The following is a 113,829-nucleotide window of genomic DNA, read 5'->3' as shown; positions in this document are numbered from 1 at the left end:
ATATTTGAGCGACATGCAAATCTGAAGTATAAGTACGGTAACAGACATTTCTGGTGTACAGGATATTATGTTGATACAGTAGGAAAGAATGCTAAGAAAATTGAAGAGTATATAAAGAACCAGCTGCAAGAAGATATTATGACAGACCAGTTAAGTTTGTTTGAAACAACAGACCCGTTCACTGGAGAAAAGTATAAGAAGAAGTAAAAACCCCTTAAGGGGTAGCTGAGAATGAAATGCAGTTGGCAGACCTTTCTCAGCCCACTTAAGGGGCAGTGTCCGTATCAAGCCCTTCTAGGGCTTCCTCAAACCACCCGTTTTACGGGTGGTTTTGATTAATTCGCGCAGTACGCCCATTCTACAGATACGCCCTTACGTCAGTACAGAGCTTGTCCTCGGCACTGATTATGCGTTTTGCGATATCCTTTGAGCGCTCGTCGGCAGCCTGATACTTGTTGAGATAGCGGCTAAGGGACTTTACTCCCATATTGCAGCCGTCTGTGATAAGGTCCGCAACGGTGCTGTCGGACTCGTTCATTTTCAGCTTCACGTTGGTCTTTACCCACGACATACCCTTAGCCATAGCCGCAGGCTCCTTGCCCTCGTCGTGATACTCCCCGAGAAGCCCCTGCAAGTCCGCTTTCAAGCCGTCGTGCTCCTCAGAGCTGTCCTGCAATACTCTTTTCAGGTCGTGGCTGCTGACGTAGCCGAGGACGTCCCCGATAGAGGATATACCCATTTTTACACCTGCGTCGCACTCACGAAGCAGCTTTATAGTGTCCTGTTCTACCATAAAAACACCTCCCTTTGCGGATATTATGTCCGCTTCGGGAGGTTTTATACTTATTTGCTGACTTTTTCCTCTTCTTTTCCGAAATAAAGCTCCGTCATCTGCTCCAGACCGAATTTTTCGGCAAAGCTTTCAAAATCCTCACGCGCCTTTACGAGGCTGTATCCATTTTCGATGAAGAAGTCCTCGTCCAGTTCGCAGAGCTGGTTGTAAAACTCAAGACCTACCATAAGATTTTCCTTGGTGTTGTTGTCGGCAAGTCTGTTCAGTTCGTCGACAGCGTCCTGTATCTCGCCGTCTTTTACCTTGTCGGCAAGGTACTCGACTTTCTGTCTTTCGCGCTGATGAAGCATCAGCGTCATGGAGTCAGCCTTTTTTCCAAAAAGCACCTTTGCAATGACTGCGGTTATTTCCCTTATCTGCCGCATAATGAAATCCTCTTCATACATAAATAAGCCTCCTTTCGGTATAAAAACAGACCTGCTGCGCTGTTTGCAACAGGTCTGTATCTGTTGTCAAAAATCCAGCTTTGAGCGGAGCTTTTCAAAGAAGCTCTGGCGCTTAGCGTAGTTTTTCTCTGTAAGTGAAGCCTCGAACTCCTTCAGCAGGTCTTTCTGCTTCTTGGAAAGGTTCTTGGGGACCTCAACGTATATCTTTACGTACTGATTGCCGCGGTCTGTGCGGTGAAGTCTCTGAACGCCCTTGCCCTTTAAGCGGAAGATAGTGCCTGTCTGAGTGCCCTCGGCTATGGTGTACTTAACGTCGCCGTCGATAGTAGGTACGGTTATCTCAGCGCCGAGAACAGCTTCCATGTAAGTAACAGGGATATCGCAGTGTATGTCGAAGCCCTCGCGTCTGAAGATAGGGTGGGACTTTACGTTGATACCAACGAGGAGGTCGCCGTTAGGACCGCCGTTTACGCCGCAGTCGCCCTGACCGCCTACGCGGAGCGTCTGTCCGTCGTCGATACCTGCAGGGATATCAATGGAAACGTTCTTCTGTACTCTGATACGTCCTACTCCGCGGCACTTGCTGCATGGGCTCTTGATTATCTTGCCCTTTCCGCCGCAGTGCGGACATGGTTTTGTTGAGGATATAGCACCGAACGGAGTACGCTGAGTAGCCTTGATAGAGCCTCTGCCCTGACAGTCGGGACAGATATCGGGCTGAGTACCGGGTTCTGCGCCCGAGCCCTTACAGCTGTCGCATACACACATACGGTTTACCTTGATATCCTGCTTTTTGCCTGTGCAGGCTTCCATAAAGGTGATGGAAACAGTATCCTGTATATCCGCACCTCTTCTGGGAGCGTTTGCGTTGGAGCGCTTTGAGCCGCCGCCGAAACCAAAGCCGCCGAAAATACTGCCGAGGATATCGTCCATATCAGCAAAGCCGCCGAATCCCTCCATGCCGCCTGCGCCGCCGCCGTAGCTGGGATCAACGCCTGCATGACCGAACTGGTCGTAGCGGGCACGTTTTTCCGGATCGGAGAGGACCTCGTTAGCCTCGTTTATCTCCTGAAACTTCTCGACGTAAGACGGATCGTCGGGGTGAAGGTCGGGGTGGTTTTCTCTTGCCTTTTTACGGAAGGCTTTTTTTATCTCGTCCTCGGAAGCGCCTTTTTGCAGACCAAGGACTTCATAGTAATCTCTTTTCTCAGCCATATATTTATTCTCCTTATTAGTGAGTAGTGAGTAGAGAGTAGAGAGTAGTGTGCAGAAGTTTGAATAATTACTACTTTCTACTTACTACTTTCTACTTACTAATTTACCGCGCCTGTAAATACACCTTTAGGGCGGAATGATTTTCCGCCCTAAAAACCTTATCAACCGTTTTCTATCGAATCCTCATATTTACCCCTGCCGCCGTCGTAATCGCCAAGGTCGTCGTTGGCAAAGCCTGCGAACCACTTTAGTCCGAAATACGCCAAAGCAGCCAGAGCAGCTATGATGATTATAGTTTTTACAGTTTTATTGATCTTCATCATCAAACCTCAGTGAAGTCTGCGTCAACTACTCCGTCGTCGTTTCCGCCCTGTGAAGCGCCTGCGTCAGCAGCACCGCCCATGTTAGCGAACTGTGAAGGATCAATACCCTGTGCGCCTGCTGCACCGTTAGGAGCTGCCTGCTGGTAGATCTTTGCAGAGAGGTCGTAGAATGCCTTCTGGAGGTCTTCCTTGAGAGTCTTTATCTCGGAATCGTTGTTTGCTTCGATAGCAGACTTGAGTGCAGCGCACTTGGACTCGATATTTGACTTTTCGTCAGCAGATACCTTGTCGCCGAAGTCTGTGAGAGCCTTCTCGCACTGGAATACAAGGTTCTCAGCCTCGTTCTTGTTGTCAACAGCCTCACGGCGCTTCTTATCCTCAGCAGCGTACTGCTCAGCTTCCTTGACAGCCTTGTCGATGTCGTCCTTGGACATATTTGTGGAAGAAGTGATAGTGATGTTCTGCTCCTTGCCTGTGCCGAGATCCTTAGCGGATACGTGAACGATACCGTTCTGGTCGATATCGAATGTTACTTCGATCTGAGGGATTCCTCTTGGAGCAGGAGCGATACCGTCGAGACGGAAGGTACCCAGCTGCTTGTTGTCGCGTGCGAACTCACGCTCACCCTGAAGTACGTTGATATCAACAGCAGGCTGATTGTCTGCGTATGTTGAGAATACCTGTGACTTCTTTGTAGGGATAGTTGTATTTCTTTCGATCATTCTTGTGCAAACGCCGCCTGCTGTCTCAATACCGAGTGAAAGCGGTGTAACATCGAGGAGGAGGAGACCGTTCTTAACGTCGCCGCCGAGAACGCCGCCCTGATATGCAGCACCGAGAGCTACGCACTCGTCAGGGTTGATGCCCTTGAATGGCTCCTTGCCGATGAGCTTCTTAACAGCTTCCTGTACAGCAGGGATTCTTGAAGAACCGCCGACCATGAGCACCTTGTTGATCTCTGAGATGTTGAGACCGCTGTCGCTGAGAGCCTGTCTTACAGGTCCCATTGTAGCTTCAACGAGGTCAGCTGTGAGCTCGTTGAACTTAGCCTGTGTAAGTGTGAGGTCGAGGTGCTTAGGTGTGCCCGAAGCGTCAACAGTGATGAAAGGAATGTTGATATTTGATGTTGTTGTAGATGAAAGCTCTATCTTGGACTTTTCAGCTGCGTCCTTGAGTCTCTGGGCAGCCATCTTGTCAGCTGAAAGGTCGATGCCCTCAGTCTTCTTGAACTCCTCAACTATCCAGTTGATGATACGCTGGTCGAAGTCGTCGCCGCCGAGACGGTTGTTACCTGCTGTAGCAAGTACCTGCTGAACGTCCTCGCCCATTTCGATGATAGATACATCGAATGTACCGCCGCCGAGGTCGTAAACCATAACGGTCTGCTCCTCTTCCTTGTCGATACCGTATGAGAGAGCAGCTGCTGTAGGCTCGTTGATGATACGCTTAACGGTAAGACCAGCGATCTGACCTGCGTCCTTAGTAGCCTGTCTCTGTGAGTCTGTGAAGTAAGCAGGAACTGTGATAACAGCCTCTGTTACAGGCTCGCCGAGGTAAGCCTCTGCGTCAGCCTTGAGCTTCTGGAGGATCATTGCTGATATCTCCTGAGGAGTATAGTTCTTGCCGTCGATAGCAACTTTATAATCAGAACCCATGTGTCTCTTGATAGAAGAAACTGTTCTGTCGTGGTTTGTGATAGCCTGTCTCTTAGCCACCTGACCTACGAGACGCTCGCCGTTGTTTGTGAAAGCTACAACGGAAGGAGTTGTTCTTGCACCTTCGCTGTTGGGGATAACTACAGCGTTACCGCCCTCCATAACAGCTACGCAAGAGTTAGTTGTACCAAGATCGATACCAATGATTTTTCCCATAATAAATTCCTCCTAATTTCTAATTCATAATTCACAATGCATAATTGAATTATGAATGTAGTTTACTTGTGTTGATCGCATAATTATGAATTATGCATTATGAATTGTTTAGCGCTTTGCGCTAAACTGCCACTGCCACCATAGCAGGTCTTACAAGCTTATCCCCGAGCATATAGCCCTTCTGGAATACAGAGCAGACGTGATTGCTTGCGTAATCCGTTCCGTCAAGCTGCTGTATCGCGTTGTGTACGTTTGGATCGAATTCCGCCCCGAGAGCTTCTATCTCGGTAACGTTCATCTGTGTAAGGAAGTTCTTGAACTGATTGTATATCATCGCCATTCCGTTCTTGAAGTTCTCGTCTGCACATTCGGCTTCAAGAGACCTCTCAAAGCTGTCAAGCACGGGGAGAAGCTTCTCAACACACTGAACGGAAGCGTTCTGATATGTCTCTGTCTTTTCCTTGGCTGTTCTCTTGCGGTAGTTGTCGTACTCCGCAAATAACCTCAGGTACTTGTCGTTTGCCTCTGCGAGAGCCTCCTCCATATCCGCGAACTGTGCGGCGGAGTCGTTGTACTCGCTGGCTGCGTCAGCTTCATCGAGCTCGTCGGAGTTTTCCGCAGCTTCTTCTGCCATATCCTCTTCCAGCTCTTCAAGAAGCTCCGTTTCCTTCTCGTTCTCTTCCATCGGTCATTGCTCCTTTCTATGGCTCCTGTGTATCTGACGGAGCGCTTATAATGTCATCGTCGCCGTCCATGAGAGCAGATATCTTCTGCGTCAGGTACTCGACGTAAGGGATTATCTTTTTGTAATCGACTCTCATAGGACCTATTATTCCGAGAGAGCCTGCCTCCTTGCCGCCCTTGCGGTACTTTGAGACTATAAGGCTTGAATTGCCTATTGCGAAGCTGTCGTTTTCAGAGCTGAACTTTACCTGTATTCCGCTGAATGCGTTTTCAAGGAGCTCTGAAAGACCGTCCTTGTGTTCGATGAATCTCACGACTTCCATTTTGTCAAGCTCCTCGCAGGACAGAAGCTTTTCGCTTCCGCTGACTGTGAGCTCCTGCTGACGCAGGTCCTCAGAGAGCTCGCATATGCCCTTTACCAGCGGTGAAAGGGACACCATGTAGGCGCTTACCGCCGCTACCATTTTGTCGAACATTTCCTCAGAGAGGTCGTCAACTGAGACGCCGCTGAGGTTTTCCTCTATATAATGTGTAAAGAAATCCAGCTGTTCATGGCTGAGGTCGAATTCCAGTCTGCAAGCCTTGTTTTTAATGCTTCCGTTTGAGGTTATGAGGAGTATCACATACAGGCGCTTTCCTGTAGGTATTACCTCTACCTTTGAGATAACCGAGAATCTCGGAACAGCGTTGGTAACTACTGCGGCGCAGTGAGTTATCTCCGTGAGGGCTGTTGCGGCGTTCTGTACAAGGAGCTCCTCGGGAGTATCCTTGTCGCCCAGCATTTCGTCCAGCATTCTCTTCTCTTCTTCGGGAAGATCGTGAGGAGTCATAAGCTCGTCGATGTACAGCCTGTAGCCTTTGAATGTAGGAACTCGTCCTGCCGAGGTGTGAGGCTGTTCAAGATAGCCCATCTGTTCCAGAGCAGCCATATCATTTCTGATAGTAGCGGAGGAAACATTTATATTTTCAAGCTTCGAGATCGATTTCGAGCCGACGGGTTCGCCCGTTCTGACATATTCGTCAACCACAGCAGCAAGTATTCTGAGCTTTCTGTCGTCCACGATACTCACTCCCTTCAATCTCGTTAGCACTCTAACTCTTTGAGTGCTAACTATAATTTATCACTATTATGGTAATTTGTCAAGGGCTTTATACATTTTCGGCTTTTTGACCTATTTTTACCACCTGTGTATGTGCATTTAGAGCAAATTGACAAAGAGTATAAACGGGTGTTTTTTCGTGTGTTATTCTATTGACAAACGCTATTCTCTGCTGTATAATGATAGTGCAGTAAGGTACTGCGATATTTTGAAGAGTAAAAATGTGTTCGTTATACCATTCGGTATTCCAGTGTTGACTGAACGGGGAGTTGTCAGTCAAACGAAAAGCTAAGGCTTACGGTTCACATTTTGCATCCCGCTTCATAGGACAATATAAGAGACTATGCCTTCTTTTCTTGTCGTATGAGTGAGGAAAAGGAGGATTTTTTTATGGCTGCAAACAACAAAACAGCTGCAATGAAGTCTGGTATCAGACTTTTCGGCAGCACAAAGGTACTGGTGCTGGCTGCGCTTCTCATCGCTATCAGCATCGTGGGCAAATCACTGAGAGTAGACTTTTTCAGCGTTATCCGCATAAGCGCCGAGACTCTGCCTATCCTTATGGCAGGTATCTTCTTCGGACCGTTCATCGGTGCGGCAGTAGGTGCAGGCGCTGACCTCATCGGCTGCTTCGTAACAGGTATGACTCCGATGCCCCTTATCACAGTAGGCGCTGCTGCTACAGGCTTTTTCGCAGGACTTTCCTACAATTATATATTCAAGAGCAAGCAGCTCCCGAGAATTGCCTGCGCAGTAGGTATCGCAAGACTTATCGGCTCGCTGGCTATAAACACAACAGGTCTTTACTTCCTGTTCCCTGCAATGAGACCGCAGCTTGTCTGGAGACCTTTGACCAACCTTATCATGGGAATCATCGAGACATTCATCATCTATATGCTCATGAGCAACAAGGCTTTCACAGCGCAGCTTGAGAAGATAAAGAGAAAATGAACTTCACGGAAGCGCTGGGATACATGAAAAAGGCTGCCGAAAGAGGCAGCGTACTGGGACTTAGCCGTATAACGGAGCTTCTCCGCCTTATGGATAATCCGCAGGACAAGGTAAAGACTGTCCACATTGCAGGCACCAACGGCAAGGGCTCTTTCGGTGCCATGCTCACATCTGTGCTGAAAAGCGCAGGCTATAAAGTCGGCGGTTTCTCTTCTCCTGCCATAACCAAGGTCACGGACAGCTTCCGCATTGACGGTGAGGAGATAGGGGAGCAGGACTTTGCAGACCTTATCGGCGATATAGCTCCCATATGCGAGAGCATGACCGAAAAGCCCACGGAGTTTGAAGTCCTTACGGCGGCGGCTTTTGAGCTTTTTGTGCGGAAGGGCTGCGATATAGCCGTAGTCGAATGCGGCATGGGCGGAGATACCGACTCCACCAATGTTATCAAAGCTCCCGTATTATCGGTAATAACCAATGTCCAGAAAGACCACGGAGCTTTTCTCGGCGACACTATTGCGGAGATAGCCTCCCATAAATGCGGCATTATCAAACAGGGCAGACCTGTTTATTTTGGCGGAAACAGCGAGGAAGTCTACGAGATAGCTGCCGATACCGCAAAAAAGCTTGGCTGCGAGCTGTTTATCCCCGATTATTCGCAGTTCTCATGGTCTGAGGACAGCTGTACCATAAACGGAACGGAGCTGACCTATAAGGGCGAAAAGCTCCATATACCGCTTCTCGGCACCTATCAGCGCGAAAACGCCGTGAATGTGCTGAGCTGTATAGAGATACTCTGCAGGGAGGGCATTGATATCCCCGAAAGCGCAGTCCGTCAGGGACTTGCAGATGTGAAATGGCACGGACGCTTCGAGGTCATCAGCAGAGAGCCTCTTATTATATATGACGGTGCTCACAATCCCGACGGCATACGCTGTGCGACGGACAGTATCCGCCGATACTTCGGCGATAAAAAGGTCGTACTGCTCATCGGCGTAATGGCTGACAAGGAGTACGGTCTGTATGCGGATATGCTGGGAGAGCTTACCGATACCGCCTTTGCGGTAAAGCCCGATAATCCGAGGGCTCTTGACAGCAAAGCCCTTGCGCAGGCGCTTACGGAGCGTGGTATGCGTACACTGCCCTTTGAGGAATATGCCGAGGGTGTAAGAGCTGCCCTTGACTACGCAAAGAAGCAGGGTATGCCTCTTATCGCACTGGGTTCGCTGTATATGTATCAGCAGTTCACGGACGCATCAAAAGATATTATAATATGATACAAAGCCGCAAAGCTGAAAAGTTTTGCGGCTTTTTTTGCAGCTGTCCGCATAAAAATGGATATATGATATATAATTGTTTTACTTGTTGATATTATAAAGGTGAAATTTATACCGAGAATATTGACTTTTTGCTAATTTGTGATATAATTAAACTGATTAGTAATTCGTGTATGGGATATAGGATATAGAGATGGACAAATTAATAGATTCTATCATGGAAAAGCTTCTCAGCGGCGGTTACGTCAGGGAAGACGAGGCAGATATAGTCCGTTTCGGGCTTGAGCTGAACATCATGAAGGTGCTCATATCTGCTGCTATGCTGGTTACTGCCATTATATTCGGCAGTGCACCTTCGGCACTCGTTTTCATGGCGGTATATCCGCCTCTGCGCTCATGCTGCGGCGGTTATCATGCTAAAACGCGGACTGCCTGCTTTATATTGTCCATGGCTGTGATGAGCTCTGTCATTGCGGCTTCTCAGCTTATGCCTTCTCGGGCTTTGCTGCCTGTCGGGGCAGCTATGGGCTTAACGGGCTTACTGCTCATTATCCTGTTAGCACCTGTGGAATCCCGTAACAAGCCCTTTGATGACAAGGAGCGCAGGGTATTCCGCAGACGTTCCCTTATAGCAGCCGCAATATCTGCGGCAGTAATAGCTTTACTGGCTGTTTTACAGGCACACCGACTTATGACAGCTTCTGCAATGGCGGTATTCTTCACAGGGATAATGCTTGCGGCAGGCTTATTCTCCAACAGGAAAGGAGCATTGAAATGATATCCATTGCTATATGCGATGATGACAAGGAAGTTATCGACCAGATAAAGGAGCGTATCTCAAAATACAGCACCGCTCATTCTGTAGAGTTTGATGTCCACAGCTTCCGCTGCGGCGAAAAGCTCCTTGAAACGGATATGAACTACGACCTTATCTTTCTTGACATCGAAATGAGCGGTATCGACGGACTCAAGACCGCTCAGGCGATACGTCAGATAGACCGCCGTTCAAGGATAGTCTACGTTACAAGCCACTCCGAGTTCGCTCTGAGGAGCTATTCCGTACACCCCTTTGACTTTGTGCTGAAGCCCTTTGAGGACGAGAGGATAGACAATGTTCTTGACGAGCTGATGCGCTATCTTGCGGAAAACTCCGAAAAGGACGTAGTGATACAGCTGAAGGGCGAGGACGGACCTCTGCTGCTGACGCTGAAAAACATCTATGTCTTTGAATACACGGGAAACCGCCGTATAACGGTCTATACAAAATCGGAGACGTACCGCATAAGGGGCAGCCTTTCCGACGTTTTTGCGCTGATAAACTCAGAGAGCTTCGTTTCTCCCCATAAAAGCTTCATAATAAACATGGAACACATAGATAAACTCAATAATTTCACGCTATACACCACGAACGGTCTTGAAATACCCGTTGCTCAGAAAAAGCTGAAGGAGTTCCAGAAAGAATTCAGCCGTTTCATAAAACACTATATCAGACAGGAGTAAGCTATGTTTTTTGCAGCTAATTTTATTTCAGCGTTAGCTCTGTACATATTTGCATTCGTAACATTCGTAAAGATATATGAATCCAGAAGGAATTCAGTCGTGTTCAAGGCGGCGTTTGCAGTTGTTGCCGCACTGCTCCACGCAGCAGTCAATTCCTTTGGAATGCCTGTTTTTAATGTTACTTATTCATATGTTTCACTGCTTGTACTGACTATACTGTTCTTTAAGCCGAAATATCTCAATTTCCTGATATATAACGCCATATTCCTGGTGATAATGGCAATAATAGAGATGCTGTCGGGAATACTTCTTTCGTTCCTGATAGGCATAGAGTCGCAGGACATACAGAATACGATAGAGCTTTATATCGCAGGCAATCTGCTTAGCTGGCTGTTTATGATAGCCGCTGCCAAGTGCTTTATAATGTATATTTCCGAAAACGGCTTCAGCTCCATACGATTGCAGGAGATAATAATGTTCTTCGTGCTTATAGTCGGAGAGATAGTCATTTTCCAGTACATATACAATACCATTATGGACGGCAAGGCAGGCTACGGCATCGTTATCATCCTGCTGATATTCTTTGCTCTGGACCTTTATCTTACCTATCTTCTGCGAACTCTCTCAAAGGCGTACAAGACGGAACGAGAACTGGAGCTGGTATCTCAGCAGTCTGTTTTACAGCTTAAAGCCTATAACGAGCTCAACGAGAAGTATAATGCTTCAAGACGTGTTATCCACGATGTAAAGAAGCACATTGCCTCTCTGGAGGGACTTATAAACGCCAATAAGGCAGAGGAAGCAGGACACTACAAGGACCTGCTCAACGCCGAGCTGGACAAGCTCATGCCCCGATTTGAGTGCGACGATCCCATTCTCACGGTAGTTATCAACAATAAGCTCGATACTGCGGAGGCTATGAACGTTGATTTCCGCGTGGACGCAGAGTTCACGGATATCGGCTTTATCTCGAACCTTGACGTTACGGCGATATTCTCGAATCTGCTGGACAACGCCTTTGAGGCCTGCAGCGAGCTTCCCGAGGACAAGCGCCGCGTGTGGCTGTCCATAACACGCCGGAACTACTTTGTTTTCATCTATCTTGAAAACAGCTTCGACAAGGTCTCGACCACAGCCAAGAACGAATTCAGGAGCACGAAAAAGAATCACCACGGCATAGGTCTTTCCAATATCCGCAATGCCTGTGCCAAGTACAACGGCAGCTTCAACGCCCATGTTGAGGACAATCTCTTCATTACAGAGCTCCTTATCCCTATCCCCGATGACAAGGAAAAGCAGCAGTCTGAAAAAGTCACGGAAAAGACCGCAGTATGACCTTTTGACGGCTTAAAATATAATATAACGTTAAATCTTAACAAAAATATTATTACTGTAAGAAAATTACCGTTAAACATGAACTATGAGGATAAAAATGCAAATAAACGGCGTTTAGTGCAAAGGTATTGACTTTTTGGCGTTCAGAAATATAATAATATACATAGGCGTCGCCCCAAAGGTGCCTGCACTATCATTATTCAGGAGGGAATTCATTATGAAGAAAACTCGGAATACTGTCAGATCAATAATAATGAAGACAATCGTTTCAAAATCTGTAAAGGCAGCAGAGCAGAATGCAAATTCCGCCTGCATATGGATGTTTAATCAACCAGAGCCCCCCAAGGAACTCAAGAAACTCAGAAAATTTTAACCATCACTTTACATAAAACATCGATCCCCTTAAAAAATTTTCCATCTAATCCTAAATACTTCATTAAATTTTCCTGATAATAATAATGCATCTTTACCGTTCAGAAAACGCCATCTAATCCAATCAACTGATTTATATCCAACATTCCATCACACAAAAAACTCACACAGAAAACTACGCACTACTAATCCATAATGACAGGCAATGAGAGCGTAGTCACTTTTCGGGCGGCTAACCTTAAAACGCAGGCGAAGGTCATAATAAAAACAAAGTGACTGTTTCAAAGCTTGTCGGATCCTTTATAAGACTATACCATTCATATCCCTGAACGGAAAAATGTGAGCTGTCGCCCCCCGATAGCGGTGCATTTTTCCGTCCACCCCCCTTTTTTAACGGTGATTTATCATTGGTATGCCGTTACTTATTCGGAACAAACAATGAACACATAACGCTTTCAGATCTCTCTTAAAAAAACCATCTCTATAAAACACTTGAAAGAAAAAACAAATTTCAGAATTTCCTTTTCAATTGCTTGTTTCGCAGTAAATCATACAGTGATTTTTCATACATCGGGAGTTCCGCTTCAGCTCCCGGCAGAAAAGCTCGTTCCTATGGGACGGGCTTTTTTGTTCCCGTCGGCGATTTTACAGTTTAGTCACAGATACATCTTGACTTTTTTGAAAGTAAATGATAAAATATTATCTGTTTAGTACAGTAATAAAGTGGATTTCACCGCTTTATACTTTAGTGCTGAAGGATATTGGAGGAAAAACATGAAACATTATCTCGAAACCACAGAAAATGTCCTTAAAGAAGTCGAAAGCTCGGCTTCGGGACTTACAGCCGAAGAAGCTGCAAAGCGCCTTGAAAAGGTAGGTCAGAACAAGCTTGACGAAGCTCCCAAGCCTACGCTTCTGGCAAGGTTCATTGAACAGTTCAAGAACCCCATGATACTTGTGCTCCTTGCAGCAGCGGTCATATCCGCAGTTACGGGTATCATCTCTGAGGGAAAGCTTGACGCGGACGTATTCATTATCCTGTTCGTTGTCATCGCAAACGCAGTTCTCGGCGTATATCAGGAAAACAAGGCAGAATCCGCTATCGAAGCATTGCAGGCTATGAGTGCCGCTCAGAGCAAGGTATACCGCTCGGGAGAGCTGGTAGTCATTCCGAGCTCGGAGCTGGTGCCCGGTGATGTCATAGCTCTTGAAGCAGGCGACAATGTCCCTGCGGACTGCCGTATAATAGAAGCTGCCGCATTAAAGGCAGAGGAATCCGCCCTCACAGGCGAGAGCGTTCCCTCGGACAAGGAAAGCGGCGTACTCAGCGGCGAGGAAGTACCTCTCGGCGACAGAAAGAATATGCTCTACATGGGCAGCAGTATCGCTTACGGACGTGCAGAAGCAGTTGTAGTCGCTACAGGCATGAAGACCGAAATGGGCAAGATAGCAGGTGCTATCGCCAATGCCGACGACGATGAGACTCCTCTTCAGAAGAGCCTCGACCAGCTCAGCAAGATACTCTCTATTGCGGTTCTCGTTATCTGCGTTATCATACTCGGTCTGAACATCGTTCAGATGCTTGTAAGAAACGGCTCTGTCACTCTCCCCGGATTCCTTGATTCCTTTATGATAGCTGTCAGCCTTGCAGTTGCGGCTATCCCTGAGGGACTTGCAGCCGTTGTAACAGTCGTTCTCTCTATCGGCGTTACCAATATGTCAAAGCGCGGAGCTATTATCCGCAGACTTACCGCTGTTGAGGCTTTAGGCTGTGCCGAGGTCATCTGCTCCGATAAGACAGGTACTCTCACACAGAACAAGATGACAGTAGTCCACGAAAACACAGATGATAAGGAGCTCCTTGCAAAGGCTATGGCTCTTTGCTGCGACGCTCAGCTCAACTCCGACGATACCGTTGCAGGCGAGCCTACAGAGGCTGCTCTGGTAGCTTACGCCCACAAGTGCGGACTTAAAAAATACGAGCTGGAGGCTGCGACTCCGAGAGTTGCAGAGGCTCCATTTGATTCACTGAGAAAGATGATGTCCACAGTCCACAAGACTGAAAAGGGCTATGTACAGTACACAAAGGGCGCTCCCGACGAGGTGCTGAAAAACTGCACTCATATGTTCAAGGAGGGCGGCGTCCGCATAATGACCGAGTCCGACAGGCTTGAGATACTCCGCCGCAACAAGGAAATGGCAGACCAGGCGCTGAGAGTTCTCCTTGCGGCTTACCGCGAGTATGATGAGCTCCCAAGCGATATCTCTCCCGAGGGACTTGAACACGACCTTATCTACATCGGCATGACAGGCATGATAGATCCTGTCCGTCCCGAGGTAAAGGACGCTATCGGGCTCTGCCGCACAGCAGGCATACGTCCCGTTATGATAACAGGTGACCACAGGGATACAGCCGTTGCTATCGCCAAGGAGCTTGGTATCCTCGGCGAGGGACAGCAGGCTCTCACAGGCGCGGAGCTCTCTAAGATACCCGATGACGAGTTCAACGCACACGTTCAGGACTACAGCGTATATGCCCGTGTTCAGCCTGAGCACAAGGTACGTATAGTAAACGCATGGCGCAAGAAGGGCATGACCACAGCTATGACAGGCGACGGCGTAAATGACGCTCCGTCTATCAAGAGCGCTGATATCGGCGTCGGCATGGGTATCACAGGTACAGACGTTACAAAGAACGTCGCTGATATGGTGCTCACCGACGACAACTTCGCAACTATCGTAGGAGCTGTTGAAGAGGGCAGACGTATCTATGACAATATCCGCAAGGCTATACAGTTCCTGCTTTCCAGCAACCTCAGCGAGGTCCTCTGCATACTTGCGGCAACACTGTTCATCGGCGGCGGCAAGAGCATATTCAGCCCGGTGCACCTGCTCTGGATAAACCTTATCTCGGACTGCTTCCCTGCAATAGCTCTCGGTATGGAGCCTGCTGAGCAGGGTATCATGTCACGTAAGCCAAGAAGCAGCAATTCACACATCTTCTCCGACGGTCTCGGAATTAATCTGCTGTGGCAGGGCGCAGTTATTGCGGCACTTACCTTTGTTTCATATCTTATCGGCTCAAAGACCTCTCCCGAGGCAGGCACAACAATGGCATTCATCACACTCTGCGTATGCGAAATGCTCCACGCATGGAACATGAGAAGCCTCAAGGGCTCTATATTCACAATGAAGAAGCACAACAAGGTACTTATCGGAGCTATCCTGCTCTCAGCAATACTGACCGTACCCGTACTCTTTATCCCTGCACTGAGAAATATGTTCTCACTGGTTTCTCTTTCGGGTATGAATTATCTCTGGGCATTCATTGCAGGCGCCTGCATAGTGCCTGTCGTTGAGATAGTAAAGTGCTTCCAGAGAGCAGCTGATAAGAAGTGAGCAGAACTAAGAGCTAAGAACTAAGATTGTAGGGGCTGATGCCTACATCAGCCCACCAAATATTCAAAACCAACGGGGCGATGTGGGCATCGCCCCCTACATTTTTAATTTCGCATTACGAATATTTTTATTCGGGCGAACGTAACTCGCCCCTACAATTACGCATTGAATAAAGAGGAGTTAACATGAGACTAAGACCATACATACCGAGCCACGACTTCGACGCAATAAAAAACTGGGTGACAGACGAAAGAACAAATGCAATGTGGAGCGCAAATCATGCTCCATATCCTCTTGAAAAGACCGCTTTTGACCAATTTCTTGCGGATATGTACGAAAAACACGGGGACTGCCCTTTTGTTGCCACAACAGACGACGGGATTGTGGTCGGTTTCTTATGCTGCGGCGTATGCTCAAAGACCAATGAAGCTATGCTGGCATTCGTTATCATTGATCCTGCACAGCGCGGAATGGGCTATGGCAGGGAAATGATACAGCTTGCCTCGGAATACTGCATAGATATACTGAAAGCGGACGCGGTACAGCTCAATGTGTTCAGCGTAAACGAAAGGGCACGGAAGTGCTACGAGAGCGCAGGCTTTGCCGAGAGGATAACAACTCCCGAGGCGTTTGCCTTCAGTGGCGAAAAATGGGGCAGGACAAATATGCTTTTCAGCCGTTAGCTTTTGAGGACGTACATGGTGCGTCCTTTTTTGTTTTATAAACAGCCGACAGTCAAAGTTCAACAGTGGGATTTTTGCAGTTTTCCTAAAATTATTCCGCACATCAAGGGGATTTTCTGTATTGCATTTTTCCGTGGATTATGATATTATATAAGGTAAGAAGTTGCGCCATGACGTTTCATGGCAAATATATCAACGTACATTTTCCGTGTACGAGTCAGGAGAATAATATGCCAAAAAGACAGGATATTAACAAGATCATGATAATCGGTTCAGGTCCTATCATCATCGGACAGGCTTGCGAATTCGACTACTCAGGTACTCAGGCTTGCAAGGCTCTGCGCAAGCTGGGCTATGAGATAGTTCTCGTAAACTCAAACCCTGCTACTATCATGACAGATCCCGATGTTGCTGATATTACTTACATCGAGCCCCTCAACCTCGAAAGACTTACTCAGATAATCGAAAAGGAACGTCCTGACGCTCTCCTCCCTAACCTCGGCGGTCAGTCCGGTCTTAACCTCTGCTCAGAGCTGGATCAGGCAGGCGTGCTCAAAAAGTACGGCGTACAGGTAATCGGCGTTCAGGTAGACGCTATCGAGCGCGGTGAGGACCGTATCGAATTCAAGAACGCTATGAGCGCTCTCGGTATCGGTATGCCAAAGAGCGAGGTAGCTTACTCTGTTGACGAGGCTGTAAAGATAGCTGAAAAGCTGAAATATCCTGTAGTTCTCCGTCCTGCCTATACCATGGGCGGCGCAGGCGGCGGAATGGTTTACAATGTAGATGAATTAAAGGTAGTCTGTGAAAGAGGCTTACAGGCTTCTCTCGTTGGACAGGTACTTGTCGAGGAGTGTATCTTCGGCTGGGAAGAGCTGGAGCTCGAGGTTGTCCGCGACGCTGAGAACAACAAGATAACTGTATGCTTCATCGAGAACATTGATCCTATCGGTGTTCACACAGGCGATTCGTTCTGTTCAGCACCTATGCTCACTATCCCCGAGGACGTTCAGAAGACTCTTCAGGAGATGTCATACAAGATAATCGAGTCCATCGAGGTAATCGGCGGCTGTAACTGTCAGTTCGCACGCGATCCTGAGACAGGACGCATCGTTGTTATCGAGATAAACCCAAGAACCTCACGTTCTTCGGCTCTCGCTTCAAAGGCTACAGGCTTCCCGATAGCTCTCGTATCGGCTATGCTTGCCTGCGGTCTTACACTTAAAGACATCGAGTGCGGCAAGTACGGCACTCTTGACAAGTATGTTCCCGACGGTGACTACATCGTTATCAAGTTCGCTCGCTGGGCTTTCGAGAAGTTCAAGGGCGCTGAGGACAAGCTTGGCACTCAGATGAGAGCTGTCGGCGAGGTAATGAGCATCGGCAAGACCTACAAGGAGGCTTTCCAGAAGGCTATCCGTTCACTGGAGACAGGAAGATACGGTCTCGGCTTTGCTAAGAACTTCAACAGCATGACTAAGGAGGAGCTCCTTGCACAGCTCCGTTACCCAACAAGCGAGAGACAGTTCGTTATGTACGAGGCTCTCCGCAAGGGCGCTACAATAGATGAGCTCCACGACCTCACAAAGATAAAGAAGTACTTCATCGAGCAGATGAAGGAGCTTGTTGACGAGGAGGAGGCTCTCCTCAAGAACAAGGGCGCTGTTCCTGCAAACGACGTTCTGAAGCAGGCTAAGCTTGACGGCTTCTCAGACCGTTACCTCAGCTCTCTCCTTGAAGTTTCCGAGGAGGAGATAAGAAACGCTCGTATGGCTATCGGCGTAAAGGAAGCATGGGAGGGCATTCACGTAAGCGGTACAAAGGACGCTGCTTACTACTACTCCACATATCACCTTGACGAGGACAAGAGCCCTGTAAGCACAGAAAAGCCAAAGATAATGATCCTCGGCGGCGGTCCTAACAGAATCGGTCAGGGTATCGAGTTCGACTACTGCTGCGTTCACGCTGCACTTGCTCTTAAAAAGCTGGGATTCGAGTCGATAATCGTAAACTGCAACCCTGAGACAGTTTCAACCGACTATGATACATCTGACAAGCTCTATTTCGAGCCTCTTACACTTGAAGATGTTCTCGCTATACACGAAAAGGAGAAGCCTGTAGGCGTTATCGCTCAGTTCGGCGGACAGACTCCTCTCAACCTTGCAAACGACCTCAAAAAGTACGGCGTAAATATCCTCGGTACAACTCCCGAGACTATCGACCTTGCTGAGGACAGAGACCACTTCCGCGCTATGATGGACAAGCTGGGCATTCCTATGCCTGAGGCTGGTATGGCTGTAAACGCTGACGAGGCTATCGCTATCGCAAACAAGATAGGCTATCCTGTAATGGTTCGTCCTTCCTACGTTCTCGGCGGACGCGGAATGGAGATAGTTCACGACGACGAGATGATGAGAGTTTACATGAATGCGGCTGTAGGCGTAACTCCTGACAGACCTATCCTCATCGACCGTTTCCTCAACCACGCTACAGAGTGCGAGGCTGACGCTATTTCCGACGGCACACACTGCTTCGTTCCATGCGTTATGGAGCATATCGAGCTTGCAGGCGTTCATTCGGGCGACTCCGCTTGTATCCTGCCTTCAAAGAACCTCACAGAGAAGCAGGTAGCTACTATCAAGGAGTACACCAAGAAGATAGCTGTAGAAATGAACGTTTGCGGTCTTATGAATATGCAGTACGCTATCGAGGGCGATACAGTTTACGTTCTCGAAGCTAATCCCCGTGCTTCAAGAACAGTTCCGCTGGTATCAAAGGTTTGCGATATCAACATGGTAAAGATAGCTACAGATATCATCACATCTTCCATCACAGGCAGACCTTCTCCTGTTCCTGAGCTCAAGGACAAGCAGATAGGTCACTACGGCGTAAAGGAAGCTGTATTCCCGTTCAATATGTTCCAGGAGGTAGATCCTCTCCTCGGACCTGAGATGCGTTCAACAGGTGAAGTTCTCGGTATCTCACCTTCATTCGGCGAGGCTTACTACAAGGCTCAGGAGGCTACAAAGAACAAGCTTCCTCTCGAGGGAACAGTTCTCCTCAGCGTATGCGAGAGAGATAAGCCCGAGCTTATCGACATCGCTAAGTCATTCAACGAGCTTGGCTTCCACATCATCGCTACAGGCAGAAGCTATGAGATGATAAAGGAAGCAGGTATCCCATGCGACAAGATATTCAAGATCTACGAGGGACGTCCGAATATCGCTGACGAGATAGCAAACGGCGAGATACAGATGATAATCAATACTCCCGCAGGCAAGACCAGCGTTCACGACGACAGCTATATCCGTAAGGCTGCTATCAAGCACAGAGTTCCTTACATGACAACTATGGCTGCTGCAAAGGCAAGCGCAGAGGGTATCAAGGCTATCAAGAACAATACTCACCTCGGAGTAAAGTCGCTTCAGGCTCATCACGCTGATATCAAGTAATAATTATAAGATCCGCTTCAAACGAAGCGGATTTTTTTATGTGTATTACAAGGGCGGATATTATCCGCCCGTTTTTTGTATCCGATACTTATGCGGTCGGCGGAACTCCCAACAGGAGCCGCGCCCCTCTGTCCTTCGGACATCTCCCCACACTGTGGGGAGTCACCGCCCCTACAGCTAACGGCTCGATTGGTAGGATAACTTTAGTTTAAAGAAGTGACATATGTCATTTTTTTAGTGACAAATGTCATTCAGAAAGTGACAAATGACACCTTTTCAGGCTCCGATGAACGTGATATAATAAGACCATACCACACAGGGGGAACAAAGTTCAGGCGCCGAACTTGTTTATAAAAAAATATCAGGTTTATTTTAAAAATGGAGGTTGTCATATATGAAACAATTATCAAAAAAAGCGTTATGCTTACTTTCCACTGCCGTACTGTTCTGCGGCGCCAGTGCTATCCCTGCAAGTGCAGCAGAGACAGCTGAACCAACAACAGCAGCTTTTACTCAGATAACAAGAGAAAAAGACATTTTAAAGGAATTTGAGCTGGCGAAGGAGAATGATACCGCAAATGAGCTTGAGTTTGAAAAGGCTTTTAAAGGAAATGAGCTCAAGCCGATCGTTACTACTACCACTGCTCCCGTAAAGGAAATTGTGACTTTGCAAACTCTTCCTTCGGATGAATTCAGACCACAAAAGACTGGGCTTACAGGTTTAAGACCGCGCAGGACTACAACTACCACAACGACTACAACTACCACTACGACTACAACACAGAAGGCAACAACTACGACTGAGCCGAAGTGCAATCTCTCTTATACTCTTAATCTTAAAAGTTCTGTAATAAGCGGTTCTTCAGGCGTGTGTATGTGGGTAATGAAGAAGTCTGACTGCGTGATACCTGCAAATGCTACTGTCAAATATCAGTGGTACAACGGAAATACAGCTATCAGCGGAGCAACTTCAAGCGAATATACTACTTATGCAGCAGGAAGCTTCTGGTGCAAGATAACCGTTACATACAAAAACGGCACAAATACTATCACTAAGGTATTTAACACAGATAAATGCACAGTTACCGAAAAACTTGCCATAAAGACACAGCCAAAGGGCGGTACATTAACAAACAGCAGTCCCTCTTATACACTTTCTGTTACAGCTAAGGGCGGCACAACACCTTATAAGTATGAGTGGATAAAGAGCGGCACTGTAGTAGGCAGAAATCAGACCTATAAAGCTACATCAGGCGGCATATACAGGTGCAGGATAACAGACAGCAATGGCAATGTTGTAACCAGCATGAGTGCAACAGTTACAGATAATATCTTAAAGATATCCAAGCAGCCTCAGGACGCGCATATCTATACTAAAGGTGCAAGCTGTACTCTTTCTGTAGCAGCTACAGGCGGAAAGGCTCCTTATAAGTATAAGTGGTTACGTAATGGCGCTGATATTTCAAAGACTACATCTTCTATAACTGTTACTGATTATGGTAATTACAGATGTGAAATTACTGACGCTCTGGGCAACAAGGTCACATCAAATACAGCAACTGTATATTATGAGTATTTAAGAATAGATGGTCAGTTATTAAGAGCATGGGTATACTCATACAGCAAGCCGGCTGAGCTTTATGCTACACCAAAAGGCGGAACAGCTCCTTACAGATACCAGTGGACTCACGACGGTTATATCATGCCGAATACTACAGCTACAATAAAAGTCACAGAGCCGGGTTCATATTACCTTACAGTTTACGACGCTAAGAATGCAAAGGTCACTTCACAGGAAATTGTAGTAATTCAGAAAATACTCAGATTCACAACACAGCCTAAGTCATATAAATCAGATGAATACGGTGATTCCGCAACGCTTTCAGTAGGAGTTACAGGCGGTACAGGCACAACTTCATATGAGTGGCAGAAGTACAGCGGCGGTCAGTGGGTAACAGTTGGCTATAGACCTACACTTAAAGTCAACAGAAGCGATGCACACGAATATTACACAAGAGACAGTGACGTTTACTTACACGACGGTCACGGCTATTATAATCCGATACATTATTATACCCAGTATAGATGTGTAGTCAAGACATTATCATATTATGGCGATGTTGAAGCAGAGATAATAAGCAATACAGTAACTGTACGCGACGAGCAGAAGAGCGAGTACCTGAATTTCCAGTGGGCATTCTGGTAATACCTGAATAAACAAAAATATTTGTAATAATTCTTAATAAGGGTTCAATGAGATAAACAGAGCCTCCGCAATAGCGGAGGCTTTGTGCTGTGTTCGGACGATTCAGATGATAAATTGTAGGGGCTGGCGTCCCCGACAAAAAATTAGCATTCCGAAATGAAAAAGGGCGGATATTATCCGCCCCTTTACTGATCACTTCTTCTCGTTCTGTGCCTTGAGAAGGTCTCTTATCTCGGTGAGAAGAACCTCTTCCTTCGGAGGCTCAGCAGGCTTTTCTGCTTCCTTCTTCTTGCCGATGGACATTACCTTGTTTACTGCCTTGACCATGAGGAAAATGCAGAATGCCATGATGAGGAAGTTGATGATAGCTGTGATGAAGTGTCCCCAGTTGAGGTACTGACCTGTATCGCCAAGCTTAATTCTTCCTGCTACCTCTGCGCCGCCGATACAAGCGATGAGAGGATTGATGAAGTCCTCAGTAAGGGCTGTTACAATGTTTCCGAATGCGGCACCGATGATAACACCGACAGCCATATCCATTACGTTTCCTTTGAGTGCGAATTCCTTGAATTCCTGTAAAAACTTCTTCATTTTTTACAACATCTCCTTGATAGAATATAAAATAAAATTTATTTAATTTCCGGCAAGCCGGGAATTTCCGCTAAGTTAGTCTTTTTAGCCTTCATTTTTTCGGGAAGTTCTATAGCGTCTATTTCGTCGTTATAGGTCTTGGCTTTTTTAGGCATAGCCTCTACAGCGTGGTCAGGCTGAGCCATGAGAGACTCTTTGCGCGTTACCGTGTTCATTTCAAGGTCTGCGGCGTTAGCCTGCTTGGTTCCGCCCATGAGGTTCCATGACTTGTTGTCCTCTTTAGCGCGGAGCTGATTTGCGTCAACGTTTTTGGTCCCACCCATATAGTTAAGGTGGAGGGAATCCTGCTTTGCTTTCAGTTCGTCGGCGTTTGCAGTGCCTGCGGAGCGCATGAAATACTTGCTGTACTTGTCAGACTCGTTCTTCTTGAGGTCTCTTGCGTCAACAAGGGGAGTATCGCTCATATACGCCTGATTCTTCTTCTCGAAGCGCTTCATGCCCTCTATCTCGTCGCCGCGCTTTCCGAAGAAATCGTCCGCGGAGTCCATTTCGGCGTGTTCTGTAGCCTTGCCGCCGTCGAAAAACTCCCAGAAATCGTCGGGAACTTCGACCTTTTCCTTGTCCTCGACAGGAGGCGCAACGGGCTCGGGCTCAGGCTGTTCCATCTGAGGCTGAGCGAATACCATAGGCTGACCATAAACGGGCATACCGTTCTGGTCATAGCCGATTATCTGAGGCTGACCGTACATCATAGGCTGACCGTAAAGGGGCATACCATTCTGGTCATAGCCGATTATCTGAGGCTGAGCGTACATGACGGGCTGACCGTAAACGGGATTGCCGCTCTGGTCGTATCCGATGAGCTGAGGCTGAGCGTACATCATGGGCTGACTGAATACGGGCATACCGTTCATCTGAGCGCCGCCGTTCTGCGGTGGGATACCCTGCATAGCGCCCTGCGGAGCAGGTATTCCTGCCATAGTTCCTCCCTGTGGTGGAAGTCCCTGCATAGCGCCCTGCGGAGCAGGTATGCCAGCCATAGCTCCTCCCTGCGGAGGAAGTCCCTGCATAGCGCCTTGTGGAGCAGGTATGCCAGCCATAGCTCCTCCCTGCGGAGGAAGCCCCTGCATAGCGCCCTGAGGAGCAGGTATGCCTGCTATAGCTCCCTGTGATGGAAGCCCCTGCATCATGCCCTGAGGCGGTATGCCAGCCATTCCGCCCTGTGGACGGAAGCCTGCATTCTGCATCTGTGCCTGTCTTACTGCCTTTGTTTGTTCGGGGAGTGTGACTCTTCCTGTGTCAAGGTGTGGTATAAATGGCTCGTCAATACTGCTGAAATCAAATTCCTCGTCGGAATCGTTCAGTTCGGCTGCGGTATATAAGTCGGAGGACGAATCTCTCGAAGGTTTGTCGCTGATAGTGAAGGTCCCGCTGCCGAGGGTAAAACCGCCGTTTGCAGAATCCTCTTCAGAATGATAGCCGCCCATATCGACCTGTTCAATATTAATATCCTGCGGATTTTCAAGATTGACGCCGCATTTCACGCAGAACCTGAAACCCGCTTCGTTTGCTGTTCCGCACTGTGGACATTTCATAAACATCACTCCTTACAGCGAAAATACAGAAAAAACACAGAGCCATCATAGCTTGGAGCGGTGGTTTGTAAAGCCGCTCATATACGGCTCTGCCTATACTTTCACAAATATATTATAGCATTAATTTAATTCATTTTCAAGGGCTTTATAAAAGATTGTGCAATACGGTGATGAACGCAGGCTTTTTTTGTATACAATAACTCTATATGAGGATTTTATGAGATATTTTGACTTTTGACAGGCTTTTTGTGAGAACGCAGGTTGTTGAAAGAGTACAGTTTTTGCATTCATATATTTGGGCATATACCGCAATTTTACAAATATAACCCCGAAAGACTATATTTTTGCCGCGAAATATGATATAATACAATTAAACGTCCCGATATTCGTAAAAAGAGAGATAGAAAGAACAAAAGGCACGGCAGTATCAGGACTGCCGAAAAAGAGCTGCAAATGGCAGCGGAATGGAGAAGACGTATGTCTAAAAATAAAAAGATAAGCAAGGAAAAAAGCATAAGACGTGCAAAGACCATGACAGAAATAGTCATCAGCCTTGTTCTTGTCGGAGCAGGCGGATTTTTTGTCAGAAATGCAATGAAAGAAGCCAAGGAGGTACAGACCTCCCCTTATTTTGACGATAAGGATATAGAGGTAACGGATAGCGAGAGCACTACTGCTCCCGATCCGAACCAGATAATATTTGAATCAAAGTCAGTTGATACCAAGGACAAGTTCCGCGGAGACCTTATCCTTGTAAATGAAGACCACGAGTATTACAGCGGCGACGAGGATCTCGTCAGCATTATAGAGATGAACGAGAAAAATGAGTGCACCTGCTTCTCGGCAGTAGACTCTACCTATACCATACTCAGTCAGGTCTATGAGCCAATGGCACGTATGATACAGGATTTCTCGGACCAGTACAACAATGACAAGCTCATAATCTACGGCTCATACCGTACCAAGGAGTTCCAGCAGCAGCTCTATGACGACGATGTTGCCCAGTCCGAGGACGGAAAGTCCACAAAGGTGGCAAAGCCGGGCTTCAGCGAGCATGAATCGGGACTTGCTTTCGATTTCACAGAGGCTGACAACTACGATTACGACGGTACAGGCGATTATGCGTGGCTCAACGCAAACTGCTATAAATACGGCTTTATCGTCCGCTACAGAAAGGCTAAGGAAAAGATAACCAAGATAGAGGACGAGCCGTGGCATTTCCGCTATGTAGGCGTTCCCCATGCCTATTATATGGACTCAAACGACCTCTGCCTTGAGGAGTACATCGACCTTGTCCGCAATCACCCGTATGACGGCGAGCACCTTGAATTCAAGGACGACAAGGACGTGGAATACGAGGTATACTTCGTTAAGTCAGACGACGGCGCAGAAAAGACCACAGTTCCTGTGCCGAACGGTTTAAGATACGAGATATCGGGAAATAACGTTGACGGCTTTATCGTTACGGTGTACAAGAACAAGAAACCGCTTGTTGAGGAAGTTTCTACCAAGTCCTTTGAGGACGTATCCGTGACAAGTACCGAGAACGACACCGACAGCGAAGAGACCTCTGGTGAAACAGAAGAATAACATGACGGGCGTGACTTGTGTCACGCCCGCTTTTACGTAATAAGTACCCAACGGGACGCCGAGGGCGGCGTCCCCTACATCATAGTTCTCCTCACTACTTACTATTCACTACTCACTACTCACTAAAAACAGCCTTAGAGTTCATCTCTAAGGCTGTTTTGTCAGTTCTTCTTACTCTTTTTGTCCTTATCCTTGCTGTCCTTTTTGTCTCTGTCGTCGTTGAAGCTGTCAACAGTGTTCAGATACAGCGCAGGATCAAGGCATATACCCTCGTGGCGCACCTCAAAGTGACAGTGCGAGCCGTCGGAGTTACCTGTGTTTCCGACCTCTCCGATAAGCTGACCGCGTGCCACGAACTGTCCCTCAGTTACCAGAACAGCGCTCATATGACCGTATACCGTCTGATAGCCGTCGGTATGACCTATCTGTACGAAATAGCCGTAGCCGCCTGTATTCCAGCCTGCGGAAACTACCTCGCCGTCGGCTGCCGCATATATCTCTGTACCTGTGCTTGCGGCGATATCCATACCCTTGTGGTTTCTTGTGCCGCCGAATATATCGCTTACCCAGCCGCCGTCTACAGGCCAGCCGAATTCTCCCGAGCCCGTAAGAACAGTGCTTGAGCTGTCAGGTCTTGCGGCGTAAATGCCGATTCCTATCTTTTCTACAACAGGTTCACGGGTTATCTTTGTGCTTATGGTCTTGCGCGAGTACTCCTTGCCGTCGATGTAAGTTACCTCGATGTGGCTGGTTTTCTCGCCGCGTCTGCCCTTTACGAGGACATCTCTGATGCCTGCGTTAAGGGAGCTGGTCTCCACCTCGATAGTCTCATAATCGAGGAATGATATAGGATCAATTTCACGGACGTACTGTATAGGCAGGTAGCTCTCGGTCTCGACAACGTTTACGAAAGTGCCCTTGCGGCAGTTGTTCTTGATATCGGGATTGAGCTCTATGAGCTTGTCGTAGTCCATGTTGTATTTCTGAGCTATGGTAGCTGCTGTATCACCGCGCTTTGCGATATAAACGGCTTTTTTCTCCTTTGAGGAGGTCAGCAGGTCGATAGCCTCCTGTTTTTCCATGACGCTGTCCACAAGGTAGATACCGTGGGAGTACTCGATACTGTTCTTGTACTCGATATCCTTGACTATGCCGTCAACACGGAAGTTGAGTATCCTCTCGTTAAGGGCGTCCTGTATGGGCTCCTTGTCCTTGACAGCGCCTATGAACTTTCCGTCGATATAGATGCCGTAGGCTTCTGTAAGGGCGTGGTCTGAGGCTTCAAGCATTTCGTTGGCAAGCTGAGCCGAGGAAACTATGGTATCGTTTTCGTTTATGATCTTCAGCGAATACTTAGCCGAAAGGTCTATGGGCTCGTCGCTGTCGTGGTAGGCGATTCTCTGCTGGACTTCGCGCTCGGCTTCCTCAAAGTCAGCCTCCGCGGTTATCATGCCTATCTCTCTGCCGTTGTACTCAACGCTGAGACCGTATTCAAGTCCCGAGCCGTAGCGGATAATGCCCACAAGGAACACTATGGAAAGAGTAGGCAGGATATAGTTGAAGGCGGTGTAGAAAACTCCGTCCTCGCCGAAAAGATATGAGCACCAGAACTCAAAGAGAGCCTTTTTGTACTCCTCTTCGCCCTCTTTTTTGGCTTTGTTGACCTTTCTGGTCATATCCTTGTTTATATTGAAGCGCTCGCGGAAGGGCGCTGTAAGCTCCTTTATAACCCAAAGGAAGAATTTCAGTATAGAAACGCCAAGGCTGAGAAGCTCAGAAAGAATGAACTTAACGCTTTTCAGCAGTCCTGTGAAAACAGCTGTGATAGTTTTTGCGGCAAAGCGTCCGAATTTTTCAAAAAAGCCCGAATTACTGCGGGAATATGACTTCTGCGGATCGCCGTAGCGCCTGTAGAATTCCTCGCGGCTTTTTCTGTCCATTGCACCGTCTCCTTTCTTCCTTTTTACGTAAGCAAATTATATTATAACACATTTTATTTGAAATATCAAGAAATATGCTGAAAAATACTAATCCTACAAAACATATCGGAAAAGTTTCTGCATTTCTATTGACAGGGAAAAAGGGGTATGATATAATGTAAATGTTGAAAAAACAATGTTTTTCATTTGAAAGGAGATATAAATATGGACCTTATACCCAGCTTTTCCGTTGACCACACTAAGATAATCCCGGGTATCTATGTCAGCAGAGTGGATACTCTTGGAGATAATATGATAACTACTTATGATGTGAGAGTCACAAGACCAAATATCGAGCCTCCCGTTGATGTGGCAGCAATGCACACTCTGGAGCACCTCATCGCTACTTACCTGAGAAACGACGACGAATGGAAGGATCAGGTAATATATTGGGGACCTATGGGCTGTCTGACAGGCTTTTATCTTATTCTTAAAGGCAATCACAAGCCAAGTGAGGTATGCGGACTGCTCATCAAGGCGTTCAGATCAGTCGAGGACGCAGAGGACGTTCCGGGTTCATCAGCAGTAAACTGCGGCAATTACCTTATGCATAACCTTGTTTTTGCTAAATGGTATGCACGTAAATTCGCTGATTACCTGACCGAGAATGCAAACGATCCTAAGATATTCGAGTATCCCAAGTCCGAAAGACTTGTTACCGACGACGGCCGCAATTTCTACGATTCATGATATAAACTATCCCCGAAGCGCTAACCGTGATACCCATATAGAAGTTTATAGTTATTTATCGGGGGAAACCTTTCTGAGGAAAGGTTCTCCCCCGAACCCCTTTCCAAAGACTTTTAGCTGATTTTTTCTATAATAGAGCCCCCTATAGTAATATAGGGGGGCAAGTTTTTATATGGGCTCTATTATAGAAAAAATGAAATAACGGTCTTGAAAAGATACGAGAAAAGCCTTTTATCAAAAGAGTTCTCTCAATAATAAGCATAAAATTTCTGTGTAAGTACTATGTTTACCGCTTCGGGGATAGTTTTATGTATGGTCAAACAGTCTTTTTATATCCTCGGGCAGTTCTGAGGTAACGGTAACAGGTTCACCTGTCAGCGGCTCGCGGAAGCTTAGCTGACCGCAGTGGAGCGCCTGTCTCGGTATATCGCCGCGGAGTCCGCCGTAGAGGTCATCGCCAGCGAGGGGAGCTCCGATATGAGCGAAATGTACCCTTATCTGGTGAGTACGTCCTGTTTCGAGGTGTATCTCCGCAAGGGAGTACCTCTCGTTCATCATCAGCCTCTTGTAATGGGTAACGGCTCGCTGTCCGTCCTCGCGGACGCAGCGCAGTATTATGGACTCGCGCTCTCTGGCTATGGGAGCGTCTATAGTGCCGCTTTCGGGGATAGCTCCGTGTACGGCGGCGTAGTAGACCTTCTCGCAGCAGCCCTGCAAAAGCTTTGCTGCGTGGGCGTCTTTGGCGATAATGCAGAGTCCCGAGGTGTCGCGGTCAAGCCTGTTCACCGAGCGGAATGTGAGCTCGGGATAGAGAGAAGCGAAGTAATTCCCGAGAGTGTCGCCCTGATGACGAATGGACGGGTGAACGGGCATACCGCTGGGCTTGTTGAACACCACAAGGCTGTCGTTTTCATAGGCTATCGGCACATTAAGGCTTGGATTCGGCTCTAAGAAGCTGTCGTCCTCCAGATTCAGGACTATTACCTCGCCTTTTTGAACCATATCTATGCTGCGGACAAGCTGACCGTTTCGGGTAATGCCGCCTTCCTGCCGTTTAAGCTTCGTCAGCAGCCGCCTTGATACGCCTTTTTTTGCCAAAAGGAATTTTTCCAGAGTTATGGGACTTTCGGCGTCTACCGTAAGCTCTATCTGCTTCAAGGTATTCGTCCTCCTTGATAAAAATGTCGATACTGAGTGAAAAAGCGGTCATCAGCTTTGTAAGTGCGTAGGGAAGTCCTGCAATTGTCAGCATTTGGGGCAGATACACCGCCAGAAGCCGCAGTAATACGCTTTTTCTGCCGCGCATGAAGCCTACCGAGAATATCATAGCCCTAAAAGCTGTCATCTTCGGGAATCGCACTAAAATGTAAGGCACAGCGGCAAAGCTGAGCTTCAGCGAAAGCCATAAAATGACCGATACTCCTGTGAGAAACAGGGCGTTTGCCGCAAGAAAAGCCTCCCGAGGGCTCAGCTTTTCGCCTGTTAGTCCGTATGCGGCAGTTCCGAAGAACACCGCAGGAGCAAGTGCAAGAAGTCCCACGGCTTTTGTCCACAGCGCCGCGGAAATGCTGCGCTTGAAGGTGCATTTTCTCAGCAGTATCCGCGAAAAGGCTTCACAGCGCTTTTGCGGCAGCTCCGAGGTCATTCCGTAAAGGCGGTACGCCGCCGCATACATAAGGGGAGCTGTAGTCAGCAGCCGCAGAAGCGTGCTCGCCGCTGTTACTCCCAGCTGTACGGGACTGCTGCCGCCGAAGAGCCGTATAGGCTCGATATTGCCGAAATACAGCAGCATACTGTACACCGCCGCCTCTGCGAAGCGGAAGAAGAGCTCCGCGCCGAGAGGGAGAATGCATATCATCATAGTCCGTGCCCGTCTGCCTTTGAGCAAGCCCCGTGAAAAGCGGATAAGCTCCCGAATTTTCATATCTGCGCCTCCGAAAAATGGTTTTGCAGATATTATTGCCAAAGCATGGCATATTATTCAGGGGCGTTTATATTTGTTTTTCGGCTTGCGGACTGCCAAAAGCAGCCACCCACAGATTTATCAATACTCGTCGTCGGCTTCGTCAAGCTTCTCGTAGGGGCAGTAGCCAAGTATCTCGAATGCCTGTGAATTCAGCCACATCTGAGCTGTTACCATGAGCTCGAAGCCCATGCCGAAGTCGCAGCTGAGCGTTTTCGGATCATATTTGGGCAGTCCGAAGCAGCTGAGCATATTTGAGATGATACCACCGTGAGTGATAACGGCGCAGTGGGTGAGCCCCGACTCCATCATGTCCATGATTATGGCGTGGAGCGCTTTATAGCAGCGGGCGGTCATTTCCTCAAGACTTTCGCCGTTCGGGGGACGGTTGTCCTTGCCGCCGCGGAGCCACTTGTTGTAGTCCTCGCGCTTTGCAAGCTCGTCAATGCTCTTGTTCTCGAAATCGCCGAAATTCAGCTCTCTCAGGTCGTCTACGGGGACTACCTCTGTGTAGGGAAAGAGTATATCGGCGGTCTCGGTACATCGTTTGAGGGGCGAGGTGTATACCCTGTGAACGGTGGGGTAGTCAAATTCGTCCATTTTTGCAGCAAGGTCTGCCGCGCCCTTATTTGACAGGGGCACATCAGTCCTGCCGATGTAAACGCCCTTTTCGTTTGCCTCCGTCATGCCGTGACGGAGAATACTTATCCTGTAACCTTTCATGACTTCTCCTTTGCGTTGAATATATCGGCAATCATACCGATAGGATAATATGCACAAAAATACTGCTCGTTTTTTTAACTGTTAGTAAAATTCACGAAAAATACTACAAATTTCCACAAATAGTTTCACGTTTTTGTGTATTTACAAATTATACATTTTGTATTATAATAATAGTAACAGATTTTAAAATAATCTTTTAGGAGGAATTTCAATGAACTCGGATTTCGCAAGAATAATAACACTGCAGCGTAAGGAAAGACACATCAGTCAGAAGCAGGCTGCTACAGATCTGGGCATATCTCAGGCACTGCTCTCTCACTATGAAAAGGGTATCAGAGAATGTGGTCTGAATTTCCTTGTTAAGATCGCTGATTACTATAATGTTTCCTGTGACTATCTCCTTGGAAGAACTCCCGAGCCAGAGGGCAAGACTATCACTATCGAGGATATCCCTGATGACGACGGAAACAACAGCATGAAGATGCCTTCTCCCGAGATCATCAACTTCAACAGACGTATCATCAACAACTCTATCAGTCTGCTTTTCAGCCTTGCGCAGAAGGCAAACAGCATTACCCTCATCAAGGAGGTATCATCGTACCTCATGCTGTCTGTTTATAAGCTCTTCCGTATCGTTTACAATGCGAATCCACATAACGACCAGAAGCTCTTCCGCATACCCAAGGTGATCGCAAACGACAGTGCAAATGCTATCGTATCCATGAGTGAAGCCAACATCAAAGCCGCGTCCAGCGGAATCGCCCTTGACGGCAACGACTGCGTCGATAATTTCGATACCCTCTATGTTACTACTGCGACCTTGCAGAAGGACTACGCCCAGTACTCGTCATCGCTCCTTAACCTTATCAAGCGAAGCGAGGAAAGTATCTCGCGTACCCGTGCAAAGTACAGAAGCGATATCAAGTAACTGCGTATCCGCAGGGACTGTTATACTATTATAGCACGTTTGCAGGCAGTTGAAAAGTCCTTTTTTGATATTTGATATACCGTTTTCTATGGATATTTATCTGAAAAGGCTATATAATGCGTGATATTTTGAAGTTTCACAACAGTTTTTTTCTGCTCATTGCTTAAATATTCGGCGCTTTTGGAGAATTTGGACCTATCCCCTTGACATCATAGCTCTGCTGTGTTACAATTTACTATAGTAAACCAATGAAGAAGTGTAAGTAGCTCTTGTGTGAGCATTTCAGAGAGCCTGCGGCTGGTGCGAGCAGGTATGCGAAACAGGTGTGAATGGGCTTCCGAGGGCGAGCTGAAGAGGGGGACTTCAATAGGGGGAAACTCTTGTGTAGGCAAGACGCAGAGGTCTGCGTTATCAAAACCTTTGTATTTGTGTACATGATGAGAGGACGCTGAAAGCGTCAAGCAGGGTGGCACCGCAGAAGTAGTTATGCTTCTGTCCCAGCATTTTTGCAGGGACAGAAGCTTTTTTGTGTCCTTGTATCTCGTTGTTATAAGCCGACAAATCTTTATTATTACAGAAAAGGAGATATTATTATGTCAATGTCAGATGAAAAGATCCCTTACAAAATTTATCTTGAGGAGAACGAGCTTCCAAAGCAGTGGTACAATGTACGCGCTGATATGAAGAAGAAGCCTGCTCCTCTCCTTAATCCTGCTACAGGCAAGCCCTGTACTTTAGAGGACCTCAGCCACGTTTTCTGTGAGGAACTGGCTAAGCAGGAGCTTGACGAGAATACACCTTATATCGATATCCCACAGGAGATCCAGGACTTCTACAAGATGTTCCGTCCGTCTCCTCTCGTAAGAGCTTACTTCCTTGAGAAGAAGCTTGGCACACCTGCTAAGATCTACTACAAGTTCGAGGGCAACAACACCAGCGGAAGCCACAAGCTCAACTCTGCTATCGCTCAGGCTTACTACGCTAAGAAGCAGGGCCTCAAGGGCGTTACTACAGAGACAGGTGCTGGTCAGTGGGGTACAGCTCTTTCAATGGCTTGCTCATACTTCGACCTCGACTGCAACGTTTACATGGTTAAGGTAAGCTTCGAGCAGAAGCCTTTCCGCCGCGAGGTTATGCGTACATACGGCGCAAAAGTAACTCCTTCTCCTTCAAACACAACTGAGGTAGGAAGAAAGATACTTGAGGAATTCCCCGGTACAGGCGGAAGCCTTGGCTGCGCTATCTCTGAGGCTGTTGAGGCTGCTACAACAAAGGAAGGCTACCGTTACGTTCTCGGAAGCGTTCTTGCACAGGTACTCCTCCACCAGTCAATCATCGGTCTTGAAGCAAAGGCTGCTATGGACAAGTACAACATCAAGCCCGATATCATCATCGGCTGTGCAGGCGGCGGTTCAAACCTCGGCGGACTTATCTCACCATTCATGGGCGAAAAGCTCCGCGGCGAAGCTGATTACCGCTTCATCGCTGTTGAGCCTGCTTCATGCCCGAGCCTTACAAGAGGTACATACGCTTACGACTTCTGCGACACAGGTAAGGTTTGCCCGCTCCAGAAGATGTATACACTGGGCAGCGGCTTCATGCCTTCACCAAACCACGCAGGCGGTCTCCGTTACCACGGCATGAGCGCTACACTCTCAGAGCTCTACGATCAGGGACTCATGGAGGCTACTTCCGTTGAGCAGACAGCTGTATTCGCGGCTGCTGAGATGTTCGCAAGAGTTGAGGGTATCCTTCCTGCTCCTGAGAGCAGCCACGCTATTCGCGTTGCTATCGACGAGGCTCTCAAGTGCAAGGAGACAGGCGAGGAGAAGACTATCCTCTTTGGTCTTACAGGTACAGGCTACTTTGATATGTACGCTTACGGCGCATACAACGACGGCAAGATGAGCGACTATATCCCGACTGACGAGGAAATTGCAAAGTCAATTGCAAACCTCCCCAAGATCGAGGGCTGATATTGAAAAAGGGACTTCCGCAGGGAAGTCCTTTTTTAGCCGTTAACCTGTAGGGGGCGATGCCTAACAGGCACCCGTACCCTCTGTCCTGCGGACATCTCCCTGTACTACAGGGAGTCACCCACATCGCCCCGTGAGTTGCGAATCAATATGACGGGCTGATGTGGGCATCAGCCCCTACAAAAAAAGCTCCGCGTTTGCGGAGCTTTTTGCGATTATTATTCAACTGCAAAAAATTCGACTAATTTAAGGTCGATATTCTTTTCTTTAAGGAAGTTTTCCAGCTGTGTGCGAGTTTTTTCGGAATCAGCGTACTTTACAAGAACAGTCTTGTTTTTTCAAGATTTTATGTGTCAGCTGCCGTTATGCTGAATTTCTCGCCGTCCTTGACTTCCATATATCGCAAGCCGTCAGAGCCGTCTGCTATATAGACAATGTCATTTCCTGCGATTTTAAAGCGGTTGGTGATAGTTTTTCCTTCGCCCTCGTTTTTCTCGGTAAGGATAACAGTATCTCCCGATATTTTCCATGTTCCTCCGCCGAGATAGCTGCTCAGAACTCCCGGAGAATATAAAAATGTACCGTCTTCATTGAATTCGATATTGCAGTAGCCACCGAAGCCCTCTTTTTCATAATAAAACTTCTTTCCTGCCAGTGAAGCGCTGCCAGCCTTTTTGAATGTGACCGATAAAACTCCCTTGGTATTCTTATCGGTTTTGGTGATGACCAGAGTTCCGAGGTCTACGGTCTTGCCGTTTTCCTCGCCTGTTATCTTTACCTCGGCTTTATAGTCGTCGGAGAGTCTTCCATTTTCGGGAGCAAAGCATACCTTGCCGATCCTGCCCACAGTGTAGGTCTTGCCCACGTCGTTGATAGAGCCTAAACCGCCGCCTTGATAGTTATATATTCTGAATTTGCCGTTTTCAGTGCTGACAGTAACGGGATACTTTGGCGACTCAAACTTGAACCACACGCCCATTCCGGTAAGGGCGCTGCTTGCCTGATCGTAGCTGCTCACCATAGCCTCATCGGCTTTCATTTCAACATAGTCTGAGCCGTATTCGGGGATAGTGGTATTGATCTTTACCTTAGTTTCGTCGCTTTCTGCGATATCTGTGCGCTTGAAGCGGATAACGCCGTATTCGTAGACTATCTCGCCTATCTTTTCCTTAGGCTCTGTTTTGATATGTACAAAGCTGCCTGAATCTTTATAAGCAGCCTTGTATACGCACAGCTTGCCGTTTTCTACAGCCAAGGTCATGTCATCATTAAAATAATCAGAACAGAAATAGAACTCGGTATCTTCCGATGTGTCGAAGCAGCTAACCTCTGCATGATTCATTCCCGAACCGTATGAGAATGTAAAATAGAGCTCGTAGTTTCCGTCCTTGTTGAGGTCGGCAACAGCAAAGGAAATTGTTCCCGGACCGCCGAAGCTTGATTCGAGAAGATATGTCTTGTCCTTGTAAACAACGTAGCTTTCGCATGACTTTGTGAACTTGAATACTGTAAAGCCGAACTTTTCCGTTATTTTAGACGGAGTTACGTTATAAAGCTCGTCTTCTTTATAGTCATTCGCTATTTTGGTATTGTTTGCAAGGAACTCCTCGACGCCTGTCTTTGTGGGTTCCATTTCAAAGGTAACGATACCAGAAGCGTCAAAGCCGTTTTCGTCATCAAGTCCGAGAAGCTTTCTCTGGATAGCCAGAGCGTCATTCACAGTCATGCCGAAGCCGTCCATATCCGCGTTTATATTGCCCTGTGGGGTAAGGTGAACGTATGCAGTGCCGTTTATGCCATATCTGTTGGGATTTGCCAGAGCCTGCATAATGAGAACAACGTCTGCCATATCGACCTGACCGTCACAGTTTGCGTCGCCCTTTACCGTGGCAAGAAGTGTTGTAACACTTGTAGTCACAGTTGTGGTTTTAGCAGCTGTGGTTGTTGTTTTGGCTGTTGTCGTTGTTGTTTTGGCAGTTGTCGTTGTTGTTTTAGCAGTTGTGGTTGTTGTTTTGGCTGTTGTAGTTGTTGTTTTGGCTGTTGTAGTTGTTGTTTTGGCTGTTGTAGTTGTTGTTTTTGCTGTTGTAGTTGTTGTTTTAGCTGTTGTAGTTGTTGTTTTAGCTGTTGTAGTTGTCGTTTTTGCAGTTGTTGTCGTTGTTGTTGCGGCTGTGGTTGTGGTAACGGTGTCTGTTTTTGCATATTTGCTTATGAATGCACTGACATCGCCTGTTTTCACATCGACGTATGTCTCGGTGTCTTTGTAGCAAAGCCATACCGCATCGGGACGAAGATCCGGCTCGCCGCATATCACAAGGAAGAGGTCGTTTCCAAAATCTATTTTGGCAAATCGGGTGAAGGCTATGGTGCTGCGCCAGTTTATGTCATATCCTGAAAAGTCCGTCCATGTTAAGTTCTTGCCCTTTTTTGCGAGCTCCTTTACATCGTCGAGAGTCATAGCCTTTGCGGTCTGCTCTGTATCGCTGTCAGCGGCGATGACCGTTGCAGGCATAACATTGGCGGATACCGCGCTTCCGAAGCACATAGCCGCCAGCGCCAATGCCAGAATTTTATTTTTCATAGTATCAGCTCCTTTTCTTGTTTTTTATTCCCCGTTTCTGTATTTATTCATATCTTTCTTTTATAATACAATATAAATGCCGTGAAATCAAGAGTTTTTTGTTAATTACAGATAAAAACAATGCATAAGCTATATGCAAAAAGCTCCGCCCGCATTTGGGCTGAGAGCTTTTTCACGGCTATTTTACACTAAAAAACACTTACTCATAAATAAAGTTTGTGAATTATTTGACTTGAATATTTTGCGAAAAACGTGTATCATATATTTTGTATTCGTATAAACAAGCTTTTTTATTGAAAGAAAGAGGTAACATTATGAAAAAAAGAATTATAATGTGCATCATAGCTTCTGCAATGATATGCGGCAGCCTTGCTTCATGCGGCGACAGCGTAGGCACAGGCAGCAGCAAAAAGACAGAGACAACAACAGCTGCTTCAACTACAGAGGCGCCCACAGAGGCTGCGTCTGAGGAGAGCAAAGAGGCAGCAGAAACTACAGCTGCACCTGAAAGTCAGGCAGAAACATCGGCAGTTTCAGACGAGCTTATCGCAGAGGCTGCAAAGGTGCTCAACAACCTTAATGCTGTTGACTACATCGGCGGCGGCTCAAGCGTTGAGGTAGATGAGAGCGCAGTTCTAAACGTTGATAATAAGTACCCATATACAAAGGTAACAGATTCACGCTTCAGCAGCGTTGAAGAGGTAAAGAAGTATGTTACGGACGCAGTTTGCGGAAGTCTTCTTGAATCAAGATATAAGTGCATTTATGAGGGCGAGCCTGCAATGTTCACAGACAGCGACGGTTCACTTTGGTTCTTGCAGGGCGCAAGAGGCTGCGGATTTTCGTTCAACAGCGATCCTGTAGTTTCCGATGTTACAGAGGATTCATTCACTATTACGGCAAAATTCGACGATTTCGGAGCTGATTCCACAATGGTCGTAAAGGCTGTAAAGGAGAACGGTCTCTGGAAGGCAAGCTCATTCAGTGTAAACGGCGGCGAAGAAAACAGAAGATAATAAAAAAGCTCCCACCGGGAGCTTTTTTTACTTTATTTTCTTGATATGTCTGTACTTGAAGCGTCTCACCATGTAGTATATCATGGAGAAGAAGTCCTTGCCAAAGAATATTATGATGTTTATTATCGAGAGTATGATAAATATTCTGGTAGTGCCGTTTCCCTTAACGAAGTCGTACAGCAGCACGATACCGTCAACAAGCGCTAGCCATTTTGCCTTTATCGGCAGAACAAAGAACGCCAGAAGCTGTTCGTTAGGGAAGAGTATTGCGAATGCAAGGAAGAGGCTCAGGTCAAGATAATAGTTGGTGGCATAGCCTAATATGAAGCCTGCGGCGATACAGCCCAAGATTCCCGTAAAATAGAATATGTTGAACTTTAACGCGCCCCATTTGTATTCCAGCGACGAACCCATGAACCAGTAGAAATAAAGTATTATGGGGATAAATATCCACAGAGTCGGCGGCGGCAGGAATACAAACGATATCACTCGCCATACCTCGCCGTGGAGTATCTTGTATCGGTTAAAAGACAGAAGCTCCAGCAGATTTACGGTGTTATTCGGATTTGTCACAAGGATAAAGTCTGCAATAGTCACAACAGCCATGCCAAGAACTATATAGAGCATTAGATTTGATATTGCGAATTTCCTGCATTTTCGTTCGATTTTATTAAGATATTGATTCAGCATGATAGCTCCTCAGTTTCAATGATTTTTTTTAGTATATCACGGATACAGTGCTTTTGTCAAGGCGAAAAATGCGTTTTGATACCTTATTTGCCGCGGCTTCGCCGATAAGCTCCGAATACAAACGGAGCGGCGCTCATATGCATATATATATAGGCGCTTAAATGTAAAATATAACTGTTTGAACATATATCAGTGTTTTTGCTCAGTCATGAGCAAAGGTTTTGAATGTTTTATACAAATCATCAGTCTTTAACTTGACATATTGTGTTTTATATAGTAAAATTAATGTAAGAAGGCATAGTGAAAATGATTTTTAGGGGTATTAAAGTTTAAGGAGGATTTCTCTATGAAAAAATTATTGGCTGCTGCGGCTGCACTGGCTATCTGCTGCTCAGTTGCTTCATGCGGCGAAAAGAAAAACGATTCTCAGACAACAACAAGCAACACAAAGAAAACTATCGGCATTGCAATGCCTTCCAAGGAGCTTGAGCGCTGGAATAACGATGGCGAATCACTGAAGTCTCAGTTTGAAAAGGCAGGATATAAGGTTGACCTCAGATTCTCGGAGAATAACGCTGATAAGCAGAATGAGGATATCGGCGGTATGCTCAGTGACGGCGTTGACCTTCTCCTTATCGCCGCAGTTGACGGAAATACCCTTTCCGATACTCTTGCAGGCGCAAAGGACAAGAATATTCCTGTAGTCGCTTATGACCGCCTTATCATGAACACCGACGCTCTTACATATTATGTTTCCTTCGATAACCTTACCGTTGGTAAGCTTCAGGGCGAATATGTAAAGAATCAGCTCCACCTTACGAGCACTACTTCAGAGTACAATATCGAGTTCGTTGCAGGCGACGAAGGCGATAATAACGCACGTTACTTCTATAACGGCGCTTATGACGTTCTGAAGCCTTTCATTGATAACGGAACTCTCCACATCCAGTCGGGCAAGAATACCTTTGAACAGGTTGCTACCCTTGGCTGGACTACAGAAAATGCAGAGAAGAATATGAAGGCTACTCTTGCTTCAAGCTATACAGGCGATACTCCTATTGATATAGTTCTCTGTGCTAACGATTCAACTGCTCTTGGCGTTGCTAATGCTCTGGCTTCTGATTATAAGGGCAGCAATACTCCTATAATCACAGGTCAGGACGGCGATATCGCTAACCTTAAAAATATCGTCGACGGAAAGCAGTCAATGACAGTTTATAAGAACGTTCACGACGAAGCAGCCGTTGCTTTCGGTGTGTGCAAGCAGCTCCTCGACGGAGAGATACCAACATCTAAGCTGGCAGCAAGCTTTGGCGATATCAAGGTCAATTATGACAGCGAGTCCTACAATAACGGCGTAAGATACGTACAGTCTTATCTGCTGGTTCCTTATGTTATCACTAAGGATAATTTACAGCTTCTTGTAGATACAGGCTTCTTTAAGTGGGACGGCGAGAATAAATACCTCGAAGCTGCTGAATAAGCATTATACGAAAGGACTTCCGATAGGAAGTCCTTTTTTATGCCTGTTATAAATAAGAGGGAAGTACTTGACTTTTAACAGGCTTTAGTGTATAATATTAATGTTGTGAATGTATGATTGGCTGGATATTTGCTTGTGCAGCACAGCTGGCAGTGCAGCGAATTTGCTGAGCAGACGACCGCTGCCAGTGGCAGATGAAGGGAGTTTGCGAAGGGAAGAAATATGGAGCAATGAGAGCGAAAGCGAAGCAGTGCGACTTATTTCTGACCGACAATATTCAGGTCTACCTCTAAAATTTAATAGTCGCTTGTGTAGCACAGCTGGTAGTGCAGCGCATTCGTAATGCGCAGGTCGCAGAGTGATTTTAAAGAGACAGCCGTGCAGACCTTACAAAATATAATAGATATGCTAGTGTGGCGCAGCTGGTAGCGCAATTGATTCGTAATCAATAGGCCGTCGGTTCAAATCCGATCACTAGCTCCAAAGAACCGCTTAGGAATTCGCCTGAGCGGCTTTTTGTTATTGTTTTATTCAGTATTTTATAGAATAATAAAATTATCGTAATATGAGATGGAGGGGTTAAAATGCAGAATAATTTGTTAGTGGGAAATGGGCTTGACATTCAACTTGGCGGTTTTGATTATTTAAATAAGTGGATAATAGCGCGGATGCTTGCCAAAGCCAAAATGGGTAAGTATGATAGCCTATTTAATGGAATAATAAGTGGTGATGAAATTGTTGAGCTGTTTTGTAATATGCCATCAATAGCAAGAGATGTTCAGAATAAAAAATATGATACTGTGCCTGATAAATCTTCTGATAAAAAAATTGCAGAATTATTAAAATCAGCAATTATGGATTTTCGCAATACCTATTCAGATGATATAACAAGTATAGAGCAATTAGGAATGGAAGATATTATTTTGATGTTTCAAATATATTTGCTTGATAATAATGAGTTGTTACCATATTACAAAGCAGCAAAACAGGGGTATTGCCAAATGCTCCTTGATGCGATATACTGTGAAGGTAAAATACAGACACTAAGCATTCCTAAGGCGGCAAAATGTTATTTCTTAAATTTTGATAACATTTTTTCTTTAAACTATGACAACTCTTTAGAGAAAAGCCTTAATAGAAAAGTACTGCATTTACATGGGGATTATAAGACCATATACCATTCCGAAAATCATAAAAACGCTCTTGGTTATTTTCGTCACAAGAATAAAACTGCAAACAAGTATCTTTCAACATTAAAACAGTGTAATTGCAATGGTATTCTTGATTTTAGCGGAGATATGAAGTACTCATTTGCGACAACTTGCACTCAAGATTTTAAATGGTTTGAAAATGTAAAAAAAGAGATTAATAGTGGAAAATTAAACATAGATGATTTGATGCGTACACTACAACCTGATCAACGCGAAATGCTAACTATAGGCATAGAGAAAGATTTATATTGGGGCGACAATTATTACTTTGATGTTTTTGAAAACATGACAGGCAAATTGACTATTATAGGATTAGCACCAAACAATGATAGCCATATTTTCAAGTGCATAAACAAAAGCAATGTGGAAAATGTTATTTTTTATCGTTTTGGCAACGAAAGTGAGGCTGACTTCAAATCAAAACTTAAGATCACAAAACCAGTTGAGATACGTGATGTAAAACAATTGTGGGTTGATTTACATATTTCTCAACCAGATGTAAAAAAAATCACTTTATCAAGCCAACAATATGAGCTTGTAAATGCATTTTGTCCGCAATCGAAAATCTCTTTTGATGATCTATTGAAACAAATAAATTCAATTCCGACAACCACGAGAAGAATTATATTTGAAATGATGAAATATGAAATCAGTAAAGAAAAGTATCATGTTACTCCTGCAACTAAAGAAGAACAGTTCAAACAGTTCATTAGTTTCGGAAAAACATTAGAAGTATCATCACTGTCGCCACAAGCGTTATGCGTATTATATCTTAACTATTTAAGCAAATGAATGTTATAAACAGCCAAGGCAGTTTTTATAAACTCAAAACGGCAGGAAGATTTCTTCCTGCCGTTAATCTGACTGTATCATTTTTATTGTATAAAAACAAGAAATCCCTTGGTAAACGCATCAGGCAGCAAGAACTGCTTCTCGCCTTCCTTGAAGTGAACTATAACATACTTATTAGACTTATACTTTTTGACAACAGTGCCGACGCCGAACATTTTATGTGACACCTTTACGCCGACTTTGACTTTTGAAACGTCAAAGGATTCGGCTTTAGGTTTCGCAGGAGAAGAAGGCTTCTTTGGCTTATTATCAGGAGTAGGTATGCCATACTGTGCAGTAACAAGTTCCTGTTTGGGAGCAGCTTTTGTAACAGCAGCGGCAATAGTGTCTGTTGGAGACTCATCGCTCTCAGGAGTATCCATAGTAGCCTGCTGATTATAAAACAGTTTCTCGTATTCCTCACGGCGGATAACAGTATCCCAGCCGCCGATTTCATCGCTTTCGTGCTTGTCGATACCCGTGTAAACAAGGCTTGCGTCCTCATAACGCTTGAACTTGAATATAGCATCGTTCATAAGGCTCGCATTGAATACGCCTATTGAGCACAGCAGCTCAAAGTCCTTAACATCAAGACCTGTGAACTTCTTGAAAAGTCCAGGCTCAAGCTGAGTGATAACATCTTTTAGTGAACGCTCACGGTAGTCGGTGAGGTACATAAATACAGGCACACGAGTGGCGAATTTGATAAGTTTCTCCTGTATCTGCTTACGGAGTGACTTGTACTCTTTTTCCTCTTCGGTAAGCTCTTTTTTCTCCTTGGGAGTAAGCTTGTCCGTGCCTTCCTTTTTAGCTTTCTTAACAGCCTCGGACTTATTGATAATGGTTTCGATATCTTGATTAAGGCTTCTGAATCCCTCGATACGCATAAGTGCGTCGAGGGCGTCTTTATTATTAATAAGTCTTTGCAGCGTATCATTATCAACATTTACAAGTAACGCCGACTCCCAACGCTTTGCGAGAAGTGTAGCAGATGTTCCTGCCATTGCAATATCAAGCACGTCCTGCGCATTGATAGCTTTCATAGTTGAGCCGTCATAAGCCAGAACAGGCAGGAAGCTGATGAACTCAGCTACCTTCTTTTCGGGATTGGACTCGTCAACATTCAGACGGCAGGAGTAGTCGAATATCTGACGGAGAGCACGATCAAGAGCAAAGTCGAAAACGTAGCACTCGCTCAGTATCTTGAGAAGTATCCTCATGTTGATATAAGACTTATGGGATTTCCAGATAATTGGAAGGGTTACTTATAAGCCTATGTAAAGTAAAATTTGAAAAAGCAGCCTATTTTTAATGAAATAAGCTGCTTTTGTTATAATGATCAAAGGTTTTACTTATTTTAGAGATTAAGGCACTTGTTACCGCAGGTTTTATACGGTAAGTCGAATAAACTGCGAACTACTACATTGTTGCACATTTTCTGTACAATACCGCGACAATGCGTGAAGTTTCTCTTGTATTAAAGCGAAAAAATGCAAAAAAACGCAAAAATCGACATTAACTCTTGACAAAGCGATGTAGATAGTGTATAATATAATGCGTGGAGGTGGCCGCTATGAAAAATGCCATTCTTAAGTCAATATCTGCAACCAATTTCGGACCATTTAACAGTACAATAACTTTTGATATGGAGACGTCAGTTCCTAAGGGGCAGGTTATTAATAATCATACTTTTATTGCTGGTGACAATCAGCGTTTTAACAAAATCGCATATATTTATGGTGCAAACGGCTCTGGTAAGTCTAATTTCTGCAAAATTATTTTGCAGATACAGAGGGCTATCATGCTGTCGCCGATAAGAGCTTCAAACAATCTTCAACTTCTCGATATGCTTCCACTCAAGGATGAGTTAGCTGTTCAGAGGAATCATTTTAAGTTTGATGTATCCGGCAAGGGCCGAGCCACATCATATTTAGTACAAATCCTTATCAAAGATGTGCTATATACCTATTCTTTTTCAATAGCAGAAAACCATGATGTTATTTCAGAGAAGCTTACGAAAAAGAAGCGGCGCACAGAAATCATATTGGAGCGTACATCTCCAAAGTATGAAAGTATAACGCTAAAGTCAGAGCTAAAATCTTTTGAGAATAATGTTCATGTTGTTAAAGACAATGCGCTATGCCTCTCTATGGCTTCGTTTTTAAATAATGAACTGGCAACCATAATAGTATCAACTATCACAAATATTCAGGTTGTTAATATGGCAGCTTTGAGAGGACTTTCAAATCTAAGTGAAGAATCATTTTCTGATGAACAAAAAGAGAAATATCTTAAAATTTTAAAAAGTGCCGACCCCACTCTTGAAGATATTCAAGTTGAATTTAACGAAGAAAAAGTTGAAAAACGAGCACTTGATTCAGAGGACTTTGAAAATCGAGCAGTAGTGTTGAAAAGCGTTAGAGTGGATGTTAAATCAACACATAATATCTATGATAATCATAAGGCAGTAGAGAGAAGCGTTCTTCCGTTTTTACAAATAGAGTCTAATGGAACTATAAAACTACTAAATATATTGCCAACTATTTTTGATGCTCTTAGTACGGGTAATATTCTTATAGTTGATGAGATTGAAAATGGACTTCATCCTACTGTAGTGAAAAAAATGATAGAGCTGTTTTATAATCCGGAAACTAATCCATATAACGCCCAATTGATCTGTACAACGCATAACTTATTGTTGATAAATGATGCTGTTCAGCGAGATGAAGTATGGCTAATGGACAAGAACGAATTCGGTGAAAGCACAATGAAACACATTAGTGATTTCACTGGAATAAGAAGTCATGACAGATTAGGCCAGAAAATGATTGAAGGCGCTTTTGGGGCAATGCCAAGCATCATTGACAATACGCAATAAAGCGGTCACATGAAAAAAGATGCCCGTGTGAGGGGCATCTCTTAAGTTGACAAAAGCATATCACATACGAAATGAGGTACTAATGTCAGTCTGAACATCTGTAATTATACCACATTTTCTCACAGAATGCAATAGTTTTTTGTCGACAGAAAGTAAAATTTAAGCGTGTGATCTCTTTAAATATATTTTAAGGAGAGTGGTCTTAATGGCTACAAAGACAAAAACCCCTGTTTCGGGTCAGTATAAACCCGTTGGCTGCAAGGCGGAGATTACGCTTATTAAGGGCAAAACCGTTCCTCCAACGCCCAAGGGTGCGACTACATTCGTACTCGTCGATAAGACTAAGCATGGAAAGTGAGGCAGTAAAGGCATTGAAACTTAAATCAGTCAAAAAAGAAAAATATAACGGCGATTTTGAGTGTGCTGTTCTTGAACAATGGAAAACATGTGTGGATATGGCGAATAACAACACCGAAAAACGCAGTAATTCTAATAATATCTACATTACGATTAATGCGGCTCTCTTGGCAGTTATTTCATTTTCGCTTGATTTAAAGAGCATAATTCTTGCTGTCGTAGGTATTGTTATTTGTGTTTTGTGGATTAAAACAATCAAGAGCTATACAATACTGAGTACCGTTAAATATGGTATTGTGAATGAAATTGAAAGGAAGCTTCCGTTGCGACCATATACATATGAGTGGGACAAATTGGAAAATGAATATAAATATCCTAAGCTCACCTCAATAGAAAAAGCTATACCATGGCTATTTATTATCCTATTTTCTGTTTCATTTCTTATTCCCGTGGTTAAGTTTATCATAGACAAAATATGAGGAGGTCAAAATGAAAGTTTTTATTTCTCATAAAGACGCAGATAGCGCACAGGCGCTTCTATTAAAGAAAGAATTTGAAAAATATGATGTGTCAGCATATTTGGATGTACTTGATAATGATATTAAAGTCGGCGGAAAGCAATTAACAGATCATATTAGGAAAAATCTCAATGCCTGTAGCGATCTCATTGTTGTAATGTCCGAAAAAACAAAGTCTTCTTGGTGGGTTCCATTTGAAATTGGGATGTCTGCTCAAGTTGATATGCCTACGGCAACTTTTTTAAGTCATATGGTTGCTTTACCGGATTACCTTACCTACTGGCCAAGATTGAGATCACTTAATGATATTGCTTTATATGTTAGAACACGAAATAAAGTCTCAGAAGAATCAAGAGTGTATTTTGAGCAATATTCAGTTGAAAATCGTCAAAGGTACGAAACTGAACGATTCTATGCAAAGTTAAAAGAAGAAATGAGGAGATAATTATGATTTATAATATTTTTATTAGCCATTCATGGTCATATAGTGATGCTTATGAAAAATTAATATCCTTATTAGATGATGCGCCTAATTTTTCATATAGGGATTATTCAGTTCCGAAAGATGATCCTATCCATAACGCAAATAATGAACGTGAATTACGAGCTGCAATAAGAAATCAAATGCAACACGCTTCATATGTCCTTATTCTCGCAGGTGTTTATTCTACTTATAGTAAGTGGATTAATATAGAAATTGAGTTGGCGCAGGAAATGGGAAAGCGAATAATAGCTATTGAACCTTGGGGCTCAGAACGTACTTCCACAGTTGTAAAAAGCAACGCTAATAAAATAGTAAAATGGAATTCGGCCTCAATTGTCAGTGCTATAAAAGGGAATTAATAACCGCTATAATCTGCCTTTTAATGAACAGGAATCAAGAGCGCATTGTTTTCACAAGTCGTACGGGTTATACCTATCGCACCATTTCCGTCTCAATGGGAGATTTGAAAAACATTGTATGAACTATATTCTAATCAGCTTCTGATACTCCTCAATCTCCAACTCACCGTCAGCAGCCTGCTGCCTTAGCTGTATAGCGTACTCTCCCCACTCAGAAAACTCAGCCTTTGTCATTTTACCTTTCATGAAGCGAGCGTAGTGCTGTTTGTAGCCACGGTTATAGATCTCCCAGATAGGATCGCTCTTGAGTTTTTCCTTGAAGTTGTGGCTCATAGCGTGATCGCGACAGGTCTTAGGAGGATTGCTGCTGATAAGACGTTTGCAGAAGTGAGAGAACGTGGTATTCTTCATAATGAACCAGCGACCACAGTTCTTGCAACGGACAGGCATGAATTTCTCCTCGATACACTTGAACAATTCAAAATACAGAAAGGCTCCCAGCGATGTGAAACGATAGGTCTCACAGAGTATGGGACCTTTTTTCGTATCAATTATCGTGTGTCCCATGCACATACTTCCACTTGAAACAACACCTGTGTATCGCTGGAAAGTGTCAATAACTTTCTGAGTTGTCGGATAGCTATTGTGGTCACAGAGCTCGTCCGCGAACGGCATAAAAATATTCTTGACTCGAATAATATCTTCGATAAAAGTTGCGAATTCGTTCGTCATCTGCTCGATACAGGTCGCGTGTTCAAGTCACGTTTCCAGCTCCACAAGAAAACCGCTTAGAATAGCCTTCTAAGCGGTTTTTGCTTTGCTTGGATTGTTAATGCTCGAAGGAGCACTGTTTACGTTATAAATGATTTTTGCTGTATCTGAGGTGGTATGCAGACAACATCTCTTTCCTGTACTTACAACAAATAATACTCGATATATAATTGTAGTATTATGTACTATAATACATAAAATTAGTTTAAATGATGAAGAACGATCACAGGATGTCACATGCCCCGAAATTCTGGCAGTATATTGCGATATTCTCGGCAGAGATGACCTGACTCTTGCTGATAACTTCTTCCGCTGTGGCGGAGATTCTATTAAAGCTATACGGCTTTTGTATGAACTCAACGATAGAACAGGAACATTACTGCAGCTGGCAGATATATTTGAATTCCCTGTTATATACGACATGCAGAATCACATTGCAGCTGTAAAAAAATAGTATCAAATTAATTAAAATTACGAAGGCAGCAACAGTTACTGTGCTGTTTCCGTAATTTTGTCCTTATATAAAGATATTATGACAGAAATAAAACAACAAGAGTTACGCCTCTTTTTTATGCTTCATATTGACAATACGAATGTTTAGTGATATAATCTTAATATAAAGTTATTACGTACTAACTATTATTATACAATTAAAGAAGGTGTTTTAGTGCTCGGTAAGGAAAAAACGGAAAATTATCTTAGAACTATACTCAAAATTCAGGAATCGTGCGGCAGTGCCAGAGGCATTGATATAGTCGGAGAACTTGGCGTTTCAAAGCCAACGGTCAGTATAGCTGTTCATGAACTTGAGAAAGAAGGATACATTGAAGGCATAAACGGTTCTCATATTATTCTGACAAGAAAAGGAATGAAACTTGCCAGAAAGATAAAAGGAAGGTATTATTTTTTCTTTTATATGTTAAGATATCTTGGCGTAGGAGAAGAAAATGCAAAAATCGATGCGTGTAAAATGGAGCACAGTATGTGCGACGAGTCATATAAAGCGCTTTTTGATTTTTTCTTTCAGAAGCATCCTGAGATAGTATCGCAAGAAAATAACAGATTGAAGGATTTATTTTTTTGATATCAAGTTTGCGAAGACTAACAAATTGGAGGGATATATATGAAAACAGTTGAATTCGAGAACGTAGTAAAAATTTATGGTAAAGGTGAGGGAAAGCAGGTAGCGGTTGACCATGTGAGCTTTACCATAGAAAAAGGAGAATTTGTAGTCATACTCGGACAGTCGGGCGCAGGAAAGTCCACTGTGCTGAATATGCTGGGTGGAATGGACGTACCGACTGAGGGCAAAGTGATCGTTGATGGCAAGGATATATCTTCATATAGCGATAAACAGCTTTCGGAATACCGTGCTGATACTATCGGTTTCATATTCCAGTTCTATAATCTTCTGCCAGGACTTACCGCTTACGAAAATGTAGCACTTGTCAAGGACATAAAGAAATCTGCGCTGAGTGCGGATGAAATGCTTGAGCGCGTGGGGCTTGCTGACCAGAAGAATAAGTTTCCGACACAGATGTCAGGCGGTCAGCAGCAGAGAGTATCTATTGCAAGAGCTCTTGCCAAAGATCCGAAGATAATCCTCGGCGATGAGCCTACTGGCGCACTTGATTCGGAAACGGGAAAGCTGGTCATAGACCTGCTGCAAAAGCTTTCTACCGAGCATGGAAATACCGTCATTCTTGTTACCCATAATGCGGATATCGCAAAGTGTGCGAACCGCATAATCCACATGAGGAACGGTAAGATAAAGTCTGTAAAGACCAATGAGAATCCGCTGTCTGTAAACGATATCGACTGGTGAGGTGACAGCAATGCTCAGAAAGAAAATGCTTCGTGACATCAAGGCTAACTTTGCACAGTTCTTTTCAATAATGATACTGTCTCTGATAGCAATGTGGTGCTATACGGGATTTCAGGCAAATGTCATCGGAGGCAACAAAGCAAGAAACGATTTTGAAAACAGTTCAAACTTTGCTGACGGCTGGATATACGGTGCGGATTTCAGTGAGGAACAGGCAAAGAAAATTGCAGATATCAGCGGCGTCAAAGACGTGCAGCGACGAACCGAGGTGCTCGGAAAAGCTGATGAAAAATACAATACTGCGGAAATGTACTGCTATTTTCAGAACAGTGCTGATGTTACGATACCGCGCACGATTGAGGGTGATGACTTCAATGCGGATGATACAGACGGGCTTTGGCTTTTCAGCCGCTTTGCCGAGACATGGGGAATAAAAGTCGGTGACAAATTCACAGTTCATGTTATGGGACTTGACATCGAAAAAGAAGTCAAGGGACTTATCGTTACTCCCGAATATGAATTCGCCTGCGCCTCGACTGATACTGATACGGACTTTCATAACATAGGATTTGCTTATTTATCGCAGAAAGTCCTGCCTGAGGAAATGCGTATAAATAACGAGATAATTTTTACCTGCGACGGCAAGGCGCTTAGCTACGAAAAGGATATCGCAAATGCTCTTGGCGATAATTACGCATATTTTGCCGACAGAAACAGCATTCGCGGCTGGTATCAGCTTTCGGACGAGCTTGCACAGCACGACAGCTTTTCGTACATATTCTCTTTTGTATTCGTAGCTATTGCACTGCTCGTTATTATCACCACTATGAAACGTATGATAGCACAGCAGAGAACACAGATAGGCACGCTCAACGCTCTCGGAATGAAAAAGCGAAAGATACTTGCTCACTACCTTAGCTACAGCTTTGTACTGTCGACGATTGGCTGTATCCTTGGAATAATACTCGGCATACTGACATTCGGCAGACTTATGGTGAATATGTTCAGTCAGTTCTACACTCTTCCGAACTGGCAGCCCGGATTCAGCTACAAGAGTATCATAGTTGCGGCGGTTCTTATGTTTATATGTACGGGAACGTCTTATCTTAGCTGCAAGCAGATACTGAAGATACACCCGTCGGAAGCTCTCAGACCTGCGGCTGCCAAGACTGCAAAGCCCTGCATTTTTGAGAAGCTGCCGTTCTGGAAAAAGCTCAGTTTCAATGTAAGGTACAATCTCCGCGATATATCACGTTCTAAAATGAGGGCGTTTATGGGAGTTTTCGGCACCTGCATGGGTATGATGATAATGGAGCTTGGACTTGGTGCCTATGACACAGTAGATTATGTCCGTGACTGGTATTTCCATGATATCCAGAATTATGAGTATCAGGTGCTGCTCAATGACAGCTGCACTCCCGAACAGGCTGAAGAGTTAAAAATCGAGACAGGCGGTGAGCTTATAGCTATGGAAGCGATATCCATAGCTGCAAAGGAACACCCGACTTCCGATGGTATCATAAGCTGTAAACTGGCAGTTACCGAGGGAGAGCAGCTCTACTGCGTATCGGATACAGAGCTCAGAACAACTCCCATAAGGAAAGGCACTGTTGCTCTGACTATGAAACAGGCAAAAAAGCTGGGACTTTCAGAGGGAGACAAGGTTTACTGGAAAACAGCGACAGGTTCTGAATGGAACGAGAGTAAAATAGGACTTATATCGCGCCACCCGAATATTACGGGAATAACAATGCTGCGTGAGGATTACGAGGCAGTAGGAATGGACTTCCGACCTGTAATGCTGGTATCGAAGAACAACTGTGAAAATACTGCCGATAACGACTGTGTTTCCGCAGTTCACAGTATGAAAGATCTTATCGCTGCCTTTGACAAGATGATGGAGATAATGAATCTGCTGGTATATTTCATGGTGATATTCTCAGTCCTGCTGATAGTCATAGTTCTCTATAATTCGGGTAATCTTTCATTCAATGAGCGCGAAAAGGAATTTGCAACTCTTAAAGTTCTTGGCTTTAAGAGCAGCGCTATACGTCGACTACTCTCTACACAAAACCTGTGGCTGTCCATTATCGGCTGCATATTGGGGCTCCCCCTCGGACGTGTACCATTGCAGGCAATGATGGACTCCAACGGCGACGCAGTTGACTGGCCGTGCTATATTGCACCGACAACATATATAATTGCGGCAATATTTGTAATGACTGTATCTGTACTTGTCAGCTTTATGTTCTCGCGCAGGATAAAGAAGATAGACATGGTCGAAGTGCTGAAAGGTATGGAATAAATATTAAAGGAGTAATTATTATGGAATTAAGATTAGGCGATGTGCAGACTACTGCACTTATCCCTCTTGCTGTAAAGGCAAATGAAACACTCAGAAAAAACGCTCGTGTCAAAGACAGGAAAGCAGTGGAGATCATAAAGACACTGAATATTGATACCACTCCGTATGATAAGTTCATGTCTCATGAAGGAGTAATTGCGCGAACAATAATGCTTGACCGTCAGCTGAAAGGAATAATCAGGAAAGCCCCTGATACTGTAATTGTAAATGTAGGTGCAGGCTTTGACAACAGATTTGAAAGAGTAGATAACGGCAGGATAGAGTGGTTCGATCTTGACCTTCCGGATTCTATCGCTGCAAGAAGAAAGGCTTTTACTGAACGTGAACGTGTAACGATGATTGCAGGAAATGCACTGGAAAGCGACTGGTGTAAAACGGTACAGGAAGCGCTTGCCGGCAGAAGATCCAAACCTGTTTTTATTGCTGAGGGCTTATTTATGTACCTGACACTTGATCAGATACGTACTTTTCTTGAAGTTCTGAAAAATAACTTTCCTGACGGCGGTATACTGATCGCTGAGCAGAACTGCAAGGCAATGCAGAAAAGCGAAAAGCATCACGATACAGTAAAAAATACAAATGCGCACTTCATGTCCGGCACTGATTCGGGACAGGAGATCGCTGATCTGACAGACGGTATACGGTTTGTGGAAGAACACAGCTTCAATGAAGAGATGAAGAAATACAGCATACGAGCAAAGCTTTTTGCACTGTTATTGCCTAAGATGAATGATCGCTGGGCGACTTTCAGATGGTAACGTTACGATTATTTCAGAGAATGACCATGCACAGAGGAAAGGAACAGCAATGAAAAAAGTACGCTCATTATCAAAAGAGAAAATAGATGAAATATCCGCACTAATCGGTGCGTCGTTCTGGGATTTCCCATATGAACCAAATGAAGGCGGATTGAAGCCGTTCTTTCCGTCAAAATCGGCTATGACCGAATACATGAAATCCTTTGTTATTGCAGGCATCGAAAGCGGAACGTTTTACTGCACCGATAACAGTGAGGGCTATATTCTCATCACTGATACAAAAGGAAATCATCCGAATTTCCGAAGCATTGTCAAAATGGCACGGCGAATGAAAAATGCGCTTGGCGGCTGGGGCAAACTGTTTCCATTTCTGAAACAGGCAAACAGCGGCTGTGACATCAAGCCACTTGAGATACAGATGAAAAAGCAGAAGAAGCCCTATGTCAAGGTTGAAATGCTGATTGTTACAGAACAGTATCAAGGACAGGGATATATGCGGAAGTTGATGGAGTTTGCTTATAAAATGGCAGACAAAAACGGCTGTCCCTGCATACTTGATACAGATGCCAAGGGCAAATGCGACCGCTATGTACATCTCGGAATGAAGCTCGTTCAGACACGAACTGCGGCAGGCTGTAAGATATATGATCTGATGTACAACAAGGAAGGAATGAATTGATATGAGCATCCTTGTCATTATCATATGCACACAAGCATATAGCGTTCCCATATTTAAGCCATGTAATGATAACAAAAAACTCTCCGCTATACAGGTTGCTTTTCAAGATTGAAAAGCAGTATCCGAAACACTGTGCTGCAGAGCGTGAAAAATTAAAAAAGTTGCTGCTTGACTGGATCAATCATGTCTGGTAAACAGCGTTCTAAATCGATGGAGGTAATATAATGACACCAAGAGAATATAAAGACTTATCAATAAAGGAGTTCACCAAAGCTGCCGAGATATATGAATCTGACAATGCCGGCGTATATAATATGTGCAAAAAGGATTATCCCGATGTGCTGGCAGAGCTTGAAAAAGAGCCATTTACCGACCTTCTGGACTGCGGCTGTGGAACTGGTCCTATGCTGACGCTGTTGCATAAGAAATATCCTGACAAGCATTACACAGGTATTGACCTGACACCGAAAATGATAGAAGTTGCAAAAAGAAAAAATATAAAGAATGTAGAACTCATAGTCGGTGATTGTGAGAATATGCCATTTGCTGATAATTCCTTTGATGTGATGATCTGCTGTGAGAGCTTTCATCATTACCCGAATCCGCAGGATTTTTTCAATAGTGTTTACCGTGTTCTTCGACCTAATGGCAGATTTATTCTGCGTGATATTACAGTTGAGCCGTCAGTTAAACGCTGGCTGTTTAATCACATCGGTGTAAAGCTCGTGAACCTGACAGGCAAGGGCGATGTTCGGATATACGGCAGAGATGATATCAAAAAGCTGTGTGACGGCGCAGGACTTCAAATGGAATCCTTTGAAAAGAGAGGCTTCTGCCGTCTGCATTGTGTTGCAAGGAAGGCTGGATAATGTTAAAACAATATGATGATATCAAAAGCTCCTACAAGAAGTCGCGTGATATCTATGATGATGTTCTGACAAAAGGTAAATGGTGGAGCAAGCTGTATATCCGTTTGTTCTGGAGCAATGTGGACGATAATGAAATTGCGGAAAAAGTGCTTTCATATATTCCTGATGAATTTTCAGGCAGACTGCTTGATGTGCCTGTGGGGACAGCTGTTTTTACACACAACAAATATTCAGTTCTGGGAAATGCTGATATTATTTGCCTTGATTACAGTGACGATATGCTTTCTAAAGCTCGTGAACGTATGAAAAGACTTGAAAACGTCAATCTTGTTCAGGGGGATGTCGGACAGCTTCCGTACAAGAATGAATCATTTGATATTGTGCTCAGCATGAATGGTTTTCATGCTTTTCCTGATAAAAAGGCGGCATTTCGTGAAACTTACCGTGTACTGAAAAAAGGCGGAAGTTTTATAGCCTGCTTTTATATCAAGGGCGAGTCAAAGATAACTGACAGCCTTGTACGATATTTCTTGGCTAAAAAAGGCTGGTTTACGCCGCCGTTTGATACTGCTGATAAATTGAAAAAGCGTTTACATAAGGTTTATGATCTGACTGATTTTAATGTTGAAGGTTCTATGGTGTATTTCTGTGCAGTAAAACAATGAATTTAGGAGTTTAGAGCAATGGAAAAATATGATATATCTCAGAAAAACGTATTCAAAACAGGCACATACGAGCTGAACAGTGTTGCATTGAATAATTACAAAGGAGAATCATAGTTATGGGACTAATGAAGAAGTTTTTTAGTCAGACAAGAAAACCAGAAGGTACACTCGGAAAGATGATGCTTAAAGGTATGAACTCAGGTCACGCAAAGCTTGCGGACTGGGGATTTGAGCATCTGCCGAAGCTCTCTCCAAAAAAGGCAGCCGATCTTGGCTGCGGTGCAGGCAGAAATGCAGGAGAGCTTCTGAAAAAATATCCGCAGGCAAATGTTACCGCAATGGACTACTCTGCACTTTCTGTCCAGAAGGCAAAGGAATACAATCAGGCAATGATCGACGCAGGTAGATGCAGAGTAATTCAGGGTGATGTTTCGAAGCTGCCACTTGACGTCGACAGCTTTGAGCTTGTAACAGCATTTGAAACGATCTACTTCTGGCCGGGACTTGAAAAATGCTTTTCGCAGGTCGCAAATATTCTGAAAGACGACGGATATTTTATGATTTGCAACGAGTCTGACGGTACAGACCAGACGAGCAAGAAGTTTGAATCCATTATTGACGGTATGCGCTGCTATACTCCTGCTGAGATCACAGCAGCTTTAAAAGCAGCTGGTTTCACAAGTGTGAAATCCGATCATCATCCTTCAAAGCCATGGATCACCGTAATTGCTAAGAAATAGTTCTAGGTAAAAAACGTCCTGTACTTATTCTTTTCAAAGAATTTAAAGTACTATTAGTGAAGAGATGGTATAAATGTTATTAAATCTAGTATATGGTGTGATCGGCATAATCCTTCTCACTGCATTTTGTCTGATTGGTGCTTTCGCGGCACCTCAGGTTGCTTATTGGTGTATGACTCCAAATGCGAAAAAAATATTGGAGGATCATGGGATAAGCAGAAAATTCAGCTTGAAAGGAAAAATCTCGCTTTCTATACTGACATTGGTCATTGGTGTCCTGTATATTATCACGATTATATCTGCAGGAAAACAAGGCGTGACCTCCGGTATGAATTTCTGGCAGCTTACTCTCCGTTTTGTGATCTTCTTCTGGATGATCTCAATCTTCGATGCTGTTGTTCTTGATTGGTGGATGTTCACCAAAACAAAGATTTTTGGTATATTGATAAAGCAAAAAACAGGAAAAACTCCCGAAGTATGGAATGTTGAGCCACAATGGGACGGTAAAGAGTTGCATAAACTAATTATTGAAATATTTGCTTCAGCAATGTTGGCATGGATTTTTCTGAAATTACTGAATTAAAGGGTGAAATATGTTTTGGAATATGGCGCAGATTCTGTGTTCTGATGCTTACTGGACTGTTTGTTGCTGTCATGACAAGCTAATAAATCTGTTGCGTTAAGGTGGTTATAATATGAAATTCGATAAACATGATAAGGTAGTAAAAGCTCCCGATGCTTTGAATAATCCGCTGTATAAGCTGATAAAAGTAGTGGTGAAGGCTGCAAAGATCAGGAACAGCCTTGTAGGTACAAAAGAAGAAGTCCTTGCAAAATCGGCGAAAATGAATGCAAAAAACCGACATTTCATCATGCCCGATGACAGCAAGGCACATTACACTGATCATCTGATATATGGAAATTATCACTGCCTTGAAATTGATATAGAAAAGAAACGGCGGAAGAAAGCGGTGCTGTTCGTATTTGGCGGTGGAATGATACTCGGCTCGGATAAGGGCGATGTGGGACTTTCGAGAAAAATTTCAGAAACTGCAAATGCTGATGTGTGGTTTCCGTATTATCCCCTCTGCCATGAACATGATATGCTTGAAAATGTGCAGATGATATTTGAATGCTATGCGAAAATGCTTAAGTTTTATAAAGCTGAAAATATTGTATTTCTTGGTTTTTCATCGGGCGGAGCACTGATACTCGACCTTATCACATATATCAATGAGCTGAATGACAGCGGAAGCAGTATTCCAATGCCGGGAATGCTTATACCTATTTCGCCCGGGAGCATTCCCATTACAGAAACGGAGAAAGCAGAAATACAAGTGCTCGATAAAAGGGATATCATGATACCTGCCGAGTATATGTATACTGCCCATGATATAATGTGTCACGGCAGAGATATTCCTGAAATATACCTTGCAACGGCACACGGAGATTTCCGCAATGCTCCCATGACGCATTTTTATTACGGAAGTGCTGAAACGCTGTATGCCTTTGCACCGAGCTATGCAGAGAGCTACCGAAAAGCAGGTGCAAAGTGTATTATTCATGTTGGAAAAGGTATGCATCACTGCTATGCACTGCAATACTTTATTCCAGGCTGCAAGCCTGCATTTAATGAAGTGATGAGGCTGATACAAAACTACTTTAATAAGGAGAAATGAGAATGAAATCTGAAAAGAAATGGAGCACGAAGAACGCTTTATGGGTGCTGCTTTATGTTGTTCTTTACGTTGTGATGTCAGTGATCGTCTGCGTATTTGGGGCGATACATCCGTTTTTCTTCGTTTGCTATCAGATAACCGCCGGATTGCTTGTAACTGGAGTAGCAGCGAAAGCATTTGATAAAATAAGGGCTTTTGGAGTTGCGGCGTGTTTATCATGTGGTATGCTTCTTGCTTTCTTTGCAATGCAGGACGCGAATTTGTGGCACTGTGTACCTGTCATAGTTATTGCGGTGCTTGCGGAAATCGTTCGCATGATATTTAAGTATGGCTCAGCAGGCAACCTGATCGCTTCAGTCATTATGACATTTTCTACATTTGGATACTACGGACAGATATGGTTCAATCGTGATTATACATACAAGTGTGCTGTTGAGGAGATGCCGGGCGGTTATGCGGACACACTTATGAATTGCAGCCCTGCATGGGCATTTTCTGTTGTATTGATAATCGGAATAGCTGTTGCTGTTGTAATTTACGCTATAACGAAAAAGCTGTTCAGATTTGAACAGCAATAAGGAGTAAATTATGAGTTTTACAGATAATTTTGGAAATCCAAAAGGACTTCTCGGACGAGTGATGCTTGTCAGTATGGACAAGGAGCATTTGCCAATGGCACAGTGGGCGCTGGAACGCATAAAAATACCAGAGAACGGCAAGGTCGCAGATTTAGGCTGCGGCGGAGGATATAATATAAAGCGTATGCTTGGAATGAGTGCAAAAGCGAAGTTTATCGGGCTGGATATATCAGATGAAAGCGTAAAAAAGGCACAGAAAGTCAATAAAGACGAGCTCGGCAAACGTGTCAAAATAATCAAAGGCAGCGCTGAAAAGCTCCCGTTCAAGGATAACAGCATAGAACTTATCACCGCTTTTGAGACAGTTTTCTTCTGGAAAAAACTTGAAAAAGCGTTCAGGGAGATATACCGTTCGCTTGTAAAGAACGGCTGTTTTGCAGTTATCAATAATTACGGTGATCCGAATGTGGATTGGGAAAAGAAAGTCCCCTGCATGACCAGATATACTGCGGAGCAGATTGCAAATATGCTTAAAACAGCAGGATTTACTGATATTTCAATAAATAAAAAGGAAAATCTGTTTTTAGTTATGGGATATAAAAGGTAAAGGAGTATAATCATGAGTGCAAATTATAAGAACTGGGTGCCAAACGGAATGATAACTGCATTGACTGCAGGAACGGCTATTCTCGGCGCAGGAACAGCAGCGCTTATGTGTGCTAAGATGAGTCCAAAGCTGAAAATGGCTCTTGTCGGAACGGCAGGCGCAGGCACACTTGCCTGCGGTGCGATGACAGCATGGAGCATTTATGCACACTGTAAATTCTCATATAACGGCAACCGACAGCTATCCAAAGCGATTGTCGAGGGTACTGCGAAATATATTACGCTGCCCGAAGGCGGTATCGGACTTGACGTTGGCTGCGGAAGCGGTGCGCTGACCATTGCTTGTGCAAAGCGAAATCCTCAGGGCAGAATGGTCGGCATAGACCGCTGGGGCATGGAGTATGCGTCGTTCAGTCAGCAGCTTTGCGAGGATAATTCTGATTCTGAGGGTGTTCAGAATACGGAATTTCATCAGGGTGACGCCTGCAAGCTTGATTATCCTGATGAATATTTTGACGCAGTTACGAGCAATTATGTTTACCATAATATCACAGGAGTAAATAAACAGGAGCTTCTCCGTGAAACTATGCGTGTGCTGAAAAAAGGCGGCACATTTGCAATACATGACATTATGTCAAAGGCTCGTTACGGCGATATGCAGCAGTTTATCAGTGAACTGTATAACGAGGGCTATGAAGTCGTTGAGCTGATTGACACTACAAACGGTATGTTCATGTCAAAGGGAGAAGCAAAAGTTCTTGGACTGAGCGGCTCGTCGTTGCTTGTGGGCAGAAAATGAAAACAGAAATATTATCTGGACTTCTGATTCCTTTTCTCGGCACCGCACTTGGCGCAGGCTGTGTGCTTTTCATGAAGCACAACCTAAGCAGATGTGTTCAGCGGGCGTTGACAGGATTTGCAGCAGGCGTGATGACAGCCGCTTCGATATGGAGTCTTATAATTCCGGCAATGAATATGTCAGAGAATATGGGAAAACTCGCTTTTCTTCCTGCGGTTGTCGGATTTTGGTGCGGCATTCTTTTCCTTTTGCTGCTTGATAGTCTGATACCACATCTGCACATGAATGAAGAAAAAGCGGAGGGATTGCCGTCAAAGCTGGCACGTACAACAATGATGGTGCTTGCAGTTACGCTACATAATATCCCCGAAGGTATGGCTGTTGGTATCGTATATGCAGGCTTTATATCAGGCTCTGCTGATATGACCGCAGGCGGAGCGCTCGCTCTGGCTCTCGGAATTGCAATACAGAATTTTCCTGAAGGAGCTATCATTTCAATGCCGCTTCATGTGGAGGGAAAAAGCAAATGGAAGGCGTTTGCGGGCGGTGTATTATCAGGAGCAGTTGAACCGGTCGGCGCACTCCTCACGATACTATTTGCAAGTCAATTACTGCCTATAATGCCGTATCTGCTGAGCTTTGCCGCAGGAGCAATGATATATGTGGTGGTAGAGGAACTGATTCCCGAAATGTCTGAAGGAGAGCATTCAAACATCGGTGTTATCCTGTTTTCTGTCGGCTTTACTCTGATGATGATATTGGATGTTGCACTTGGATAGGAGAGAAAAATGAAGAATAAAGAGCATTTACCGATTTTTGGTATCGGACCGTTTCTTGTAGTCGGAATGGCAGTTGTTGCTGCCATTGCGATTGCTGTATTCAGTTATGTTTTACATCTTGGAACCGTCAGTGGATTTCCTGCGGCGATGTTGATAGCCATTGGAATTGCACTTATTATCGCAGGTCTGATCGTCTGGTTTATTGGTGCTGTACGGTCTGGAATGGACGATAATATAAAAGAAAATCATCTGAAAACAGACGGAATATATGCGTGGGTAAGAAATCCAATGTACAGCGGCTGGTGGATGTTGATTACAGGTATCAGCCTGATGTGGCATAATATATTTCTGATTCCCGTGATCGTTATTAATTGTGGCATTATGACCGTTGTGCTGAAAGTAACGGAAGAAAAATGGCTGCATGAGCTTTACGGGCAGGAGTACAAAGAATACTGCAAATGCGTAAACAGATGCATACCATTTAAAAGAAAGTAAAGGAGTATGCTATGTATTTGGGTTTTTCAATATTAGGTCTGATTGGCGGTCTGCTTTGTTGCACGGGAGATATTCTCTTTGATTTGAAAGGTAAAGGAAATGAAAAGCTTGGAACTTCAAAGAATATTGACAGCAACTGGATCAAAATGGCAGATTGGAGATTTGGACTTTCAATCGCTCTTGCTATGATAGGTGATGCGTTAGTAGGGCTTGGTTTTTATTCTATCGGTATGCAGATAGCTGAAACACATTCGCTGCTCGGTTATATGACAATCGGTTTCGGATATTTCGGAGCAATGGCAGGTATTTTTATTCATGCTTTTGTTTGCCTGCAGGCGCTTATTTACAAAGGTGCAATGATACACGGTAATCTGCAAATCGCCGATGATATTCTTGAAAAGCTCTATAAACAGATAACACCTACATTCTTCACAGGCTATATTTCACTGTTAGTACCGACAGTTCTTGTGATAATCGCTATTCTGAACGGCGCACTTGATGTACCAAAGATATGTGTACTGCTGAATCCAATTGTATTCCTGATATTTGGCGTGACCTGCCGAAAAATTGATCCGATAAAATTTCAAGATCTCCCCGGAATCATCATGCCGAGCTTAGGACTTTCTATGTTCGGACTAATCGGGATACTTAATCTAATCTGATAAAAGGGGCAGATTACGATGAAAAAAAGATATATATCAAAAAAATCAGATTCAAAACAGGCACATACGAGTTGGACATAGTTTTATCCATTTGTCATAAGCAATTTGAATATAATTTTTCGAATGAAAATGATTAAACTGGTTCTGCATACAAAGATTTAAGATAATAAATGACTTTTTATTGACAAATCAGGTTTTTAATGTTAGTATATGCTTACTAAGTTTGCTTTAACAGCAAACTTATATTTTTGATATTTAGTTAGCAATATATAACAAGAAGGGTGTTAAATGAGAAAAATAGCAATATATGGAAAAGGCGGTATAGGAAAGTCTACAACGACTTCAAACCTGTCCGCAGCTTTTTCTGCTCTCGGATATAGCGTTTTGCAGATAGGGTGCGATCCGAAAGCAGATTCCACCAAAAACCTCACCGACGGAAAAAGGATAAGCTCTGTACTCGACGCTATTCGTGAAAAAGGTGAGAACAATATCACCGCCGAGGATGTTCTTTTCCGCAGTCCAAGCGGAGTATGGTGTGTTGAGGCAGGTGGTCCGACTCCCGGTATCGGCTGTGCAGGACGCGGTATAATAACGGCTCTTGAAAAGCTTGAAGAACTTGGTGCTTATGATATATGCAAGCCTGATATAATTCTCTATGATGTTCTCGGAGATGTAGTCTGCGGTGGTTTCGCAATGCCTATACGTGACGGCTATGCAAAAAATGTTTTTATCGTCACTTCAGGGGAGATGATGTCGTTGTATGCGGCTTCAAATATTGCTTCTGCTGTGAGAAATTTCGGCAAGCGCGGCTATGCAAGCTATTCGGGAGTTATACTGAATTCGAGAAATGTTCCTGATGAAGTTGAGATAGTTCAAAAAGCACTTGACGAGATAGGCGGGGATATAGTATCGGTGATACCGCGTGACAGCGCGGTACAGGAAGCTGAAAATCAGGGCAAAACAGTCATTGAAGCCCTTCCGCATTCAGAAATGGCGTCATGCTACAGGGAACTTGCAAGTCGGATAATCAAACTTACGGAGGACGAACAATGAGCAAATGCAGTAAAATAAACTTTAACTGTCCTTCTGCGCCGAGTCTTCATTATGTTTCTCCTGCGCACGGCGGTTGGGGAGTTGTAAGGATAGCCGCACTTGTCCCTGAAAGCCACCAGCTTTTTGTATGTCCCTTTGCCTGCGGCAGACATGGAGCGCTCGGAGGCGCTCAGAACGGTATAAAGGACCGTATCTCCTATCTTTTTATTAACGAAGCAGATATAGTTTCGGGCGATTTCGAGCAGCTTATAATCAACAGTGTAGGAGAACTTTTTGAAGCTCTTTCGAAAGTACCAAAGGTTCTGTTTATATTTACATCGTGCCTTGACGATCTTCTCGGCACAGACCATGAAGCCATACTCGCAGAGCTTGACAGTAAGTATCCAGACGTTAAGTTCAGGCACTGCACCATGAACCCGATATCCCTTGATACTCCCTATCCGCCGGGCGTTACTATTGAGATGAATATGTACGGACTTCTTGAAAAAAGCAATGTCAAGCGCAGTCAGATCAATATTCTCGGCAGCAATGTTTCATTCAGCGAGGAGTGCGAGCTGAAAAAGCTTCTTCATTCAAAGGGATGGAGCGTCTCTCACATTTCCGACCACAAGGACTTTAAGAGCTTTCAGACCATGTCGGAAGCAAGGCTTAATATCGTGATAGCTCCCATAGCGCTCAAAGCGGCGCAGCAAATGGAAAAAGAGCTTGGCATACCGTACATGACAGCCTACGTAAACCACACTCCCGAAGTGATAGAGCGGTTTTACGAAGACCTGTCGGAATTTATAGGAGAGGATATTGTTACGCCTTCAAAGGAATACCGTATAAAAGCCGAAGAAAAGCTGGAACAGGCTCGTTCTTTGATAGGAGATTATCCCATAGCAGTGGACTTTCAGGCTGTAATAAAGCCCTTTTCTCTTGCGCTTACCCTTTCGGAATACGGCTTCAATATTGGCATGATAGCTTCTGACGGGATACCGGCACATGAAAAAGGAGCTTTTGAGCTTCTTTCAAAAAAATACCCTGATATACTTGTGGAGGATCCGCTCTGCCACGAAGCTGTTACTTTTCCGTTTGAGGGCAGGCAGTACCTTTGCATAGGATTTGACTGCGGCTATATGACAGGTTCTGACAAGGTCGTGAATATCATGGAAGACGAAGGCCTTTTCGGCTACGACGGCATAGTCCGCCTCATGGATATGCTTGTTGAAGCATACACGGAAAAAGCAGATGTACAGGAAATGATAAAGGAGGCAGGACTTATAATATGAGCAGACTTTGTATCGATCTTCCCCCTCTTGCACCTGATTATTCGGGAGCTGCTTCCGCGTTGTTCGACCTCGGCGGAATTGTTGTAATGCATGACGCTTCAGGCTGTACAGGCAATTACACAAGCTACGACGAACCGCGCTGGCTGGGCTCACGCTCGGCTGTGTTCTGCTCGGGACTTCGCCGTATGGACGCTGTCATGGGCAATGACGATAAGTATATAAATAAGACGATAGCCGCTGCAAAGGACCTTTCCCCTACTGTCATTGCATATCTCGGAAGTCCTGTACCAATGGTGATAGGCACCGACCTGAAAGGCATGGCAGCCGAAACAGAATACTCCACAGGAATACCGTCATTCGGCTTCAACACTACGGGACAGCGCTTCTATGACAGAGGTGCCTCCGATGTATTCACAGCACTGATAAAGCGCTTTACAAAGGAACGCAGCAAGGAGTGCACTTTGGGGAAAAGAGTGAACATACTCGGACTTCTTCCAATAGACTTTGGCAGCAAAGGAAACTGTGAAATGATATGCGAACACATCGTATCGCTGGGATATGAAATAGTATCCCGCTTTGCCGTCGGACTTACAGTTGAACAGGTCGAAGACTGTTCTGATGCCGACCTGAGCATAGTGGTATCGCGTTCGGGTCTTGCCGCCGCAAAACTTCTTCATAAGCTGTACGGAATACCATATATCTGCGGAGTTCCCATAAAAGGCGCTGACGGCTTTGAAAAGAAGCTCAACAGGGAATATGTTTCTGTCGGTTGTCCGTATTCCGATGGCGGTATACTCATCATACACGAACAGATATTTGCAAATTCGCTTCGTGACATGATACATCAAAGCATAGATATATCCGTAACCGTTGGCAGTATGTTCGGGCTAGAAAAAGAACTGGCTCTCCCCTATGATAAGGAGCTCCCCGACGAGAGTGAGGTCAGAAGAGAAGTAAACAGCGGCAGATACTCTGTCATTATTGCTGATCCTATGGTGAAAAAACTGATAAAGAACGAAAATGTCAGATTTATCGGTCTTCCGCACCCTGCCGTATCAAGCAAGCTTCACTGGGATGAGGTACCTGATTATCTCAGTGATGATATAAAAAACATAATATCCTGTCTGTGACAGGGAAACGAAAGGACTAAAAATATGAGTTTAAAAAAGATACTGACAAGTACGCTGTCGGCAATGCTGATGCTGTCATGCTTTACAGGCTGCGGAAGCACAGCTGGCAACGGATCAGAAAACAGTGACGGCAAGCAGGAAGCAACAACTGTAAATGTCACCGACGCAACTTACAACGAAGCTGTGAAAGACGAAAAAACAGATACCGAAAGTGATGAAACAAGAACTATCATCGACCATACAGGCGTCGAGGTTACTCTGCCGAAAGAGATGCATCGAATCGTTATTTCCTCCATACTTCCACTGCCGTCAGTATACTGTCTGTTCAGAGGATCAGCTGAGGATATAATCGGTATTCATCCAAGTTCTATGGCTGCTGCAAAGAATTCATACCTTATAAACGTATTCCCTGAGCTCGCAAACGCTGATACAAGCTTTGTTGAGAACGGCGAGGTAAATGTAGAACAGCTTCTCTCGATGAAGCCCGATGTAGTGTTTTATTCTGCCGCTAACACAGAGGAACGCGCTATGTATGACAATGCAGGTATTCCTGCAGTGGGCTTTTCCACAACTATCGCAGACTACGACTGCGTTGAGACCTATGCTGCATGGATCAAACTTTTCGGTGAGATATACGGCGAGAGCGAGACTGCAAACGAGATAATTGCCGACGGAAGGAAAACAGCCGAGGAGATAAAGGCTGTAACAGATAAGATACCCACAGACGAGCGTCCGGACGTGCTGATACTGTTCAGCTACGATGACGGAGTAATAAAGGCAGGCGGCTCTGATTTCTTTGCTAAGTACTGGATAGAAACAGCAGGCGGAAACAATGTTGCTGCTGCGCTCAAAGGCAGTGCGGAAGTAAATATGGAACAGATATACGAATGGGATCCCGATATCATACTCATCACGAATTTCAGCTCACATCTGCCTGAAGATCTCATAAATAACACTGTCGAGGGCAATGACTGGAGCAATGTCAAGGCTGTAAAGGAAGGTAAGGTCTACAAGTACCCTCTTGGTATGTACCGCTGGTTCCCGCCTGCGTCTGATACTCCTCTTGTGCTGAAATGGCTTGCCAAGACCATACAGCCTGAGCTTTTTGCTGATATGGACATGGACAATGAGCTGAGGAGCTTCTATAGTGAGCACTATGGCGTAGAGCTTACAGATGAGGAGATACAGAAAATATATCACCCTGCACGGGCAGCTTCGGGCAAGAAATCGTAATATGACAAGTGAAAAAAAGCGGCTGCCGTCATTTCTGGCGGCAGTCATACTGATAATACTTCCTGTTATCGCAGCCATAGTATGCCTCGGAATAGGACGCTATTCCCTGAGCGTAAAAGAAACGGTCGATATACTTTTTTCGGGATTTACAGGCAAAACAGTTGACAAAACGGGATATACCGTAATTTTCAGCGTAAGACTGCCGCGTATAATACTTGCGGCAGTTGTAGGTGCAGGACTTTCCTGTGCAGGTGCTGCCTTTCAGGGGCTTTTTTCCAATCCGCTGGCAACTCCCGATACTCTCGGAGTAGCAAGCGGAGCTTCATTCGGTGCAGTTCTGGCGCTTCTTATAGGCGGAGGACTTATAAGCGTACAGCTTTCGGCTCTTGCATTCGGACTTCTGTCATGCTTCATAACCTATTCTCTCAGCCGACGCAACGGCAAGAACAGTATCGTTATGATAGTTCTTGCAGGTATGGTCATATCAGCAGTATTTGAAGCACTTGTCTCGCTGCTGAAATACATCGCGGATCCTGAAGAAGAGCTGCCTGTAATAACTTACTGGCTCATGGGAAGTATGTCAAGAGCAACATACAATAATCTCATAATGGGAGTACCTTTCATCCTTGTGGGGACAATTGTGATCTATGCACTTCGCTGGAGACTTAATATACTTTCACTGAACGATGATGAAGCAAGCTCTCTTGGTATGAACGTGCAGATAATGCGTATCGTATTTATTGCGGCGGCTTCTATGATAACTGCCTCATGCGTATCAATGTGCGGACAGGTTGGCTGGATGGGGCTTCTTGTTCCTCATATAGCACGAATGATAGGAGGAAACAACAACCGCTCCGTCATACCGATAAGCGCAGGTGCAGGAGCATTTCTGATGATAGTTATGGACACCTTTGCAAGAAGTGCGACTTCCGCAGAGATACCTATATCCATACTTACCGCAATAATCGGTGCTCCCGTATTTATAATACTTCTTAGAAAAACAGGAGGTTCCTGGACATGAAATTCGAGGTAAAAAACGGCTGCTTCGGCTATAAAAATACAAAAATACTCAGGAATATCAATTTTGAAGTCAGGGATGGTGAAGTTTTATCCGTACTTGGTTCAAACGGTGTCGGAAAGACTACTCTGCTGAAATGCATGATGGGACTTTTAAAATGGGAAAGCGGAAAATCACTCATAGACGGCACAGACATAAAAAATATTAAAAGCCGTGATTTCTGGCAGAAAATAGCTTATGTTCCGCAGGCGAAGGGCTCTGCTTTCGGATATTCCGCAATAGACATGGTAACGCTTGGAAGGAGTGCTCACCTCGGTACGTTCTCACAACCCAAAGCTGAGGACCGCGATGCAGCTGAACGTGCAATGGAGGATATGGGAATAACCTATCTTGCAGACAAACTCTGCACTGAAATGAGCGGCGGTGAGCTGCAGATGGTACTTATTGCAAGAGCTCTTACCATAGATCCTTCTATGCTTGTTCTTGATGAACCTGAGTCAAATCTTGACTTCAAAAATCAGTTGATAATACTGGAAACTATAAGAAAGTTATCAGAAAAAAGAAGTATATCTGCAATTGTTAACACTCATTATCCCGAACACGCCTTGAAAATATCAGATAAAGCACTCATCCTTAACAGGGACGGCACAAATATTTTCGGTAACGCTGAAGATATTGTAAACGAGGACAATATGAAAAGATCGTTTTCTGTTCAGGTATTCATTGATAATTTCAGTTATATGGGAAAGGAATATAAAAGCGTTACACCGCTTTATCTTGTTTAAATACCGCAATCTGGTCAAAAACTCTCCATATAAAAAACAGCCGCTCTGTATTATGAGCGACTGTTTTTTACATTCAATTCTAGGTTATTTATCATAATTTGTTATTGGCATTTGTATTATCTGCAATATAGAAAACGTAAAAAACTGTTGACATATGCAATAAAGAGTGCTATACTAATTGTGTTAGTAATTACTAACGGCTTATTTTTTATATCCAGCTGTTAAATTATTATCAATACATAATAAAGTGAGGTCATAAAAATGAAGAAACACAGACTACGCAACAAACGTCTTTTATGCGCTGTATTGTCTGCGGCGCTGATGACGAATTCCGTTCATTTTGCCGCTGTCAGCGGAGCTTCCGCCTATAAAGACGGAACGTATACGGGTACGGCAGGCGGCTTCAACGGAGATATCACAGTTTCGGTAACTATCAAGGACGGTTCTATATCCGCCATAGACGTTACAGACCAAAAGGATACTCCTTCATACTGGGAGAGAGCAAAGGTGATAATCCCTGATATCATAGCTGCAAACGGCACGTCAGGCATTGACGCTGTAAGTGGAGCAACATACAGCAGCGAAGGTATAATAAATGCTGTAAATAATGCTCTTGCAAAAAGCAATGCTCCCGAGTGCTTTGAGGACGGTATAGGCAGTGCAAATGATCCCTTTGTGATAAAGACGGCTGCTCAGCTTTCTGCTTTTGCAAAGAGCGTTGACGAGGGAGAAAACTATATGGGCAAGTATATCGTGCTTGACGCGGATATCGACCTGTCGGAAATCGAAAACTGGAATCCTATAGGAGCTGAGGGCGCGGCAGGCAAGAATCTGGATAAGATATTTGCAGGCAATTTCAACGGCAGAGGTCATGTCATTAAAGGACTCAATATCAAAACAACTGAAAAAGCTCCCTATTCTGAAGAAACCAATGTGGGCTTGTTCTCAACGCTTCTCAGCACAGCGAAGGTCTCGGGAATAAAGCTCGAAAACGTTGATATCAGTGTTTCCGGAGCAAAGGTGGTCAGGGCAGGCGGAATCACAGGTGATATCACAAGCAGGGCTGTTTCAAAGACGGACGGTCACGCAGTAGTTGACAGCTGTAGTGTCAGCGGTTCTGTATCTGCCAAGACAAACGAAGCTATGGTAATGACAGGCGGTGTAGTTGGCAGAGCGGCAGGAAATGCAACTATTTCAAACTGCATATCAGAAGCAGGCGTTGAGTCATCGTCAGGCACTAAAATTGCATACGGCGCAGGTATCGTTTCCATGGCAGGCAACGACACATATATCGTAAACTGCGCTGACACAGGCGCTGTAAAGGTCCTTACAGCAAGCGGACTTTTCCTTTATGCAGGCGGTGTTGCAGGCATGATGACCTCGGCGCAGTATAACTGCTTCTCGGCAGGAAATGTCACTGTCGGAACTATAGCACAGGCAGACGCCGCAAACTGCGCAGGTATCATCAACGGAGCCCTTATGCCTGCGGCTTCGGGAAAATATGATTATTACGCAGAAAGCGCTAAGCTGAATTATGTAAACGAGACAGGTTCTGCATCAGCAGTTGAAGCTGTATCTCACGGTGCAGGCTCTATGAATGCAGAGGGTACGTTTACCGCTGAAAAGGTCAAAGAGATAAACAGCGCCGAATTCGTAAAGAAGCTCAACGATAATTTCTATGATATCGCTAAGACTCTTGGCGATACGGAGTTCAAGCTCTGGAAGCTCTCCGACGAGGGAAAGATAACTCTTTCAGATGAAGTTTTCATAAATGATGTTATTGATACTTCCATATTTGAATCGGGAAAGGGTACTGCTGAGGAGCCATATATGCTGAAAACAGCAGACCAGCTTCGCGCATTTGCTTTGTCGCTCTCCGAGCATATCGACTATTCAGGTGTGTTCATCGAGCTTATGAGCGATATTGACGTATCCGACAAGGAGTGGACTCCTATCGGCGACAGCGACTATGTTTTCAACGGCAGCTTCGACGGAAAGGGACATACTGTAAAGGGTATGACAGTTGGCAGCGCCGATACTGCTAAAAAGCTTGAGGACGGCAAGAATTATATCGGATTTTTCAGCGTTCTTGGTACGAATGCAGTTGTAAAGAATGTGAAGCTTACAGATGTGCTTATCAATATTTCCTATAATTCAAGCGCATATGCAGGCGGTATCGCAGCAGTTATGAACTCCGAGGGCGAAGGCTGCAAGGGAGCGGTGATCGACAGCTGCTCAGTCAAGGGCAAAATTACCCTGACCTCTGATAAGGGCAATAACTTTGTCGGCGGAATCGCTTCATACGTTTACAAAGGTGCTATCATCAACTGCATGACTGATGTTGACGCTTACTGCACAGTGACCAAGGGCGGCTCATTCGGTGAAACAGGCGGTCTTGCCGCACTGGTGAACAGAGGTCTTGTTGCAAACAGCTACTCTCTCGGAAATGTTTACGGCAGCGGAAACCGTGAGGATGAAGGTATGGCTGTTATCAGCTCACTTGTTGCTGTAAATGCAGGATATCTGGTGAACTGCTACGGCGCAGGTCAGCACGAAACAAATGATTATTCAATATATACAGGAGCTGTTTCAGGCTGGATAACAGGTATCGGCCATACATACGACTGCTATTACAACGGCGAAGCTTCAATGAAGATAGGTGGTAAAACAGTTGATCCCGTTGCTAATGTTGGTACAAGAGTTTCATCGGGTGTAAGCGACGAGGGTATGGCTTACACAGGCGGAGTTGTATACAAAAACGAGGCTTATACCTCAAAGGATTACAGCAAGCTTGCTGAGAAGCTGAATGCTAATTTCAAGGCGTTCCCTGCTGAGCTTACGCAGTTCGGAATCACGAATAATTCACTTAAAGCATGGAAATATGATAACGAGGTAACATTTGCAGACGATTATGAAGAAGCGACATATGTACAGCCCGAAGCTGAGATAGTGAAAAAAGAGGAGCCGAAGCTCAACGACGGTACATGGTACGGACGTGACAAGGATAAAAAGGTGGTTGTTACTATTACAGTTGAGAACGGAGAGGTGAAAAAGACAGTTTCCTCCGACGGTTCGGCTAATGGTGAAGCTTACGATGAGGCACTTAAAACCGCAAAGGACAAGTCAACATATAATGACACGACAACATACACTCCTGCCGATACTTCAAAATTCGCAGGCGGCAAGGGCACAGAGGAAGAACCATATCTTATTAAAACAGAAGCACAGCTCCGTTACATTGCCGAGGCTATGAATGACGACGTTGACTGGAAGGGCATATGGTTCGCACTTGACAGCGATATCAACCTTACAGGCGGCGACTGGCTCCCTATCGGTCATGCTATTCAGGCAGAGATAAACGGACAGAAGGAAAATGTTTCCGTATATCCGTTCAGAGGAAACTTTGACGGCAGAAATCATACTATTACAGGTCTTACAATAGGCAGCAAGGACGCTCCTGCGGATATATACCTTTCAGGATTATTTGGTCTGGCAGCAGGTGAGCATGATACGAACCTCACTCCCGAAGCTGATGAAAAGCTTGTTACTATCAGAAATATCAAGCTCAGGGATATCTCCATAAATGTTGATTCACGCTATGAAGCAAATGTGGGCGGACTCATTGCATGGGCTCAGAACGGCTTTGTCATTGACAACTGCTCCGTTGAAGGCAGCATCAATGCTAAAACAAGAGAATCCTTTGCAAGAATAGGCGGACTTGTCGGCAGTACTCTCCGCGGCACTATCACAGACTGCTGCACAAATGTTGAGATAAACGCTGCTACAGGAACTTCGACCGTATATGCAGGCGGTCTGGCAGGAATGACGAACCGCTCCGCACAGGTGAACTGCTTTACTCTCGGCAATATTTCTGCCAATGCAGAAAGCAACAACAAGGCAATAGTCGGCGGACTTACAGGTATGTCAGGTGGTACAAATATAAACTGTTTTACATACGGAAATGTTGAATCTCTCATCACAACTATTGATGTTGGCGGTATAAACGGAAGAAACGCCGGTATTTCACTTGATTACGAGTGCTATTACAATGGAAGCGCAGTTTATAAGACAGCAGGCAAGGAGCTCGATAAAAAGGCAGCTTCGGGTACCGTTGTCGGCGGAGAACTGAAAACAGCTTCAAAAACTGCCGCAGAAATGGCTTCTGATGAGTTTGCAGCTGCTCTGAATGCAAATAAAGCAAATATGCCGAATATTCTTAAAGAAGTAAGCGCATATCTTGATGATATGATGTCCAATAACAAGGAAGGTCTTTCACATCTGCTGTTTTATACAAAGGACGGAACAGACCTCAACAGCTGGAGCAAGGGTGAGAAGTCGCCTGTATTCACAGCTGAAAACAGCAGCGAAACAAAGACAGATGACGAAAAGAGCAATATTGCCTCTGACGAGGTGCTTGGCAACTGGGCATTGAAAGATTACCTCCGCAAGAATAATGTAGGCGGTACAGATATTACAATAAAGCACAGCAGCGACGGAAACCGCGAGATAACCATCTATGACAGCACAGGTAAGGCACTTGAAAAATACACTGTCGATCCCAAGACGGGAAAGGGCGTAAATTCAGCGAATGAAGCTGTTGACCTGCCTCAGACAGGCGATAATTCCCTTACGCATATCATCATAATGACCATTGCAATGGCAATGCTCGGACTTGGAATAATTTGCTTAAAAAGCAGTATGAAAATACGACGTAAGGAAGAATAATTACACAGAAACAAACAAGGCAGGGAATAAAAATCCCTGCCTTGTTTTGTATATACGGAAGTATCAAGATGAGGTTATCTTTTTTACGAGGGGCATCATCATGCCTCCTATGGCATTGCCTGCCGCGACTGTCAGTATATACGGCATATCAATTGGAAAAGTTCCTGCCATAAACATATAAAATGTATCTGCGATTGAATGATTGAAGCCGCAGATTATGAATATCATCACAGGTATGGAAATTCCTAAAACCAATGATATATCAGCATTTCTTTTTCTGCATTCTTTAGCATTGTCTACTGCAAGATACATGAGCATTCCGCAGAATGCTCCGAGGATAAGCTGACTGACGATAGTATCGCCTGTCTTTGCGGTCATGCACAGCTCGGCTTTTTCGCAAAGCGTCTGCGAGAACCTCGTCTGCTGTAACATAACTGCTGCAAATGCAGTACCTATGGCATTTCCGATAAGCGTGACGATGACTTCGATGATATAAACGGGAGAGTTTTCGGGGATATACCCGACTTTTCCCGTATACAGAGCAAATCCTCTCTGAACTATAGTGAAAAGTCCGAAGCTGAAAAGAAAGCTGCCGATTATCTTATTTTCGCACAGCAGATACACCGCACCGCCGACGCTTATCATAATGCCCGAAAGCACTGCATTCAAAATAAGAACAACATATTTCCCGGCGTTTTTACTCATAATCGACCACATTCACCCACGAAAGGAGAATGTCTTTTTCCTTGTCTTTTTTCTTCACAGATTGCGAAGCTGCAACTATGGGCATCCAAGATTGAACATATTTCTTTGCAGTTGCACTCTTCTTGCAGAAAATATCAAGGTACTTGTCTGCGCCTGCGATATTTCCCTCAAGGCAGAAAGTGAGATACGTTCTTGCTGCGTCTGCCGAAGCATTGCCCTGAGTAGCATGAGCCCAGTCGAGGATATATGGCTTGTTATCGGGAGTTATGATTATATTTGAGGGAGTATAGTCGCCGTGACAGAGCTTGTTGTGCTTCTTCATACCGTCAAGACGGGTGTGGAGGTCGTATTTTGTGGTCTCGTCAAGGTCGGTAAGGTCTATCTTGCGGTTCATTTTGTCTTTCAGACGACTTAAAAGCGGACAGCTTCTTGACTGGATATCAAGCTGTATATCCACGAACATTTCCATATATTCATCATACTTTTTCGGATTTGCCGCAATAAGGTCTGATAGCCTTTCGCCCTCGATAAACTGAGAAACTATAGCCCACTTTCCGTCAATGCGTGTTACCTCGAAAAGCTCTGGTACATTCAGTCCCGTTTCCTCAACTCTTGCATGGTTGAGAGCTTCATTGAGAACGTCGGACTTTGAAAATACCTCGTCAAACAGCTTTATGCACTTGTTTCCGTCGCGGAATATTTTCTTGTTTATTCTTTCTGAGATACAATTATCAAGTTTCATAGCATTGTCTCCTTTCAAGCCTTTGGATACTCTTTTTCGGTGAATGTTCTGCCGTAATAAGCGTTGAGGTATATCTGCTTTATCTCGCTGAGAAGCGGATAACGGGGGTTTGCACCTGTGCACTGGTCATCGAATGCGTTTTCTGTCATTTCGTCGAGAGTAGCCATGAAATCCTTTTCGGAAACGCCGTAATCTGCGATAGTATCCTTTATGCCTATCTTATGGCGGAGCTCTCTTATAGCGGCAATAAGCTTTTCAAGCTTGTCCTTTGAAGTCTTTCCGCCAAGTCCCAGATAGTCCGCGACTTCTGCATAGCGTTCAAGAGTATGAGGGTGGTCATACTGAGGGAACGTACCCATTTTTGCAGGAGTTTCCGCCGCGTTGAAGCGCAGTACATCTTCGATAACGAGGGCGTTTGCGATACCGTGGGGGATATGGTGATAAGCTCCCAGCTTATGGGCAAGGGAGTGGCTTACGCCGAGGAATGCGTTTGCAAAAGCCATACCAGCCATTGTTGCGGCGTTAGCCATTTTTTCTCTTGCTTCGGGATCGTTGGGACCGTTGTCGTAGGCACGGGGGAGATACTCGAATATTATTTTCAGAGCCTTTAGTGCCAGACCGTCTGTGAAGTCTGTCGCCATTACAGAGGCGTATGCTTCGAGAGCGTGAGTTACCGCGTCTATGCCCGAAGCAGAGGTAAGTCCCTTAGGAGCGCTCATGTGGAGGTCGGTGTCGATTATTGCCATATTCGGCAGGAGCTCATAATCAGCAAGGGGGTATTTTACCCCTGTGCTCTCGTCGGTGATAACTGCGAAAGGGGTTACCTCGGAGCCTGTTCCCGCAGATGTGGGGATAGCCACAAAATATGCCTTTTCGCCCATTTTCGGGAAGGTGTAAACTCTCTTGCGTATATCCATGAAGCGCATTGCCATGTCCGCAAAATCAGCCTCGGGGTGTTCATAGAGAACCCACATTATCTTTGCGGCGTCCATAGCAGAACCGCCGCCCACTGCGATGATAACATCGGGCTTGAATACGGATATCTGCGCTGCACCTTCCTTAGCGCAGGCGAGAGTCGGATCGGGAGCTACATCAAAGAATGAAGAGTGCTGTATGCCCAGCTCGTCAAGCTTGTCCGTTATGGGCTTTGTGAAGCCGTTTTCGTAGAGGAACTTATCCGTTACGATGAATGCACGCTTCTTGTCCATAATGGTTTTCAGCTCGTCAAGTGCTGTCGGCAGGCAGCCGCGCTTCATGTATATCTTTTCGGGAGCTCTGAACCAAAGCATATTTTCTCTCCTTTCGGCAACTGTTTTGATGTTGAGCAGATGCTTTACTCCGACGTTTTCGCTTACGGAATTTCCTCCCCATGAGCCGCAGCCGAGGGTAAGGGACGGAGTAAGCCGGAAGTTGTAGATGTCGCCTATACCCCCTTGGGATGATGGAGTGTTTACAAGTATACGGCAGGTCTTCATTCGGCTGCGGAATTCTTCGAGCTTGTCCTGCTGTGTGATAGTGTCAAGATAAATTGATGAGGTGTGACCGTAACCGCCGTCGGCAATGAGCTTTTCGGCTTTATTGAATGCGTCGTGTATATCCTCCGCCTTGTACATTGCAAGGACAGGGGAGAGCTTCTCGTGAGCGAATTCCTCGGAAAGCTCTGTGCTGACCGTTTCACCGATGAGTATTTTTGTGCCCTCTGGAACTTTAACCCCTGCAAGCTCTGCTATTTTGCAGGCGCTCTGTCCGACTATCTTAGCGTTGAGAGCTCCGTTTATAAGGATAGTCTTACCGACTTTTTCTTTTTCGGCTTTTGTAAGGAAATAGCAGCCCCTTGCGGCAAATTCAGCCTTGACCTTGTTATAGATATTCTTGTGCACGATAGTCGACTGCTCTGAGGCACATATCATGCCGTTATCGAAAGTTTTTGAGTGGATAATTGAGTTTACCGCAAGTATGATATCCGCGGATTCGTCGATGATAGCAGGAGTGTTTCCTGCGCCTACGCCCACAGCAGGCTTACCGCTGGAATAAGCAGCCTTTACCATTCCGGGACCGCCTGTTGCGAGGATAATATCAGCCTCCGCCATAACAAGATTGGTCATTTCAAGGCTGGGAACGTCGATCCATGAGATTATTCCCTCGGGAGCTCCTGCCGCAACGGCTGCTTCAAGAACGATTTTTGCCGCCTCGATAGTGGACTTTTTTGCTCTCGGGTGAGGGCTGATAATTATTCCGTTTCTTGTTTTCAGCGCGATGAGGGACTTGAAAATAGCTGTAGAAGTTGGGTTCGTAGTGGGGATAACAGCCGCGATAACGCCGATAGGTTCGGCAATCTTAGTTATTCCCGAAGCCTTGTCCTCCTCAATGATACCGCAGGTCTTTACGTTTCTGTATGCGTTATAGATATACTCGGACGCATAATGGTTCTTGATGACCTTGTCCTCTACAATGCCCATGCCTGTTTCTTCCACTGCAAGCTTTGCAAGGGGTATCCTGCTTTTATTTGCCGCAGTTGCAGCTGCAAGGAATATCTTATCTACCTGTTCCTGAGTGAATGCCGCAAACTGCTTTTGCGCCTGCCTTACTTTTTCGATTGCTTTTTCAAGCTTTTCCGTGCTGTCAACTATTTCATAATTCTTTTTATTCATATTTACCTCCGTTTTGATTTTTATTATCACAGATGTGAATGGAATGTACGGGAAATAACGTCGTCCTGCTGCTCTTTGGTGAGCTTTACAAAGTTTACTGCATAGCCCGAAACTCTTACTGTGAGCTGTGGGTACTTCTCAGGGTGAGCCTGAGCGTCAAGGAGAGTTTCACGGGTGAAAACATTTACGTTGAGGTGGTGTCCGCCTTTTTCAACGTAGCCGTCAAGAAGCTCTATAAGGTTGTCTATCTGTTTTTCATTATTCATAAAATTCCTCCTTTTATACTCCGTATCAGATTTGTTTTTTGAGCTTGTCCAGATCAAGATCTCCGGCGAAAACCTCCATGTCCTTACCGAGAGCATTTGGAACTATGGAGAAGGTATTGGAGATACCGTCCTGTGCGTGTCTGAAAGGCAGTTTAGCTACAGACGAGAGCGAAGCTACAGCGCCGTGAGTGTCTCTGCCGTGCATCGGGTTAGCTCCCGGAGCCAGCGGAACTCCCTGCTTTCTGCCGTCGGGAGTATTTCCTGTTTTCTTGCCATATACGACGTTTGAAGTAATTGTAAGAATTGACATTGTGGGCACACTGTCACGGTAGGTGTGATGCTTTCTTATGCAGTCCATGAACTTGCGGACTACAGTTACCGCTATCTGATCGACACGGTCGTCATTGTTGCCGTACTTCGGGAAGTCTCCCTCTATCTCATAGTCGACTACCACGTTCTTTGCAATGCTTGTAACGTTGCCTGCCTTGTCCTTTATTTCGATATCCCTGCGGATAGGTTTAACCTTAGCATACTTTATTGCTGAGAGTGAATCGGCAACTACCGAAAGTCCTGCGATACCTGTTGCGAAGTAACGCTTTACATCACGGTCGTGGAGTGCCATCTGAAGTCTTTCGTAGCTGTATTTATCATGCATATAATGTATAACGTTCAGAGTGTTGACGTAAAGTCCTGCCAGCCACTCCATCATATCTATGTACTTTTCCCATACATCGTCAAAGTCAAGGTACTCACTGTCAACAGGTCTGAACTTCGGACCAACCTGTATGCCGAGGCGCTCGTCCACACCGCCGTTTATAGCGTAGAGCAGACACTTTGCAAGGTTTGCTCTTGCTCCGAAGAACTGCATTTCCTTGCCCACTACCATTGAGGATACGCAGCAGGCGATAGCATAGTCGTCGCCGTGAACTACTCTCATCATGTCGTCGTTCTCATACTGGATAGAAGATGTTTTTATCGACATCTTAGCACAGTATTCCTTGAACTTCCTCGGGAGCTTTGTTGACCAGAGAATAGTCATATTCGGCTCGGGAGCTGTGCCAAGGTTCTCCAGTGTGTGGAGGTATCTGAAACTGTTCTTTGTAACGAGGTGGTGACCGTCAACGTCAACGCCGCCGATAGACTCTGTTATCCATGTGGGATCACCTGAGAAAAGCTCGTTGTACTCAGGAGTACGTGCGAACTTTACGATACGGAGCTTCATAATGAAGTGGTCGATTATCTCCTGTGCCTGTTCCTCGGTGAGAATACCCTTGTCAAGGTCACGCTGAATGAATATATCGAGAAATGTGGAAGTACGTCCGAGAGACATAGCTGCGCCGTTCTGCTCCTTGACAGCAGCAAGGTAGCCAAAGTACAGCCACTGAACGGCTTCCTTTGCGTTAGCCGCAGGTCTTGAGATATCAAAGCCATATATCTTGCCAAGCTCCTTGAGGTCCTGAAGTGCGCGGACCTGCTCTGCAAGCTCCTCGCGGAGACGGATATTCTTTGAAGTCATTCTCACAAGAGAAGTATCAATCTGGTGCTTCTTGTCCTCAATAAGGAGGTCGATTCCGTAGAGAGCAACTCGTCTGTAGTCGCCGATGATACGGCCTCTGCCGTAAGCGTCGGGAAGTCCTGTCAGAATAGCCGAATGACGTGCAAGTCTCATCTCGGGAGTGTATGCGTCGAATACGCCCTGATTGTGAGTTTTTCTGTACTTGGTGAAGATCTCAACTACCTCGGGATCTACCTCATAGCCGTACTCCTTGCAGGCCTGCTGAGCCATACGGATACCGCCGAAGGGCTGCAATGCGCGCTTGAAGGGCTTGTCTGTCTGGAGACCTACTATCTGCTCCAGATCCTTATCGATGTAGCCAGCACCGTGTGAAGTTATTGTTGATATGATCTTGGTGTCCATGTCGAGAACGCCGCCTGCTTCGCGCTCCTGTCGGGATAAGTCCATGACCTTGTCCCAAAGCTTTTTTGTTGCTTCCGTAGGGGGTGCGAGGAAGCTTTCGTCGCCCTCATAAGGAGTGTAATTCTTCTTGATGAAATCTCTGACGTTTACAGAAGTATGACTCCAGCGCCCCTCTGTAAATCCGTCCCATTCCTTTTGCCATGCGTTGAACATTATTGAATCGCCTCTTTGTTATTTTTTTATCAATGTTATAATACCACATTGATAAAGTTTTGTCAATATATGTTAGCTATGGATAACAAAACGAATTGATAATTATAGTCTTCTTCAGTTGTTTTACCGAGAATAATAACAGGAGAGTCCTTCATTATAGCTCTTGCAATGGAAATACGCTGTTTCCACCGCCGAAAGGCTTGCACTGCCCTCATCGATAACCGTATCATATCCGTCGGGCAGGCTCATTATAAAGTCATTTGATCTATGGTGTTACATAACGAGACTGAGTATTTATTCTTTACTATTGACAAAAATGTTAGTATATGATAAAATGATAATTGGATTATCGATAATTCAAATATCAAAGGAGCGAAGAAATGTCAACACCTGATACAAGTATTGATCCGCGATTGCTTGCAAGTGCGGAAGAAGAGTTCAGTAAAAATGGATTTATAAAGGCCGAGCTCAAAACTATATGTGAAAATGCAGATATCACAACAGGAGCGCTATATAAGCGATACAAAAGTAAAGAGGAACTTTTCTGTGCTGTTGTCAGCGGCATAGTGTATGAACTTAACGCTTTTGTAGACAGCAGATCGGATATCGATTTTTCTGCACTCAGCAATGAAGATATAATTACGTCCTGGACTATGACGTATGAGAATTTTATCCCGATGTTCAAGCTGCTTTATGACAACAGAGTCACATTCACCCTGCTTATTGATAAAGCGGCAGGAACAAGATATGAAAATTTCAGTCATGAATTTGTGGCAAAGCTTAGTTACGCCTACGAGAAATTCTATGACGAAGCTAAAAAACGCGGACTCGCAAAGGCTGATGTTACACGGGAAGAATTCCATGTTCTCATTTCCTCATACTGGACCTGCGTATGCGAACCTTTTATCCATAAGATGTCATGGAAGAAAATACAGGAACACTGCCGCGTAATGTGCAGATTTTTCAACTGGAGAGACGTTATAATTATAGAAGGAGGAAAAGACAATGTTCAGTAAGATCAAGCCCTATATGGGCAGATATATCAAATATACATATGCGGCACTGGCGACAATGTTCATAGCACTTATCGCATCAGCTGTACCTTTTTTTCTGATATATCGTATCATTCAGCCGTTGCTTGATGGTAAAAAGCTATCAGCAGCGTATTATACAGGTCATATCGTTTTAATTTTTATATGTATGTTAGTATATGCTATCTTATATATTCTGGGGCTTAAGTTCTCACATATTGCAGCATTCAATACATTGAAAAATCTCCGTATTTCATTGCAGAAAAAGCTGGAACGTCAGCCGCTTGGCACGATTCAGGATATGGGAAACGGTAGGATAAAAAAGCTTTTTACTGATGATATTGATCAGGTCGAGCTACTGCTTGCACACGCTATACCGGAGGGAATAGCAAATCTATCTATGGCACTTATCGCAATAGTTTGCATGTTCTTTGCCAACTGGAAGCTTGCACTGCTGTCCCTTTGTTCTCTGCCGTTTGGCCTGTTTGCAATGGGTATGATGTTCAAGGCCGGTATGGCGAAAATGAACGATTACTATACTGCCGCCGCAAAGATGAATTCAACGATCATAGAGTATGTAAATGGTATGGAAGTCGTCAAGGTTTTCGGTCGGGACGGAGAATCCTACAAGCGCTACGAGAGCGATATCAAAAGCTACAGGGATTTTACCCTTGCGTGGTATAAAAATTGCTGGCCGTGGATGGCACTTTACAGTGCTCTCATACCGTGCGTGGCACTAGTGATGCTGCCTGTGGGTACGCTGATGATCATAAACGGCTCGGTTACACTGGCAGATCTGGTGCTAGTGTTCTGTCTGACGCTGTCTATAGGTGTGCCGCTGCTGAAAGCGCTGAACTTTGCAGGCAAATTTCCGCAGCTTAATTACAAAGTTGATGAGATTGAAAAGGCTATGGATAACGAACCATTGCATTCTAACGGCAACTCGTTTACAGGCAGTTCGCATATCGTACAATTTGATGACGTTCGCTTTGCCTATAAGGAACAGGAAGTTCTGCACGGTGTTTCATTGGAACTTGGTGAGGGGACGCTCACTGCTCTGGTGGGGGAATCAGGCAGCGGCAAATCTACCCTTGCAAAGCTGCTGGTGCATTATTACGACCTGAACGGCGGAACAATCACACTTGGCGGTCAGGACATCACGGATATGAGTATTGAAGCGCTGAATAACAATATCTCCTATGTTTCTCAGGAACAGTTTTTGTTCAATACAACGCTCTATGAGAATATCCTCATAGGTAATCCCGAAGCAAGCCGTGAAGAAGTATTGTCAGCGGCAGAAAAAGCACAATGCGTCGAGTTTCTCAGACGTCTGCCGAAAGGTATCGACACAATGGCAGGTGACGGCGGTAAAATGCTTTCCGGCGGCGAACGTCAGCGCATATCTCTTGCGAGAGCAATACTGAAAAATGCTCCTGTAATCGTCCTCGACGAAGCAACGGCATTCATAGATCCGGAGAATGAGGAAAAAATGAATGCTGCTATTGCTGAGATCATCAAGGGCAAAACAGTTCTTGTCATCGCACACCGCCTGCAAACTATAGTTAATGCTGACAAAATATGCGTGATGAAGAACGGAAATATTATCGCCGCCGACACACATGAAAAGCTTCTGCAGAGCTGTGATGAGTATGAAAAGCTCTGGAACAGCAGTGAAGCAAGAGCGAACTGGATTATCGGAAATGAGGTGAGAGCATGATAGGTATGATAAAGCGAATCCTTGATGTTTCAGGAAAATACAAGGGTAGGATATACGGAGCAATGGTTCTGTCATTTTTTAAAGGTATGCTGATGAAGGTGCCTGCGATTGCAACATTTCTGATCGTATCTGCTTTCATTGACGGCAAGCTTTCAAAGAAAGCCTGTGTTTATGCAGCTATTGCGCTTATGGGCAGTGTAGCAGTACAGGCACTATTTCAGAATATCGCCGACAGGTTACAGAGTGCAGCGGGATATATGATTTTCGCGGATATGCGTATGAAACTGGGCGAGCATCTCCGCCGTATGCCAATGGGATTTTTCACCGAAGGCAACATCGGACGCATCAGCTCAGTGCTGTCAACGGATATGGTATTCATAGAGGAAAACTGTATGGCAGTTCTTGCGGATATGATGAGCTATTTGTTCTCGCAGATAATCATGATCGTGTTCATGTTCTTCTTTGACTGGCGATTGGGATCAGCCTCGCTTGCAGTTACATGCTGCATGATGCTGCTCGGCAGAGGAATGATAAAAAGCGACCTTTCACACTCAAAGGAAAGACAGGATGCCGCTGAGACACAGACCGAAGCGGTACTGGATTTCACTGAAGGCATCGGCATAATCAAGACCTATAATCTGCTCGGTGAAAAATCAAAGGAGCTGACAGACAGCTTTGAACACAACTGCAAGGTCAACCTTGAATTTGAGGAGGAACATGCTCCGTGGGCGCGCGGAGTGAACATGATATACGCTGCGGGTACTGTGTTGGTGCTGGCACTTTCGTCATTCTTGTATTTCAAAGGAGCTATGCCTCTGAATTACTACATCGGTATGCTGCTGTTTCTCTTCGATCTGTTTGTTCCAATCAAGACCTTCTATGATCAGGAAGCGAGGCTGACGGTTATGAGTGCCTGCATGGACAGAATAGAGGCTCTGTTTGCTGAGAATGAGCTTGATGACAGCGGTACACAAACGCTGACGGACAGCATTGCACCAGAGATCGAATACAAAAATGTGACCTTTGCTTACGATAAAAAGGATGTCCTCAAAGACGTATCCTTCAAAGCTGACAAGGGTACGATGACCGCACTGGTCGGACCGTCCGGCGGTGGAAAATCCACAATTGCAAGTCTGCTGGCACGGTTCTGGGATATACAGTCAGGTGAGATACTGCTGAGAGGTACAGACATCCGCAATATACCACTTGCTACGCTTATGGATAATATAAGTATGGTTTTCCAGAGGGTTTATCTGTTTCAGGATACGGTCTATAACAATATCGCTCTCGGCAGACCTGATGCAAGCCGTGAGGAGATCATTGAAGCAGCGAAAAAGGCACGGTGTTATGATTTCATTATGGAACTGCCCGACGGTTTTGATACCGTCATCGGTGAGGGAGGAGCTTCGCTTTCGGGCGGTCAGGCACAGCGCCTTTCTATCGCAAGGTGTATCCTCAAGGACTCGCCGATTGTCATTCTTGACGAGGCGACTGCAAGCGTTGACGCCGACAACGAGAGCTATATCCAGCAGGCTATCTCGGAGCTTTGCAAAGGCAAGACTTTGCTTGTAATCGCACACAGGCTCAATACCATTGTCGGTGCAGACAACATCATGGTCATCAAAGACGGAAAGATAGGTGAGTCGGGCAGTCATGACAGCCTTATGCAAAAGGGCGGCATTTATCATTCTATGGTGACAAAACGAGCAGTCAGCACGGGCTGGAGAAATTAAAAGGAGAAAAAATTTACTGAAAGCGTTAAAGACGAGGTGATGCGTAAGAATGGGACGTCGTAGCCTGAAACTGTAAGTGACTCTTATTTAGATTCTTATAAAGATACTTCTGACCATAGACAACGATCCACCTGTATCAAATAATGAAATCAGACAGAAGTATAGAAAAGCCCGTCCGAGTTTTCAAAACTCAGGCGGGTTTTCATTTATCATACTTTACGGAAATACTTGATACGTCCATTTTCAAGGCACATCAGGTACTGACAGCACAATGAAATAAGTTCGGGATCGTGAGTAGAAACAATCACTGTTTTTCCTCGTTCTGCAAGCTTTCGCAGCAGACCGCCGACTATTTTCATGTGTCTGTGGTCAAGTCCCGAGGTAGGTTCATCGAAAAGAAGTATTTCAGCATTTGCGGCAAGTGCTGAGCAAATAGCCGTGCGCTGTTTTTGTCCGCCGGACAATGCCATCGGGTGAGTATTTTCGAAGCCTGCCAAGCCAAGCTCAGCTATCAGTTTGTCCGCATACTCCTTATCCTCGCTTTTCATTGACAGCAGCACTTCCGCTTCAACGCTGTCCGTGAAAAGCTGGTGATTTACGTCCTGCATGACCATGTAGCACTTTTTCAGTATGCCTTTGCCAGAGATGCTTTCATTATCAATGTCAAGTTTTACGGGACAGCTTTTTTCAAGTCCGCATAGACAGCGCAGAAATGTTGATTTTCCCGCGCCGTTTCTTCCGATAAGGCCTGTAACGCTGCCCTGCGGCAAACGCAGTTTGGGAATGGAAATGGTGTATTTATCGGAACTCTCAGCAGTGAGCTTCTTTCTGAAAAGCACATATTTCTGCGGCTTATAGGTAAAGTACATATCCCGTATAGTGACCGCTTTTTCAAAGGTTGTGTCGGAGCTTCTGCTTTCTGGAGAGAACATCTCTCCGCCGAATTCGCGTATGTACTTTTCTTCCAGTTTTATGGGACGCAAGCCGTATTGCTGCAGCTCCTCTGATGTCAGTGAACTGAATTCATTTTTATTCCATTCGTGTACTATTTTTCCGTTTTCAAGAAAAACAACGCGGTCAACAAGGTCTTTCAGATACCATAATCTGTGTTCAGAAATGATAATAGTTTTTCCGTTTTCCTTCCATTTGCGGATAACATTTTTCAGCTCGCCGATTGCTTTCCAATCGAGATTAGAAGACGGCTCGTCAAGTATGATGATTTCGGGCATCAATGCAGATACACTGGCGCAGGCTATCTTTTGTTTTTCACCGCCTGAGAGCGCAAAAAGACTCTTTTCAAGCAGAGCTTCAAGTTCAAGTTCATTTACAACTTCAGCCTTTCTGCGGCATATTTCCGCAGGCGGCAGTCCGATATTTTCCGTACCGAAGGTTATCTCACCGTCAGTATCGACTGCAAAAAACTGACTTCTCGGATTCTGGAACACAGTTCCAACCACGCTTGCAAGGTCGTAAAGCTCAGTTTGGGCAATATCCCTGTCGCTTACAGTAACGCTGCCCGACAGCTCCCCTTTGTAGTAATGCGGAATAAGCCCGTTGATAAGCCTTGTTATGGTAGTCTTTCCGCAGCCCGAAGCACCGCAGAGCAGAATGGTCTCGCCGTCCTTAATACTCAGTGAAACGTCATGCAACCCTGCTTCTTCCGAGCCCTTATACTGAAAATCCACATTTTTTATCTCTATCATATACTATCACCTGAAATACTTGGCTGTGATAAAAATAATAACGCTCACCGCAAATATCCCTATCATAATGAAGTCCGTCGCTTTCATTTTCAGCTCATAGGGGCTTGTGCGCTTTACGGGCGCTCCAAGACCTCTTGTTACTGCCGCCGCAGACAGCTCCTCGCCTATGCTTATGCATGAGAACATCAGCGGTATCATACGGTATTCTATCATCTTCGTGACCTTTCCGCCGCCCAGTGATATCCCGCGCATTTTCATAGCGTCGTTTATTGAAGAATACTCCTCTTTTATGGTCGGGAAGAAGCGCATAACAACTGCAAGTGAAATTGATATCCCGTCGGGAACGTGCATTTTCTGCATAGCCGACATGAATTCGCCTATCTTTGTTGTCCTTATGACATACCATGCGGTTATCATAGCAGGCAGGAACTGGGCTACTATTCCGCAGTAACCCACAAGTATGGCGGAGAATATGCCTGTGGAACTTTCCGATATGCAGTATTTCAGCAGAAGTAAAGCGGCTCCGTAAAACACCGTAAAACGAAAGGCTGAGGCGTATTTCCCTTCTGTTACCAGCAGAAGTATGGGTATCAGAGTTACCATAATGCGTATGCTCCATTCAAGGGGAGTTATGGCATTTACCATGACGATAAATGATACCGCAAATATCATAAAAAGCTTTGTGCGCGGATCAAGGCTTATTTTTATCATACTATTCCTGCTTTTTCAAAGTGTTTTTTTACAACTGCCTTGCCGAGAAATGCGCCGATGACTCCGAAAACAAAGCAGAGAATAAGCAGTACACCGATAGTCTTTCCGTTTATGGCTCTGAACAGATTATCGCAGTATTCTGCGGAATATCCTCCCTCAAGCATATTCTTGCGGTAGTCCTTTGCTGTGACGATGACAGGGAAGTAATTAGCGCATATCCACAGGCAGAATACTCCGTGACTGATGGCGATGAGCTTGAAGCTCTTATAATTGCCCTTTTTAGCAAGCAGGTCGGCAACAAAGCCGGCTGCGATTATAAGCGGTCCGCCGAGCCAGCCCATACCTGTCACGAACATGACAATTGCGATTAGTACGGACATGATAGTCAGCATACCGAACTTCTCTATCTTGGTATAAAACAGCATCATTGGTATCGAGCCTACCAGCGGTATCAGCACCACATAAGCGGCGACGATATACGGGTGAATAAAGCCCAACATTCCGCAGGCGAACTCAACTGCAATAATAAGTGCAGAAAAAATGCCTATTGTAATAAAATCCTTTGCTTTAAGTTTCTTGTCGTTCATTTTAAAACCTCCTGAATAATTATAAATATTGCTTTCTGCTTAGCTGAAAGCCCATTTCTGATCCTCTATCTGAGTTTTTACCATTTTGGCAAATATGCCGTTCTTCTGCATAAGCTCCGTCGGCTTGCCCGACTCCTTTACGACGCCGTCTGACAGGACAACTATCTTGTCTGCTCCTGAAACTGTTCTCATCCTGTGAGCAATTACCATGACGGTCTTGTCCTTGATAAGCCGTGAAAGAGCTGTCTGTATTGCGGTTTCATTCTCCACGTCAAGGCTTGCAGAAGCCTCGTCAAGGAGTATTATGGGAGCGTCCTTGAGGAATGCCCTTGCAATGGAGATACGCTGGCGTTCTCCTCCCGAGAGCTCGCTGCCGTTTTCGCCTATAACAGTATCATAGCCCTGCGGCAGGCGGCTTACGAACTCCTCGCAGTTGGCAAGTCTTGCAGCCTCCATGACTTCCTCGTCAGTTGCGTCCTTTCTGCCTATGCGGATATTGTCCATTATGCTCTGATTGAACAGGGTAACGTCCTGAAATACAATAGAATAGGCAGAGAAAAGCGTTTCAGGATCAATTTTTGAGATATCCATGCCGCCGAGAGTAATTTTTCCGCCAGTAACGTCCCAGAACCTTGCCGCAAGCCGTGAAACCGTTGTCTTACCACCTCCAGACGGACCTATCAAAGCTGTTACCTCGCCTTGCTTTGCAGTAAACGATACATCGTCAAGAACTGCCGTATCGTCATTGTATGCAAATGAAACGTGGTCGAATGTGATATCATAACCCTTGTTCGTCATCTGCTCGGAGCCCGTCTGAACCTCATGTGAAAGCACCTCGTCAAGTCGCTCGCACTGTACCGTTGTTGCGATTATAGCCGCAAAATTCTGCAGAGTTATCTGCATAGGATCATAAAGTCTCGATACCAGCATGAGGAACATGAAAAACGTCAGCAGGTCGATAGTTCCCTTTGCAAGCAATACTCCACCTACAAGGGCAGTAGTCGCTATGCCAAGCTTTAGAATAATCGCTGCCGAATTTACGCATACCGCAAGCTTCAATTCCGTGAAAAGGGCTTCTTTTTCCACTTTTTTGATCTTGACGTCAAGTCCCTCCATATAGCTGTCCTGTGCGTTGTTTGCACGGAGGTCGCGGACAGCTTCAAGGCATTCCTGTATGCCGTCTGCAAGCTCCAGTTTAACGCCGTTATTCTTCCTGACAGCTCTTTTCTGATAGCCTGCCGAAGCCCATACAAGCAGGAATGAAGCAGGTATCACCCAGAAGCTTGCCAGAACCATGCGCCAGTCAAAGAAGATGAACATGCTTATTCCCACAAGTGAAGTTGAAATTATCGCACCGATAAGCTCGGGTATCCAGTGGCTGGAAGCCGTCTCGATCATAGCGCAGTCCGCCATGATAGTTGTTGTCAGGTCAGCTATATTCTTCTTGCCAAAATAGGAAAGTGGCAGCTTTCTAAGCTTTTCCGCAAGAGAAGTTCTTCTTATACCGCTTTCCTTGTAGGTAGAAAGAAATGTAGCGTTGTACTGGATAAAATTCGTCAGTGCGATAAGTGCAAGAACAATTATTGAGGCAATCACATAAAAGGGTATGCGTTCCTTTGTAAGATTATCATTCAGCATATCCTTTATCAGCGTGTACAGTACACCCGCTGTCATCATAAAGGACATATTCGTGACCGTAACGCTGATGCAGGCTTTTACCATATCAGCCGCGCCCTCACGGGAAAGGGCGAATGTATGCTGTAATTTTTCAATTATCTTCACTTTCATGCACCCACCTTCCAGTTTATAGAGCGGCTATATTCGTCAAACATCTGCCTGTAAAGTCCGTTTTGCTCCATGAGTTTACTGTGAGAGCCCTTTTCGCAGACGCTGCCGTCTTTCAGTACATAAATGCAGTTGGTGTTCACAACTGTACTTAACCTATGAGCTATCATGATAACGGTCCTGCCCTTTGCAAGCTCGCCGAAAGCCGCCTGCACTTTGTTCTCGTTGTCGGGATCGGCAAAGGCTGTAGCCTCGTCAAGAATGATTATAGGAGCGTTTTTCAGTATAGCTCTTGCAATTGATATTCTCTGCTGCTCACCGCCTGAGAGATATATGCCCTTTGCACCGATGACCGTATGTATGCCCTGCGGCAGCTTTTCGATGATATCCGTGCACTGAGCTGTTTCAAGAGCCTGCATTACCTCTGCTTCTGTAGCTTCGGGACGGGCAAGACGCACGTTTTCAAGTATCGACGCTTTCAGCAGGCGGCTGTCCTGAAAAACGAACGATACCTGCTTCATAAGCTCCTCCTGCGGGATATTACGGATATCCGCGCCGCCTATGAGTACAGAGCCCTCCGTAACATCAAAGAAACGTGCGATAAGCTCCGCGGTTGTGGTCTTTCCTCCACCCGAAGGACCGACAAATGCGATGTGCTCGCCGCTGTCGATTTTTATATTCAAACCCTTTACGGCATAATCCGCAGAATCCTTGTATCTGAAGCTTACATTTTTAAGCTCCACAGAGTTATCTTTGGGCAGCTCCACTTTTTTTGCTTCCGCAAGCGGCTGTATATTGAGGATACTATCCATGCGCTTCAGTGCGTCTACGACCACCATTTCTTGCTCTCCCGAATAGGCTATTTTTGTTAGAGTAACTGTCAGAAGCGGAGTTACTATGATGTAATACATCACGTTGAGTATCATTTCCGAGGTAACGCTGCCCTTTGAAAGCACATAAGCTCCGAGAACAAGAAAGGCAAATACCGCATTTATGCAGGTCATAAACATGGTCATAGGCATACGGAGCATCAAAGTATATGCAGTTACCCACTTGCTGTAGCCGTCGATAGCCTCCTTGAAGCGACGGAATGAATGTACGGACTGACCAAACACCTTTACAACAGGCACTCCGCGGACGTATTCCGTAGCTTCGCTGCTCATGGTATCAAGTGCGTTTTGGTACTCTGCCATTTTCTCCTGCATTCCCTTGCCCATCATGCTCATCATAAAACAAAAGCCGATAAGTGCAGGGATAAGGCAGATAAGACCGAGTTTCCAGTTGAACGCTCCGAGAAGTATCAGCAATCCCACAGGAGTAGCCGCTGCAACAGCTTTATCGGGAAGATTGTGTGCAATGAAGCTCTCCGTTGCGGCAGTTGATTCATTGACGGTACGGCGTATTTTACCCGTTCCGTCCTCGTCGAATACTCCAAGGGGCAGAGTAAGGATACGGCGCATAAGTCTGCTCCTCATATTAGCCTGAACACGGAATGCCGCGATATGAGTACACATCAGGGCGGCAATGTAAACAAGCAGAGCTGCCACGGTTATGCCTACTGCCTGCCATGCTATACTTGCGATCTTTGATAATTCCTCGCCCTTTACAGCTATACGGATTATCTTCCAAAGATCGTAAAAAGGAACAAGTCCCATAAACGCACTGACCGCCGCAAGTATACGTCCGATAGTGATAAGGTGTCGATGTCCGCCTGCATATTCGTTCAGAATTTTCATTACTTTAGGGTTGCTTTCTGTTTTCATGCTTTCCTCCGTTCGTAATCAGATAAAAGAGCTTATACTTCCGCATAAGCTCTTTTATCGTTTATAATATCCTTTAGGTCAGGCTGCTGATTTTTCTTCCTCATTCTCTCCCTGATCGGCACTTTCGTACATCTTATCGGTCTTTCCTATTTTATCTGTAAGTTCGGAACCATCATATGTAATACTTGCCTCACAGCTTTCGATAACGCTGTTCTCAGCACGGCCTGCAACTGCGCCGGGAGTTACTGCACCTACTATTTCACCATTCACAGAGCAGTCAATTATCTTGAAAGCAGTTTCTTCTCCGTAATAATAAAGTCCAGTACCGATAAGTCCTCCAACATGAGTTGCATTTGGCACGTTCATTTTCACAGTGACCTTACAGTTTTTGATAATACCGGGATATTCATGGGTTTCAATACCCTCAGTTTTAAGGGCTACATCACCTTTTGAATGTGTTCCGCTGTATCCGCAGAGACCGCCGATAGCGTGACCGCCCTTTGCTGAGATTATCTCAACATCTGCCGTACAATCGCTGACACTGTCCATCATTTCAAGGCAGCCTGCAATGCCGCCAAGACCTACTGGTTCATTGCCCTCTGCAACGATCTTTCCCTTTGCTGTACAGTTTTCCATGGTACCGCCGAAGCTTCCTCCTATGATAAGACCGCCGCACTCCGCAACATCACACTGGATTATCCTGCCTGATGAGAAATCATTATCGCCGAGGACTTTTACCGTAGTGCCGTCCACCTTACAGTCGTGAACGTGCTTTGTAGAACCGCCTGCAATACCGCCTACAGCATTTACACCTGCAATTTCATTTTCGCCTGTAAGGACAACATCGTGTATTTCACCCATATTGTAGCCTACAACGGCGCCAACAGCCATTGAAAAAGTATCAGTGCATTTGATATTGATATTTTCGGCAGTAAGATTCTTTACTTCGCCAAGATTCATACCGATTATGCCTGCACCGCAAACAGGAGTATCAGTTGTATATGTTACGTTTGATATCTTGTGTCCCTGACCGTCGAACACGCCCTGAAACATACAGGAATGATCTTCCATGTTCTCAAGATTCATTGTGCCGATAGGAGTCCATTCAATATCAGTGCAGTCGATATCATTGGTAAGTACAACAGTTTTCCCTGCATATCCGTCCTTTGAACCGTCAGAGACGCTCTTTGCAAAGGCTGTGAGCTCCTCGGCAGTTCCTATTTCAATCTTATCACCGCTTTCCTGTTCAGCCATTTCGGAAAGATTTTCCTCGGCGAAAAGTGCAATACAATCGGTGATGAGCTTTTCATCACAATCAGCAGGTATACCTGCTGCCAGCCAGTATGCGTAAGCGCCCTTGTTGTACTCCGCAAGTGCGTCTATATCACTTCCGTAACGGAATTCAATGTGATATGTTGTAGCAGGAGTATCGGGCATCATCAGAAAGTATCTGAACTCGCCTGCGTCCTTATCTGAGGTCTCATAGAGATAACCGTCCATCATGCCACCTAAAGAAAAGTTCTTAACGAATTTATATTCGTGCTCGAACACCTTTTTGCCGCTGTCATCAAGTCCTGAGATATTGCTGCCGTTAAAAACGAACTGCTTTACGCCGTTAATGAAAAAGCAGTCGAACTGAATATTTTCAGTGTTTGCATAAGCTTTTATAGCTTCTTCGCCATAAACATTACCCGTACAGGATTTTTTCAGCATTTCAGCTGTACTTTCAGCCATATCCTTGCCTACGAATTTTCCGCAGTTATCGAGCCATACCTGATCGTATTTTGGATCGCAGATAACAGTAAAAAGCTCGTCATAAGTGCCCTTTACATCTTCAAGAAGCTGATCCGCAGGCGAAAGCTTTTCGGCTACAGTCGTTGCCTCTGTTTTAACAGAGTCAGAACTGCTGCTCTCAGAGCCGCAGGCACATAATGATACCGCCATTGCCAGAACTGCTGATATAGTTAGTAATCTTTTCATTAATATTCTCCTTCTGTTATGTTAAACTAACTAAAATGTCAAATAATAAGCAAAGAGCTTATTACCGCTCCTTGCTGTATTTTCGCCGTTGTATATATTATCACAGAGTTCTTCTAATGTCAATATAACAAAATGAAATTTGTTATACTATACAAACAATTATGATTATGATTTGAATTTTTTATGGGTTACAACCTTGTTATAAACTCTTTATATTTGTGCGCAATATTTGTGCTCACTACGGAAGGCTTTATAACGTCAATCTCGTCAAAACTCCTATGCTGTACAAGCAGTACGGCAGCGATCTGAATGATCTTGCAGAGTATAACAAAGGCGCTTACGCTTACTGGCTTGCGGCTGGCATTTCTGCAAACTGCGGTGAAAAGATGATAGAAGATTGTATCAGTCTTTTTGTTGAAGAAAACCTTTCCGAAACAAGTGAGGAAGAAGAAAAGCCGGCTGCATAAGATAATATTAAGTATATCTAAAAAGTGTGATAAAAAACTCGCCTGCATTTGAAAAACAGGCGAGTTTTGTTATGGAAGGAAGGTTCATCCGGATTACTTTTTAACGTTGAATGCTCCCATGCCGGGATAGCAAGCGGAAGCTCCGAGTTGCTCCTCGATGCGGAGAAGCTGATTGTATTTTGCAACACGCTCTGAACGTGAAGGAGCTCCTGTCTTTATCTGGCAGGTGTTAAGTGCAACAGCAAGGTCAGCGATAGTAGTATCTGCAGTCTCGCCGGAACGGTGAGACGAGATAGCTGTATATCCAGCCTTGTGAGCCATTTTGATAGCTTCGAGAGTTTCTGAAACAGAGCCAATCTGATTCAGCTTGATGAGTATCGAGTTTCCTGCGCCGAGAGAGATGCCCTTTGCAAGGCGCTCCGTATTAGTAACAAAGAGGTCATCACCAACAAGCTGTACCTTATGACCTATCTTCTGTGTCATTCTCTGCCAGCCTTCCCAGTCTTCTTCGTCGAGTCCGTCCTCGATTGAGATTATAGGGTACTTGTCAATAAGGCTTTCCCAGTGAGCGATAAGTTCATCTGATGTGAATTCCTTGCCAGACTTTGGCTGCTTGTAGAATCCCTTGCCTTTTTCGCTCTTCCACTCAGAGGAAGCAGCATCCATAGCTATCATGAAGTCCTTGCCGGGCTCGAAGCCTGCTGCCCTGACAGCTTCGAGTATCTTCTCGATAGCTTCTTCATCAGATGTGAGCTTATTGGGAGCAAAGCCGCCCTCGTCGCCTACAGCTGTAACGTCGACCATATGAGAAGAAAAGACCGTGAAGTGATTGATTTTAGAAAGACCTCCTTGACATAGTTCATCTGAAATAAAAAAAGCTCCTCAGCGACCTGTTTTCATACAGGCTCAGTGAGAAGCGATGTGCAATATTCAATTTTTAGGCATAAAAATAGCGGACAGCGCTTCTGTTATGAAACACCGTCCGCTTTTGTCCATTATTCAGTTTGCTTGTCAACAGGCTTTCTACCGTTTGTTTTAGGGTTTCTACCAACCTTGACGGCGGTAGAATTCTACCAGTTTTTCTACCAAAAATCTGCATTTTGATGATTTTTCAGAAACAGCGCAGTTACGCAGTTTTCCATGTTTCTACCCTCAAAAATGCTGATTTTACGGTGATTTGGTAACACTTGGCGATAGATTACGATAATTGGCGATAAAGTGGTGATACTATACCACAACAGTGCGGTTTAATCAAAAGCTTTATCTCAGCTTACTATTGATTACAAAAACGGAGTCATATATATTGGCAGACAGAACAAATCATGGTCCTTGCAATAATCCTTTGTATATATAAGATATTTCCATAGTATCCTGTTTGAATATTTCTCTGAAAATTTATCCATTGAAGTATGAGATTTGTATCCCGATGATTTCACCTCTATTGGACATATCTTATTCTTCCGTGCAAGAAGAAAATCTATTTCATAATTATGACGTGACTCTTCGTTCATAAATGTATGGTAAAACAGCTCATTGCCGTTTGCCGTCAGTATCTGTGCAACGATATTTTCATATAAATAGCCGAGATTGGCAGACAGTTTATCACTAAGCAGTTTTTCATATATATCATTTTCAGTAAAATCTCTGTCTTTAAACATCAATGTCGTAAACAATCCTGTATCACATATAAACATCTTGAATTTTGTCAGATCTTTGTTTGATGACATACCTACATTAGGATCATTCGCATGATATGAAACGAGAACTGTTCGTGAATCCTTCATTTCCGCAATGAGCTGAAGAACGTCTTCTGCACGAGTATTGCCGCTTAACACACTGCTGACCTGATACCGAGATGCATTTTTATTGAGCTGTGCAGGTATGGACTCAAACATCAGCGAAGCTCGTCCTGTTGGATCAATCTTCATAAAATCGTCTTTGTAAAGATTGAGGATATCCCGTTTTACCATATCCACCATTTTAAAATTATTGGTTGTGATATACTCGTTTATTGCCTGCGGCATACCTCCGACAAGCATATACAATCTGAAGCTGCGTAAAATCTGACGGTTCATCTGCTGCCCAAGAGGCTTTCCCATTTCATAGAATTTTCTTATCAGCTGATAGCTTGTATTATCGCCTACAGCCCACAGGAACTCCTCGTAATCCATAGGATACATATTTATTCTGCGTTCTTCGCTTGGGATAACTATGTTGCTGACATTCTTTTTTATGGATATAAGAGAGCCTGTTTCAATGTAATCATATCTATGATCTTTAACGAGATGCTTTATCGCCTGACGCGCAAGCGGACAACGCTGTACTTCGTCAAATATTATCAGGGATTTTCTTTCAATCAAGTCGACCTTGTACTGTAACTGCAACTGTAAAAAAAGATAATCAAGGTCTGAAACATCTTCAAACAACTCTATAGTAGCCTTTGAAGCAATAGAAAAATCGATGATGATATAACTTTCGTATTCGTTGCTGCCAAATTCTTCGGCAACCGTAGACTTACCTATTCGCCTTGCGCCCTCTATAAGAAGCGCAGTTCGTCCATTTGATTCACGCTTCCATTCCAACAATTTATCATATATTTTACGTTTAAACATTATTGCACCTCGCAATTTGATTGATAGTCTTTTCGCAAATTGTTTCAAGCAGTTTTTCCACGAAATCGCAAATTGTTTTTTGCTATTATACCTCATAATCGCGAAATTGTCAAGTGCCTAAAGGAAATTCCTTATGTTCATGTTGACTTTTATACAAAATTAGGATATAATACATTTAACAGAACCCGACACGCCTCTAAGCTATGCGTACCATGTCGGGTCGTTTAATTATTCTAGATTATAGGATATATTATTATACCCTGATCAACTGCTGATACTCCTCCATCTCAAGCTCACCATCGGCAGCTTTAGTTCGCAGTTCGATAGCGTAGTTGCCCCACTCAGCGAACTGAGACTTGCTCATTTTCTTTTTCATATAGCGAGCGTAGTGCTGCTTGTATGCACGATTGTATATCTCCCACACAGGATCACTCTTTATCTTCTCCTTGAAGTTGTGACTCATTGCGTTATCACGACATGTCTTCGGAGGATTGCTGCTGACCAGTCGCTTGCAGTAGTGTGAGAATGTAGTGTGCTTCATGATGAACCACCGACCGCAGTTGCGGCACTTGACAGGCATGAACTTCTCCTCGATACACTTGAACAACTCAAAATACAGAAAGGCTCCCAGCGATGTGAAACGGTAAGTCTCACAGAGTATGGGACCTTTTTTCGTCTCGATAACTGTGTGTCCCATGCACATACTTCCGCTTGAAACAATACTTGTATAACGCTGAAAAGTATCAATCACTTTCTGAGTTGTCGGATAACTGTTGTGGTCACAAAGCTCGTCTACAAACGGCATAAAGATTTTCTTAACGCGGATAACGTCCTCAATAAAAGTTGAGAACTCGTTTGTCATTTGCTCGATACAAGTTGTGAAGTCTGCGGCATCTTTTCTGTTTTCATAGTTGCTGAAAACCTTCTTGCTGTCAAATTCGTAATCAGATAACGCTCGCAGTTCGTGAAGTTCTTCCGTGATGTACATTTCCTCATAGGACACAGGAGTGTTCTCTGCGTTGACAAAGTGTTCGTTGTAGTCATCGACTTCAAACTCCGAGTCCTCATAGAAAGGCTCGTCAAAGATGTCATTGTAGTATGCGAACAGATTTCTCAGGAGACCGTGTCTGAAATGTTTTGTGTCGTAGGGCGGAAGTGACTTTGCAATGTCCATGATGCTATCGTATGTGAATTCTATTTCCTGTGCGCACTTGCCTATGTCAGCAGGGCTGAATAAGGAACTGATGTTCAGCTCTGACTTTGCACGTTCACACACGTCAAACAGTTCACCTAAGTCATAAATATTCATTGAAAAATAGCGCAGAAGTATCTCTCCGAGCGGATAAACTCTGCCGTCGGAAAGATATATTTTTCTGTCATGGTAGTGTGCTTCTATCTCAAACATAATAACTCCTTTCAGAAATAGTGTTCTGTTTCGTCAAAGTGCATAACACTGCGATTTGTCTTGAAAACAGCTATATAAACAGTCCAAAATCAAGAGTTTACAATTTGTTCATAAAAATAGATTATAGATTGAACTCTGTAGAGATAGTATACTATATCTATTGACTTTTGTCAAGAGAGCGTGTATACTGAACACAGTTAAGACGTCCGGACAACTCTTGACATCACAAGTAAAAACTCGAAACGCGAAAGGAAGATGTAGATGAAAGATTTGAACGTTATCAACTGCACAGCATACTCTAACGGCATCAATTCACCGCTTGAGTATCTCAACATCACTACGCCTGCCGAGTTCAAGGTGGTGATGGACTTACTCTGTTACTACGACAGCGAAAAGAAAACCTCGACCATAAGCCGCACAGGTATTGCAAGAGATACTGCAATGTCGGTAAGCAATGTTGAGCGCGCACTGAAAACTCTTGCGCAGAAGGATATCATTCGTATCCACAACAACTATGCTGACAACGGTCGTCAGGTCGAGAACTCTTATGAGGTCGCATTTCTCAACTATGACATGGACGAGGACAAGCTCCGCGACGCAGAGCTGGCACTTCAGTTCAAAAGCTGAATTGTCATAGGGGCTGTGTCATGATGTCATAGGCTTATATATTAAGTATACAAGAGAATATATACTTAATACAGAGAAGGAAGATATTATATTACTTGATAGTTATATAAACTATGTGCCTTCTTTTCTTTGCAATGATAACTGTGACAGTAACCGTGTAAGGATTGATTATCCGAAACACGCACAAAAAGCCCCTTGTTTGCCGCCTTCAGAGTGAAAATGGTATAGTTACCCCACCGCTCCCGTTGAATGCAGTTGTCGCGCAACGTGGAGCGAGTGTGGGGGTATATCAGAGGGAGAAAAAACGGACAAACCTGCGGTGCGGAAGTCGGTCCGCAAGACCGGCAAGCATAGCAAACGGCGTTCCGTTTGCCGCTGAAAACGGGAGAACCCGTGCCCCTTTTTGGTTTGCAGGAAAAAGGCTGGCGTCATTTGCGCCCGCCATTCCACATCGGACGGGCAGTGCCCGCCGATTTTTCGGCATTTGCTGTGACGTAAGCAGAGGCGTCTTTCCGTGGGAATTTCAAAAAAGCAGGCGTCTTTTTTGAGAAAAAAGCCAGATAAAGGCTATGATTAGGGAGATATGGGAGGCGTCTGAGCAGCATAATTGCCGCTGTGAGAGGAGTGATAAAAAAACGAGTAGGCCTCGCAAGGGATGCTCAAAAAGTCTGGGCTGGTAACACGCAGGCTCAGCAAAGACGGTACGATTTGATTTTGTACCTGTGAATTTGAATTGAATAGTTTTAGAGGAGGCGGATGTATGAGCGTAAACCTTGAAAAGACTCATTGCAGTGAAGATCCCGAGGTACAGTCCGTATTGCATCACGACTGTACTGTTGACGGTGTCACCTATCGTGTTTGGTCTGCTTTCCTTGGCAGGAAAAAAGCTGAAGAGTCGCTCGGAGAACTAATGCTCCGACAGCTCGAAAGGGGGTATGAAAAGCCTGCCTTTGATGCAAAGCAGACCGAGAGCAAGTCGATGTAAAAGTCGGAAAATGTTTTTTGTGCAGTCCTACGAAATCAGCTGTGCACACTGGATTCCTGAGCGGAGATGTGGTATACTGTCCGTGTAAGGATCTGCTGCACGGCTGTGAAAGGAGTTATAATGAAAAACAAACAGCCTAAAAAAGCAGCTCTGTATTGCAGGCTCTCGGTCGATGACGGGCGAATGGGCGAAAGCGTAAGCATTGGCTCGCAAAAATTATTACTGGAGCAGTACTGCAAGGATCATGCGATAGATAATTACGAAGTGTACGATGATGACGGATACAGCGGCACTAACTTCAATCGCCCTGGGTTCCTGAGAATGTATGAGGATATCAAAAAGGGCTTGATTAATATGGTGCTGGTCAAGGACCAGTCACGATTCGGAAGATCGTATATTGAAGTTGGAATGTACGTCGAAAAGTTTAATGAGCTTGGAGTACGCTTCATTGCAGTCAGTGATAACTATGACTCGGTGAAGAATGAAAACGATATGATGTTCCCTATGCGAAACGTGCTGAATGATTACTACGCGAGGGAGGCATCTATTAAAACCAAAACAGCCAAGAAAGCTAAAGCAAAGGCCGGTCAGTTCATCGGTTCAAAGCCACCGTTCGGTTACAAGCTCGATCCCAATGACAGGCATCACCTTGTGATTGACGAGCCTGCCGCTGAGACAGTACGAAGGATATTCCGAATGGCGGCGCAGGGGATTGGTTACAATAAAACCGCCAAAATCTTCCGCGAGGAAAAAACTCTTACGCCGATAGCTTACTTTAATCTTCATAATCCCGACTACTTCAAATCGGATTATTGGAGACGGGAATTCGACTGGCACGTTACTTCTATCCGAGTGATACTTGAAAACGAGGTCTATCTTGGTAAGCTCGTATATGGAAAACAGAAGACCAGGTCGATGAAAAGCAAGAAGAAGGTCAAGTGTCCGCGTGAGGAATGGATAATAGTTGAGAACTGTCATGAGCCTATAATCTCTCAGGAACTTTGGGACAGCGCACACAGAATGATGAGCGTAAAGCGTCGTGCTACCAAGACAGGAGAGTTCCAGATATTTGCGGGACACCTGTACTGCGCAGACTGCGGTCATGCGCTCACCTACTCTCAGAAGCAGCGCAGAGATGGCACATATCATGGAGCATACTCTTGCTGGCTGTACAAAACTCATGGCAAGGAATACTGTGCATCGCATTACATCAACTACGATGTTATCTATGACCTTGTGCTTAAGGACATAAGGCGGCTGCTGAGATCTTACCGTAAAAACAAAGACGGTTTCAGAGCCTTCCTTGAAAACAGATGCAGCGGTATCAGCAGTAAAAGAATAGTAATGCTGAAACATGAGCTCGATAAGGCACAGGAAAGAGTAGCCGAGCTTGACCACCTTCTGAATAAGCTTTATGAGGATAACGCTCTTGGCAAGATTCCTGATAACCGTTATGTTCAGATGTCAAATAGATTTGAAGATGAACAGTCCAAACTGAAGGAGTCGGTAAATGAGATGTCATCAGAGCTTGCAAAATATAAGCTTACAACTGACGAGACAGAAAAGTTTACAAGTGTCATTGATAAGTACACTGACATCAAAGAGCTTGATGATATTATCATAAATGAGTTCATTGATAAGATATTTGTCCATCATAAAGAAGACATTGACGGAAAGACCTTTCAGCAGGTCGAGATATATTATAAATTTGTGGGAAATCTGAATCAGACTACTAGGAAAGCAGCGTAAAATAAGCATAGAGGAAACGACTGTTTCCTCTATGTGACAACCTGTAGTCGCAGGTTCGAGTCCCGTCACAAGCTCCAAGCAAATGGCTTAACCACGCGGTTTATGGACTGCGTGGTTAAAATTTTATATACCGTTTTTCTCTAAAAATGTCATTTTGGTTCTTACGTAAGAACCAAAAATATGAGTATTTTCTTCCAGTACACTATTTGTCCAAATAGGCGTTTGGTTCTTATTTGGTTCTTATTGGTTCTTACGCAATATAAACTACAATAAAAAACTACTAAGGAGAATTGAAATGAAAAAGAAAAAAAATCAAAAAATAATATTTCTTTTAACTGCGTTTTTTATAGGCTGCTTCGGTGGAGGCTTGGTAGCTGGAAAAATAATCAAGCATATATCTCCCAGTTCATTAACTGTAAGCGGAGCAGACAAAACAGCTATGGTAATTACAGCTTGTGTTTCACTTTTTATTTCTTATCTGCTTATAATAATAATACATGAAGCGGGACATCTTGTTTTCGGTTTGCTCTCAGGGTACAAATATCTGTTATTTAGAGTAGGCTCACTTACACTGATAAAGCGCAATAATAAATTTGAATTTAAAAAAATGTCAATAAAGGGTACAGCAGGACAATGTGTCCTTATGCCCCCAGAAAGCAAAGAACCTGAAAAAGTGCCTTTTTTCCTGTATCACGCAGGCGGAGGTATTTTCAACATCCTGACTGCTCTTATCACATTTCCAATAGCTTTTTCAATCCACGGAATCATTATACGTACTTTCCTTTTGGTATTAGGAGCAATATCTCTAGTCATTGGCTTTACTAACCTTATTCCAATGATAATACAAGTTCCAAATGACGGCTATAATATAATGATGATGCTACGAAATCCTGCTGAAAGAGTTGCAATATACAAAACACTGAAAGTAAACGGGCTTCTCTTTAACGGCATGACTCTGTCACAGATTTCTCCCGAGCTTCTGGCTCTTGGCAGCGAAGGCTTTTACAAAGCAGCTGAAGAATTACTAAAAGGACAGGCTCTTATGGATAAAATGGATTATGAAGGTGCAGAAAAGATATTATCCGAAGCTGCAAGTGATGATAAGATCAAGTATTATCAGCTTGAAAGCCTTTCGGAACTGATGTTCTGTAAAATAATGAATGGTGCATCTGCTGAAGAAATTGAGAAGATATATGATCAGGAGCTTGCAAAGTACATTACCTCTGCAGGTAAGACATTTATTTCCAAACGAAGACTTATGTACGCTTATCAATTGCTTATCAAGCATGATGCCGAAGCCGCTGAAAAGGAATATCAGGCTGCAATGAAGCTTAAGGATACATATCCGATTGAAGGCGAGATAATTTCAGAACTTAAGCTTATAAATGAAATAAGAAAACGTGGAGAAATAATAAATCCCGAAAGCATTTCATGATTCTTTTGTATCAACCTCCTTAACTAACTCTACATACGGAATCTGCTGTCTGTTGAAGATAGCATACACCGCGCCGATTTGTGCATATTATAGCGTTTCCGGATATTGACATATCGTCATAGGCACTGTATAATCATAGTAACAGAAATCGGTATTTATTTAACTACTTGATTTGGAGGATGTTATGGGACTTGATCTATACATAGAAGCTAAGATAACTGAGAAGGCAACAGGAAGATGTATTACTATGCCCGATACAGAAGATGCACGAAAAAGAGTGCTTGATCCTGACGTATTTGATCCCGAAGAATGCCAATATTTTACTGTATTATGGATGTGCGGATGGGATGCGGCTGTACCTCGTAACAGTTGGATCGACATAATAAACAGGTATCTGAAAACTAATTATAGCTATGATGATATCATTATTCCTTTTCCTCAATCGGCTTTAAGAGAAATGTGCAGCTGCCTTTTCAGCAATGCGATTTTTCCTGAAGATAACCGCTTCTTATATGAAGTTGAAAGCAGCTACTGGGATATACATCAGCGTGAAAAAGAAAATAATATTCCGTATATGGAGCTTTCTGATGATGAAAAAGAATTCCATAAATGGGATGAACGTGAAAACGATGAATACAATTTCCTGATAAAAGCCAATCTGCTGCGAAAGTTTATATATGAATTAGAACGTATCCATTATGAAAACAGGTACACAGCACTTGAATCAGACAAGCATGAAGGATTATGGGAAAATCATTCGTACAGATTACCTGATAGTTTTATTATTCTTGAAGAGGATCGTCAAAAATTCAGAGCAAACCCACAGGCATACGAATGGTCGTTCAGGATTTTTAATTCCTACTGAATTCAAATTTATACGTATAATACCTCGTCAGACTTCCTTCGTCTCCACCTCTTTCACCAACTCTGCATACGGAATCTGCATCCATTACATATAACATACACCACATAGTTGTTTCCGGATATTGACATATCGGCGGAGACATTGTATAATCAAAAAAGTCATTATTAAGAGGGTATGTGATATCATGAGAAAACTTGCATATTTGAAAAATCCATATAAATGCAATAATAAAGATACTGTATATAAGATTGTAGTTTATCAGAAAAAACGCGGAGAAGTTTTCCTTTTTTATTATTGCGACGAAAAGGCTGTGCAGGCATCATTTGATGAATATTGCTTTGATGATCTGGAAGGTGTTCTTGAGGACTGGAACGATGAAATTGATGATAGAGGGTGGATCGATATAGACGATCCGTTGCCTGATTGTCAGCACGACGCTTTGATTCCCATTAGGGTAAAAGGACGTAATATCGGTAAACCGGAATGGGGAAAGCTTGAAACACTTGTTGATGGAGAATGGGTTGATTATAATCCATGAATAAGCTAACTATCAGCTTTCCTTTATCTCTTTCCATTTGACTAGTTCCGCATACGGAATCTGTTGTCCGTTACGAATTACATACACGCCTTCGGCATTCCCGGTGTCCTCAACGTAGCGCCGGAGGATGACGGAGGCGTATTTTTCGTCAAGCTCCATCATGTAGCAGATGCGGTTCATCTGTTCACAAGCCATTAGCGTCGAGCCGCTGCCGCCGAAAGTGTTGATGACCACAGCATTCTCCTGCGTGGAGTTGCCGATGGGATAACCGAGCAGGTCGAGCGGCTTGCTGGTCGGGTGATTCGCATTTCGTATAGGCTTTTCTCAGGTTTCTCTACCGTACAGTAGTCTTTACGCTCTATCGGCTTTATAGTAGTCAAAGAAACCCCTGCTTTTCTGGAAAGTTCCGACTGTGTCATTCGCTCATGTTTATACTTCTTTCCGTCATAAACAAGAATATACTTTTTAAAATCAACATTGGGTGTTACAGCTTCGTTTGTTTTAACTGTCCTTCCAAGCAATGAAGCATAAAAATCGCTCAGGTGATGCGGCTGTATCTTGTTCAGACTAATGTGACCGATGCTTTTCAGAACGTTCTTCAGCATTGCTTTATAGCTTGCCAGAGTTGTCTTTTTCAAGCTTACCTCAGCATATTCCCTTAGCCACATTTCATACAGCTGTCTGAATGTAATACTGCTGTCAACTGTAAGTCCGAGATCGCATTCAGACTCAAACAGCGCTGCTTGTTTCTGAACTTCTTTTTTTAATTGAGCCTTTGTAAGTCCTTTCGGCGGTTTCCATGTTTTTACTATAACATTCTGTTTCCCGTCAGAGTTATATCCCTGAGAAACACGGAATCTGTAACTTGTAACTTCGCCGTTTTTATTGCGACGTTCTTCTATTCTTGCCATAGTATCCTCCTTACATAAATGATAGGTTTAACTTTTGGTTTATCGCTTTAAAGCATAACATTATAGTGCGTAACTGTCAAGATGTTTTACATAATATTTTTCATTTAACAATTTCTTTGCCTGATTATGGTTATTCAAGCTCATTATAACGTTTCCTGTCACGACTGCGATCATGCTGGTTATCTGAGTTAAGAAAGCAATCAATATTATTTTTCATCTTTCTCAGCTCATCAAGTTGTGGTCTCTCGTTTTTTATCTCAGCCCAGAGCTTGTCCGCTTCTGTCCTCAGCTTCTTCTGTTCTGCCCTGAGTTCTTTGATAAGCGGAAGTTTTTTATCTCCGAAAGCCTTTTTAATTGACCTCTCGGCGGCAGCATAAAGGATAAACTCAGCTTCATGTTCGTGCCTGTACTTTTCCTTGCCGAAATGCTTGGGACCACCTTCAACAACAGGTTTGGTCTTTCTGTAAACTTCAATATCCTTTATCTGTTCTTCCAGAATCTTTATGCGTTTTTCATTTGCTTTGGATCTTTCTTTTTTTTCATATAGCTTATCTGACAATTCAGATATTTTTGCATCAAGGGTGGAAATATCGGAAATATTATTTTCTGAAAGATAGTTTACAGTCTCAGCTACAAGTTTGAGATTGAACACCTTTGCCCAGTTCGCATATCCTTTGGATTGCATGCAGTTGTATTTCTCGACGCTATACACTATCATGTCCGCAGCGAGGGACAGATCATCAAGAAGGCTGTATACATAGCCATAGGTGTTAATATGGACGGCAGGAAAGACGTTCTCGGTATGTGGGTAGGTGAAAATGAGAGCGCCAAGTTCTGGGCAGGCGTACTTAATAATCTGCGTAACAGAGGCGTTGATGATATTCTTATCGCCTGCACCGATAACCTGACAGGCTTCTCTCAGGCGATAGAAGCTGTATTTCCTAAAACCGATATACAGAACTGCATAATTCATCAGCTCAGAAATTCCAGCAAATATGTATCTTACAAGGACATCAAGGCTCTTATGGCAGATCTGAAAAAGGTCTATACTGCCGCCACTGAGGAAGCTGCTCTGGATGCTCTTGATTCCTTTGCAGCAGCCTGGGACAGCAAATATCCCAAGATATCAAAGCCCTGGTACGAAAACTGGCCTAATCTAAGCACATATTTCAAGTTTCCTCAGGAACTGAGAAAGCTGATCTATACGACCAATACCATAGAAGGCTTCAATCGCCAGCTGAAGAAGGTCACCAAAGCCAAGTCCGTATTTCCGACAGATGACAGTCTTTTCAAGATGCTGTATCTGGCTATGAAGGACATCACGAAAAAATGGACCGGTCGCCGTCAGGACTGGAGTCGAATCTACGCTCAGTTGGTCATTTACTACGGTGACAGGATATCCGAATAACATTTTCATCTTGACAATCAAATAATCATGTGCTAATATGCTGATAAGACCGACTGCTTTCACAATCGGTCTCATCATATACTCTTTTATTGCACTATTTTTCGTTTACACAGAATTTGGGATTGACTCGCAACACCCAACTCCTTTTTAGTTTCTGACAATTATTTAACTATAATTTTTTTATACTATGTTCTCACGTGCAAACACCGGTAGATACAACGTGAACTTTGACAGACTGATTATTGCATTCAATTCAATGTTTTTTATTCGTTATTTTAGTTTGTTTTTTGAGAAAACTGTTTTTGTGATATTTTCATCGATAAAATCAAAGAGAATAACCCCTGTATAACAGTTTTCATTATTGGAAATGCATTCCACTACACGAGGATTTAGATAGTCAGCATAATGCTTAGGAGAAAATCCGTTCCCCATAGCTCCTGCCCAACCTGTAACTGCACTTACATAATTGATTTTTAAATTGTTAGAAGCAAATGGGATATCTATATTCTCTTTTATCAGTGAGAGCTTAAAATTCTCGCTGCAATTAGGTAGAAAAGTATTGAATTTATCTCTTAAATCATATGGATCGTATACATCCTGTATCAACATATCAGGAGTATTACCTCCACCATATTTAAAGCCATAACCACTATTGAAGAAGAAATAATTATCAGTAAGATTATCGAGAACAACTATCTTTCCTCTTACTTCCTTTAATGTCGGCCATTCTGTTTTGCCGTTTCTTCTCCAGAACAATTCACCAAATTCGGAGAATAAAAAACCAAGGTTATAATTTAGGATAGATACATTATCCTCACTTTCAAGCTTCGTTCTCATAAGAATGGTTTCTTTCGGATTTTCTTTCAGGAAAGAGCTTATCCATTTCATTGCCTGCCACATACCGTCTTTACAGTCTATATCACCATGACGTCCTTCAAGATTCTGATTGATCCTTATGTCTAAAAATCTGCATCCGATGTTCAGCTGCTCCATAATGTCCATTTTCTGAGTTTTGGCGGTGCTCTCAATTACTGCATGGGGAACACAGTAAGCCAAAGAATCGTGTGTTCCGGGGATATTGATCTTATTCAGAGGAGTTTCGTCATTGAGCCAGCCCATCCATCTTGACGGTTGTACAGGTCCATTAAGATCATACTCTTTTATTTTATTCTCAGGTTTCGCTTCCTGCTCTTTTTCCTCTACAGGCACAGCCATTATACCGTCATGCAGCCAGTTTACTTTTTGAGGTACTGAAGAAATGCCGTTAAATTTCAAGCGTGTCACAGTAAAATTACGTTCATTAGCGTTAAATAACGAAATATGCACTTCTTTTTCAGGATTATTCTCGAGATAATAAATAACTGTGCCGCGATCATCGCCCTTTGCGTGAAAAATACATTCATCCCATTCAACATAAACAGTTGCACTTGAGTTTGCTTCGATAGTTTCAGGAAAACTCCATGAATCCATTTGATATGATTTGCAATAACGTCTTTTCATTCTTGAATCTGTCTTGTTTTCGATTTTTATTTTTCCACCCTGTCCCATAATATGGACCTCCTTTTAAATTTTATAGAATAAGTATTGTTTGTTTTCGTGCTGGATCTTTTTATCCTTTGGTTTAGCATTCTGACCTCATGCTTAACATAAGATATGAAAGATGTTTATTACATCAGCTGCAATTATACAGCTGTTTGTATCATTTGTTGGTTCTCTTGGTGTGATTACATGATAGCATATTTCTTTAGTTTTATGTGCAGAATTACAATTCTGTAATTTAATTACAATTCTGTAATCGGCACAAATATAAAACAGCCTGTACTTAACTGTACAGGCTGTTTCTGATAAAAAAAGTCTTTTTGTTCGGGAATTCTTTCATTGAATCTTTTTTTGATTGAGAGAATGTGATATAATATTCGTAAAAAGCATTATAATTTCTCTGAAAGAGCCAATAAATATGAAAAAGAATATATCCAAGATCCGCCTGCTTAAAAGGCGGCTTCCGCTGAGAGTTTCTGATGCTGTTCAAGCAGTTCAAGCATGATCGTGTTGAAGCGTTCCTTATGAACAATATTGCAAACATGGCCGCAGGAAACCATCTGTATCATACGTCCACAAGAACGCTGTGCTTCAAGAATGGTGCGGCGCAAAAAACATGAATCCAGCATACCTGAAATATAGGTGTTTTCAGGGTGATATTCCTTTTCAAACATCTTGCTGAAACGGAATGCCTGATTGAAAATATGCATATAAAGCTTGAATTCCTGTTTATTTAGTGCGATAGCACATTTCCTGAAAATACTGCGGCTTTCCTGATTGCGCTTGCCGGGCATTATTATCCAGCTGAAAACATGATAGACAGCTACAAATGGAAGTTTATCACCTATTTTTGAAAACAGCTTAGCACAGCCGTGCAGAAGTGTATTGACTGTTGCGACTGCACCAACCAGAATACCGAATTTTACATACTCAGGATAAAAAGCCTCTATATACTTCACAAAGACTGTGCCCAGTGAAACGCCCATGAATATAGCATTGCGGACGTTATGCATATCACAGACAGCGAGTATCTCTTTGCTGATTGCATCCAGAGTAACATCAATCTGCGAAAGCCGCAGATTCCCTTCGTTGTGGCTGGGCAGATCAACAGTAAGCACATTGAAATACTTAGAAAGCAGAGGAATCTGATATTTCCAGATACGTGAATTGCCGCCAAAACCATGTAGCAGCACTATCGTTTCGGTATTGCCGTTCTCAGCAGTAATAAATGTGTTATATAACATTATCAGCAGCCTCCTAAGTATAAAATTGTACAAATAGTAATTCCTTTATAAGTATTATATCATAGGCGGAATGCGTTTGTCAATATAGATTCTGCGATGTTTACTACACATTCACAGATATTTTTATTTTTGAAAACAGGAAATGATGAATTAGATAAAGTATACTAAATGTATTGAATATAGAGGCGTTTTGATTTATCCTGATAAAAATATTTTATCATTATTGTGAAATATTCTGAACATTAGATAGTTGATTCTTTTTATTAAATATGATACAATAAAGGTGTTCTCAGTTAGTGATATTTTTTCAGGAGAATATCGGAAGTGATATAATGTCAAAAATAAAAACAACAGAAAATTCTCTTGGTACAAAAACGATAGGATCACTGCTGCTGTGTCTTGCTGTTCCTGCAATTATAGCAAATGTTGTCAATGCTCTTTATAATATCGTTGACCAGATATTCATTGGACATGGTATCGGAAAGCTTGGAAATGCTTCCACTAATGTTTCGTTTCCGCTGACTACCATATGTATGGCAATAGGTCTTATGGCAGGACTGGGTTCGGCGGCAGGCTTCAACCTGGAGCTTGGAAAAAAGAATGAAAGAAGAGCATGAAGCATTGCAGGTACAGCCGCAGTAATGCTCGTTATAAGTGGAGTGATTATCAGTAGTCTTGTGCGGATATTTCTTGAGCCTTTGCTTATATTGTTCGGGACTACTGATAATATTATGCCATATGCAGCAGAATATGCAAGGATAACCTCATTCGGAATACCTTTTCTGAGGTTTTCAACAGGTATAAATCCGCTTATCCGAGCCGACAGAAGTCCCGGTTATTCAATGGCTGCTGTTATTTCAGGCGCGATGCTGAATTTGATTCTTGATCCGATTTTTATCTTTGTATTAGATTTGGGTATCAAGGGTGCTGCATGGGCGACAGTTATCAGTCAGCTATTATCAGCGCTGATGATGGCTGTGTATTTCGCGCATTTCAAGTCTGTGAGATATGAACTTTCGGACTTTATTTCGATATGGAAAGAGATGGGGTACATATGCAAACTGGGCTTCAATGCCTTTATTTTTCAGTTTTCAAATCTACTTGTTCAGATCGTGATGAACAATACGCTAAGAGCTTATGGTGAAAAGAGCATTTATGGCGGAGATACTCCCATTGCTGCTGCCGGTATCGTAATGAAGACAAGCGTTATTTTCTTTGCTATGATAAACGGTTTGATAAATGGTGCACAGCCGATATGCAGCTATAATTACGGTGCTGAAAAATACGATCGGGTGCGTGATGCCATAAGATTGTTTATGAAGTCAGCGATTATAATTTCAGCTATAATGTGGATTTTATTTGAGTTCTTTCCTAAACCGCTCATAAGTTTGTTCGGCAGTACATCAGACGATGAATTGTACCTTGGATTTGCAGTAAGTTTTATGAGAAAATACCTGTTTTTCACTTTTATAAACGGTGTGCAGATATGTTCGGTCACTTTTTTTCCAGCCATTGAAAAAGCATCAAAAGGAACGATACTTTCGTTTACAAAGCAGCTTGTCTTTCGCGTTCCGCTTCTGCTGATAATGCCGTTATTCTTTGGCCTAGACGGCGTCATGTATGCACAGATGATGTCTGATCTGTTGTCGTTCTCATTAGCTGTTGTATTACTGAAAGATGAATTCAGAAAAATGTCGAAACACGCTCTGTGATTTCCGATAGCCTTGTTCAGAATCTTTGGATATCAAAACGACGAGATACGCAGGCTTTTCCTTGACGGTAATTTTATAGCAATAGCAGTTATGTATGTTGTGATAGTGTCACTATGCAATTTATCATAGATTTGAAAAGGCAATGATTGAATGATAAGCGGTTTCATTCTATTTTGAACAGCATTATATCTTATCAACTCTCTATATTTTATAAAAATATACCTGTAGTTTACTTGATTTCTTCAAAAAGCTATGTTATAATACAGGTAAAGTCAGAACAGAAAAGGTCGCAGGACGACCTCTGTAACAAGAATAATTACGAAAGGAGTTACCCGAAATGAAACAGTTTACTATGGTTTATCTGTACAGTGAACACTATGAGGAAAGTTTCTATCACGAGAGTGAAGAGGCTCTATTTGTGCTGCATACAGATAAACGTAGTGGATAGTCATTTCGGAGAACACTTTCTTTGTGTTGTGATCCATACAAATGATAAACACCGTCTGTATGCAAGCAGGCGGTGTTTTTGTTTTCATAATACAAGGAAAGGAGTTGCTCACGATGCCAATAATTGATGTAAAGGCAACAGGCAATAATATCAAAAATATCATAAAATCTAAAGGCTTCAAAATATCCGATGTGCAAGCGAGATGCGGTTTCAATACACCGCAGGCTATCTTCAAGTGGATGCGCGGGGATGCTGTTCCCACTATCGACAACCTGATAATACTGGCGGATATGTTTGATACGCCTATAGATAAAATAATAATCGTCACCCGAATATGAGTGACGAAATATGGCGGATTCGTCTAACAGGTCAGGACAAGAGGCTTTCAATCTCTAAATAGTGGGTTCGATCCCCCTATCCGTCACCAGGTAGTCGTCGTCTAATGGAAGGACGTCAGATTGTGGCTCTGAAAATGAGAGTTCGATTCTCTTCGATTACCCCAGCGCCGAGCGGGCGCGCGCAGTTTCGCGTTTCACTTTTGGCGGAGCGCGAAACACCTCCGCGCATATAAATGTCGAGAAACACGACATTTTCAATTAAGGGCAAGTATGCATAGCGGCGATTGCAGCGGACTGTAAATCCGCCACCCTTGCGGTAAACATCGTAGGTTCAATTCCTACCTTGCCCACCAATAATAATCTCCGCCAGTTTTTGAGCGGAGACATATGGCGGATTCGTCTAACAGGTCAGGACAAGAGGCTCTCAACCTCTAAATGTCGGGTTCAACTCCCACATCCGTCACCAATGGTCGCATAAGCCTAACTGGCAAATCTCAGTGCGACCGCTATAAAAACTTGAATTCAACATTCCCTAAATCTCCTCGAAGCGATTAGTAAATCGTTTCGGGGTAATCATTTATGCAGTTGTCTGTTCACAAATTAATCTTGAAAAACTGCATTTTTTCAGTTATAATAATTGAAAAGAGAGGTGTTGAAGTTGAGCAACATAGTAATTCTTGTTGGCAGTGTGAGAAAAAACGGCAATACTGCGCGGTTGGCACAAAGCTTTGCAGAAGGCGCTGCAAAGAATAATAACGTGGAGATAGTGTCAGTTGCCGACTATAATGTGAATCCCTGCATTGGCTGCAACAGCTGTTTTACACGCGAGGGAAATCAATGCTTTCAGGATGATGACATGGTGCAGATATATGAAAAGCTGCGGAATGCGGACATTGTTGTAGTCGCTTCGCCTGTATATTTCTACGGTATCAGCGCACAACTGAAAGCAATCGTGGACAGGCTCCACACTCCCATGCGGAACACATTCCACATCAAAAAACTTGGACTTCTTCTTGTGGGAGCAGCAAAGCTTCCGAATCTGTTTGAACCCATAGTCATGCAGTACCAAATGGTGCTGGACTTCTTCAAGCTTAAAAGTATCGGTACAGTACTGGTACGCGGAGTCAAGGACATCGGTGATATCGAAGGTAGCTCCGCACTGAAAGAAGCGTATGAGCTTGGAAATTCAATATAGGAGAATTTGTATGTGTATAATAAAAAAGCTGAACGTATTGATCTGCAAGAGATATTGCAACTTCAATACCTTGCCTATCAGAGCGAAGCAGCTCTGTTCGGCAGCAGAGACATTCCTCCGCTGAAACAGACTATTGATGAAGTCATCGAGGAGTGGGATAGCGGCGTAATATTGAAAATGACTGATGACAAAAATACTATTATCGGCTCTGTCCGCGCAAAAGAAAGCAACGGAACAGTTTATATCGGCAAGCTTATGGTACACCCCCATCACCGACATAAAGGCTATGGTTCAAGGCTACTGTCCGAGATTGAAGGATACTTTCCTGATAAGCGCTATGAACTTTTCACAAGTACAAGAAGCCTTGATAATATCCGTCTGTATCAGAAACTTGGCCATACGATATTCGCTCGAAAAGTGATAAATGACGAACTTGAATTTGTGTACATGGAGAAAAATGGAAATGATCAATATTAACGGCAGAACCTGCCATATTATAATAAACGGTGCTGACCTGCCTACGATATACTGGGGCGAGATGAAAAACAGCTCCGAAACTATTGAAAAAGTCCTTGCACTGTGTGAGGGCGTAAAGTGTAACTATGTTGTTTATGAGGTCGAGGACTGGAACGCCGACTTCTCGCCGTGGGAGTTCACGCTCAACAAGAAAATGTCCTTTTCGGGCGGCGGACGCTCAACGCTGGACTGGCTTGTGAACAAATGTGTTACATACTGTGAAAAGGAGTACGGTCTCACGGGAAAGCGTGTCCTCTGCGGATACTCCCTCGCAGGACTTTTCAGCCTGTGGGTGTTCTATGAAAGTCAGGCGTTCAGCGGAGTTATCAGCTGTTCGGGCTCGCTGTGGTTCGGGGACTGGATAGGCTACGCTGAGAGCCATACCGCACCGCAGAACAGCTTCGTTTATCTCAGTCTCGGCGACCGCGAGGAAAAGGCTCGGGACCGTATTATGGCGACTGTCGGGGACTGCACTCGCAGGCAGTATGAGCTTGTGTGCGGCGATAAAAACGTGTCCCGTCATATCCTTGAATGGAACGACGGCGGACATTTCAATGAGCCCGAGAAGCGGATTGCAAAGGGCATAAAATGGCTGATAGAATAAGGAGGGATAATATGCAGGACAGATACGCAGGCGATATCGGAGACTATGGAAAACTCGGACTGCTTCGGAAGTTGTCTGAAAAATTCAGTATCGGTATAAACTGGTACAATCCCGGAGAGCTTGATTTTGAGCGTGACAAGGACGGCAAGTTCAAGCAGGAAGACGGAAAGTATCGTGATTTTAAAAGTGTAAAAGAATTCGATGATAAACTTGCTTCCGCTCTTGAAACTTTGAAAGACAATCATTCCATTGAAATGCTTGAAAAGTTGAAATTGATAAATAATACAGTTTACTATAACAAGCTTGTTCCGAGAGAAAATGCGAAACGTGAAAAATGGCATAGCGCCGCTTTGAAAAAGCTTGGAAAGTGTGATGTTGTTTTTCTTGACCCCGATAATGGGCTTATCTGCAATTCGGTAAAAACAGGTTCACCTCAAAGCGTGAAATACACTTATTACAGCGAGGTCAAGGATTACCTTTCACAGAATAAAGCTGTGATTATTTATAATCATCGCAGCCGCAAAAAGGAAGACATATATTTCAATGAAGTCATTGAAAAACTGGGTAGTGAAGCAGGTGCTGAACGGGATTTGATACAGGTCGTAACATTCCGCAGATTTTCGGTCAGAGATTATTTTATTATCAGCAAAGATGAACATACTCACAATACTATCAGAAGTTTGATTGCAGAATTAGTTAAGAATTCCTCTAATGATAACAAACCGTTTTGCACTTTTTCTGATGTGAAAAAAGCTTCAATAACCAGCGATATATTCAAAAACAAAGTAGCCGTAGTAACAGGCGGCGCAAACGGGATAGGCAAGTGCATAGCCGAGGAGTTCCGCAGAAACGGTGCGGCGGTGTGCGTTATCGACAAAGCCGAGGGAGACCACTTCGTCGGCGATATTTCAGACAAGACCGTGCTTGAAAAATTCGCAAAGCAGGTCATAGCTCAGCACGGACACATCGACTTCCTCGTGAACAACGCTCTGCCGCTGATGAAAGGCGTTGACGAGTGCAGCTATGAGGATTTCCAGTATGCGCTGTCAGTGGGCGTGACTGCGCCGTTTTATCTGTCGAAGCTGTTCGCTCCTCACTTCAACAAAGGCGGCAGTATCATCAATATTTCGTCTTCACGAGACCGTATGAGCCAGCCTCAGACCGAGAGCTACACGGCAGCGAAAGGCGGAATAGCAGCCCTCACTCATGCTCTTGCGGTTAGCCTTGCAGGAAAGGTGCGTGTGAACTCTATCTCTCCTGGCTGGATCGATACGTCCTACAAGGTCTATGACGGTCCCGATGCATATCAGCAGCCCTGCGGACGTGTGGGAAATCCAATGGATATCGCCAATATGGTGATGTTCCTCTGCTCCGACAAGGCAGGCTTCATCACAGGCGAGAATATCTGCATCGACGGCGGTATGACCAAACTGATGATATATCACGGCGATAACGGCTGGGAGCTGAAATGATAATAAAACCGCAGTTAATTCTGCGGTTTTTCTTTTACCTTAAATCAAATGCACATTCGTCCTTTTTCTCTAATTGACCTTTCCGTCAGGTTATGTTATAATAATTAAAATGTTGATTTTTCGGAGGGGAATACCATGAGAATGATACTTACAGCCGAGGACGACAAAGAGATAAACCGCCTTATCTGCGAATATCTCTCCTCACAGGGCTATAAAATGTTGTCGGCACTGAACGGTCTCGACGCAGTGCGCATGGTACGCGAAAATACAGAACTTTCATTGCTGATACTTGACCTTATGCTCCCTTTTCAGAGCGGAGACATGGTATTGCAGAAGATACGGGAGTTCTCAGACATACCTGTTATTGTGGTATCGGCAAAAAGCGAGACAAGCTCAAAGATAGACCTGATACGCATGGGAGCAGATGATTATATCACAAAGCCCTTTGACCTTGACGAGCTCCTTGTCCGCGTTGAAGCGGTACTTCGCCGTTATGACAGGGGATCCGATAAGCAGTCCGTATCCAGAATACTCACATTCAAGAACCTGACCATAGACGTGACAGCAGGTACAGCAGAGGTCTGCGGAAAGGCTCTCAGCCTCACAAGCAAGGAGTTCGCAATACTTGAGCTCATGCTCGGCAATCCCACAAAGCTCTGGTCGAAAGCCAACATCTTTCAGAGCGTATGGGGCGAGGACTACCTCAGCGACGACAATACTGT

At 44.2% G+C, this 113,829-nt stretch carries 101 protein-coding genes, 5 tRNA genes, 2 pseudogenes, 1 riboswitch and 1 other annotated feature; of the genes and pseudogenes, 72 read left to right on the top strand and 36 right to left on the bottom strand.

The window, feature by feature from the left end; translation table 11 throughout:
* The coding region (locus T497_RS0107665) for an IS200/IS605 family transposase (protein ID WP_028515115.1) at nt 1-207 on the top strand (207 nt) is incomplete at its 5' end.
* A gap of 151 nt (nt 208-358) precedes the next feature.
* Here T497_RS0107665 and T497_RS0107660 read toward each other — a convergent pair.
* From T497_RS0107660 to hrcA, 7 genes are all read right to left on the bottom strand, one after another.
* Nucleotides 359-793 carry a hypothetical protein gene (locus T497_RS0107660; protein WP_028515114.1) on the bottom strand — a complete coding sequence of 145 codons (435 nt, stop codon included), beginning with the start codon at nt 791-793 and terminating at the stop codon, nt 359-361.
* Between the two features lie 50 nt (nt 794-843).
* Complete coding sequence (locus T497_RS0107655; RefSeq protein WP_028515113.1) at nt 844-1,239, bottom strand: DUF6483 family protein; 396 nt, start codon at nt 1,237-1,239, stop codon at nt 844-846.
* 66 nt (nt 1,240-1,305) lie between these two features.
* Nucleotides 1,306-2,454 (bottom strand): molecular chaperone DnaJ, encoded by a 1,149-nt coding sequence (gene dnaJ, locus T497_RS0107650; protein ID WP_028515112.1) that lies wholly within the window; start codon nt 2,452-2,454, stop codon nt 1,306-1,308.
* Between the two features lie 161 nt (nt 2,455-2,615).
* Nucleotides 2,616-2,774: a hypothetical protein gene (locus tag T497_RS18240; RefSeq protein ID WP_196243024.1), complete on the bottom strand. Its 159-nt coding sequence runs from the start codon at nt 2,772-2,774 to the stop codon at nt 2,616-2,618.
* Between the two features lie 2 nt (nt 2,775-2,776).
* Entirely contained in the window at nt 2,777-4,648 is a 1,872-nt protein-coding gene (dnaK, locus tag T497_RS0107640; RefSeq protein WP_028515111.1) for a molecular chaperone DnaK, read from the bottom strand.
* A gap of 121 nt (nt 4,649-4,769) precedes the next feature.
* Complete coding sequence (gene grpE, locus T497_RS0107635; protein WP_028515110.1) at nt 4,770-5,333, bottom strand: nucleotide exchange factor GrpE; 564 nt, start codon at nt 5,331-5,333, stop codon at nt 4,770-4,772.
* A 16-nt stretch (nt 5,334-5,349) separates the two neighbouring features.
* Complete coding sequence (gene hrcA, locus T497_RS0107630) at nt 5,350-6,393, bottom strand: heat-inducible transcriptional repressor HrcA (RefSeq protein ID WP_028515109.1); 1,044 nt, start codon at nt 6,391-6,393, stop codon at nt 5,350-5,352.
* Nucleotides 6,394-6,641: 248 nt separating this feature from the next.
* Nucleotides 6,642-6,756: riboswitch (THF riboswitch) on the top strand.
* A 66-nt stretch (nt 6,757-6,822) separates the two neighbouring features.
* Here hrcA and T497_RS0107625 point away from each other — a divergent pair.
* From T497_RS0107625 to T497_RS0107580, 11 genes are all read left to right on the top strand, one after another.
* Nucleotides 6,823-7,383, top strand: a complete 561-nt coding sequence (locus T497_RS0107625) for a folate family ECF transporter S component (RefSeq protein ID WP_028515108.1) — start codon at nt 6,823-6,825, stop codon at nt 7,381-7,383.
* Nucleotides 7,380-8,660 (top strand): bifunctional folylpolyglutamate synthase/dihydrofolate synthase, encoded by a 1,281-nt coding sequence (locus T497_RS0107620; protein ID WP_028515107.1) that lies wholly within the window; start codon nt 7,380-7,382, stop codon nt 8,658-8,660. Before T497_RS0107625 ends, T497_RS0107620 begins: the two co-directional genes overlap by 4 nt.
* Before the next feature lie 193 nt (nt 8,661-8,853).
* Nucleotides 8,854-9,438 (top strand): accessory gene regulator B family protein, encoded by a 585-nt coding sequence (locus T497_RS17440; RefSeq protein ID WP_051530572.1) that lies wholly within the window; start codon nt 8,854-8,856, stop codon nt 9,436-9,438.
* Nucleotides 9,435-10,160 (top strand): LytR/AlgR family response regulator transcription factor, encoded by a 726-nt coding sequence (locus tag T497_RS0107610; RefSeq protein ID WP_028515106.1) that lies wholly within the window; start codon nt 9,435-9,437, stop codon nt 10,158-10,160. The genes T497_RS17440 and T497_RS0107610 overlap by 4 nt, the downstream gene beginning before the upstream one ends.
* A gap of 3 nt (nt 10,161-10,163) precedes the next feature.
* Nucleotides 10,164-11,495, top strand: coding sequence for a sensor histidine kinase (locus T497_RS0107605; RefSeq protein ID WP_028515105.1), 1,332 nt, complete (start codon nt 10,164-10,166; stop codon nt 11,493-11,495).
* Between the two features lie 217 nt (nt 11,496-11,712).
* Nucleotides 11,713-11,868, top strand: coding sequence for an AgrD family cyclic lactone autoinducer peptide (locus T497_RS18010; protein ID WP_080693324.1), 156 nt, complete (start codon nt 11,713-11,715; stop codon nt 11,866-11,868).
* 773 nt (nt 11,869-12,641) lie between these two features.
* A complete protein-coding gene (locus T497_RS0107595; protein WP_028515104.1) occupies nt 12,642-15,266 on the top strand; it encodes a cation-translocating P-type ATPase in 2,625 nt (874 codons plus the stop codon).
* Nucleotides 15,267-15,451: 185 nt separating this feature from the next.
* Entirely contained in the window at nt 15,452-15,949 is a 498-nt protein-coding gene (locus T497_RS0107590) for a GNAT family N-acetyltransferase (protein WP_028515103.1), read from the top strand.
* 230 nt (nt 15,950-16,179) lie between these two features.
* The gene (carB, locus tag T497_RS0107585) at nt 16,180-19,401 is read left to right on the top strand and encodes a carbamoyl-phosphate synthase large subunit (RefSeq protein WP_028515102.1); all 3,222 of its coding nucleotides are present in this window, start codon (nt 16,180-16,182) and stop codon (nt 19,399-19,401) included.
* A 38-nt stretch (nt 19,402-19,439) separates the two neighbouring features.
* Nucleotides 19,440-19,613 carry a hypothetical protein gene (locus T497_RS18235; RefSeq protein ID WP_155266859.1) on the top strand — a complete coding sequence of 58 codons (174 nt, stop codon included), beginning with the start codon at nt 19,440-19,442 and terminating at the stop codon, nt 19,611-19,613.
* A 182-nt stretch (nt 19,614-19,795) separates the two neighbouring features.
* A complete protein-coding gene (locus T497_RS0107580) occupies nt 19,796-21,607 on the top strand; it encodes an immunoglobulin domain-containing protein (RefSeq protein WP_028515101.1) in 1,812 nt (603 codons plus the stop codon).
* 192 nt (nt 21,608-21,799) lie between these two features.
* Here the strand turns inward: T497_RS0107580 and mscL are convergent, their stop codons facing one another.
* Together mscL and T497_RS0107570 are read right to left on the bottom strand one after the other, a co-directional pair.
* A complete protein-coding gene (gene mscL, locus T497_RS0107575) occupies nt 21,800-22,198 on the bottom strand; it encodes a large conductance mechanosensitive channel protein MscL (RefSeq protein ID WP_028515100.1) in 399 nt (132 codons plus the stop codon).
* A gap of 38 nt (nt 22,199-22,236) precedes the next feature.
* The gene (locus T497_RS0107570) at nt 22,237-23,793 is read right to left on the bottom strand and encodes a zinc ribbon domain-containing protein (protein WP_028515099.1); all 1,557 of its coding nucleotides are present in this window, start codon (nt 23,791-23,793) and stop codon (nt 22,237-22,239) included.
* A 477-nt stretch (nt 23,794-24,270) separates the two neighbouring features.
* Between T497_RS0107570 and T497_RS0107565 the strand changes: the two genes are divergently transcribed.
* Entirely contained in the window at nt 24,271-25,383 is a 1,113-nt protein-coding gene (locus T497_RS0107565; RefSeq protein WP_028515098.1) for a M15 family metallopeptidase, read from the top strand.
* A gap of 161 nt (nt 25,384-25,544) precedes the next feature.
* On the opposite strand, the gene T497_RS16175 is transcribed toward T497_RS0107565, so the two are convergent.
* Nucleotides 25,545-27,323, bottom strand: coding sequence for a peptidoglycan DD-metalloendopeptidase family protein (locus tag T497_RS16175; RefSeq protein WP_080693323.1), 1,779 nt, complete (start codon nt 27,321-27,323; stop codon nt 25,545-25,547).
* Nucleotides 27,324-27,527: 204 nt separating this feature from the next.
* On the opposite strand from T497_RS16175, the gene T497_RS0107555 reads away from it, so the two are divergent.
* On the top strand, nt 27,528-28,052 hold the full coding sequence (locus T497_RS0107555; protein WP_028515097.1) for an S-ribosylhomocysteine lyase: 525 nt from the start codon (nt 27,528-27,530) through the stop codon (nt 28,050-28,052).
* Nucleotides 28,053-28,358: 306 nt separating this feature from the next.
* On the opposite strand, the gene T497_RS0107550 is transcribed toward T497_RS0107555, so the two are convergent.
* The 3 genes from T497_RS0107550 to T497_RS0107540 form a co-directional block, all read right to left on the bottom strand.
* Nucleotides 28,359-29,150, bottom strand: coding sequence for an RluA family pseudouridine synthase (locus T497_RS0107550; RefSeq protein WP_051530571.1), 792 nt, complete (start codon nt 29,148-29,150; stop codon nt 28,359-28,361).
* A complete protein-coding gene (locus T497_RS0107545) occupies nt 29,107-29,976 on the bottom strand; it encodes a hypothetical protein (protein ID WP_028515095.1) in 870 nt (289 codons plus the stop codon). The genes T497_RS0107550 and T497_RS0107545 overlap by 44 nt, the downstream gene beginning before the upstream one ends.
* Nucleotides 29,977-30,096: 120 nt before the next feature.
* Entirely contained in the window at nt 30,097-30,738 is a 642-nt protein-coding gene (locus T497_RS0107540; protein WP_028515094.1) for a histidine phosphatase family protein, read from the bottom strand.
* Between the two features lie 211 nt (nt 30,739-30,949).
* Here T497_RS0107540 and T497_RS0107535 point away from each other — a divergent pair, with 211 nt between their 5' ends.
* On the top strand, nt 30,950-31,666 hold the full coding sequence (locus tag T497_RS0107535; RefSeq protein ID WP_024861164.1) for a helix-turn-helix domain-containing protein: 717 nt from the start codon (nt 30,950-30,952) through the stop codon (nt 31,664-31,666).
* Between the two features lie 239 nt (nt 31,667-31,905).
* Nucleotides 31,906-32,169 (top strand) — a binding site (T-box leader).
* Nucleotides 32,170-32,265: 96 nt separating this feature from the next.
* Nucleotides 32,266-33,642 carry a TrpB-like pyridoxal phosphate-dependent enzyme gene (locus T497_RS0107530; protein ID WP_028515093.1) on the top strand — a complete coding sequence of 459 codons (1,377 nt, stop codon included), beginning with the start codon at nt 32,266-32,268 and terminating at the stop codon, nt 33,640-33,642.
* A 346-nt stretch (nt 33,643-33,988) separates the two neighbouring features.
* Here the strand turns inward: T497_RS0107530 and T497_RS18475 are convergent, their stop codons facing one another.
* Nucleotides 33,989-36,220 carry a dockerin type I repeat-containing protein gene (locus T497_RS18475; protein ID WP_028515092.1) on the bottom strand — a complete coding sequence of 744 codons (2,232 nt, stop codon included), beginning with the start codon at nt 36,218-36,220 and terminating at the stop codon, nt 33,989-33,991.
* A gap of 314 nt (nt 36,221-36,534) precedes the next feature.
* On the opposite strand from T497_RS18475, the gene T497_RS0107520 reads away from it, so the two are divergent.
* Nucleotides 36,535-37,236, top strand: a complete 702-nt coding sequence (locus tag T497_RS0107520) for a hypothetical protein (RefSeq protein WP_028515091.1) — start codon at nt 36,535-36,537, stop codon at nt 37,234-37,236.
* A gap of 27 nt (nt 37,237-37,263) precedes the next feature.
* On the opposite strand, the gene T497_RS0107515 is transcribed toward T497_RS0107520, so the two are convergent.
* Nucleotides 37,264-37,926 (bottom strand): hypothetical protein, encoded by a 663-nt coding sequence (locus T497_RS0107515; RefSeq protein WP_028515090.1) that lies wholly within the window; start codon nt 37,924-37,926, stop codon nt 37,264-37,266.
* Nucleotides 37,927-38,272: 346 nt separating this feature from the next.
* Between T497_RS0107515 and T497_RS0107510 the strand changes: the two genes are divergently transcribed.
* The 3 genes from T497_RS0107510 (at nt 38,273) to T497_RS0107500 (ending at nt 41,412) form a co-directional block, all read left to right on the top strand.
* Nucleotides 38,273-39,409 (top strand): substrate-binding domain-containing protein, encoded by a 1,137-nt coding sequence (locus tag T497_RS0107510; RefSeq protein ID WP_028515089.1) that lies wholly within the window; start codon nt 38,273-38,275, stop codon nt 39,407-39,409.
* A 407-nt stretch (nt 39,410-39,816) separates the two neighbouring features.
* A tRNA-Thr gene (locus tag T497_RS0107505) sits at nt 39,817-39,892 on the top strand.
* Between the two features lie 101 nt (nt 39,893-39,993).
* The gene (locus T497_RS0107500; RefSeq protein ID WP_028515088.1) at nt 39,994-41,412 is read left to right on the top strand and encodes a hypothetical protein; all 1,419 of its coding nucleotides are present in this window, start codon (nt 39,994-39,996) and stop codon (nt 41,410-41,412) included.
* Between the two features lie 83 nt (nt 41,413-41,495).
* Here T497_RS0107500 and T497_RS0107495 read toward each other — a convergent pair whose 3' ends face one another.
* Nucleotides 41,496-42,671 carry a hypothetical protein gene (locus tag T497_RS0107495; RefSeq protein ID WP_028515087.1) on the bottom strand — a complete coding sequence of 392 codons (1,176 nt, stop codon included), beginning with the start codon at nt 42,669-42,671 and terminating at the stop codon, nt 41,496-41,498.
* A 353-nt stretch (nt 42,672-43,024) separates the two neighbouring features.
* On the opposite strand from T497_RS0107495, the gene T497_RS0107490 reads away from it, so the two are divergent.
* The 5 genes from T497_RS0107490 (at nt 43,025) to T497_RS0107470 (ending at nt 46,047) form a co-directional block, all read left to right on the top strand.
* A complete protein-coding gene (locus T497_RS0107490; protein ID WP_028515086.1) occupies nt 43,025-44,329 on the top strand; it encodes an AAA family ATPase in 1,305 nt (434 codons plus the stop codon).
* Nucleotides 44,330-44,534: 205 nt separating this feature from the next.
* The gene (locus tag T497_RS18470; RefSeq protein ID WP_196243023.1) at nt 44,535-44,687 is read left to right on the top strand and encodes a hypothetical protein; all 153 of its coding nucleotides are present in this window, start codon (nt 44,535-44,537) and stop codon (nt 44,685-44,687) included.
* Complete coding sequence (locus T497_RS0107480; RefSeq protein ID WP_028515085.1) at nt 44,677-45,165, top strand: RipA family octameric membrane protein; 489 nt, start codon at nt 44,677-44,679, stop codon at nt 45,163-45,165. The genes T497_RS18470 and T497_RS0107480 overlap by 11 nt, the downstream gene beginning before the upstream one ends.
* Nucleotides 45,166-45,175: 10 nt before the next feature.
* Nucleotides 45,176-45,649 carry a toll/interleukin-1 receptor domain-containing protein gene (locus T497_RS0107475; protein ID WP_028515084.1) on the top strand — a complete coding sequence of 158 codons (474 nt, stop codon included), beginning with the start codon at nt 45,176-45,178 and terminating at the stop codon, nt 45,647-45,649.
* A 2-nt stretch (nt 45,650-45,651) separates the two neighbouring features.
* The gene (locus T497_RS0107470) at nt 45,652-46,047 is read left to right on the top strand and encodes a TIR domain-containing protein (protein ID WP_037324631.1); all 396 of its coding nucleotides are present in this window, start codon (nt 45,652-45,654) and stop codon (nt 46,045-46,047) included.
* 123 nt (nt 46,048-46,170) lie between these two features.
* Here the strand turns inward: T497_RS0107470 and T497_RS0107465 are convergent, their stop codons facing one another.
* Nucleotides 46,171-46,614, bottom strand: a complete 444-nt coding sequence (locus tag T497_RS0107465; RefSeq protein ID WP_028515082.1) for a DUF6076 domain-containing protein — start codon at nt 46,612-46,614, stop codon at nt 46,171-46,173.
* A 295-nt stretch (nt 46,615-46,909) separates the two neighbouring features.
* Between T497_RS0107465 and T497_RS19025 the strand changes: the two genes are divergently transcribed.
* The 24 genes from T497_RS19025 to T497_RS0107340 all read left to right on the top strand — a co-directional run bounded on the left by T497_RS19025 (nt 46,910) and on the right by T497_RS0107340 (nt 71,532).
* Nucleotides 46,910-47,272 (top strand): acyl carrier protein, encoded by a 363-nt coding sequence (locus T497_RS19025; RefSeq protein ID WP_028515081.1) that lies wholly within the window; start codon nt 46,910-46,912, stop codon nt 47,270-47,272.
* A gap of 213 nt (nt 47,273-47,485) precedes the next feature.
* Nucleotides 47,486-47,902, top strand: coding sequence for a metal-dependent transcriptional regulator (locus T497_RS16165; protein ID WP_051530570.1), 417 nt, complete (start codon nt 47,486-47,488; stop codon nt 47,900-47,902).
* A gap of 39 nt (nt 47,903-47,941) precedes the next feature.
* Entirely contained in the window at nt 47,942-48,643 is a 702-nt protein-coding gene (locus tag T497_RS0107450) for an ABC transporter ATP-binding protein (protein WP_028515080.1), read from the top strand.
* A gap of 10 nt (nt 48,644-48,653) precedes the next feature.
* Nucleotides 48,654-50,948, top strand: coding sequence for an ABC transporter permease (locus T497_RS0107445; protein ID WP_028515079.1), 2,295 nt, complete (start codon nt 48,654-48,656; stop codon nt 50,946-50,948).
* A gap of 20 nt (nt 50,949-50,968) precedes the next feature.
* The gene (locus tag T497_RS0107440) at nt 50,969-51,766 is read left to right on the top strand and encodes a class I SAM-dependent methyltransferase (RefSeq protein ID WP_028515078.1); all 798 of its coding nucleotides are present in this window, start codon (nt 50,969-50,971) and stop codon (nt 51,764-51,766) included.
* A 49-nt stretch (nt 51,767-51,815) separates the two neighbouring features.
* Complete coding sequence (locus T497_RS0107435) at nt 51,816-52,445, top strand: GNAT family N-acetyltransferase (RefSeq protein WP_028515077.1); 630 nt, start codon at nt 51,816-51,818, stop codon at nt 52,443-52,445.
* A 224-nt stretch (nt 52,446-52,669) separates the two neighbouring features.
* Nucleotides 52,670-53,314, top strand: coding sequence for a class I SAM-dependent methyltransferase (locus T497_RS0107430; protein WP_028515076.1), 645 nt, complete (start codon nt 52,670-52,672; stop codon nt 53,312-53,314).
* 119 nt (nt 53,315-53,433) lie between these two features.
* Nucleotides 53,434-53,979 (top strand): class I SAM-dependent methyltransferase, encoded by a 546-nt coding sequence (locus T497_RS0107425; protein ID WP_242839988.1) that lies wholly within the window; start codon nt 53,434-53,436, stop codon nt 53,977-53,979.
* A 116-nt stretch (nt 53,980-54,095) separates the two neighbouring features.
* Nucleotides 54,096-54,719: a class I SAM-dependent DNA methyltransferase gene (locus T497_RS0107415; RefSeq protein ID WP_028515074.1), complete on the top strand. Its 624-nt coding sequence runs from the start codon at nt 54,096-54,098 to the stop codon at nt 54,717-54,719.
* Between the two features lie 73 nt (nt 54,720-54,792).
* A complete protein-coding gene (locus tag T497_RS0107410) occupies nt 54,793-55,302 on the top strand; it encodes a hypothetical protein (RefSeq protein WP_028515073.1) in 510 nt (169 codons plus the stop codon).
* 112 nt (nt 55,303-55,414) lie between these two features.
* Entirely contained in the window at nt 55,415-56,398 is a 984-nt protein-coding gene (locus T497_RS0107405) for an alpha/beta hydrolase (protein ID WP_028515072.1), read from the top strand.
* Between the two features lie 2 nt (nt 56,399-56,400).
* Nucleotides 56,401-56,976 (top strand): MptD family putative ECF transporter S component, encoded by a 576-nt coding sequence (locus T497_RS0107400; RefSeq protein WP_028515071.1) that lies wholly within the window; start codon nt 56,401-56,403, stop codon nt 56,974-56,976.
* 10 nt (nt 56,977-56,986) lie between these two features.
* Nucleotides 56,987-57,583 carry a class I SAM-dependent methyltransferase gene (locus tag T497_RS0107395; RefSeq protein ID WP_028515070.1) on the top strand — a complete coding sequence of 199 codons (597 nt, stop codon included), beginning with the start codon at nt 56,987-56,989 and terminating at the stop codon, nt 57,581-57,583.
* Between the two features lie 12 nt (nt 57,584-57,595).
* Nucleotides 57,596-58,381, top strand: a complete 786-nt coding sequence (locus tag T497_RS0107390; protein WP_028515069.1) for a class I SAM-dependent methyltransferase — start codon at nt 57,596-57,598, stop codon at nt 58,379-58,381.
* Complete coding sequence (locus T497_RS0107385) at nt 58,378-59,160, top strand: ZIP family metal transporter (RefSeq protein WP_028515068.1); 783 nt, start codon at nt 58,378-58,380, stop codon at nt 59,158-59,160. The genes T497_RS0107390 and T497_RS0107385 overlap by 4 nt, the downstream gene beginning before the upstream one ends.
* Before the next feature lie 9 nt (nt 59,161-59,169).
* Nucleotides 59,170-59,655 carry a methyltransferase family protein gene (locus tag T497_RS0107380; RefSeq protein ID WP_028515067.1) on the top strand — a complete coding sequence of 162 codons (486 nt, stop codon included), beginning with the start codon at nt 59,170-59,172 and terminating at the stop codon, nt 59,653-59,655.
* Nucleotides 59,656-59,666: 11 nt separating this feature from the next.
* Nucleotides 59,667-60,317 carry a DUF6796 family protein gene (locus T497_RS0107375; protein ID WP_028515066.1) on the top strand — a complete coding sequence of 217 codons (651 nt, stop codon included), beginning with the start codon at nt 59,667-59,669 and terminating at the stop codon, nt 60,315-60,317.
* A 288-nt stretch (nt 60,318-60,605) separates the two neighbouring features.
* Complete coding sequence (locus T497_RS0107370) at nt 60,606-61,370, top strand: AAA family ATPase (RefSeq protein ID WP_028515065.1); 765 nt, start codon at nt 60,606-60,608, stop codon at nt 61,368-61,370.
* Nucleotides 61,367-62,641 (top strand): nitrogenase component 1, encoded by a 1,275-nt coding sequence (locus T497_RS0107365; protein WP_051530569.1) that lies wholly within the window; start codon nt 61,367-61,369, stop codon nt 62,639-62,641. Before T497_RS0107370 ends, T497_RS0107365 begins: the two co-directional genes overlap by 4 nt.
* A complete protein-coding gene (locus T497_RS0107360) occupies nt 62,638-63,771 on the top strand; it encodes a nitrogenase component 1 (protein ID WP_028515063.1) in 1,134 nt (377 codons plus the stop codon). Before T497_RS0107365 ends, T497_RS0107360 begins: the two co-directional genes overlap by 4 nt.
* A 24-nt stretch (nt 63,772-63,795) precedes the next feature.
* Nucleotides 63,796-65,004, top strand: coding sequence for an ABC transporter substrate-binding protein (locus T497_RS0107355; RefSeq protein WP_028515062.1), 1,209 nt, complete (start codon nt 63,796-63,798; stop codon nt 65,002-65,004).
* Between the two features lies 1 nt (nt 65,005).
* Nucleotides 65,006-66,025 (top strand): FecCD family ABC transporter permease, encoded by a 1,020-nt coding sequence (locus T497_RS0107350; protein ID WP_028515061.1) that lies wholly within the window; start codon nt 65,006-65,008, stop codon nt 66,023-66,025.
* A complete protein-coding gene (locus T497_RS0107345) occupies nt 66,022-66,807 on the top strand; it encodes an ABC transporter ATP-binding protein (RefSeq protein ID WP_028515060.1) in 786 nt (261 codons plus the stop codon). Before T497_RS0107350 ends, T497_RS0107345 begins: the two co-directional genes overlap by 4 nt.
* A 261-nt stretch (nt 66,808-67,068) precedes the next feature.
* Nucleotides 67,069-71,532, top strand: a complete 4,464-nt coding sequence (locus T497_RS0107340) for an FMN-binding protein (RefSeq protein WP_028515059.1) — start codon at nt 67,069-67,071, stop codon at nt 71,530-71,532.
* Between the two features lie 63 nt (nt 71,533-71,595).
* Here T497_RS0107340 and T497_RS0107335 read toward each other — a convergent pair whose 3' ends face one another.
* From T497_RS0107335 to pflB, 5 genes are read right to left on the bottom strand one after another with little or no spacing between them, the layout of a single operon-like run.
* Nucleotides 71,596-72,237 carry a formate/nitrite transporter family protein gene (locus T497_RS0107335; protein ID WP_037324622.1) on the bottom strand — a complete coding sequence of 214 codons (642 nt, stop codon included), beginning with the start codon at nt 72,235-72,237 and terminating at the stop codon, nt 71,596-71,598.
* Nucleotides 72,230-72,979, bottom strand: coding sequence for a phosphotransferase (locus T497_RS0107330; protein WP_028515058.1), 750 nt, complete (start codon nt 72,977-72,979; stop codon nt 72,230-72,232). Before T497_RS0107330 ends, T497_RS0107335 begins: the two co-directional genes overlap by 8 nt.
* A 14-nt stretch (nt 72,980-72,993) precedes the next feature.
* The gene (adhE, locus tag T497_RS16160; protein WP_037324621.1) at nt 72,994-75,630 is read right to left on the bottom strand and encodes a bifunctional acetaldehyde-CoA/alcohol dehydrogenase; all 2,637 of its coding nucleotides are present in this window, start codon (nt 75,628-75,630) and stop codon (nt 72,994-72,996) included.
* A gap of 26 nt (nt 75,631-75,656) precedes the next feature.
* Entirely contained in the window at nt 75,657-75,896 is a 240-nt protein-coding gene (gene grcA3, locus T497_RS18915) for an autonomous glycyl radical cofactor GrcA3 (protein WP_028515057.1), read from the bottom strand.
* Nucleotides 75,897-75,921: 25 nt separating this feature from the next.
* Nucleotides 75,922-78,027 (bottom strand): formate C-acetyltransferase, encoded by a 2,106-nt coding sequence (pflB, locus tag T497_RS0107315; RefSeq protein ID WP_028515056.1) that lies wholly within the window; start codon nt 78,025-78,027, stop codon nt 75,922-75,924.
* Nucleotides 78,028-78,407: 380 nt separating this feature from the next.
* On the opposite strand from pflB, the gene T497_RS0107310 reads away from it, so the two are divergent.
* The 3 genes from T497_RS0107310 to T497_RS0107300 are packed head-to-tail and all read left to right on the top strand — an operon-like array spanning nt 78,408 to nt 82,508.
* Nucleotides 78,408-79,043, top strand: coding sequence for a TetR/AcrR family transcriptional regulator (locus tag T497_RS0107310; protein WP_028515055.1), 636 nt, complete (start codon nt 78,408-78,410; stop codon nt 79,041-79,043).
* The gene (locus tag T497_RS0107305; RefSeq protein WP_028515054.1) at nt 79,033-80,775 is read left to right on the top strand and encodes an ABC transporter ATP-binding protein; all 1,743 of its coding nucleotides are present in this window, start codon (nt 79,033-79,035) and stop codon (nt 80,773-80,775) included. The genes T497_RS0107310 and T497_RS0107305 overlap by 11 nt, the downstream gene beginning before the upstream one ends.
* The gene (locus T497_RS0107300) at nt 80,772-82,508 is read left to right on the top strand and encodes an ABC transporter ATP-binding protein (protein WP_028515053.1); all 1,737 of its coding nucleotides are present in this window, start codon (nt 80,772-80,774) and stop codon (nt 82,506-82,508) included. Before T497_RS0107305 ends, T497_RS0107300 begins: the two co-directional genes overlap by 4 nt.
* Nucleotides 82,509-82,717: 209 nt before the next feature.
* Here the strand turns inward: T497_RS0107300 and T497_RS16155 are convergent, their stop codons facing one another.
* From T497_RS16155 to T497_RS18230, 6 genes are all read right to left on the bottom strand, one after another.
* Nucleotides 82,718-84,211 carry an ABC transporter ATP-binding protein gene (locus T497_RS16155; RefSeq protein ID WP_037324620.1) on the bottom strand — a complete coding sequence of 498 codons (1,494 nt, stop codon included), beginning with the start codon at nt 84,209-84,211 and terminating at the stop codon, nt 82,718-82,720.
* A 6-nt stretch (nt 84,212-84,217) separates the two neighbouring features.
* Complete coding sequence (locus tag T497_RS0107290; RefSeq protein ID WP_028515052.1) at nt 84,218-84,922, bottom strand: energy-coupling factor transporter transmembrane component T; 705 nt, start codon at nt 84,920-84,922, stop codon at nt 84,218-84,220.
* Complete coding sequence (locus T497_RS0107285; RefSeq protein ID WP_028515051.1) at nt 84,919-85,509, bottom strand: MptD family putative ECF transporter S component; 591 nt, start codon at nt 85,507-85,509, stop codon at nt 84,919-84,921. The genes T497_RS0107290 and T497_RS0107285 overlap by 4 nt, the downstream gene beginning before the upstream one ends.
* A 39-nt stretch (nt 85,510-85,548) precedes the next feature.
* Nucleotides 85,549-87,285, bottom strand: a complete 1,737-nt coding sequence (locus T497_RS0107280) for an ABC transporter ATP-binding protein (protein ID WP_028515050.1) — start codon at nt 87,283-87,285, stop codon at nt 85,549-85,551.
* A gap of 8 nt (nt 87,286-87,293) precedes the next feature.
* On the bottom strand, nt 87,294-89,057 hold the full coding sequence (locus T497_RS0107275) for an ABC transporter ATP-binding protein (protein WP_028515049.1): 1,764 nt from the start codon (nt 89,055-89,057) through the stop codon (nt 87,294-87,296).
* A 78-nt stretch (nt 89,058-89,135) separates the two neighbouring features.
* Nucleotides 89,136-91,037 (bottom strand): GLUG motif-containing protein, encoded by a 1,902-nt coding sequence (locus T497_RS18230; RefSeq protein ID WP_051530568.1) that lies wholly within the window; start codon nt 91,035-91,037, stop codon nt 89,136-89,138.
* Between the two features lie 278 nt (nt 91,038-91,315).
* Here T497_RS18230 and T497_RS0107265 point away from each other — a divergent pair, with 278 nt between their 5' ends.
* Complete coding sequence (locus T497_RS0107265; protein ID WP_028515048.1) at nt 91,316-91,504, top strand: hypothetical protein; 189 nt, start codon at nt 91,316-91,318, stop codon at nt 91,502-91,504.
* Between the two features lie 93 nt (nt 91,505-91,597).
* On the opposite strand, the pseudogene eno reads toward T497_RS0107265, so the two are convergent.
* The 3 genes and pseudogenes from eno to T497_RS0107250 all read right to left on the bottom strand — a co-directional run.
* A pseudogene (gene eno / locus T497_RS16145) lies at nt 91,598-92,296 on the bottom strand (phosphopyruvate hydratase); the annotation flags it as partial.
* A 488-nt stretch (nt 92,297-92,784) separates the two neighbouring features.
* The gene (locus tag T497_RS0107255; protein WP_028515047.1) at nt 92,785-94,116 is read right to left on the bottom strand and encodes an ATP-binding protein; all 1,332 of its coding nucleotides are present in this window, start codon (nt 94,114-94,116) and stop codon (nt 92,785-92,787) included.
* Nucleotides 94,117-94,369: 253 nt separating this feature from the next.
* The gene (locus tag T497_RS0107250; protein WP_028515046.1) at nt 94,370-95,521 is read right to left on the bottom strand and encodes a DUF6076 domain-containing protein; all 1,152 of its coding nucleotides are present in this window, start codon (nt 95,519-95,521) and stop codon (nt 94,370-94,372) included.
* 261 nt (nt 95,522-95,782) lie between these two features.
* On the opposite strand from T497_RS0107250, the gene T497_RS0107245 reads away from it, so the two are divergent.
* The 6 genes from T497_RS0107245 (at nt 95,783) to T497_RS0107220 (ending at nt 101,720) form a co-directional block, all read left to right on the top strand.
* On the top strand, nt 95,783-96,148 hold the full coding sequence (locus T497_RS0107245) for a hypothetical protein (RefSeq protein WP_028515045.1): 366 nt from the start codon (nt 95,783-95,785) through the stop codon (nt 96,146-96,148).
* A 760-nt stretch (nt 96,149-96,908) separates the two neighbouring features.
* Nucleotides 96,909-97,133, top strand: coding sequence for a hypothetical protein (locus T497_RS0107240; RefSeq protein ID WP_028515044.1), 225 nt, complete (start codon nt 96,909-96,911; stop codon nt 97,131-97,133).
* Between the two features lie 120 nt (nt 97,134-97,253).
* Nucleotides 97,254-98,882: a recombinase family protein gene (locus tag T497_RS0107235; protein WP_028515043.1), complete on the top strand. Its 1,629-nt coding sequence runs from the start codon at nt 97,254-97,256 to the stop codon at nt 98,880-98,882.
* A 295-nt stretch (nt 98,883-99,177) separates the two neighbouring features.
* On the top strand, nt 99,178-100,317 hold the full coding sequence (locus T497_RS0107230; RefSeq protein ID WP_028515042.1) for a M50 family metallopeptidase: 1,140 nt from the start codon (nt 99,178-99,180) through the stop codon (nt 100,315-100,317).
* Between the two features lie 184 nt (nt 100,318-100,501).
* A complete protein-coding gene (locus tag T497_RS0107225; RefSeq protein ID WP_028515041.1) occupies nt 100,502-101,182 on the top strand; it encodes a hypothetical protein in 681 nt (226 codons plus the stop codon).
* A 184-nt stretch (nt 101,183-101,366) separates the two neighbouring features.
* Entirely contained in the window at nt 101,367-101,720 is a 354-nt protein-coding gene (locus T497_RS0107220) for a hypothetical protein (RefSeq protein WP_028515040.1), read from the top strand.
* Between the two features lie 12 nt (nt 101,721-101,732).
* Here the strand turns inward: T497_RS0107220 and T497_RS17995 are convergent, their stop codons facing one another.
* The 3 genes from T497_RS17995 to T497_RS0107205 form a co-directional block, all read right to left on the bottom strand.
* Nucleotides 101,733-101,981, bottom strand: coding sequence for a DNA methyltransferase (locus T497_RS17995; protein ID WP_347491682.1), 249 nt, complete (start codon nt 101,979-101,981; stop codon nt 101,733-101,735).
* Nucleotides 101,915-102,631 carry an N-terminal phage integrase SAM-like domain-containing protein gene (locus T497_RS18975; RefSeq protein ID WP_028515038.1) on the bottom strand — a complete coding sequence of 239 codons (717 nt, stop codon included), beginning with the start codon at nt 102,629-102,631 and terminating at the stop codon, nt 101,915-101,917. The genes T497_RS17995 and T497_RS18975 overlap by 67 nt, the downstream gene beginning before the upstream one ends.
* 130 nt (nt 102,632-102,761) lie before the next feature.
* Nucleotides 102,762-103,316 carry a hypothetical protein gene (locus tag T497_RS0107205; protein ID WP_028515037.1) on the bottom strand — a complete coding sequence of 185 codons (555 nt, stop codon included), beginning with the start codon at nt 103,314-103,316 and terminating at the stop codon, nt 102,762-102,764.
* On the opposite strand from T497_RS0107205, the pseudogene T497_RS16135 reads away from it, so the two are divergent.
* A pseudogene (locus T497_RS16135) lies at nt 103,311-104,039 on the top strand (IS256 family transposase); the annotation flags it as partial. The gene T497_RS0107205 and the pseudogene T497_RS16135 sit on opposite strands and share 6 nt — an antisense overlap.
* Before the next feature lie 270 nt (nt 104,040-104,309).
* Here T497_RS16135 and T497_RS0107195 read toward each other — a convergent pair.
* Both T497_RS0107195 and T497_RS16130 read right to left on the bottom strand, forming a co-directional pair.
* Nucleotides 104,310-105,587, bottom strand: a complete 1,278-nt coding sequence (locus tag T497_RS0107195) for a phosphatidylinositol-specific phospholipase C domain-containing protein (protein ID WP_028515036.1) — start codon at nt 105,585-105,587, stop codon at nt 104,310-104,312.
* Nucleotides 105,588-106,027: 440 nt separating this feature from the next.
* Nucleotides 106,028-106,822 (bottom strand): alpha/beta fold hydrolase, encoded by a 795-nt coding sequence (locus T497_RS16130; RefSeq protein WP_051530567.1) that lies wholly within the window; start codon nt 106,820-106,822, stop codon nt 106,028-106,030.
* 332 nt (nt 106,823-107,154) lie between these two features.
* Here T497_RS16130 and T497_RS18785 point away from each other — a divergent pair, with 332 nt between their 5' ends.
* From T497_RS18785 to T497_RS0107130, 12 genes are all read left to right on the top strand, one after another.
* Complete coding sequence (locus tag T497_RS18785) at nt 107,155-107,439, top strand: hypothetical protein (protein WP_242839987.1); 285 nt, start codon at nt 107,155-107,157, stop codon at nt 107,437-107,439.
* A gap of 3 nt (nt 107,440-107,442) precedes the next feature.
* The gene (locus tag T497_RS16125) at nt 107,443-108,534 is read left to right on the top strand and encodes an MATE family efflux transporter (RefSeq protein WP_278244731.1); all 1,092 of its coding nucleotides are present in this window, start codon (nt 107,443-107,445) and stop codon (nt 108,532-108,534) included.
* A gap of 561 nt (nt 108,535-109,095) precedes the next feature.
* Nucleotides 109,096-109,320: a helix-turn-helix domain-containing protein gene (locus T497_RS0107175; protein ID WP_028515035.1), complete on the top strand. Its 225-nt coding sequence runs from the start codon at nt 109,096-109,098 to the stop codon at nt 109,318-109,320.
* Between the two features lie 12 nt (nt 109,321-109,332).
* Nucleotides 109,333-109,409: transfer RNA gene (locus T497_RS0107170), tRNA-Glu, on the top strand.
* A gap of 1 nt (nt 109,410) precedes the next feature.
* A tRNA-His gene (locus T497_RS0107165) sits at nt 109,411-109,484 on the top strand.
* A gap of 98 nt (nt 109,485-109,582) precedes the next feature.
* A tRNA-Tyr gene (locus tag T497_RS0107160) sits at nt 109,583-109,673 on the top strand.
* Nucleotides 109,674-109,709: 36 nt separating this feature from the next.
* A tRNA-Glu gene (locus tag T497_RS0107155) sits at nt 109,710-109,786 on the top strand.
* Nucleotides 109,787-109,969: 183 nt separating this feature from the next.
* The gene (locus T497_RS0107150; protein ID WP_347491665.1) at nt 109,970-110,515 is read left to right on the top strand and encodes a flavodoxin family protein; all 546 of its coding nucleotides are present in this window, start codon (nt 109,970-109,972) and stop codon (nt 110,513-110,515) included.
* Nucleotides 110,516-110,527: 12 nt separating this feature from the next.
* Nucleotides 110,528-110,992 carry a GNAT family N-acetyltransferase gene (locus tag T497_RS0107145; protein WP_037324615.1) on the top strand — a complete coding sequence of 155 codons (465 nt, stop codon included), beginning with the start codon at nt 110,528-110,530 and terminating at the stop codon, nt 110,990-110,992.
* The gene (locus tag T497_RS0107140; protein WP_242839985.1) at nt 110,979-111,635 is read left to right on the top strand and encodes an alpha/beta hydrolase; all 657 of its coding nucleotides are present in this window, start codon (nt 110,979-110,981) and stop codon (nt 111,633-111,635) included. Before T497_RS0107145 ends, T497_RS0107140 begins: the two co-directional genes overlap by 14 nt.
* Before the next feature lie 770 nt (nt 111,636-112,405).
* A complete protein-coding gene (locus tag T497_RS0107135) occupies nt 112,406-113,107 on the top strand; it encodes an SDR family NAD(P)-dependent oxidoreductase (RefSeq protein ID WP_028515031.1) in 702 nt (233 codons plus the stop codon).
* A 135-nt stretch (nt 113,108-113,242) separates the two neighbouring features.
* Nucleotides 113,243-113,829 (top strand): response regulator transcription factor (locus T497_RS0107130; RefSeq protein ID WP_028515030.1); only part of this gene is annotated, 587 nt, incomplete at its 3' end.

This window comes from Ruminococcus flavefaciens MA2007, from assembly GCF_000621845.1.
Taxonomy (GTDB): domain Bacteria; phylum Bacillota; class Clostridia; order Oscillospirales; family Ruminococcaceae; genus Ruminococcus; species Ruminococcus flavefaciens_E.
This window is presented reverse-complemented; position numbering and strand designations above follow the sequence as displayed.

What these genes read in the sequence shown, in the direction of transcription:
- T497_RS0107660 (WP_028515114.1), bottom strand. Translation starts at nt 793, where the DNA reads ATGGTAGAACAGGACACTATAAAGCTGCTTCGTGAGTGCGACGCAGGT.
- T497_RS0107655 (WP_028515113.1), bottom strand. Translation starts at nt 1,239, where the DNA reads ATGTATGAAGAGGATTTCATTATGCGGCAGATAAGGGAAATAACCGCA.
- dnaJ (WP_028515112.1), bottom strand. Translation starts at nt 2,454, where the DNA reads ATGGCTGAGAAAAGAGATTACTATGAAGTCCTTGGTCTGCAAAAAGGC.
- T497_RS18240 (WP_196243024.1), bottom strand. Translation starts at nt 2,774, where the DNA reads ATGAAGATCAATAAAACTGTAAAAACTATAATCATCATAGCTGCTCTG.
- dnaK (WP_028515111.1), bottom strand. Translation starts at nt 4,648, where the DNA reads ATGGGAAAAATCATTGGTATCGATCTTGGTACAACTAACTCTTGCGTA.
- grpE (WP_028515110.1), bottom strand. Translation starts at nt 5,333, where the DNA reads ATGGAAGAGAACGAGAAGGAAACGGAGCTTCTTGAAGAGCTGGAAGAG.
- T497_RS0107625 (WP_028515108.1), top strand. Translation starts at nt 6,823, where the DNA reads ATGGCTGCAAACAACAAAACAGCTGCAATGAAGTCTGGTATCAGACTT.
- T497_RS0107620 (WP_028515107.1), top strand. Translation starts at nt 7,380, where the DNA reads ATGAACTTCACGGAAGCGCTGGGATACATGAAAAAGGCTGCCGAAAGA.
- T497_RS17440 (WP_051530572.1), top strand. Translation starts at nt 8,854, where the DNA reads ATGGACAAATTAATAGATTCTATCATGGAAAAGCTTCTCAGCGGCGGT.
- T497_RS0107610 (WP_028515106.1), top strand. Translation starts at nt 9,435, where the DNA reads ATGATATCCATTGCTATATGCGATGATGACAAGGAAGTTATCGACCAG.
- T497_RS0107605 (WP_028515105.1), top strand. Translation starts at nt 10,164, where the DNA reads ATGTTTTTTGCAGCTAATTTTATTTCAGCGTTAGCTCTGTACATATTT.
- T497_RS18010 (WP_080693324.1), top strand. Translation starts at nt 11,713, where the DNA reads ATGAAGAAAACTCGGAATACTGTCAGATCAATAATAATGAAGACAATC.
- T497_RS0107595 (WP_028515104.1), top strand. Translation starts at nt 12,642, where the DNA reads ATGAAACATTATCTCGAAACCACAGAAAATGTCCTTAAAGAAGTCGAA.
- T497_RS0107590 (WP_028515103.1), top strand. Translation starts at nt 15,452, where the DNA reads ATGAGACTAAGACCATACATACCGAGCCACGACTTCGACGCAATAAAA.
- carB (WP_028515102.1), top strand. Translation starts at nt 16,180, where the DNA reads ATGCCAAAAAGACAGGATATTAACAAGATCATGATAATCGGTTCAGGT.
- T497_RS18235 (WP_155266859.1), top strand. Translation starts at nt 19,440, where the DNA reads ATGTGTATTACAAGGGCGGATATTATCCGCCCGTTTTTTGTATCCGAT.
- T497_RS0107580 (WP_028515101.1), top strand. Translation starts at nt 19,796, where the DNA reads ATGAAACAATTATCAAAAAAAGCGTTATGCTTACTTTCCACTGCCGTA.
- mscL (WP_028515100.1), bottom strand. Translation starts at nt 22,198, where the DNA reads ATGAAGAAGTTTTTACAGGAATTCAAGGAATTCGCACTCAAAGGAAAC.
- T497_RS0107570 (WP_028515099.1), bottom strand. Translation starts at nt 23,793, where the DNA reads ATGAAATGTCCACAGTGCGGAACAGCAAACGAAGCGGGTTTCAGGTTC.
- T497_RS0107565 (WP_028515098.1), top strand. Translation starts at nt 24,271, where the DNA reads ATGTCTAAAAATAAAAAGATAAGCAAGGAAAAAAGCATAAGACGTGCA.
- T497_RS16175 (WP_080693323.1), bottom strand. Translation starts at nt 27,323, where the DNA reads ATGGACAGAAAAAGCCGCGAGGAATTCTACAGGCGCTACGGCGATCCG.
- T497_RS0107555 (WP_028515097.1), top strand. Translation starts at nt 27,528, where the DNA reads ATGGACCTTATACCCAGCTTTTCCGTTGACCACACTAAGATAATCCCG.
- T497_RS0107545 (WP_028515095.1), bottom strand. Translation starts at nt 29,976, where the DNA reads ATGAAAATTCGGGAGCTTATCCGCTTTTCACGGGGCTTGCTCAAAGGC.
- T497_RS0107540 (WP_028515094.1), bottom strand. Translation starts at nt 30,738, where the DNA reads ATGAAAGGTTACAGGATAAGTATTCTCCGTCACGGCATGACGGAGGCA.
- T497_RS0107535 (WP_024861164.1), top strand. Translation starts at nt 30,950, where the DNA reads ATGAACTCGGATTTCGCAAGAATAATAACACTGCAGCGTAAGGAAAGA.
- T497_RS0107530 (WP_028515093.1), top strand. Translation starts at nt 32,266, where the DNA reads ATGTCAGATGAAAAGATCCCTTACAAAATTTATCTTGAGGAGAACGAG.
- T497_RS18475 (WP_028515092.1), bottom strand. Translation starts at nt 36,220, where the DNA reads ATGAAAAATAAAATTCTGGCATTGGCGCTGGCGGCTATGTGCTTCGGA.
- T497_RS0107520 (WP_028515091.1), top strand. Translation starts at nt 36,535, where the DNA reads ATGAAAAAAAGAATTATAATGTGCATCATAGCTTCTGCAATGATATGC.
- T497_RS0107515 (WP_028515090.1), bottom strand. Translation starts at nt 37,926, where the DNA reads ATGCTGAATCAATATCTTAATAAAATCGAACGAAAATGCAGGAAATTC.
- T497_RS0107510 (WP_028515089.1), top strand. Translation starts at nt 38,273, where the DNA reads ATGAAAAAATTATTGGCTGCTGCGGCTGCACTGGCTATCTGCTGCTCA.
- T497_RS0107500 (WP_028515088.1), top strand. Translation starts at nt 39,994, where the DNA reads ATGCAGAATAATTTGTTAGTGGGAAATGGGCTTGACATTCAACTTGGC.
- T497_RS0107495 (WP_028515087.1), bottom strand. Translation starts at nt 42,671, where the DNA reads ATGAGGATACTTCTCAAGATACTGAGCGAGTGCTACGTTTTCGACTTT.
- T497_RS0107490 (WP_028515086.1), top strand. Translation starts at nt 43,025, where the DNA reads ATGAAAAATGCCATTCTTAAGTCAATATCTGCAACCAATTTCGGACCA.
- T497_RS18470 (WP_196243023.1), top strand. Translation starts at nt 44,535, where the DNA reads ATGGCTACAAAGACAAAAACCCCTGTTTCGGGTCAGTATAAACCCGTT.
- T497_RS0107480 (WP_028515085.1), top strand. Translation starts at nt 44,677, where the DNA reads ATGGAAAGTGAGGCAGTAAAGGCATTGAAACTTAAATCAGTCAAAAAA.
- T497_RS0107475 (WP_028515084.1), top strand. Translation starts at nt 45,176, where the DNA reads ATGAAAGTTTTTATTTCTCATAAAGACGCAGATAGCGCACAGGCGCTT.
- T497_RS0107470 (WP_037324631.1), top strand. Translation starts at nt 45,652, where the DNA reads ATGATTTATAATATTTTTATTAGCCATTCATGGTCATATAGTGATGCT.
- T497_RS0107465 (WP_028515082.1), bottom strand. Translation starts at nt 46,614, where the DNA reads ATGGGACACACGATAATTGATACGAAAAAAGGTCCCATACTCTGTGAG.
- T497_RS19025 (WP_028515081.1), top strand. Translation starts at nt 46,910, where the DNA reads ATGATTTTTGCTGTATCTGAGGTGGTATGCAGACAACATCTCTTTCCT.
- T497_RS0107450 (WP_028515080.1), top strand. Translation starts at nt 47,942, where the DNA reads ATGAAAACAGTTGAATTCGAGAACGTAGTAAAAATTTATGGTAAAGGT.
- T497_RS0107445 (WP_028515079.1), top strand. Translation starts at nt 48,654, where the DNA reads ATGCTCAGAAAGAAAATGCTTCGTGACATCAAGGCTAACTTTGCACAG.
- T497_RS0107440 (WP_028515078.1), top strand. Translation starts at nt 50,969, where the DNA reads ATGGAATTAAGATTAGGCGATGTGCAGACTACTGCACTTATCCCTCTT.
- T497_RS0107435 (WP_028515077.1), top strand. Translation starts at nt 51,816, where the DNA reads ATGAAAAAAGTACGCTCATTATCAAAAGAGAAAATAGATGAAATATCC.
- T497_RS0107430 (WP_028515076.1), top strand. Translation starts at nt 52,670, where the DNA reads ATGACACCAAGAGAATATAAAGACTTATCAATAAAGGAGTTCACCAAA.
- T497_RS0107415 (WP_028515074.1), top strand. Translation starts at nt 54,096, where the DNA reads ATGGGACTAATGAAGAAGTTTTTTAGTCAGACAAGAAAACCAGAAGGT.
- T497_RS0107410 (WP_028515073.1), top strand. Translation starts at nt 54,793, where the DNA reads ATGTTATTAAATCTAGTATATGGTGTGATCGGCATAATCCTTCTCACT.
- T497_RS0107405 (WP_028515072.1), top strand. Translation starts at nt 55,415, where the DNA reads ATGAAATTCGATAAACATGATAAGGTAGTAAAAGCTCCCGATGCTTTG.
- T497_RS0107400 (WP_028515071.1), top strand. Translation starts at nt 56,401, where the DNA reads ATGAAATCTGAAAAGAAATGGAGCACGAAGAACGCTTTATGGGTGCTG.
- T497_RS0107395 (WP_028515070.1), top strand. Translation starts at nt 56,987, where the DNA reads ATGAGTTTTACAGATAATTTTGGAAATCCAAAAGGACTTCTCGGACGA.
- T497_RS0107390 (WP_028515069.1), top strand. Translation starts at nt 57,596, where the DNA reads ATGAGTGCAAATTATAAGAACTGGGTGCCAAACGGAATGATAACTGCA.
- T497_RS0107385 (WP_028515068.1), top strand. Translation starts at nt 58,378, where the DNA reads ATGAAAACAGAAATATTATCTGGACTTCTGATTCCTTTTCTCGGCACC.
- T497_RS0107380 (WP_028515067.1), top strand. Translation starts at nt 59,170, where the DNA reads ATGAAGAATAAAGAGCATTTACCGATTTTTGGTATCGGACCGTTTCTT.
- T497_RS0107375 (WP_028515066.1), top strand. Translation starts at nt 59,667, where the DNA reads ATGTATTTGGGTTTTTCAATATTAGGTCTGATTGGCGGTCTGCTTTGT.
- T497_RS0107370 (WP_028515065.1), top strand. Translation starts at nt 60,606, where the DNA reads ATGAGAAAAATAGCAATATATGGAAAAGGCGGTATAGGAAAGTCTACA.
- T497_RS0107365 (WP_051530569.1), top strand. Translation starts at nt 61,367, where the DNA reads ATGAGCAAATGCAGTAAAATAAACTTTAACTGTCCTTCTGCGCCGAGT.
- T497_RS0107360 (WP_028515063.1), top strand. Translation starts at nt 62,638, where the DNA reads ATGAGCAGACTTTGTATCGATCTTCCCCCTCTTGCACCTGATTATTCG.
- T497_RS0107355 (WP_028515062.1), top strand. Translation starts at nt 63,796, where the DNA reads ATGAGTTTAAAAAAGATACTGACAAGTACGCTGTCGGCAATGCTGATG.
- T497_RS0107350 (WP_028515061.1), top strand. Translation starts at nt 65,006, where the DNA reads ATGACAAGTGAAAAAAAGCGGCTGCCGTCATTTCTGGCGGCAGTCATA.
- T497_RS0107345 (WP_028515060.1), top strand. Translation starts at nt 66,022, where the DNA reads ATGAAATTCGAGGTAAAAAACGGCTGCTTCGGCTATAAAAATACAAAA.
- T497_RS0107340 (WP_028515059.1), top strand. Translation starts at nt 67,069, where the DNA reads ATGAAGAAACACAGACTACGCAACAAACGTCTTTTATGCGCTGTATTG.
- T497_RS0107335 (WP_037324622.1), bottom strand. Translation starts at nt 72,237, where the DNA reads ATGAGTAAAAACGCCGGGAAATATGTTGTTCTTATTTTGAATGCAGTG.
- T497_RS0107330 (WP_028515058.1), bottom strand. Translation starts at nt 72,979, where the DNA reads ATGAAACTTGATAATTGTATCTCAGAAAGAATAAACAAGAAAATATTC.
- adhE (WP_037324621.1), bottom strand. Translation starts at nt 75,630, where the DNA reads ATGAATAAAAAGAATTATGAAATAGTTGACAGCACGGAAAAGCTTGAA.
- grcA3 (WP_028515057.1), bottom strand. Translation starts at nt 75,896, where the DNA reads ATGAATAATGAAAAACAGATAGACAACCTTATAGAGCTTCTTGACGGC.
- pflB (WP_028515056.1), bottom strand. Translation starts at nt 78,027, where the DNA reads ATGTTCAACGCATGGCAAAAGGAATGGGACGGATTTACAGAGGGGCGC.
- T497_RS0107310 (WP_028515055.1), top strand. Translation starts at nt 78,408, where the DNA reads ATGTCAACACCTGATACAAGTATTGATCCGCGATTGCTTGCAAGTGCG.
- T497_RS0107305 (WP_028515054.1), top strand. Translation starts at nt 79,033, where the DNA reads ATGTTCAGTAAGATCAAGCCCTATATGGGCAGATATATCAAATATACA.
- T497_RS0107300 (WP_028515053.1), top strand. Translation starts at nt 80,772, where the DNA reads ATGATAGGTATGATAAAGCGAATCCTTGATGTTTCAGGAAAATACAAG.
- T497_RS16155 (WP_037324620.1), bottom strand. Translation starts at nt 84,211, where the DNA reads ATGATAGAGATAAAAAATGTGGATTTTCAGTATAAGGGCTCGGAAGAA.
- T497_RS0107290 (WP_028515052.1), bottom strand. Translation starts at nt 84,922, where the DNA reads ATGATAAAAATAAGCCTTGATCCGCGCACAAAGCTTTTTATGATATTT.
- T497_RS0107285 (WP_028515051.1), bottom strand. Translation starts at nt 85,509, where the DNA reads ATGAACGACAAGAAACTTAAAGCAAAGGATTTTATTACAATAGGCATT.
- T497_RS0107275 (WP_028515049.1), bottom strand. Translation starts at nt 89,057, where the DNA reads ATGAAAACAGAAAGCAACCCTAAAGTAATGAAAATTCTGAACGAATAT.
- T497_RS18230 (WP_051530568.1), bottom strand. Translation starts at nt 91,037, where the DNA reads ATGAAAAGATTACTAACTATATCAGCAGTTCTGGCAATGGCGGTATCA.
- T497_RS0107265 (WP_028515048.1), top strand. Translation starts at nt 91,316, where the DNA reads ATGCTGTACAAGCAGTACGGCAGCGATCTGAATGATCTTGCAGAGTAT.
- T497_RS0107255 (WP_028515047.1), bottom strand. Translation starts at nt 94,116, where the DNA reads ATGTTTAAACGTAAAATATATGATAAATTGTTGGAATGGAAGCGTGAA.
- T497_RS0107250 (WP_028515046.1), bottom strand. Translation starts at nt 95,521, where the DNA reads ATGTTTGAGATAGAAGCACACTACCATGACAGAAAAATATATCTTTCC.
- T497_RS0107245 (WP_028515045.1), top strand. Translation starts at nt 95,783, where the DNA reads ATGAAAGATTTGAACGTTATCAACTGCACAGCATACTCTAACGGCATC.
- T497_RS0107240 (WP_028515044.1), top strand. Translation starts at nt 96,909, where the DNA reads ATGAGCGTAAACCTTGAAAAGACTCATTGCAGTGAAGATCCCGAGGTA.
- T497_RS0107235 (WP_028515043.1), top strand. Translation starts at nt 97,254, where the DNA reads ATGAAAAACAAACAGCCTAAAAAAGCAGCTCTGTATTGCAGGCTCTCG.
- T497_RS0107230 (WP_028515042.1), top strand. Translation starts at nt 99,178, where the DNA reads ATGAAAAAGAAAAAAAATCAAAAAATAATATTTCTTTTAACTGCGTTT.
- T497_RS0107225 (WP_028515041.1), top strand. Translation starts at nt 100,502, where the DNA reads ATGGGACTTGATCTATACATAGAAGCTAAGATAACTGAGAAGGCAACA.
- T497_RS0107220 (WP_028515040.1), top strand. Translation starts at nt 101,367, where the DNA reads ATGAGAAAACTTGCATATTTGAAAAATCCATATAAATGCAATAATAAA.
- T497_RS18975 (WP_028515038.1), bottom strand. Translation starts at nt 102,631, where the DNA reads ATGGCAAGAATAGAAGAACGTCGCAATAAAAACGGCGAAGTTACAAGT.
- T497_RS0107205 (WP_028515037.1), bottom strand. Translation starts at nt 103,316, where the DNA reads ATGCAATCCAAAGGATATGCGAACTGGGCAAAGGTGTTCAATCTCAAA.
- T497_RS0107195 (WP_028515036.1), bottom strand. Translation starts at nt 105,587, where the DNA reads ATGGGACAGGGTGGAAAAATAAAAATCGAAAACAAGACAGATTCAAGA.
- T497_RS16130 (WP_051530567.1), bottom strand. Translation starts at nt 106,822, where the DNA reads ATGTTATATAACACATTTATTACTGCTGAGAACGGCAATACCGAAACG.
- T497_RS18785 (WP_242839987.1), top strand. Translation starts at nt 107,155, where the DNA reads ATGTCAAAAATAAAAACAACAGAAAATTCTCTTGGTACAAAAACGATA.
- T497_RS0107175 (WP_028515035.1), top strand. Translation starts at nt 109,096, where the DNA reads ATGCCAATAATTGATGTAAAGGCAACAGGCAATAATATCAAAAATATC.
- T497_RS0107140 (WP_242839985.1), top strand. Translation starts at nt 110,979, where the DNA reads ATGATCAATATTAACGGCAGAACCTGCCATATTATAATAAACGGTGCT.